This is a genomic window from Vreelandella zhanjiangensis DSM 21076 (assembly GCF_000377665.1).
Lineage (GTDB): Bacteria > Pseudomonadota > Gammaproteobacteria > Pseudomonadales > Halomonadaceae > Vreelandella > Vreelandella zhanjiangensis.
Map to the genome: position 1 here is coordinate 464,929 of NZ_KB898647.1, position 115,343 is coordinate 580,271.

Genomic DNA, 115,343 nt, shown 5'->3' on the forward strand with positions numbered 1-115,343 from the left:
AGAGCTTTACCTACCTTTGTCTCGTCTAGTGATTGCGAAGATGACATGGACTCTTAGTTTCGCTAATGTGGTCTTAATCATAGTGAGTCATTAAATTAGGGCAGGTAGCGACCCAAAGCGGCCCTTCCAGCGAAAAGCGGCATGCTGATTCAGCCATGTTATGCAGCAGGCACGATAATCTATGTTAGCTGTTAAATCATACAGCAGTATATTTCTGCACCTACTAAAAGGTAAAACATGGAAGCTTTTTTATTGCCACCGTATGATAATCATTCACGTAACTTATTGTGGAGTCCGTTTCAAAGCGAAGAACATACAACTAATATAGAGGCATCTCTAGGTAAGATCGTTAAAATGGATTACTGGGCTAGTCCATTTCCTGAGGGTGATGGAGTTACTTTTAAACCTAACAAACAAAAATCAGAAGATGAGATTATTTCAGATTTTAAAGAATGTTTTGATTGGTTGGATGTTATGAAGGCATCTCATAAAGAAGCCATCAACAGATTAGCGTTAATAGATGCTGAAATATTGATTGATTGTATTATTACTGTTCCTTTGCAACAAATTCGAATCGAAACCTCTTGTCAAATTGCAGATAACTATAAGTATCTTGCTAATGAAATGAATGACACCATTACGATCCCACGTATTGCAGACTTTAATTCTGAACAAATTGAATTTGATTTAAAAATTAAATTTGGAGATTTGCTTAAACTAAATGGCAGTAGCTTGGAACATGATGATTATGTAATTAACTTGTGTTTAGACCATGCAGAGAGGGGAATGGATTTAATAAGGTTGAGGTATTCTTCTTTTGACAGGCCTGAATTTACGCCTAATCCAGCAGGTCAATTAACAAGCGGGTTTTATGAAGTTAAAATTACACCAAACACATCAAAAAGGCTTCCAATCAAACCGAAAGTCTATGGCGGGTTATCCAAATCTTTATCAGCTTCAAACAATTGGTTAGGGCCTGAAGTCTCAGATCATTTCAATTTCAATGACTATAAGCTTTCCGAAGTTTTGCTTGGAAATGAAGTTCATGAGCTGGGTGATTTACTGATTGGTTCGCTGAGAAATTGTCGTCAGGCATTTTATACTATTGGAGATGAATCAAAGTTTTTATCTTTAATTTTCTCAATTGACGGTTTAGGAGCCCCTGATCAGGATTGGAATGGGTGGAAGCATAGGACATATATTACGGCTTTAGCCTGTAATGAGAACCCTTCAAAATTCAGAGAAATATTAGAATCTTACGACTATTTGTATACCGATATTCGAAACAAATTAGTTCATAGTGGTAAAAGCTTTTATGAATTAGGTCAAGACAATGGCAATAATTCTTGTGAGAAACTTTGGACTATATATAAAGATATTGTAAACCTAATTTTAAATAAAGACTTTACAACAATTTCCGAGCTTCACCTTTACGCTGAACTCACTCTTAAACAACCATCTTTTATAAATGAAATTAGTACAGTTGTTAATAAAGTGGATAGCACAAGAGTGACTAAATCAGGTCAGCCTAAGAAAATTAAATTACCAAAGTGGTAATTTAAAGCCAGCTAACGCGGCGTTATACCAGAGACGATTAAAAGCCAGCTTCTGGCCGGATGCTGAACTTCCGGCTACGCTGATGGAGTTAGTGCGGCAGCTGACGGCCCATAAAATCCACTCTTGCTGAGCAGCGTTATAAACTACAGAGAGAAATATGCCTGAGCATAGAAAGATAGAAAAAATTCCGCCCACGAAGTGGGATAAGCGCAATTTGGTTAAGCTCTCGGAGCTTATGAAGGAAGGTATGAACCTTCGACATGACCCTGATCGGTTTTCTATTTCCCAAGGAGACGTTTCTTATAACGGGGAGACTTTAAAAGAAATAATTGAAAATAATGATATCGATGAAATTGAGTCAGTGGAGTGTACGATTAGAAGCTGGAACGATCGCGATGAGATTGATAAGGGAATAAGGATGAGTCTGCGGGGTAGGATATCAGATTACCAAATTCATTCTATCGATGGCATTTGGTTTAAAGGAAAATCTACACAGCTAAATGAGTTCTTTAAATGTCGCCAGCCATGGTATTCGAAACTGAGCTCCGGATTTCCGGCAATAGTTGGTTCATTTCAAGGTGTGCTAATATGCTTATTGGCATTAGCTGCTTTTAGACATCAAACTTATCTAGTTTTGATTTGCCTTATTTTTTTAATAATGCTTGGGATCGCTTTTAAAGCTTATCTAAAAGGCAAGTTATTTCCGCACACATCATTTGAGATGAGACCGAAGAAAAAGTTAAACATAGAAGTATTCACATTATTTTTTACTGCAATAGCAGCTTTAGGTACAGTAATAGGAATATGTATAGATTTTCTTGGCGGGCAGTGATTTATAATAAATGGCTACGAAGCGACCGGCTTTCCACTGTTCTACACCTTCAAAACGGCGCGTGATATGGGCATTATATAAGGTTTTTCTCAATGTCCTCTCCTGGCCGACACCAGACAAGTAAAACGTATGTTTATCTGCCTAATTTCTTCGCAAACAACACGTATACTAACGCCCGATATCTGATAGCCGTAAACCAATCACGCCGGGCAATAGCCCGGCGTGATGTTATTGCATCGAATCAGAGATCGCTTAACTTAACTAACCTCCGCCAACGCTTCTTCCTCTCACCTCTTGTGCTTCTGAAACATAAGTACCAAACCAAACCAAACCAAACCAAACCAAACCAAACCAAACCAAACCAGCCCAGCTAAGGCAGTGGTGGTGCCTGCCAGTGCGACGCTGGGTAGCCAGCTCTTGGTGAATAACCACGCCACCTAGCGCGGCGCCGGTGGCATTGCCGAAGTTGAAGGCGGCGATGTTCATGGAAGATACCAGGTTAGGGACATCGCTTGCTTCTGATACCACCAGCGCCTAGCGGTGATACCCCAAAGGAAGATCAGCGGAGGTACGATCAACACATTCTGCATGGTAACGGTAAATAGGGTCAGCAAGAAGGCGGTGCCCAGTAGGAAGACTAACAGCGTGCCGGTCAGATTACGGTAGGAAAAACGGCCCGAGAGCGTGTTGCCTACTGGCGGTTGCGGGTGTTTGTCGATTATCTGGTCGAGAAAATGGCGGAGAGTACCAGTGACGCTGATACTGGATATTCAGTTTTCAGAAAAGCTAAAGAATAGTTTATGTGAAAAATGCTTAGAGCCACCTGGGTGCTATTGTGGCTGGCTTTAAAAGAAGTGATATATTTAATTGTGCCAGCCATCAAAGGCTCTGAAATCAAAAACCTATTTAACTCAAACCTCTCTACGGACGGAGAAATAGTTATGCTGCGATACTTGTTCTCAGTGGCTGCACTTGGGGTAGTTGCCATCTGGAATCCCGCGTTGGTCGTTGCCCCCGTTAAAGCAGATCAGGTGGCGATGACATCCGATGCGAATATCCCGAATGATCTCAATTACCTTCTTTACACACCCGAAGATTACGAAACGTCGGAAGAATCTTATCCCCTTGTTGTCTGGCTTCATGGAGGCGGTCAAAGCGGCGACAATATCGATGACGTTAGATCCAGCGGGCTTCCCAAAATAATTGAGCAAGGGCTTGATGCCCCTTTCCTTGCCGTTTCACCGCAGAACCCTAGCGAACAGCTTCTCTACCCGATTGAAAAAGTGAAGAATGTCGTAGACGAGTTGATGTCGGAATACCGTGTCGATCCTAGCCGTATCTATTTGATGGGGTACAGCCGGGGCGGTTTTGGTGCATGGGCGATGGCTCAGCAGTATCCCGAGACTTTCGCTGCAGTGGTACCTATCGCTGGAGGCGGCGTCCGCCATTATCTCAATCGTACCAACGAGCAAGCCGCCTTCTGGGTCTTTCATGGTTCTGAAGATGATGTCATTCCACTTTCCGATTCGGTCGTACTCTATGAACGCTTGAAAAGTCTCGATCGTGACGCGCGGTTGACCGTACTTGATACAGACCATGAAGAAATCGAAGTCTTGGCTTTGAACAATAAGGAGATGTGGGACTGGTTGTTTCAACAACGGCTAGAGGCGGCTTCCTCTACTTCGGCCGAGTAAGTGATTCATTCTTCATGCTGAGTCCATCGGGCGAGCAAGATGCTTGGCGTCAGAGTCTTCTGAGTGGGGCCAATATGGGGGATGGAGCTGAATTCAATATCCTGACAGGCATTCAAAATGGGCCGTTCAAGGCGGCTCACTTTTAATCCATCATTTCTCCCAAGCTCTCTGGCCCATTCTATATCCGCTTATCAAAGAGCTGTCTAACATGGCAAACAAGGTAGTCATATAAATTTATTCTAGTGGTCGGAAACAGACGTAATTATGTGTTGTGCTCTTCGCTAGCATCTCCATATTTCCCTAACAATTTGGCGTGATCAGTCCATCACTCCTATCTTGTTGTAAACACAAGGGGAATGAACATGCTCAATACGCTTGCGAGAAGGCTTGGCCTTCGAACGGATCCGACCATTTTTTTCACTTCCGCAGGCATCATGGTGCTGTTCCTGGTGGCGCTGTTAATTGCACCGGACGCGATAGGTAATGCCTTTGGTGCGGGGCGGGAGTGGGTGGTTACTAACCTTGGCTGGTTCTTTATTTTAGGGGTGACCAGTTGGGTGGCATTTTTGCTGTGGGTGGCGATCAGCCGTTACGGAGCGATTCGCCTGGGCGGCAATGATGCCAAGCCTGCCTATAGCAATATCTCCTGGTTTACCATGCTGTTTGCAGGCGGTATCGGTACGGTGTTGATGTTCTGGGGGGTTGCTGAGCCTATTTCCCACTTTTCTACACCGCCAAGGCCGGGTGTTGAACCCTTTTCGGTTGAAGCCGCCGACGATGCCATGAGCTTTTCGATCTATCACCTGGGGCTGCATACCTGGGCGATTTTCACCATGCCCGGGCTGGCGTTTGCGTACTTTATCTATCGTTACAACCTGCCGATGCGTTTTAGCTCGGTATTTTATCCGCTGCTGGGCGAGCGCATTCACGGGCCTATCGGTAAAACCCTTGATATTTTTGCCATTCTCGGCACGCTTTTTGGCGTAGCGGTTTCACTTGGTTTGGGCACGCAGCAGATCAATGCGGGGCTAACCGAGCTGTTGGGTGTGCCGGATTCGGTGTTTATCAAAGTGACCATTATCGCTGTACTGACAGCTGTTGCCGTTGGATCGATCGTGGCGGGGCTGGATTCCGGCGTCAAGCTGCTTTCCAATATCAATATCGGCATGGCCGTTGGTCTGCTGATGTTTGTGCTGTTTACCGGCTCGACAGTTTTTCTGCTGCGTGCCGTGGTCGAAACCTTTGGCCTCTACATTACCAACCTGCTGCCGATGGCGTTCTGGAATGACACGCTGGCGCGCTATACCAATACTGATGGCAGCGGTTGGGGATGGCAGGGCAGTTGGACGGTGTTCTATTGGGCTTGGACCGTCACTTGGTCGCCTTTCATCGGAATCTTTGTGGCGCGGATTTCTCGCGGGCGTACCATTCGAGAGTTTGTGCTCGGTGTACTGTTCGCGCCGTCTATCTTTACGCTGGTGTGGTTTGCGATCTTTGGCTGGTCGGCCATGGAGATTGATGGGATTGGGACTGCCGCACGGGAAGCAATGGGGGATCAGGCCGGGGTCTTGTCCACCGCCGTGGCGGAAAGTATTCCGCTGGCCATGTTCGCGTTTTTTGATAACTTCCCGGCGGCTACGTTAATCCAGGGGTTGGCGGTAGTGGTCGTGGCGATCTTCTTTGCCACCTCATCGGATTCTGCGTCGTTGGTGGTCGATATGCTGTGTACCGGCAGCGCAGACCCTGGCCCATGGCAACAGCGCGTCTTCTGGGGTGTCTCGGAAGGCATGCTGGCAGCCATGCTGATTGTGTTGGCGGGTGATGCGGGGCTTACCGCCTTGCAGGAGGTGATCACCGTTGTTGGCCTGCCGATGTTTATTCTGGTGTTTATAATGATGTTCTCACTGTTGCGCGGCCTGTCTCATGAGGATCTCAGCGAAGTGAGAGTAGGTGCCCCACCCAAACCCGAGAAGCTGAACGAATAGCTGGGTAAGCGAAAAGGCCACTAACCAAAAAGCCCGTTGAGAAAAAATCAGCGGGCTTTTTTGGTGGGCGCAGGAATTCGAGTCTTTCCATCCGCCGCGTGTCATTCACCGAGTAAAAGTGGCGGCCATGGCGTACAGCCACTATTCAGGTTGGGACAGGATCGCCTCCAGCAAGCCTGGGAAACGGCTATCCACATCATCTTTACGCAACGAGTTCATATGGGTCGTGCCCACGGTCTGGGTGTTTACCAACCCGACATCGCGCAATATCCGGAAATGATGCGACATGGTGGATTTCGGGCGGCCACCGTCCAGCTCGCCGCAGCTTGCCTCACCTAATGTGGCAAGGCGCCGGACAATCTCCAGACGAACAGGATCGCTCAAAGCGTAAAGCAAACGCTCAAGAACGAACTCGCTAACGGGGGGATGTTTGAAAGGGCGCATGGATAAATCATACACGAATTTGCCCTTTGCCCATAGTTCGAATATTATCGAACTTAAGTAATAACCCCTTTGGAGAAACCTTAATGTCTGCGCTGTTCCAACCCTTCACACTTAAAGACGTCACCCTGCGTAACCGTATCGCGATTCCTCCCATGTGCATGTACTCAGCGGAAGATGGCCTGATTAGCGCTTGGCACCGCGTGCATTATGCTTCCCTGGCACGCGGTGGAGCGGGGCTGGTGGTGGTCGAGGCAACCGCCGTGTCGCCGGAAGGCCGTATCACTCCCGGCTGCGCCGGTATCTGGAATGACGATCTTGCCCAGGCTTTCGTGCCGGTGGTGGAGTCGATCAAAGCGGCCGGTTCCGTGCCGGGTATTCAGATTGCCCACGCCGGGCGCAAAGCCAGTGCGAACCGCCCGTGGGAAGGCGATGATCATATTAGCGAAGATGATCCGCGTAGCTGGCAGACCATCGCCCCGTCAGCGGTTGCCTTTGGCGCCCACCTCGATAAACAGCCGAAGGCCATGACGCTTGAAGACATTGCCCGGGTGCGCGAGGACTTCGTGGCGGCCGCTCGTCGTGCGCGCGATGCCGGCTTCGAGTGGCTGGAGCTGCATTTCGCCCATGGCTATCTGGCCCAGACGTTCTTATCTGATCACTCCAACCAGCGTGATGACGCCTACGGCGGCAGCTTCGACAACCGTAGTCGCTTTTTGCTGGAAACACTGGCGGCGGTTCGCGAAGTATGGCCGGAGCACCTGCCGCTAACCGCGCGTCTGGGGGTTATCGAATACGACGGGCGCGACGAGCAGACCCTGGCCGAGGCTATCGAGCTGACGCGTCGCTTCAAAGATGGTGGGCTGGATCTGCTTAGCGTGAGTATTGGCTTCACCATTCCTGATGCCAACATCCCTTGGGGCGCGGGCTTTATGGGCGATGTTGCCCAGCGGGTAGGGCGCGAGGCGGGAATCCCCGTGGCCTCCGCATGGGGCTTCGGTACGCCGAGTGTTGCTGAAGAAGCCATCAAGAGTGGCCAGTTGGACTTGGCGATGATTGGCCGGTCGCATCTGGTTAATCCTAACTGGCCCTACCTCGCTGCCCAGGAGCTGGGGGTAGAACGTGCTTCCTGGACCTTGCCTGCGCCCTATGCTCATTGGCTAGAACGCTACAAGTGATGCGTTGAGTCGCTGCTTCTTCGGAACCCAGCGATTTAGTACTCATCGAAGCACCGCTTCTACGAAGAAAAGCAAAAAGCCCGCTGATTTTTTTCAGCGGGCTTTTCTTTTATAGGCGGTGGAAGTTGGGGTCTCTCATCCGCCTTATAAACCTGATTGTTGTCGATTGATTAGAACGGCAGGCCGCCGCTGAAACCAATACCCAGTACGGCAATAACGACAACAACAACGACAATAACGGTAGTAGAAGGCATTTTACATTCCTTGTAAGTGGCTTGGATGATCTATCAGCTTAGCGCATTGGCCCCGTTTTAGCACGGTGGCATGGCGTTATCGCTCAGACGTTGCGAAATGCAAGGGAGCAATATCCTAAAAAGAAAGCGCCCGGCAAAGGCTGCCGGGCGCGATAGCTTAACGACTAAATCGCGTTGCGAAGCGCTTACTTACCGCAGCTGCAGTTATGGCCGCAGCCTGTCGAGCCATCCGTATGGCCAATAGCACAAGACTCGGAGCAGAATTTCTGGCCGTTTTTCTCGATAGCCTGACTATCCACCGAGCAATCGCATTTGGGGCATGCACACTGTTGCTGAGACATATTGCACCTCCTATGTTGGTACTCATCAGCATAGACCCGACCCCCAGTGTTATGTAATTGCGTTGTCGGCTTATATATAGCTATAGCTTCAGCTCGGCGTAACGCTCGGCCATGAAGTCCAGCAGTACGCGAACGGAGGGAAGTAGCTCCCGGCGGGCCAGATAAACCGCATGAATCACTTCCTGGCGGAGTTCCCATTCCGGCAATACGAGCACTAGCTGGCCGGATTCAATGGCGCCGGGGAGTACCAGCTTGGGTAGCTGAACAATGCCCACGCCTGCCAGGGTGGCATGGTAAAGGGCGGTCATATCGGTGGTGATTAAACGCGGCGAATGCTCGACCACCTCGATTTGCTTATCGCGCTGCAATCGCCAGGTGTGCTGCTCAATGGGCCTTGCCCGGCTGATGCTCGGGAAGCGGGTAAGATCGCCAGGCATTTGGGGTACGCCGAACTGGCTAAGCAGTTTGGGACTGGCCACCAGGCACTGGCTGCTGTCAGATAATACCTTGTGAAACAGATCGCTATCTTCAAACGGCAGAGGGCGGGCGCGGATGGCAATATCGATCCCGTCCGTCAGCGGGTCTACATGTCGATTGGCCGCTTCCAGATGAATATGTACCTGGGGGTAGAGCACCATGAACTCCGCGAGCATGGCACTGACATGAAAGTGGAGTAGGCCAGTGGGGCAGCTTAGCCGAATAGTGCCGCAGGGGCCTGTCTGGCTCTCTTCAATCACCTGCTGGGCGGCCTCGACCTCTTTCAACATGGCTTTACAGTGCAGGTAATAGCGCTGCCCGATATCGGTCATGCGTAAATGTCGCGTCGAGCGGTGCAGTAATAACACGCCTAGCTGTTTTTCGAGCTCCCCAACGTGCCGGCTAAGGTTTGACTTGGCAATACCCAGGGCGCGACCCGCCGGTGCAAAGCCTTCGTGGTCCACCACTTGTACAAAGTAATAAAGGTCATTGAGATTGGGTATTGTCATTATCGTTCTCAAAATGAAACGGTGTGTCGTGATTTTCCCATCTAATCATCTGGCTGGCGACCGCTTACACTCAGTTTCGTAAGTCGCAAGGCCAACCGGAGCTGCCAATGCTGATGGCTCCATTAACTGAGTATCAGGAGTGGATCATGTCAAAACCTTACGTTCGTCTCGATAAAGATAACGCCGCCGTACTGTTAGTTGATCATCAAGCAGGCCTGCTTTCACTGGTTCGTGATATTGAACCTGACCGCTTTAAAAATAACGTGCTGGCCCTGGCCGATATGGCTAAATACTTCAACCTGCCAACTATCCTCACCACCAGCTTTGAAAATGGCCCTAACGGCCCGTTGATGCCTGAGTTAAAAGAACTCTTCCCAGATGCACCTTATATCGCTCGCCCTGGCCAAATTAACGCCTGGGATAATGAAGATTTCGTTAAAGCCGTAAAAGCGACCGGTAAAAAGCAGCTGATTATTGCCGGTGTCGTGACGGAAGTATGTGTTGCCTTCCCGGCCCTTTCCGCCCTGGAAGAAGAGTTTGACGTGTTTGTGATTACCGATGCATCCGGCACCTTCAATGCCATGACGCGTGATGCCGCCTGGGATCGTATGTCCAACGCCGGTGCGCAAATGATGAACTGGTTTGGCGCTGCATGTGAACTTCACCGCGACTGGCGCAACGATGTTGAAGGCTTGGGTACTTTGTTCGCCCACCATATTCCTGATTACCGCAACCTCATGAATAGCTACAGCACGCTGACGAGCAAGTAATCACGGAGAGCCACTGGCGGCGCGTGTTTCCGGTGGCTTGTTTTCCGTTGGGGCAGCACGGTGCGTTTATCTTCATCGATAACGGGAGCTTCTAATGTCACAAGAGCCTGTTTCAACAACTGTTTCAAGTACGGGTTCAAGTACGGGTTCCAGCCCAGCCCAAGCCACGAACAGCGTTACGCTGAAAATCTGTCATCGCGTCAAGCCCAGTGCGCGAAGCGAATATGAAGCCTGGCTACGTAGAATCATCCAGGCGGCGAGCCAGTACCCGGGCCACCAAGGGGTGCATATTTTAAGGCCGACCGAAGGCCAGCACGATTTCGAGATTGCCTTGCGCTTTGCGTCTTCCGAAGAGGCTGCACGCTGGCTTGAATCGGAAGAGCGTCAGGCATTGGTGCGCGATATCCTGCCGGCGTTTCGTCAGGAAGAGGAAATCGAGATCAGTAGCGGGATCGATTACTGGTTTCATACCGCAGGGGCGGCCCCAAGCAAGCAGCCGGTGCGCTGGAAGCAATGGGTGGTAACGACCGGGGTGATCTGGCCGCTGACCATGTTAGTGCCTTTTTTATGGGCGCCTATCTTTGAAGCGTTTCCACTATTGAGTACGTGGGGAATCCGGCACGGATTTGTGGCCGCCACGATTGTAGGGCTGGTGGTGTATGTCGTCATGCCACGCGTTGTGCGACTGGTAGCGCCGTGGATGTTTCGCTGAGCCTGGCGTAAGAAACAAGTAACAAGCCACTTAAGTAACAAGCAATAACTAAAAAGCCGGGCCGCCTTGCCCACGCTATTATTGAGGAGTGCAGCACATGAGTTGGATGCCGACGATTGAACCCCAATGCCCATCAGCGGGTAGCCTGAAAGATATCGAGACGCTGATTATCCCTCGCGCGCGTGATCTGGGCGGCTTCGAAGTGCGCCGTGCGCTGCCTGCGCCCAAGCGGCAGATGGTAGGGCCGTTTATTTTCTTCGATCAGATGGGCCCAGCTGAGTTCTTAACCGAAGGCGGGATCGATGTTCGCCCTCATCCGCATATCGGACTTGCCACCGTTACGTATCTTTATAAGGGTGAATTTCAGCACCGCGATAGCCTGGGCACCAACCAAATGATCTACCCAGGAGAGGTCAACTGGATGGTGGCTGGCAATGGCGTTACCCATTCAGAGCGCACGAGCCCCGTCACGCGTCAGCAGTCACCGCACTCACTGTTTGGTATTCAAACCTGGGTGGCGCTACCTGAAGAGCATGAAGACAAGCCTGCCACCTTTGAGCATCAAGGCCAGGAAGCCCTGCCGCTATTGCAAGGCGAAGGTAAAGAGGTGCGTTTGATTCTGGGCACGGCCTGGGGCGAAAAAGCCCCCGTACAGACTTTCTCGGAAATGTTTTACGCCGATGCCACCCTGATGCCGGGCGCTAAATTACCGCTTCCTGATGACCATGAAGACCGCGGGATTTACATTACCTCGGGCAGCGTGATCATCGCAGGTGAAGTGTTCGAGGAAGGCCGGATGATGGTGTTCCGCCCAGGCGACCCGATTACCGTCACGGCCGGCGAGCGCGGCGCGCGGTTGGTACTGCTGGGTGGCGAAACGCTCAACGGCCCGCGCTATGTGTCCTGGAACTTTGTCGCCTCTTCCAAAGAGAAGCTTGAAGCTGCCAAGGCAGCCTGGATTGAAGGCGACTTCGAACACGGCCGCTTCCAGCTTCCGCCTGATGACAATGCGGAATTTATTCCTTTTCCAGGCCAGCCGGGCAATTAATCGCCTGATACGTTTACGATAAACCAAGCCCAAAAAAAAGCCCGCTAAATTTCAGCGGGCTTTTGCATGGCACGTTACAAAGCTACTTCGTCAGGCTTTAAAGCGTGATGATGCCGAACAGGTAACCAAACAGCAGCAGCACCAGGCTGAACCCCCACATGATGCCGAAGGAGTAGCGGATGTGTTTACCCATTTCCAGCCCGGCAAGCTGTAGTGCCAACCATACGGCCGGGGCGAGAGGGCTGACAAAGGTGCCGATAATATTACCGATTACCATTGCATACGCGGTTGAAACCGTCGGGACGCCGGCATTGCCGACCACTTCCACCACGATGGGTAAAAAGGCGAAAAAGTAAGCATCAGTGCTGAGGATAAGATCAAACGGAACGCCGAAAATGCCGATCAATATATGCATATAGGGCACTACGGCGGCCGGTAGAATCGCCACGATATCCGCCGACAGCTCGCTCAGCATATTGGAGCCGTTAAGAATGCCCAGGAAGGTACCGGCAGCAATAATAATCGTCGCCATGATCAGGGCATTGGGCGCATGGCGTTTGATGCTCTGCATCTGGCCATCCATATGGGTAATATTTACCGGCAGCGCCAAGGCCACACCGATCATGAATACCAGTGCGGGCGGTAAAACGTCGGTCGTCAGTGCCGCCACAACGGCGATCAATAACAGCGCGTTAAACGTCATCCGCCAGGCAGGCACCTTATTGACGACAGGCTGCGCCTCGGGTGTTTCCTGAATAGCGGCGCCACTGGCTGCCTCACCCTGTGATGCGTGCGAGTTGAGCGGGGGCAGGCGCTTGATGCGCCGATTTTCCCGCATGCCCAATACCACCGCCAGTGACAACAGCAGAATCAGGGCAAATATTTGCAGCGGAATAAGCGGTTGCCATAGCTCACCGGGACTCATGCCGAGTACCGAACCAATCCGGGCGAGTGGGCCAGCCCAGGGAAGCATATTCATGATGCTGGCGCCCAAACCTACCAGTAACAACAGCAGATAAGGGCTCATGCGCAGGCGCTGATAGGTGGGATATAGCGCTGGAATGGTTAACAGAAAGGTAGTCGCGCCGGAGCCATCCAGGTGAGCAATGCATGCTACCAGAGCGGTTGCTACCGTAATGCTGACCACATTGCCTTTGGATACCGAAAGTACTTTAAGGATGATTGGCTCAAAAAGCCCTGCATCTTGAAGAATGCCGAAGAACAGAATGGCAAACACAAACATGACGGCGACAGGAATAACCCGAGCAAACCCTTGCTCATAAAACGTTGCGATGTCTTCAATACCAAAACCGGTGACCAGGGCAGCCACAATAGGAACCAGTACAAATGCCACCAGGGGGGATACACGTCCGCTTAAAAGCATGGCTACGATAGCAGCAATAGCAATTAGGCCCGCTAAGCTTAGCGACATATTCAGCTCCTTGAGCGTGCTTTTCAATCTAGGCTATTTCGTTAGTTCCTAAATTAAACTAATGGATAATAAACTAAAGTCGCGCGGATTATGGTGACTCCATTTGGGAGGCACAACCTAGACTTTATGCTTAGACGTTTTAAAAAAGATTAAATATCAACGCGGAGGAGGCGGTTCAAGGCGGGGTATGATTGGCCCAGAGGGCAGGGCTTTGAAGCATTGCTCTGATGGATACATCTGAGCACTGGAAAATGGCATTTTAGGCATGGGCTGCAGCAGTGCGGCGCCTATAGGGTATGCTTCAAGGCTGCTCCTAGCTGATGGAAGTAGGCGCTAAATGCTGAATTGATTGTCTGGCGAGCGTGTCCCTGTGGATAAAGGCCAAGCTCGGCCTCGGGCGTGGCTTTGGTGCCCTTGACCAGAAAGTGGTTCTTTATTGGTGCATCCTGCACAAAGGCTTCAAACGCCCGGGCGCATAGCTCTTCTGGTTTGCTGTAATACACTTGCCCCAGCTTGCGATCCATGGCAGCCGAGTGTTGGAAAAGCTCGCTGGGCTGTTTGCCGCCGGGCTGCAGCAGAATGGCCGTAAAGCACTCCATCAGGCGTTGGTTAAGCGGGTGGGGGATGGGCGGCGCGTCAGCCAGCCAGGCGGTCGAGGCAAACATACCGCGAGATAGTTCCTTGAAACACTTTTGCGCAATGTAGTGATCAAAGGCGTGGAACCACTCGTGCGCGATGCTCCCTGGGCCTGCATTTTTCGCTAGCGCAAAGCTGCGCTGGCCAGGGTCATAGTGAGCCGCGACCCCTGGCCGACCGCCGCTGCCATATTGCAGCGCGAGCGAGCCGCGTAACGACACCAGCGTCTCAGGCCCTTGCAGAATCAACATCAAATCGCATAGCGCGTCATGAAATAGCGTTGCTGCACGGTCGCGCTCGGTAGGCGTTACCCAGCGGCCAATTTCGATGGAGCGAAAATCAAACTGGCGCCGAATAAGCGCAAAGTTGCTGGGCTCATGCTGACGATGAGACGGCCCGTTACGATAAAACGTTCGTGCATCAATGCTCACGGTACACTCACTTATTTTAACGACGGGTTAAACGCGTCTGTCAGGGCAATCTGTATATCTTGCCAATAAGCTGTCGCCAAGTATCAACATATTGGTGGTACGTTTAGAGCTTGGCCTGGGCTTCCCGCGCTTGAATAAAGTAGTTGCGTAAACGCATCAATGAATCTTCATCCCAACCGGGCGGCTCAGAAAGCGCCGCCCAGGCATCAATATAATGCTCCGCTGCAATCTCATGACCAAAGCCTGGGGGCGCGCTTCCGGTCGCCAGGTCTGCCAGTAACTGCAGCATTGTCACCACTGGGTACCAGCGCAGTTCAGAAGAAACATCGGGTCCACGCGGTTCACGCATCCAGGCCGGTTCACGCCAGAATGCAGCCGGTTCAAAAAACGTGATGGGGTCGCTGGCATATTGTAGATACGCAATACGAAAATCTCCCCATTCCCCCGGTGCTTCCTGAAGCCCTTGTGTCTGGTTCATAAAGCGAACTACTGAACCATTGCGAAACGTGGGCAGCCAAGCTGGTGAGCCGGGATCACGGCCTGCTGTAACGCTCTTCCAGGTGTCGCTTCTAAACGGTGGGCCGATCCATAAGGCGCCGTTGAAAGGGTCATCGATAATATCGTAGAGATCAAACGAAAGATCCGAGTTGAGCGCGCCTAAACTGAGGCCAAACAGGTATAGCCGAGGGCGCTCGCTGCTGGGGAGGCTAGACCAGTAGTTATATACCGCTGTAAATAACGCACGGGCATTTTCGACGCCGTACTCGGCTTCAGCAATAAGCGATAGGTGGCTTGGCAGATAGGAGTATTGAGCCGTAATCGTGGCGATGTCGCCGCGGTGTAGATACTCCACCGTATTCTGGGAGCCTGGATCTATCCAGCCGCGCCCTGTGGGGGTGGCTAGTACTAATACAGAGCGCTCAAAACCGCCTACCCGAATCAATTCTGCCAGAGCTAGTTCTGCTCGCTCGGTGGGTGTTTCAGCAGCGTTAAGGCCCACATAAACGCGGATAGGGTCAACAGCCTCTTCGCCAAGAAAGTCACCGATTTGCGCGCCGTCAGGCCCTTCGGTAACAAAGCGGCGGCCACGGCTACCTAACGCTTCCCAGCTAATTAATGATTCAGCACTGCCGGGTTTCATGGGGTCTTCAGGAGGGGAGAGGTCGCTTTGCATCAGCTCATCTACCTGCTGATAAGAGCGGTCGGCCACCTTTAGCGCATACGAGAAGAGAATGCCTTCGATAACGAGCCAAAACAACGCAATAGCCGCTACCGTGCCCAGCACATAGGCCACTCGTCGGGGCAGGATATAAGCCAGCTTGCGAGAAAGCAGCCGGAAGGTACGCTTAAAAAGCAGCGCCATAAGCATTAAAAACGCAAACACTCCCAGGGTAATTAAAGCGATGGAAAAAGGGTGGGTACCGCTAGCTGGCTCCATCGCCATGAGCTGGCGAATACTGTTTTGCCATTCGGCGGTTCGCCATAAAAAAATGCCAGCGATGCTCAGGGATGCGGCGGCGGCTAACCAATGGAAATACGTTTCCACCCGCGCATTGGGCTCCGGTAAATGCAGATAGCGCCAAAGCCCATGCCCCATTACCCCTAGGGCGTAGCCTGCGGTAAAACTAAGCCCCGACACGATGCCCTGTGCGATGAATGGGCGGGGTACAAGGCTTGGCGTTAGCGAAAACGCAAAGAAAAGCGTGCCTATTACTAAGCCTATGCCTGAAAAACGCGCAAGGTGCGAGATAATCCATTGCCGCTGACTGCTTAGTTCCATTGTTTACCCATTGGCCAATGTCAGGCGTATTAACGATGGTATTCAAACGCCGTGTGCGTCATAGAGTATTAGAATCGGCCGCACAGTAAAACGCTGCATGGCTTTTTGCGGGCCCCACTTCGGGTGAAGAGAACATTCTTATGCTGATACGTGGGCGCCTAGGTAGGAGCATGTCGAATGCCTCTGCCTAGGGCATGCTCGGGCATAAATCCTATGTACAAAAAAAGCGCCCTCAACTGAGGACGCTTTTTTGTTACCTTGCTCTTCCATGATGTTGCGTTGCTCATCCTGAGCCATCATTCCCTTGTGTGCGGTTTCCTTGCCGCGAACAATACAAACAATAGAGAATAGTTAAGCAATGTACAAGTAAAAATTGTAACGTTATTGTACGAAAGCGTTGCGATACTGAGTTAAAGCGATAATGAAGCGTATTTTTGCAGATAAAAGCCCTGATAAATGGGTTTTCTGCTTATTTTTTGTTCAGCTTTAAAGTGTCGCATTATACAAAGGTATAATATTGACGTGCGGCCAAAAGCATTTTTCGCTTGAAAATTTCTGGGATGCTTTTGAGTAAGGGGAGGTGGGTAAACCTGCCAGTGAGAAAAGTATTCACAAAAATTAGCATACCGACACCTAACTATACTATGGGTTCTCATTATAGCTAGCTTTCAAACGGTGGTTTGGAGCTAATTAATTGATTGACCTATTTTTATGATTAAATTCAATACCTATTGACTTCTATCGATTAGTTTTTAATATATAACTATATGGTACGTTTTATATTAGTTTTACCTAGAAAAAAGCATTAATCGGTTATTTTTACGGGCTATAAGGCCAAAAAGATATAAGATGAAGATATCTTTTATTATTTAAATAATTTTTCCAATATTGATTTAGACATTGATTTTAATTAGAAAAATAAACTAGTTAGAATATGAACTATATTTTTGTAAAAAATTATTATTTTTAACTTTTCATAACCTGGGTTAGATCATTCAGACGCTTTAAGGTCCATTGTAACGACATGGCGCAAGGACAGCGCAGGAAGGAAGAGCAAATAAGGATATTTGCGGTATACAAGGAAGCATGAACAGGATGTTCATGAAGCAAGATTAAGGACGAACTAAATCACCCCCGGCCAGTAATGGCCGGGGGTTTTTTTACGTTTAAAATTTACGGAATCTTATATATTTATTTAAGGTGTAGGTAAGAGTAACGGCATAATAAAATAAACAAATAGCGTAATGGCAATCGCGCTTACGATATTCATGGCAAAGCCTGCTTTGGCCATTTGTTTAATAGTAATACGCCCTGTTGAAAAGACGGCCGCGTTGGGTGGCGTCGAAATAGGCAGCATAAATGCACACGTCGTCGCCAGCGCAACTGCCACCATTAAGCCTAATGGGTTGCCGGTAGTGATCGCCGCAGCCATGCCTGCAGTGATAGGTAGCGCCATATTGGCCGTCGCTGTATTCGAGATAATCTCGGTCAAGAACAGCATTAACAGCACCATAATCAACAGTAGCCAGAAGTAGTTCACGCCATCTAGCAGTTGGAGTTGATTGCTGATCCAGCCGGTTAAGTCGCTTGCGACAAATGCCGCGGCCAGCGTCATGCCGCCACCCCAGAGAATGAACAGCCCCCACGGCAAGCTTTTCATATCGTCCCACACCAGCAGGGCCCGTTTCTCGTTGTGAGCGGGAATCACGAACAGCGCAATGGCGGCGGTTACCGCGATCAGCGTATCGTTAATAGGAAGATCGAAAAACGGTGCCAGCCAGCCGCGTAATGCCCAGGCCAGCGCGGTCACCACAAACACACCTAAAACACGCTTTTCTTCCTGGCTCATGGGGCCTAAAGACGCTAGCTCCTGAGCGACAAAATCAATTTCAAGCGGTGTATTGGGTACCTTGGCATAGATTCGGGTGAGGTAAACATACAGTACCGCCAGCAGAATCAGGGTTAACGGCAGCGCAAAAATCATCCACTGCAGGAAGCTGATTTCCACGCCTTCAAAAAACTGGGGAATCATCGCGACTACAATAGCGTTGGGTACCGAGCCGATAATCGTTGCCAACCCGCCTATAGAGGCCGAGTAAGCAACGGTTAGGAGCAAAATACGCGCAAAGCTATCGCGCTGATTGCGATCAAACTGGTCGCGTTCGTCCAGCTCACTGGTAAGCGCGACGGCAATGGGCAACATCATAAGTGCCGTGGCGGCATTTGAGATCCACATGGATAGAAACGCCGAGGCAATCAAAACCCCCAGCACGATGCTGCGCAGGCTATTGCCAATGCGATTAACAATGGCCAGCGCAATACGCCGGTGCAGGTTCCAGCGCTCAATGGCAATCGCCAGAATAAACCCGCCCATGTACATATAGATAACCGGGTTGGCGTAGCCCACCACGGCTTCATCCAGCACCATCACGCCGCTTAAGGGCAGCACTAACATAGGCAGGAAAGACGTAATGGGAATAGGTACGGGCTCGGTTACCCACCAAGTGCCCATCCAAACCGTTAAGGCGAGAACCGTCCGCGGCGCAGGATCAATCAACGTGTCGGGCAGTATTAGCTGGATCAATATAAAAAGGAGTGGCCCTGCTAGTAATGGCACCCAGTGGCGCCAATTCGATAATGACATTCCCATACGCCTCTCCTGACGCTACAGCATGAATTTATTAGCAATCTGCTAACCATAAGGAGAAAGCATGCTACCACTTTCGTTTATACTCCGTTGGTCGAAAGGGATAGACTTTGGTATTAGGGTGGGCGCGTTAACCGCCCTCTGTTTTTAGCAGGCGTGAGAATAATAAAGCGAACTTATCTGGCGCAAATTACAGCGTGTCTGGTGGATTTTTTTTAAATTTATTATCCTGAATTAATGTATCTGACACATTTAAGGTTCAAGGTAGGCAGTACCACAAGGAAGGTGGCCAGGAAGAACAAGCAAGGAGTGCTTGAGTTGCCCAGGGATGCACGAACAGGATGTTTGTGAGGAAATATTACGGAGGACCTGATAAAGCCCCGGCCGATCATTGGCCGGGGCTTTTTTTTATGTCAGGTGTACTGACATCAGAGCATTGTTATTCAACATAAAACGCTTATTTTTTGTCACTGCTTTCAGACGTTACCGTCTCTGACTTTGCGTTCTCAGATTTTATGTTCTCAAGCTCTGCGCTCTCAGGTTTTGCATGACCCTGATGGCTAAGCGGGCTTGCCTGATCCAGGCGCGGGTGATTATCCAAAAATTCACGCTCAAGGTTAGGCAGTTTATCCAGCGCCAGCAGGGTATGGGTAAGCGCATGGATCGCTGCCAGAACATCCTTGGTATTGCCGGTTTCCGAGATGGTGTGCATGTTACGAATCGGGAAGCCGATAGAGGTGGCGGCGCTATCAATAGAGGCCAATACGCCCGCCATACCGTCAGTACCCGTATCCACACCCACCATATCGCGCTGAATGGGAATATCCTGCTCTTTAGCGGCGCTGGCGATGATGCGATTCAACTGCTCGCTGGCAATGGAGCCGACCGACATCGTAAAGCCTTTGCCCATTTCCAGCGGCTGCATACGCTTATCGCCGATACCCGGAGCGGCTACGTAGTCGTGGTTTACGTCTACACCAATCAACGCGTCGGGTTTTAGCTCACCGGCCATGACTCGGCTACCAAAACGGCCAATCTCTTCGTAGCTTGCAATGGCAAACATGACGCGCACGTTATCAGTGCCGCCTGCTTCGGCGATCAACCGCGCGACTTCAGCGGTCACAAAGCAGCCCAAGCCGTTATCCAGGTAGGCGCCGTAGAAGGTATCGGGGCTGAAGCCGGGGCGAATAGGGCGGTCAAAAATAATCGAGTCACCCGGGCGCACGCCTAGATTAAGCACTTGCTGCTTTTTGTTCTCGCCGTGAATCTGCAGGTCCAGATAGATCTGCTCTTTCTTGATGCCCTTGTCGCCAGTGCGCGCCGCTGGGTCGGAAAAGTGAATGGCGCCTAGCGCTTCAACGGTACCACCTTCAATCGAACGGTAGCTGCCGGGTTTTTCAGGGTCTTCACTGAACAGTTTCACTTCATGACCGATCAGTACAGAAGGCAAAAACGAATCGGTGTTGATCCAGATTTTGCCGTCTTCGCCAATTGAGCGTACCTGCATCCGAATCTTGTCCGCATGGCCGATAATCATAACCTTGAACATATCATCGCGGTCAGGGTGGGTATCCAACACCACGCCTGCGTTGCCCTTGAACTGGTGAAGGTGCCAGCTGTCAGGGGCAAACGTTTCGAAGTAAGGCTTTAAGACGCCGTAGGTCATTGCCCCTTCCAGGCCAACCGGGCTAGGGGCGGCCAGAATGTCGCGCATCAGCTTGAACTGTGCTTCCGGCATGGACTGCGTCCAGGGTTTTGCAGTATCACTCATCTAAACTCTCCAAGTGGTCATCTGTGTGTCTAGTCTGCCAGATTAATAAGGTTGTTCCACTATTAGACGGTGTGGACTTGGCTATGTACACGTAATATGCAGGCTAATCATTTAGAAACAACGACCAGCACCGTGATAAACAACACGTAATAAACAACAGTAACAGGAGAGAGCATGGGCACGGCATCGCTACGCGTTCAGCGCTATAAGGTATTGCTGGCGGGCGTTTTCAGTCAGCTTTTGTGCGTAGGGATCGCCCGCTTTGCCTATACGCCGTTACTGCCGGTCATGCAGCAGCACACCTGGATGGGCGATGCCGATGGCGGTTGGTTGGCGGCGCTTAACTATGCGGGCTATATGCTGGGCGCGGTGCTGGCGGCCTCTATCCGCAGTATCTATATCAAAGACACCCTGTATCGTATTGGCCTGGTGCTCGCGGTGCTGACGACCGTGGGCATGGCGCTGACGGATCACTTCTGGCTATGGGCGGGGCTGCGCTTTTTCGCAGGCCTTTCCAGCAGCGCCGCCATGCTTTTGGCGTCTGGGTTAATCCTTCACTGGCTGATGCATCACCAGCAGCGGGGCGAACTGGGCATACATTTTGCCGGGCTAGGGTTAGGCATTGTGCTGGCCGCCGTGGCGGTAGAGCTGATGCTTGCGCTCTCGTTTGACTGGCAGGCCCAGTGGTGGATTTTTGGCTTGTTGGGCGCCGTGCTGCTGATACCCGCCTGGCGCTGGTTGCCACGACCGGTCAAACCGGTTCCCGGCGCTCGCTCTAGTGAGCTGCCAACTGCGATGCCGCCATCGCGCACTTTTATGCGTTTAATGCTGCCTGCCTATTTCTGTGCCGGGTACGGCTATGTGATTAACGCCACGTTTATCGTCACCATTGTTGAGCGCGAACCGCTGCTTTCAGGGGCCGGTAACTGGACCTTTGCGGTGGTCGGCTTGGCGGCCGCGCCCGCCGTGATGCTGTGGGATCTGGTGGCCCGGCGGATTGGTTATTTAGGCGCGCTGATTGTGGCCATGTCGATACAGGCGGTGGGGATCGTATTGCCCGCCATGTCTTCAAGCCTAGCGATTGTGCTGCTTAGCGCAGTGCTTTATGGCGGCACGTTTTTAGGCTGTGTGAGTTTGGTGCTGACCATGGCGGGCAGGCTTTACCCGGCAAGCCCGGCACGCTTGATGGGGCAGATGACGTTGGCGTATGGCGTCGCGCAGATTTTTGCGCCTGCCTTAACCGGCGTACTGGCCGAAGCTTCGGGCCACTATACTGTGGGCCTTTGGCTGGCCGGGGGCTTCGTGGCTTTAGGGGGGCTGCTATTGATATGGCTGCGGCGTGTGGATCAAACCGCGCAGCGCCTGGATGCCGAGGCAAAGGCACTCTCAGTGAGGAGCTAGTGGAGATAGGTAGGGTCGCTGACATGGAGGCTGGGCGAAAGTTTTAAAACTGTTTATAAGAACCGTTTATAAGAACTGTTTATAAAAACTGTTAACAAGAGTTTTGTGCTTTTTAGTCGAAATCCTCTAGGATAAGCGCTTTTTTCATACCAGAAGGATAGTCATGGCGTCTTCCGAGCAACCACGCATCCAGTGGCTAGGCCGTTGGGGATTTATGCTAGCGGCAACGGGTTCCGCCGTTGGGCTAGGCAATATCTGGAAATTTCCGTATATCACCGGCGAGTATGGTGGCGGCGCGTTTGTACTGGTGTATCTGGCGTGCATTTTTGCCGTGGGTGTGCCGGTGATGATGAGTGAGATTGCCTTTGGGCGGCGCGGACGTGGTAGCCCCATTGATGCGATTCGCCGGGTGGTGAATGAGTCCGGGCGTTCATCGGCGTGGTCGTTGCTTGGCTGGATGGCCATGCTGTGCGGCTTTTTGATTCTATCGTTTTACGTAGTGGTAGCGGGCTGGTCGTTTTCCTACCTGTGGAAGATGCTGACCGGCGGCCTGGCGGGTACCAGCGTTGACGATATGGCCGCCGTTTTTGGGGCTAACAACGCCAATCCGCTCAACCTGGGCTTCTGGAGCACTCTGGTAACGTTGATCACCATGGTGATCGTAGGCAAAGGCGTTCAGGAAGGTATCGAAAAAAACGTCGGCTGGATGATGCCGGGCCTGGTCATTATGCTGCTGTTGCTGATTGTGTTTGGCATATTTTCCGGTGGCTTTGGCGATGCCGTCAGCTTTTTGTTCTCCTTTAAAGCGGGCAGCCTTTCAAGCGAGGGCATGTTGGCCGCCCTTGGCCATGCGTTCTTTACCCTTTCGCTTGCCTCTGGCGCTATTCTTACCTACGGAAGCTACCTGCCCAAGAGCGCTTCCATTGGGCGTACCACTATCAGCGTGGCGATTGCAGATACGGCGGTTGCCCTGATGGCCGGGCTTGCAATCTTCCCGGTGATTTTTGCCAACGGTATGGACCCAGGCGAAGGCCCGGGGCTGATCTTTATGAGCCTGCCGCTGGCTTTCCAAGCGATGCCGCTAGGCACGCTGTTTGGGATTTTGTTTTTCGCCATGCTGTCGATGGCGGCGCTGACGTCTTCCATCTCGATGGTCGAAGCAACCGTTTCCTGGCTGTGCGATAACAAAGGGTTCTCACGTCGCAGTGCCGCGTGGAGCACGGGGATTGTGCTGTGGTTGATCAGTACTGCGGCCATGCTGTCATTTAACCTGGGGGCGGACTGGACGCTGGCAGGTAAAACCTTCTTTGATTGGCTGGACTACATCACCTCACGCTGGATGATGCCGCTGGGCGGTTTAGGCACGGTGGTGCTGGCAGGTTTTGTGCTCAAGAATGAAACGTTCCGTGCAGAGCTGGGGCTTTCACCGCTGCCTTATACGCTGTGGCTTGCCATGGTGCGCTACGTAAGCCCGCTGGGCATTTTAGTTATTTTTGCCGATGCATTAGGTCTTTATACCGTTACCTTCTCTGCGCACTGGCCTTGGCTATTACTAATCTTGCTGGCCATGATGGTGCTGGGTGAGCTTTTTAGTCCGCGTTTGAAGCAGGCGTTAACGAAACGCTAACCTCTTCTCCCGACAGCCAGCGCTGCTGCTGAGCGATAACTGATTGTTCATGCAGCGGCGTCTGGCAGCGCGCATACACTTCCTGTAAAAACGCCTTCCGCGCCCCGCGGTAAGGGCCGCTGAGCATTGCGGCCTGGGTCAGGCTTTCAAGTACCACTGAACGCTCGGGTGCGTCCAGCTGCGCATAGTCGCCCAACGCCTGTTGCCAATCGATATCCACACTTTGCGGCTGATCAGGTAGCGACGCTAAAAGCTGCGACAGTAACAGCACCAGATTGGGATGAGGATGGCGGTTACGCATCATCAGCTCGCCAATGCCTTGAACGATCAGCTGGCGCTGAGCATGCGATAAAGTGTTCAACTCATGCATTAGCGCGTCGATACGTGGCGGGCCATAGGCCATCAGATGGGCTTGATGTAATACGCGCCAGGCAATCCAGGCATTCCAGATAGCGTATAGCGGCCCCATCAACATGGGAATAAAACCGCGTAATGCCAGGCGGCCCAAGACACGCCGCATCACCACGCGCAGGATAAAGCTGCTCAGGCTAATTTTTAAGCGGTACAGCAAGGCTTTGATCGTCAGCTTCCAGCCATGCAGGTACGCATGAGGATTAATACCATAAATGGTATTGCCTGAACTGGGGTATTCAAGCGCAGCACGTGCAACACCGTGAACGGTTAGCTGCAGAGAGGGCGTAAACGCATTCTGCTGTGAGTATGCTAAGCCGGCCAGACGGGTAATATGGGTAACGCCGCGCAGTGAATTCCAGTACAAAAAGCCGATCTCAATCGCGGTGATGACACCTACGGCGGCGTAGTAGGCGATCCAATAAGGTATCTGTTCGCCAAGGCTCATCTCGGACCAGCCATCAATAGCGATACGCTTCATCCACCACTCACCGCCCCCAATCAGTGTGCCGGAAATAATCCCGGCAACGGCGGCCCACACTATCGTCCAGCGCTTGATCCGCTTGATAGCATGCGGGTTAGGCGCGGACAGGGGCGCTTTGCGCGTCAGCAGGTAGCTGATATAGCGGTGTGCTAGGCGTTGCGCCAGGTCAGGAGAGGGAGCGTATTCTTGATCGGGCCTTTCCAATGGCATAACAGCAAGATTTCCTTAGTTTAAGTCTCCCTAGGGTAACGGCTACTTGCGTGCAGCGCACTCTTGAATAGCACCGGGGTGGGTGCCAGCCTGCATCAGCTCGTCCCAGCGCGTGGTATAGCGGTTTGAGCGATGCGCGCAGCGCAGCTGCCAGGCGGCCTTTGCATCTGTCATGCCAAAGCTGATTGTGCCTTGTCCCATCCGCTGGTTGATAGTATCCAGCGTGGCCATTAAATACGGATGACGGTTGCGCGGTGGCTGATGCAACAGCGAGAGCTGGTACTGCTCAGCATCGACTAAATCAAGCAGAATCACGCCTGCTTTCATGAACTTGTAGCCTGGCCGGTAAATCTGCTCAAGCCCTTGGTGGACGGCTTCAAGAATAGTGCGCGTGTCGTCGCTAGGTGAGGGCAGCGGCACCATAGCGTGGGGAAAGTACTGCGGCTGGTCGCGGCGATGGCGGTTGGTGTTTAAAAATATCATTACCGCACGGGTCAGACTGCGCTGTTCACGAAGCTTTTCGGCACTGCGCTGGGCATGGCGGCGTAAGGCATTGTGCACTTCGGTTTTGACCCCGCTTGGCTGGCCGAACGAGCGCGAAGTCATGATGCGGTGGCGCGGCTGGTCGAGCGCATTCATGTGTAGGCAGGGCGTGCCGCGTAGCTCAAGCGCTGTGCGGGCGATTACCACGGAGTAGCGTTTACGTAACTGCTGAATATCCATTTCACGCAAATCCCAGGCGGTATGAATATCGTTGATGGCCAGACGCTCGGCAAGCCTGTGGCCGATTCCCCAGACGCTGCCCACCGGTGTTTGTTTAAGCAGCGCCATGGTGGTCGCGCTTTGAGCACTCAGCAGGCAAACGCCTTGATAATGGGGTGACTCTTTGGCCAAGTGGTTTGCCAGCTTGGCCAGCGTGTGAGTCGGCGCAAGCCCGACGCATACCGGTAAGCCTAAATGACGTCGGATACGCCGCCGCAGCCATTCGCCCAATATTTGGCACTGCTTGTCGGTGAACTCCTCCAGATAGATGAACATTTCATCGATGGAGTAGGGCGATACCGCAGGACACGTATCGCGCAGCAGCTGGCATAGCCTTGCCGACATATCACCGTAAAGCTCGTAATTGGATGACTTCAGGTAGATGTCGCCACGCCTGCGCAAGCTTTCAAGCTTGAAAGACGGAATACCCATCGGGATGTCCATGGCTTTCATCTCAGCAGAGCGGGCGATGATACAGCCGTCGTTGTTCGACATGACGCCGACCGCTTTACCTTCCAGCGCCGGGTCAAACACACGCTCACAGCTGACGTAAAAATTGTTGGCATCCACCAGGCCGATCATCGTAGGTACTCATGGATAACCGCGCGCACCACGCCCCATAGCTGACAATTGGTACCTTCCAGGGGAAGCGGCGGGTAGTGGGGGTGTGCAGAGCAGAGATGGGGCGTGCCTAGGTAAAGCGCATAGCGCTTGATCAGCACTTCGTCTTCGAACATGGCCACCAGAATATGCCCCAGGCGGGGCTTGATGCTGCGATCAACGACCAGTAAGTCGCCGTCAAAAATCCCCCAGCCTTCCATGCTGTCGCCGGTCGCCGAAAGGTAAAACGTCTGGGTAGGATTTTTGATCAACCGCGTATTAAGGTCGAGCGTACGTGGTTCGTAATCCTGCGCTGGCGATGGAAAGCCGCTAAAGCCAGCGCGGCCTTGCAGGGAGGAGTAAGGCAGCGGCTGAAAGGTTAACGGCAAGGTTGGCACGACAGGCGATGGCGGAAACGGCATCGTCGGCATCCTCACTGAAATTAATATGTATTTATATACAGTATTTATTCGTGAGGCATAAATTGCAAGCGCTGAGCGTCGATCAGACTAACTTAGCGTGCCAGCCACAGGCCAACGACCACCGCGCTAATCACCGCAATCAGGAAAACAAGGTTGCGGGAACGCGTATCGCGACGAGGTTTCATAGGGTCACCATTAATCGATAGAAGGGTATAAAGCGGCGGAAGAATTGCGCTTGGCATGGTAACGTTTGTCGCTTAGACCGTCATCTATGCATTGCTTGAAAATGCGCGACGCTTCTCCTATATCGAAAAACGGCCAGGCCACGCTTGCTCATCCGCAAGACTGTCGCTTTGCCAGGAAATGACTTATGTCTGAAACAACGTCTGCGTGGACGAATCGCCGTGTTGGGCAAGCGCTAGTGCTTGCCCAAGGCCGCCTAGCGGCGCTGAGCTGGGGCCGCCAGGATGCCCCCGTATGGTTGGCGCTGCACGGCTGGCTGGATAACGCGGCAAGCTTTACCCGCCTGGCACCGCTATTGGCCGAAGTGCTGGACATCCGCATTGTAGCAATCGACTTCCGTGGTCATGGGCATTCAAAACATGCTCCGGCGGGCAGTGACTATGCGCTGTGGGATTACTGCCATGACGTGCTTGATGCGATGGACACGCTGGGTATCGAGCAGGCGTCGCTGTTGGCCCACTCAATGGGAGCGGCCGTCGCTTGCCTGGTGGCGGTCGCCATGCCGGAGCGCGTTGCTCAGTTGACACTGATTGATGGACTGGGGGCGTTGAATACGCCAGCAGAAGAAACCGCCAACCAGCTACGCAAAGGCTTGATTGCCTACCGGCGCCCGCTTTCCCGCCCGCCGCGTTATGCCGATATCGAAAGCGCAGTTGCCGCTCGGGTCGCTGGCGGAGTCACCCCACTGGATAGCGTGACGGCGATGCCTCTGGTTGAACGTAATACTGAAGCTACCGCCGATGGTTATATACAAATGCGCACCGATAGCCGATTGCTGAAACCCTCGCTGGTACGCTTTACACCAGAACAGGTGCTGGCTCAGTTGACCTGTATCCAGGCGCCGATGCTCTTGATCGAAGGCGAACGGGGTATTTTAGGCGAACGCGAGTGGGCTGAGCAGGCGCGCCAGGCGGTTAAGGATCTTACGCGCCACGTGTTACCGGGAGGGCATCACCTGCATCTAGAACCCAAGGTCGTTGCCGCCGTGGCGGAAGTAGTTGCTGCCCATTGGCAAACGGCCACGGCTTAGCGCAAGTCAGGTTATTCAGTGCTAGTTATTCAGTACCAGTTATTCAGTACCAGTTATTCAGTACCAGTTATTCAGTACCAGTTATTGATTACCGGTATTCAGAACACGCATCGATACAGCAAAGCGAGTAGGCATAAGAAATACAAGGACAAGCAATGAACCAACTGACGCGCGCGGGCAATGGCAAAAAGGTCGCCCTGGTATTGGGAAGCGGTGGGGCACGCGGCTACGCACATATTGGTGTGATCGAAGCGCTGGAAGCACGTGGTTTTGAGATTATCTCCATCGCCGGGTGCTCGATGGGTGCACTGATTGGCGGTATCTACGCCTCGGGAAAGCTGCCCGAGTATCGGGAGTGGGTATGCAACCTGGATTATCTCGATGTGCTCAGGCTTGTCGATATGACCTGGAGCCCCATGGGAGCCATGCGCGCCGTTAAGGTCATGCACAAGCTAAAAGAGCTGGTAGGCGATGTGCTGATCGAAGATCTGTCGATTCCTGTGACCACGGTGGCCACCGATCTGGTTCGTCAGCGCGAGGTGTGGTTTCAAAACGGCCCGCTGCTGAGCGCTATCCGGGCATCGATCGCTATTCCCGGCGTGATTACTCCGGTCAGTATGGGCGATCAGATGCTGGTCGATGGCGGGCTGCTCAACCCCTTGCCAATCATGCCGATCGTCTCAGCGCACAGTGCTGACTTAGTGATTGCCGTTAACGTGACGGCTCATAGCCCGCAGCCGGTGTCGTTGGAAGAGCTGCTGCCCAAAGAGCATGAAGAGAATGATAGCCGCACGGCCTCGGAGCGCGAGCGCGACGCCAATATGGGGGGGTGGATAAGCGATGTACGCGAAGCCACCAAGCGCTTATGGGACGGCCTGGGAGGTAACGGGGAGGACGACGATAGTGAAGAGGAGACCCCCGAAGCCCGTGGCAAGCGCGAGTGGAGCCGACTCGGCATGATTCTGGAGTCGTTCGATATCACCCAGGCGGCGTTGGCCAAGTACAAGATTGCCGGCTACCCGCCAGATGTACTGATCGAGATACCCAAAACGGTGTGCAACACGCACGAGTTTCATCGCGCCAAGGAGTTGATTCGTTTGGGACGGCACTTGGCCGACGAAGCGTTAGAGCGGCGCATGCCGAGTATCGCGTCGGATGCTACGGAGTAAGTCGCTTGAGCCTAGGAGCCCCGCTTACGCAGCAATATATAGACCGCTCCGGTGCCGCCATCGATATCAATCGCGGAGCAGAATGCCAGCACCCCCGGCCACTCACGCAGCCAGGTATTGGTATGGCTTTTAAGTACGGGGAAGTCGGAGGTGCTGCCCCACGCCTTGCCGTGAACCACCAGAACACAGCGTAACCCCTGGCTTGCCGCATCGCGCAGAAAGCTTTCAAGCTCCGCTCGGGCTTCTTCCAGGGTGTAGCCGTGCAGATCGAGTCCCGCCTGCCACTCGGTTTGGCCGCGCTTAAGCTGGCTAAAGGTGCGCCAGGGTAAATCGGGCACGCTGAATTCCAGATACTCGGAAGGGCGCACGGCTTCCACCCGGCCATCCGAGGTGCGCCCGCTGGTTTGCAGGGTGTTGCTCTCGACGGCAGCATTGCGCCTTGCCTGGTGGGCGTTATTATCACGCTTGGGCTTACCGGGGTCTGCCTGATTGGTCGCAATACGGCGCACGCCTGCTGCTTGAAGCGCCTGGCGAAAGGCACTGATATCGTCATCATTGGGCAGGTGGCGTCGCGTCATGTCAGGCTCAACGTGTGAAAAGTGGGAATGCTGGTCAGAAACAATAGAAAGAGGCGACAGTATAGCGAGCTGAGCGCCGCTGTGAACCGGGCGGCGTCAAAGGTACAATCTTTAAAGGTACAATCTTTTCTTTATCAACCGAGTGTAGCTTCATAATGGCTGCATGGATGATTTTCGTTTATCAGGAGTCGCTGTGACTACGCCCCTCAAAGCTGAGACCTCTCACTCAACCCTTTCGTTGCCGGATACGGCGTTGATGAGCGATCTTTTTACGCTACGCGACTATCTGCGCTGGGTATCCAGCGAGTTCTATCTGGCCGGCCTGCACTATGGTCACGGCACGGAGTCCGCCTGGGATGAAGCGGTCGCGCTTTGCTTAGGTGCGTTGCATCTACCCTGGAACGTCGACCCCAGCGTTCTGGAAGCACGGCTGCTGCCCGTTGAGCGCCAGCGTATTATTGCCCTGGCCCGGGAGCGGGTAACCAGCCGTCAGCCGTTGCCGTACCTGCTGGGCGAGGCTTTTTTTGCCGGCCACCCCTTTAATGTTGATGAGCGGGTGTTGATTCCACGCTCGCCGATTGCCGAGCTGATCGAAGACGGCTTTAGCGCCTGGTTCCCTGAAGAACCCCCGGCTAGCGTGCTGGATTTATGCACTGGCTCTGGCTGTATCGGGATTGCCACTGGCCTTTATCTGCCTACCTGTGAAGTCACACTTGCCGATATCAGCCAGGATGCGCTGGCCGTCGCCCGGGAAAACATCACGCGTCACGATGTGGGCGACCGGGTACGGGCGGTCGCATCCGATGTATTTGACGGCCTTGAAGGCCAGCGCTTTGATTTGATCGTCTCCAACCCGCCCTATGTGGATGCGCGTGATTTGGCTACCATGCCCGCGGAGTTCCGTCATGAACCCGCGCTGGCGCTGGGTGCTGGCAAAGACGGCCTGGATATCGTGCGGCGTATTCTGCGTGAGGCGCGCAGCCATTTAAGCGACTCCGGCTGGCTGATTGTGGAAGTGGGCAATTCTGACCGTCATGTGGAAGCTGCGTTTCCTGACGTACCTTTCATGTGGCTTGACTTCGAGCGTGGCGGCCAGGGCGTATTTGCCTTGAGCGCTGCTGAACTCGACGCCCATGCGGCGTCTTTTGTGTAAGGAATGAACGCCCATGTCTGGCAATAGTTTTGGCAAACTGTTTACCGTAACCACCTTTGGCGAAAGCCACGGCGTGGCACTTGGTGCCATTGTTGATGGCTGCCCGCCGGGGCTTGCGCTGTGTGAAGAGGATTTGCAGCGCGACCTGGACCGCCGCCGCCCGGGTAGCTCTCGCCATACCACGCAGCGTAAAGAGCCTGATCAGGTGAGGATTTTATCCGGCGTGTTTGAGGGTAAAACCACCGGCACCTCGATTGGCCTGTTGATCGAGAATACTGACCAGCGCTCCAATGATTACTCGAAAATCAAGGACCAGTTCCGCCCGGCGCACGCGGACTACACCTATCACCATAAATATGGCCATCGCGACTATCGCGGTGGTGGCCGTTCAAGCGCTCGCGAAACCGCCATGCGCGTGGCAGCAGGTGCGATCGCCAAGAAGTATTTGGCCGCCCAAGGCGTGCAGATCCGCGGCTACATGAGCCAGCTTGGCCCCATCAAGATCGAGTTCAAAGAGTGGGAAGCCGTCGAGCAGAACGCTTTTTTCTGCCCCGACCCTGCCAAAGTAGCCGAGCTTGAGACCTATATGGATCAGCTGCGGCGTGACCAGGATTCCGTGGGCGCAGAAATTACCGTGGTGGCCGAAGGCGTGCCGGTAGGCTTGGGCGAGCCGGTGTTTGACCGTCTGGATGCTGAGCTGGCGCACGGCTTAATGAGTATTAATGCGGTAAAAGGCATCGAGATTGGTGCAGGGTTTGGTTCGGTTTCCCAGCGGGGCAGCGAACACCGCGATGAGATGACGCCGGAAGGCTTTTTGTCCAACCATGCGGGGGGCGTTTTGGGCGGGATTTCCAGCGGGCAGCCTATCGTGGCAAGGCTTGCCCTCAAGCCAACCTCCAGTATTACTACGCCGGGGCGCTCCATCGATGTCAACGGCCAGCCGGTCGAGGTGATTACCAAAGGTCGCCACGACCCGTGCGTAGGCATTCGTGCAACACCCATTGCCGAAGCCATGATGGCCATTACGCTGCTAGATCATTGGTTACGTCAACGGGGTCAAAACGGCGAGGTAAGCGTTGATACGCCGCGCCTGAAACAGGTCTAGCGCAGATTTAACGTGGAGTTAGCGCAGCGTTAAAGCCATATACGGTTCGTTTAACGCTGCTACACTCAAGGGGAGATGGTTAAGGAGTAACTCCATGAAGATTAACGTTGAGTTTGATCTGACCCCGGATGAGTTCCGCCAGGCGCTTGGGCTGCCTGATATCGAGGCATTTCAGCAAAGCCTGCTGGAAAACATCCAGCGCCAAATGGAGTCAGGTGTTGAAGGCTATGACCCCATGAGCCTGATGCGGCCTTTCTTGCAGCAGCCGATGATGCAGCAAGGGTTATCGCAGGGACTGGCTAATTTTGGGACGTACCAGCAAATGATGCTGGATATGCTGCGCCAGGCGGGTAGTTCCAGCGGTACCGCCAATGATCGTCAGGCAGCGGACGATGACACGTCTGGCAGGGGAAGCGCCAAGGCAAAAGCACCGGCGTCCTCACGCTCGCGTAGTAAAGGAAAAACCGAGTAACGCGGCAAGGTGAGTAGCGGCCAGAAAGATCGCGGTCGTCATCTAAGTGTTATTGCAATGCACCATACTAGCGCTTACTCTTTTTTTGCAGTGCAACAAAAATACAACATACAGTGCAGTACATTACGTTCATAAGGGCCTTTGGGCTCACCTTAGAAACGCAATAGGAGCAGACACCATGCAAGACAAGATGACGGACGCCTTTAACGCCCAAACCCGCCAAATGTTTGAGCCGATGCGCAAGATCAACTCGCTGATGCTCAACAACATGGAAAAAATGACCCAATACCAGCTGGAGGCGATGAAACGCTACAGCCAGATGGGGACAGAGCGCATTCGTAGCGCCACTAACATTCAGGATGCGGAAAGCCTGCGCGATTTCGGTACTCAGCAAGCCGAAATGATGAATGAGATTTCACAGCAGATGCAGGAAGACGCTCGCGCTATGAGCGAAATGAGCCTTCAGTTCAAATCTGAAATGGAAAAGCTGTTTAGCGATGCCGGTCAAAAAATGACCGAGCAGGCAACCTCCGCGGCCCAAGGCGAAAAGCCGGGTACCGCATCCAGCCAGTCTTCACGTAAAAAATAAAACGTTGATTGGCTCGCGGCGCCTGATGGCGCCGTATTTTTATGTCGATGCCGTTAGGCGTGATGGCGCCTGCGAGTAGGGGGAGTCAGTATGCAAAGGTGGACATCAGACAACATGGCGCCACAGGGCATGTCTCAAGAGGAGATTGAGGCATGGCATGCGCAGCTCAAAGAGATGGGCGGGCAGTATCAGGGCCTGATGCAGGATCTGCTCGCGCGGATAGCGCCTAGCGAAGCCGCCGATTCGATACAGGATGATATGCGCAAAAGCTTCGAAGCGGGCGCGCAGTCATTAATGAATAACCCGACCTTGCTCTGGCAAACTCAGACGCGCCTGCTGCAAGATCAGTGGCTGCTCTGGCAACAGAGTATGCGTGCTTTCTCGGGCGAGCAGGTAGCCCCGCTCATCACTCCTTCCAAAAGCGATCGACGCTTTAAAGATGAAGCCTGGACCAATGACCCTCACTACACGGCCATCATGCAGCAGTATCTGCTGTTTTCTCAGATGGTGGAGGAGTTAATTGAGCGCCTTGAAGGCATAGATAGCACACAAAAGCGCAATCTTGAGTTCTATGCCCGCCAGTTAGTCAGCGCCATGTCACCGACCAATTTCGTTTCCACTAACCCGGAAGTGGTGCGGCGAACGCTGGAAACGCGCGGACAAAACCTGGTAGAAGGTCTGGCCCGGCTACGTGAAGACCTGGCCAACTCCGCCGAAGGCATTAACGTGTGCATGACTGAGCGCAACGCGTTTGATATCGGCGAAAATATTGCCGTTACTCCCGGTGCGGTGGTTTATGAAAACGAGCTTATCCAGCTTATTCAGTACACTCCCACTACCGAGAAAACCTTTAAAACGCCCTTGCTTATCGTACCGCCATGGATCAACAAGTATTACATTCTGGACCTGCGCCAAGATAACTCCATGGTCAAATGGATGGTCGATCAAGGCCATACGGTATTTTTGATCTCGTGGCGCAACCCTGATTCTGAGCAGCGTGATATTACCTGGGCCGACTATATGCAGATGGGGCCGATCAGCGCTATCGATGCGATCGAGCAGGCCTGCGGAGAGAAGTCAGTTAACCTGGTAAGTTACTGTGTGGGAGGCACGCTGACCGCCTCGACGGTTGCTTACCTTACGAGTACACGCCAGGGGCGCAAAGTAAAATCGGTAACCTATATGGCCACCCTGCAGGACTTCCGTGACCCTGGCGACATTGGCGTCTTTCTTAACGAAGGCGTTTTAAAGGGGCTGGAGCAGAGCATGAAGCTCAAAGGCTATCTGGATGGCCGCTCCATGGCCTATACCTTTAACCTGCTGCGTGAAAATGATCTTTTCTGGTCGTTTTATATCAATAACTATTTGAAAGGTGAGATGCCCGCCGCCTTTGATCTTCTGCACTGGAATACCGATGGCACCAATCTACCGGCAACGACCCATGCCTGGTATTTACGCCATATGTACCTTGAGAACCGTTTGGTACAGCCGGGTGGCATTGAGTTGGACGGCGTGAAAATCGACCTGCGTAAAGTCTCGATTCCGAGCTATTTTGTCTCCACCAAAGAAGATCATATCGCCAAGTGGAACAGCACGTATTACGGAGCGCTTTTGCCGAAGGGCCCCGTTACCTTTGTACTCGGTGGTTCAGGGCATATCGCGGGGATCGTCAACCCGCCCCAAAAGAACAAGTATGGCTACTGGAGTAACGACGCGTTGCCTGAATCCCACGAGGAGTGGCTGGAGCAAGCCACGTTCAACGAAGGTTCCTGGTGGCCACACTGGCAGGCATGGATGACACAGAATGGCTATGCGGATAGCCACAAAATGGTGCCGGCACGCAAGCCCGGTGATGGCAAACTCAGCGTGATTGAGCCCGCGCCGGGGCGCTATGTAAAGGTCACCATTTCTCAGTTATCCGGTGAGCTTTCCTGATCCTGGATCAGCACCGTTAATGCATCTCTTGAACGTACAAAGCCCTGAGTTGTTGTTCAGGGCTTTGCGGTTTTCAGGTGTTTATAAAAACGTAGTAGGAAAATTGAAGTGGCGGTACCCAAGAGCGGCATGGGGGGTGCCCCCGGCGGTTGACATAATGTCGCAGGTGGTTTGTGGAAACACGTAATAGAGCTATGGTAGGCCGACGATTAATAACGGGTGCGCGCCACGCTACAGGCTGGCTTTACGAGTGAGCTATGCGCGCGCCTGCATCATTACATTCCCCCTAACGAGAGTTGATATGGCGTACCTAATGCACAAAACGATGATCAAGCGAACCTGCCGCCAATTAGCATTCACTACGTGTGCGCTGTTATTAACCGCAGGCGTTGCCCAGGCGCAATCACTAGACGTTACCAACGCGCGGCTGAGTCTGTTACCCGGCAACACCCCGGGGGCTGGGTATTTTGAGTTGCATAATAGTGGCGATGAAAGTGTGACGTTAGTGGGCGCGGAAAGCCCGGCCTTTGAAAGTGTTGAAATGCATATAAGCTCCGAGCATAACGGCATGGCGCATATGCACGCCTTTGAATCACTGGATATCGGCCCTGATGAGCGTATCGAATTCGCGCCCAAGGGGCAGCACTTAATGTTTATGCGCCGCGTAGCGCCTTTAAACGAAGGTGACGAGGTGGAAGTGGTGCTTACGTTTAGCGATGAGCAGCGCTTGCCCGTGACCTTTAATGTTGTCTCCCCGACATCCCTGTAAAAGCAATGATAGGACGATTACGCATGTATAAGGTGTTGCTTGCAACGCTAACTACTCTGCTGCTGGTAGGCTGCAGTGATCAAAGTTGGCGCACCACGGATGTCGCAGATATTATGCCACCGCTGGATTTTGCACTGGTGGATGAAAACGGTGACAGCGTGCAGGCCGAGGAGTATCTGGGTAAACCGACGCTCGTCTATTTCGGCTATACCTACTGCCCCGATGTCTGCCCGATTACCCTTGCAAGGCTGGGCGATGCGATAAGAAAACTTGATGATGAAACGCGCGATGAGATTCAGGTGCTGTTTATTTCGGTAGACCCTGCCCGCGATACACCTGAGGTATTAAAACGTTATACGGATGCTTTTGGACCTGAGTTTGTCGGTTTAAGCGGTGATAAAGCGGCTATCGATGCCGTCACCAACCGCTATCGGGTGGCTTACGAGTATGGCGAAGAGAATGAAAACGGCGATTATCTGGTAACCCACTCCAGTGCCGTTTTTGCCTTTGACCGGGAAGGCCAGGCGCAGTTCTTGGTGCGCGACAGCCATCCAGTAAACGACGTTGAAGCCGATATCAAACGTCTGGTGGCCCAAGGTTAAGGTTATTTAGAGGGCTACTGGCGATCACAAAAGGGGGCGACTGAATATCAGTCGCCCCCTTTTTCATACGAACATCTTTAATGGCTAATAGCAGGCTGAGTAAGCTGGTTTAGCAAACCGATGAAAGGCCACAGCGCGACTTGTACAATCGAGAGTTAATATCTAGCTCAACTTTGTCGCTGTCTTTATCGTAAAAGAAGGAAGCATAGCCGTTTTCGGAGGACGCGGTGCGGTATAAGCCACAGATGCCATAGCCGTACTGCACTTCTTGTAGCTGGGAAAGCTCGATCTCATTGGACGTATCAAGCTCTTTGGCCAGGGCATGTTGAATATCGCTGCCAACGTTGCTGTCAGACATGGCTTGACCACCAAAAATAGCGACCCCTAGAACGACGATCAGCGCCAGCGGAAGCACGACAAGCAGTAAAAAAGGCCGAGATTTAAGCATGGCGTTATCCTCTGTCAGCCCGAATAAATACGTTAAAAGAGCCGTATTGTAGCGCTACTCGATGTCGCCGCCTACTCACTGCGACAACGTGTCAAGCGAAGGCCGGGAAGTAGCATAAGCGCTGCTAACAACCAAGCAGGCCAGCTACCGGTACGGGTGAACGGTGTGAGACCTTCCATCGCATAAAATTCGCCTACCAGCGCCGTCGTTTCAAACTGCGGAACACGTGCCACGATCTCTCCGCGCGCATCAATAATAGCGGTAATGCCGTTGCTGGTTGCGCGTACTACATAACGGCCGTTTTCCAGTGCTCTAAGCCTTGCCATCTGCAAATGCTGATGAGGGCCGATCGAGGCGCCAAACCAGGTGTCATTGGAGACGGTAAGCAGTACATCGCTTTCTTGAGCGCGGCGGGCGACGAGCTGTGGGTAGATGATTTCGTAGCAAATCGCATTGCCAAGGCTTACGCCTGCCGCAAGCATTGGCGTTTGCTCAGAAGCGCCTTTGGTAAAGCTCGACATCGGCAGGTCAAAAAAGTCGATAGCACCGCGCAGCACGCTTTCCAGGGGCAGGTATTCGCCAAAGGGCACCAAGTGCTCTTTTTGATAGCTGCCTTCAACATTGCCGACGCCAATCACTCCATTATAGTAGCGGTTGGCCTCATCCAGCTGAACGATCCCCGTTACCAGCGCAACCCCTGGCGGCAGGTTGGACTGCACGCGCTCCAGAACCGGGCGTGCCTGGGCTTCCATCATGGGCAGCGCCGTTTCCGGCCAGATCACGATATCCACTTCATCGGCCACTTCAGCGGTCAAGCGGCTATACGTATTGGCGGCGGTGCGCTGGCCTTCAGGCGTCCATTTTAAAAGCTGGGGCAGGTTGCCTTGAAGCAGGGCGACACGGGTGGGCGTCTCGGCGGGGGTCGTCCACTGTTGAGGAAGTGCCAGGGGAATAAGCCAGATAGCCGCAAGTGGCGCGAGCGCCCACCATTGGCGGCGTAGTACGGCTTCAGCGGCGAGCGTGCCGCTAAGCATCACCAGCAGCGAGAGCAGGTACACACCACCGATGGGTGCCCAGCTGGCCAGCGGCGAGTCGACATAGCCTGAGCCCAACAGCAGCCAGGGAAAGCCCGTAAACAGATACGTGCGCAGCACTTCGCCCAATACCCAAATGCCTGCAAAGGTAAGCAGCGCCAGTTTGGGTGTAAAAAAGCGTCGATAAAGCCAAAAGATGCCCGCATAAAAAAGCGCTAACACACCCACAAACAGGGCCGTCAGAAAAACCGCCAGCGGTACGCCGGTGTAGCCATAGTCATGGATAGAGACATATACCCAGGACGTGCCGCTTGCGAAAAGCGCCACGCCATACAGCCAGCCTTTAAGCGCTGCCTGGGCGGGCGTTAGGGTATGCAGTCCCATGTAAAGCAATGCGATCGCAATCGGGCCAAGCCACCATAATTCAAACGGTGAGGCCGTGAGCGTGGTAAAACCGCCTGCCACGAGGGCAAGTAGCAGTTGCAGCATAAAAATGGGCGTTGGCCCCATGGTGATGTCCTGTCGGCTAGTCATTTGGCAAGTCTATGGGCGAACAACGTATTAATCACCGTCTCTGTCGTCGGGACTCTCGGTGTTGTCATCGCGGTAGGCTTCCAGCAAACGAATACGTCGGTTATCGGCATTCAGGATAACGAACCGCCAGCCGCCGAAACGGGTATGTTCACCGCGACCGGGTAGGTGACCAAACTGCTGCATGACCAGGCCGCCAACCGTATCGAACTCGTCATCGGAAAATTCGGTGCCGAAGCGATCATTAAAATCTTCGATGGGGGTGAGGGCGCGAATGGCAAAGTGACCGTTTTCAAGCGTGCGGATATCGTCTTCTTCGTCGGTGTCGTGCTCATCTTCAATATCACCCACGATCTGCTCGAGGATATCTTCGATGGTGATAATACCTGCCGTACCGCCGTATTCGTCCACCACAATCGCCATATGGTTATGGGTGTCACGAAACTCTTTCAACAGGCTGTTCAGACGCTTGGACTCGGGGATGAACATGGCCGGTCGGAGGATGTCTTCAAGCTTGAAAGCGTCACGGCTCTCCTGGGTTTGCGAAAGTAGCGGTAGCAGGTCTTTAACCAGCAGAATGCCTTTTATATCGTCCAGATTTTCGCCGATCACAGGGTAACGGGAGTGACCGGTTTCCTGAATAAGCGGCAAATAGCCGTCGCTGGTTTGATCCAGGGTAATGGCAGAGACCTGGGAGCGGGGAATCAGGACCTCGCGGACCTGCTGATCGCTAATCTCAAGCGCACCCTCGATAATCATGATGGCGTCCTGATCTAGCTTCAACTTCCCTGCAGTGTGGCGTAAAAACGTCATCAGCTCATCGCGTGAACTGGGTTCGTCACTATCTCCGGTTAGGGCGCCAAAGAGTTTCTCGAGCCAGGATTTTTGATTAGGGTTGCTCGATCGGTCTTCGCTCATGCGTCAAATCTCTTGTTTATGGGGCAGACAACTGTCTTGGCGTGCATAAAAAGGCCACATCGCAAGCTAACGTTTTATCACTGACTCAGGGCACTATGCCAGCTGCGGTAAGCCAATGTTACGACTCTTGCTCAAACGACGTGATAAGGATCAGGGATTTCCAGCTCGGCAAGCAGTGTACGCTCAAGCTGTTCCATCTCTTCCGCCTCCTGGTCTTCAATATGGTCATAGCCCATTAAATGCAGCGTGCCGTGAACGACCATGTGAGCATAGTGGTGGGCCAACGGCTTTTGCTGTTCATCTGCCTCGCTTAACACCACCGCATGACAGATGATCAAATCGCCCAGCAGCGGTAACGTCATGCCGGGCGGATTTTCAAACGGAAACGATAAAACGTTGGTTGGCTTGTCCTTACCGCGATAGTCACGATTCAGCGCCTGGCTTTCCTGCTCATCGACAAAGCGAATGGTAAGCTCTTTACGTTCATCATCGGGGTGATGCGCAAACACGCAGCCCACCCAGTGGGTGAGCTGTTCAAGAGTAGGCAGTGTCGGCTCATCAATCGCGGCTTGGCGATCAATCACGATAGCATTCAACGTGACGTATCTCCCCAGCGTTCCTGGGCCTGAAGGCGTGCTTCGCGCTCTTGCTGGCGAGCATCGCGACGGGCACGCTCTTCGACTTCCTGCTGCGATTCAAAGTCGTCGTACGCTTCGATAATGCGCTGTACCAAGGGGTGGCGTACCACGTCTTTAGCGGCAAAGTGGGTGACGCCGATTCCCGGGGTGTCTTTTAATACGTCAAGTACTTGGGACAGGCCTGAACGCTGCCCACGGGGTAAGTCGACCTGGGTAATATCCCCGGTGATCACCGCCGTTGAACCAAAGCCGATCCGTGTCAGGAACATTTTCATCTGCTCCGGTGTGGTGTTCTGGCTCTCATCCAAAATGATGTACGAATTGTTAAGCGTGCGGCCGCGCATATAGGCCAGCGGGGCTATTTCAATCACCTGACGCTCAATGAGCTTGGCCACTTGTTCAAAGCCGATCATCTCGTACAGCGCGTCATACAGCGGGCGCAGGTACGGGTCGATCTTTTGTGCCAGGTCGCCTGGCAGGAAACCGAGTTTTTCACCCGCTTCAACCGCTGGACGTACCAGTAGAATACGCCGAACTTCCTGCTGATTAAGGGCTTCTACAGCAGCCGCAACGGCAAGGTAGGTTTTGCCGGTGCCCGCCGGCCCAATACCAAAGTTGATATCGTGCTCGCGGATACTTAACACATAACGCTGCTGGTTCAGGCCGCGCGGTTTGATCATGGTGCGGGGGGTGCGCATGATCACTTCATCGCTGCCGCCTTCACCATCCTCTTCGTCCTCTAGCGCTTCCATGCCAGATTCCTGAAGGAACAGGTGCACGGTATCAGCAGAAAGCTCGTCAGCCGCCGTTTCACGATAAAGATGCTCGAGTACGTTCGCCGCTGCCTTGATGCGATTAGCTGGCCCTGCAAGCTGAAAAACATTGCCCCGGTTGCGTAACGTCACATCCAGTCGGCTTTCAATCAACTTCAAGTGCTCATCCTGCTGGCCGCAAAGGCTTGCAAGACGCTGCGGATCATTGGGTTCAAGGCTTAGGGTAATGATGCGATTGGCCTGAGTTGATGGTTGGCTCAAGAGTAGGAAACCCGTCAGTTGATGTATGTAGGTCTCAGCTTACTGCCCCGACGGGTGTCGGGGCAATTACCTAAGATAAGAGAGCGTTCAGTAGCGTTCTGGGGAAGCAAGCTCGCCGCGCAGCGAATTGGGGAATGCCTCGGTAATTTCGACATCCACAAAGTAGCCAATCAGCTCGGTCGGGTTGGCCGCGCGGAAGTTCACCACGCGGTTATTCTCGGTACGTCCGGAGAGCTGTCCTGGATCTTTCGGCGAGAAACCGGTGACCAGAATACGCTGAGTGGTACCTACCATGCGACGGCTGATCTGGGCCACATTCTGCAGGATGCGCTCTTGCAGAATCGCCAAACGCTGCTTCTTGACGCTTTCCGGCGTTTCATCGGGCAGGCCAGAGGCGGGGGTGCCAGGGCGCGCCGAGTAGACAAAGCTGAACGAGTGATCAAAGCCAATCCGGTGGATCAGGTTCATCGTGGCTTCAAAGTCTTCCTCGGTCTCGCCAGGGAAGCCAATGATGAAGTCAGACGAGAAGCTGATATCCGGACGGTTGGCGCGCACGCGCTCCATCTTCTCAATGTACTCTTCTGCCGTATGGCCACGCTTCATGGCGCTAAGAATACGGTCAGAGCCCGATTGAACCGGCAAATGCAGGTGGCTGACAAGCTCGGGGATATCCGCGAAGGCGTCAACCAGGCTGTCGGTAAACTCAACCGGGTGCGAAGTGGTAAAGCGTATGCGGTCAATGCCATCCACCGCGGCGATACAGGCAATCAGTTCAGCAAGATCAATTTCATCGCCATCGTCGTTATCGCCTCGGTAGGCGTTAACGTTTTGGCCCAGCAGGTTGACTTCGCGCACCCCTTGATCGGCCAGATGGATAACTTCATCCATGACCTTTTCAAACGGACGTGAGACCTCTTCACCGCGGGTATAGGGCACCACGCAGAAGGTGCAGTACTTGGAGCAGCCTTCCATGATCGAGACAAAGGCCGTTGCGCCGTCCGACTTGGGCTGGGGCAGGTGATCGAACTTCTCGATTTCCGGGAACGTTACGTCTACCGCAGCAATTTGGTTGTTGCTGCGCGCATCCAGCATGGAGGGCACGCGGTGCAGCGTTTGCGGGCCGAAAACCATATCCACGAAGGGTGCACGCTTGCGCAGCGCTTCGCCTTCCTGGCTCGCCACGCAGCCGCCTACACCAATCACCAGGTCAGGGTTGGCATCTTTAAGCTTTTTCCAGCGCCCCAACTGATGAAACACCTTCTCCTGCGCCTTCTCACGAATCGAGCAGGTGTTGAGAAGGATAACGTCGGCTTCCTTCTCGTTGTCGGTTAGTTCAAGCTGGTGAGATTCACCGAGCAGATCCGCCATGCGGGAGGAGTCGTACTCGTTCATTTGGCAGCCGTGCGTTTTGATGAAGAGCTTCTTCGCCATCGGTACCTGTCATCTATGAGTCGTCGGGGGACGAGGGATGAATGAAATGTCGTGTCAGTGATTTAGGCCACTGTTGAATAACCCTATTATACGGACACACGAAACCCGGGGCTAGCGTTCAGCTATAATCGATACTTGACCTTCGTGTCTCAATCAGTATACTACGCACCGTGTTTGAGCAGTTCCTCGATAGCTCAGTTGGTAGAGCAAATGACTGTTAATCATTGGGTCACAGGTTCGAGTCCTGTTCGAGGAGCCAACACTTTACAAGTTGGTTCTGCTTGAAATACAATAGCTTAAGATGTTCCTCGATAGCTCAGTTGGTAGAGCAAATGACTGTTAATCATTGGGTCACAGGTTCGAGTCCTGTTCGAGGAGCCAAGCTTTTCTACTTTACTATCTGTTTCGGTCAGCCGATTTAGGTAGCGCGTTATTCCTCGATAGCTCAGTTGGTAGAGCAAATGACTGTTAATCATTGGGTCACAGGTTCGAGTCCTGTTCGAGGAGCCATCTTCTTATCTTTCTAGATGTCTTTTAGTGCACTTCTTCGTGTGCAATTCTAGAGCGATGTGTCTGCCTTGTTTAAATCTCTTTACTACTACTTGAATGCCCAATGCCTAGCGCATTTTGGGTTATTTCGTGTGTCTGGCGGTTGGTAAAATGCTGCGTTATAAAAAAAACGCCGACCTTCAAGGCCGGCGTTGCAGGGCGGAAGCTTGGCGCTTAGCGCGCGGCCATCCGCTGAGATTTTTGCATATGAGCGTAGTCGAGCAGGATTTCTGCCGCTTCTAGCACCGGTGCGCGATCAACCGGCATATCCTCATCTTCGTTCTCGTCCGCCTCAGCGCCTTCCTCGGGCTCGCCGCTGTCCAGGCGTGCGTCCATCCATTCGTCAAGCTCAGGAAGATTCAGTGCCCGGCGACGCTGGTTTTCAAGCGAGAGCTGCTCGGCTTCCTGTGCTTCTAGCTCGCGCTGGCGCTGCTCGCGGTTCAGGCTGACTGTCGTGTGCTGTTCGCGCAGCTGGCGAGCTAGCGCAGACTGGCTTTCAAGATAACGGAAGTTGGGGTTCGTTTTGGCGCGCGCCGTATGTTCAGCCGCCAATGCATCGATAAAGGTTTCCGGCGTACCGTAGCGACGATACTGAACATTCTGAACCGTATCCCAGCCCAGGGCGTTATCCAGGCTGCTTTCACCAATGCGTTCCGGGTCGATCAGGCTTGGGAAGCTGATATCCGGATCAACCCCGCGATTTTGCGTACTCTCGCCGGAAATACGATAAAACTTGGCGCGGGTCAGCTTTATTTGCCCATGGCTTAGGTCGTTCAAGGTTTGAACGGTGCCTTTGCCAAAGGTTGAGGAGCCAACCACTAGGCCGCGACCGTAATCCTGAATGGCTCCTGCGAAAATTTCCGAAGCAGAGGCAGAGAGACGGTTCACCAAAACGGTCAGCGGGCCATCGTAAGTGGTGCCTGCATCCGTGTCGCCGTAAAGCTGAATACGGCCTTGAGCATCACGCACCTGGACGGTGGGGCCGCGGTCAATAAACAGGCCGATAAGCGAGTTGGCTTCCTGTAGAGCGCCGCCGCCGTTATTGCGGAGGTCCAGCACGATACCTTCAACGCCTTCTTCTTTCAGGCGCTCAATTTCACGGGCTACGTCACGCGTGGTGCTGCGGTACTCTTCTTCACCTGCCTGCCAGGCATCAAAATCAACGTAGAAAGTGGGGATATTGATTACCCCGACCGGGTGAGGTTCGCCATCACGCTCAATGTCGATTACTTCGCCATGAGCCGCCTGGTCTTCAAGGCTTACCGTATCGCGGGTAATTTCGACGATATGTGAGCGGGTCATATCAACGGCCTGGGCGGGTACTATGTCTAAGCGTACCACTGAGCCTTTAGGGCCACGTATCAGGTCAACCACGTTATCCAGGCGCATGCCCACTACATTAACCATTTCGCCGTCTTCCTGGCCAACGGCAATAATGCGATCGGCGGGCTCCAGAACGTCAGCGCGATCAGCCGGGCCTCCGGGTACCAGGCTTGCCACTTTGACGTATTCACCGTCAGCCTGTAAAAGCGCGCCGATGCCTTCAAGCGACAGGCTCATCTGAATGTCAAAAGACTCGCTCTGGCGGGGGGAAAGGTAGCCGGTATGCGGGTCAATAGTGCTGGTGACGGCAGCCATTAACAGGCCAAACACATCTTCGGATTCTGTTTGTTTCAGGCGTGACAGCTGGCCTTCATAGCGTTGGCGCAGATTGTCTACTATCTGTTCTTCATCCTGATCGGTGAGCGCCAGCGTTAGCGCGTCGTTTTTCAGACGCTTACGCCAAAGCTCGTCCAGCTCGCTTTCGCGAGTCGCCCAGGCAGCATCTTCACGGTCGATTTCAAGGCGCTCGTCGCTATCGAAATCAAACGACAGTCCAGCATCAAGGCGTGCCAGCAGCCACTCAGTGCGCGCTATATGGCGCTCGCTGAGCTGATTGTAAAGCTCGAAGGCGTCGTCCAGGTCGCCGCTAAACAGCGCCTCGGCCATGGTGTTTTCTAAATGACGGTAGGGTTCAATATCACGGCTTAATAGATAAGCCCGCTGGCCATCAAGAAAGTCCAGGTAGCGTTGAAAAGCTTCCTGTGACCACTGCTCATCAAACGTAATATTCGCGTAGTGGCCGTAGCGGAGCGCGTCCGCAATTTCTTCTGCCGCTTGGCGTTGTTCGTCGGTCGGTGCAATTTGTGCCATTACTGCCGGGCTGGTAACAACCAGCATGACGGCAAGGGCGACCGAGCGCGAAAGCGTTGCAAACAAGCTCATCAGTCAAGCTCTCCCGGATTTGTGTACACTCATTCTTCCCTAGACCCGCAGGTGACCTATGAGTTGCGTAGGCCAGGGGAGCATTGTAGCAGGTCGTCTGCTCTATGAGACTCAATCATTACTGTTATGAGGATTTCCATGTCCGAAGCTTTCAACGCCGATCGTTTAACGCGGTTATGTGATTTTCTGCGCCAGTCGCCCACGCCGTGGCATGCTACGAAGACAATGGCCGAGCGTTTAGAGAAAGCGGGTTTTCAGCGCTTGAAGGAAACGGCTAACTGGCAGCTTACGCCTGGGAAGCGCTACTACGTTACGCGCAATGATTCCTCGATTATAGCCTTTCAATTGCCCAGCGATGCGCTGAAAAGCCTCCGCATGCTGGGCGCGCATACCGATAGCCCGGGGCTGCGCTTAAAGCCTAACGCGACACAGCACTCGGCTGGCTGGTTGCAGCTGGGCGTGCAGGTGTATGGCGGGGTATTGCTGGCACCCTGGTTTGACCGTGATTTAGGCTTGGCTGGGCGAGTGCACGTGCGTCATGCTGACGGCCAACTGGAAAGCCTGCTGCTCAATGTTGATCGCCCGGTCGCCATGGTACCGAGTTTAGCGATCCATATGGACCGTGAGGTGAATACGGGCCGGGCGATTAACCCGCAAACGCAGATGGCGCCGGTGTTGCTACAAAGCGATAGTGCCAAGCTTTCAGATCTACTGGCCGTATGGCTTGAAGAGCAGCACGGTGTGCGTGCGGTCGAAGTGGTGGATTTCGAGCTGGGTTTTTATGACGTGCAGCCACCTTCGCTTGTCGGGGTCAAACAGGAGCTAATTGCCAGCGCACGTCTGGATAATCTGCTTTCGTGCTTTATGGGCCTGGAAGCCCTGCTTGAAAGCGACGGCAGTCAAGGGGCGCTGCTAGTAGCCAATGATCATGAAGAGGTGGGTAGCGCTAGCGCCTGTGGCGCGCAGGGGCCTTTCTTGAGCGATGTGCTCAAGCGTATCAATGGACAGGTAGGTGGCGGGTCCGAGGAGTCGCTGATTCAGCTGATTCAGTCGTCGCTGATGATCTCCTGTGACAACGCTCATGGCCTGCATCCCAACTTTAAGGATAAGCACGACGAGCGCCACGGCCCAGCATTGAATGGCGGCCCGGTTATCAAGGTAAATGCCAGTCAGCGTTATGCGACCAATAGCGTGACCGGTGCGCTATTTCGCGATGTGTGCCGCGAGGCGGATGTGCCGGTTCAGTCGTTTGTAACCCGTGCGGATATGGGCTGTGGCAGCACCATAGGCCCGATTACCGCCACAGAAGTGGGCGTGCCTACGCTGGATATCGGCGTGCCGCAGTGGGCAATGCACTCTATCCGCGAGACGGCTGGGACGCGCGATGTGGAGTATCTTACTCGGGCGCTAACAGTGTTTTTAAATCGGCCAATGCTGAGCTGATGCCTAGCTATTGGGCTTGGCACTGAGCATAAAAAAAGCCCGCTGACGAATCAGCGGGCTTTTAGCTATTGCTAGCTTAAATCGGTGTTGGTGGCTACGCCCTGATTTGAACAGGGGACCCCATCATTATGAGTGATGTGCTCTAACCAGCTGAGCTACGTAGCCTTTCAACGGGGGCGTATGTTACTCAGCGAAGCGCCATCCGTCAAGAACTTATTGCGGAAAGCGCTTACACGTTAAACCGGAAGTGCACCACATCGCCATCTTTGACGATGTACTCTTTGCCTTCCAGGCGCCATTTGCCCGCGTCTTTCGCGCCTTGCTCGCCACCCAGTGAGACAAAGTCGTCATAGGCGATGACTTCTGCACGAATAAAGCCTTTCTGGAAGTCGGTGTGGATAGCGCCAGCGGCTTCGGGTGCTGTTGCGCCTTGCTTGACGGTCCAGGCGCGGACTTCTTTTACACCTGCAGTGAAGTAGGTCTGCAGGCCGAGCAGGGCATAGCCTGCACGAATCACGCGGTCCAGGCCGGGTTCATCCATACCCATTTCACCGAGGAACATGGCGCGTTCTTCGTCTTCAAGCTCAGCGATTTCCGCTTCAAGCTGGTTGCAGACGGGTACCACGACTGCGCCTTCTTCAGCGGCGATTTCTCTGACAATCTCCAGGTAGGGATTGTTTTCGAAACCGTCTTCATTGACGTTGGCGATGTACATGGTGGGTTTTAAGGTCAAAAAGCCAAAGCTTTTCACCTGGCGTTTTTCGTCTTCATCCAGGCCAAAGCTTCTAAGCGGCATGCCTTCGGCCAGGTGTGGCTCGATTTTATCCAGAATGGTTTTGGTGGCGATGGCATCTTTGTCGCCGCCTTTCACTGAGCGTAGCAGGCGCTGGCTGGCTTTCTCAACGGTATCCAGATCGGCAAGTGCCAGCTCAAGATTGATCGTTTCGATATCCGCACGCGGATCAACCTGGTTGGCTACGTGAATAACGTTGTCGTTATCAAAGCAGCGCACCACGTGGGCAATCGCCTGGGTTTCACGGATGTTGGCCAGGAACTTGTTGCCCAGCCCTTCACCTTTGGAAGCACCCGCTACCAAGCCTGCGATATCCACGAATTCCATGGTCGTAGGCAGTATTTTCTGGGGTTTTACAATGGCGGATAGCTTGTCCAGGCGCGGGTCAGGCATGGGGACGATGCCCACGTTGGGCTCGATGGTGCAGAAAGGGAAGTTTTCGGCATCAATACCTGATTTGGTCAGCGCATTGAAAAGCGTGGATTTGCCTACGTTGGGTAGGCCGACGATACCGCAGTTAAAGCCCATAAATTCATTCCTAGCCGCTAAGCAAACGCCGCCTAAATGCCTTATCCAGCGCCTGCCTAAAGTGAAAAAAGATCAGTGTTAACTATTTTACGCTATGCAGGCGGTTCATGGCTTTCGCCCATTCGCCTTCCAGTACAAGAGGGAGCGTGGCCTGGCATTCGTCAAGGGTGCGGTCGATCGCTTCCTGTTCGGCTTTGCCGGGACGGCCAAGTACATAGTTGGTAACCTGGCGCGCCTCACCGGGGTGGCCGATGCCGATACGGATGCGATGAAACTGCTTTTGGTTGCCCAGTGCGCTGATGATATCGCGCAAGCCGTTGTGGCCGCCGTGGCCTCCGCCTGTTTTATAACGTCCTTGCCCCGGAGGGAGGTCGAGCTCATCGTGAGCGACCAGCAGGTTTTCAGGGGCAAGTTTAAAAAACTGGGTAAGCGCTGCTACCGCGGCACCGCTGCGGTTCATAAATGTGGTCGGGTTGAGCAGATGAAGCTCATGGTCGCCAATGCGTGCCTTGGCATAAAGGCCAAGGAATTTCTTTTCCGGGCGTAGTTCGGTGTGGGCGCTGCGCGCGATAGCGTCAATCAGCCAAAAGCCCGCATTATGGCGGGTGGCGTCATACTCGGCGCCGGGATTGCCTAGGCCTATCAGGGCCGTTACCTGGCTCATTTACCTACCTCCAAATTACCTACCTCAAAAAAAGTTTCCGGTAGAAATTTTTGGCGTCGCATCAAAAGCGGCTCGAAGGGCGGTTGCCAGGAAGGCAAGCCGCAAAAAAAATCAAGCGCCGAAGCGCTTGATCTATCATTCTTGGGCCATGCAGGCATGGCCCAAGCAAAGTACGTGTTAGCCGTTATGGCTTTGCGTACTGATATCAGGCTTATTCAGCGCTGGTACCTTCTTCGCCTTCACCTTCGTCTTCTTCTTCACTACGTACTTTTACTTTAGTGATGCTCAGCACGGCGTTGTCGTGATCTTCACCGTGAGACAGGTCAACGGAAGTGACGCCTTTCGGCAGGGTCAGATCGGACAGGTGCAGAGTAGTGCCCAGCTCAACCGCTGAAATATCAACTTCCAGGTAGTCAGGCAGGTCTTTCGGCAAGCAGCTGATGGCAACTTCGTTGGCCAGTACGTGCAGTTCGCCGCCCTGGTCTTTGATGCCCACACATTTTTCTTCGCCAGTCACGTGAAGCGGTACGTTCATGGTGATTTCATGAGTAGCGTCAACACGCAGGAAGTCAGCGTGAGTCAGAAGCGGTTTGTAGGGGTGACGCTGAAGATCACGTACCACTACCTGCTCTTCTTTACCATCGATAACCAGCTTGATTACTGAGGAGAAGAAGGATTCGTCTTCAATTGCTTTGTAGAAAGCTGTTTTTTCTACAGAGATTGATTGCGCGCCTTTTTCACCGCCGTAAATAACGGCCGGTACTTGTTGGTTCGCACGACGCAGGCGGCGGCTCGCACCTTTCCCCAGGTCGTTACGAACGCTGGCTTTCAGGATAAAATCAGACATGTAATTTGCCTCTTGGTTTAAGTAAGGAAACGCCGCCGACCGCGACCAGACGACGACGTTTCCAAGGCCCCAGAAGGGGGCTATATCGTCAGGCGGTTAGTGGAACATCGCGCTGACAGATTCTTCGTTGCTAACCCGGCGGATAGCTTCCGCAATCAGGCCGGCAACGCTCAACTGGCGAATTTTTCCACTGCGACGCGCATGGTCGGCAAGCGGAATAGTGTCGGTCACGACAACTTCATCCAGTACAGAGTTGGTGATGTTGTCAACGGCTGGGCCGGACAAGATCGGATGTGTAGCATAGGCCACAACGCGTGCAGCGCCATGATCTTTAAGTGCTTCACCGGCTTTGCACAGCGTGCCGGCGGTGTCGATCATATCGTCGACAACGACACAGGTGCGGCCTTCGATTTCACCGATAATATGCATTACCTGGGCCTGGTTGGCCTGCGGGCGACGCTTATCGATAATCGCAAGGTCAGCATTAAGCTGTTTGGCGATGGCGCGAGCACGTACTACGCCGCCTACGTCGGGGGATACCACGACCAGGTCTGCATAGTTTTGGCGTTCGATATCATCCAGAAGAATCGGCGAGCCGTAGACGTTGTCTACCGGTACGTCGAAGAAGCCCTGGATTTGATCGGCATGCAGGTCCATGGTCATCACGCGGTCAACGCCGGCTTTTACCATCATATCCGCAACCACTTTAGCGGAAATAGGTACGCGGGCGGAGCGAACGCGACGATCCTGGCGGGCATAGCCGAAGTAAGGCACCACCGCCGTGATGCGAGCCGCCGAGGCACGACGCAGTGCGTCGACCATCAGGATCAGCTCCATCAGGTTGTCATTCGTCGGTGCACAGGTGGACTGGAGGATAAACACGTCCTTACCGCGCACGTTCTCATTGATCTCGACTGCGATTTCGCCGTCGCTAAATTGACCAACCGTGGCATTACCCATGCGGCTGTCTAAGCTCTCGGCAATCTTTTGAGCGAGTTCGGGATTGGCATTCCCGGTGAAAACCATCAATTTTGACACGCGCAGCCACCTTTGCAGTGTTTGGAATCAGGGGAGAAAACGCAGATCATGTCAGGTTGGCTGGGGTACCAGGATTCGAACCTGGGAATGCCGATACCAAAAACCGGTGCCTTACCACTTGGCGATACCCCAGCAATAACCTAATGCGATGACCGGGCGCTTTCAGCAGCCCAGAGCATCTTGTAGGGGAGAGGTGTTAAGTCCGCGTGCGACCCACGTCGGCCAGCGTTGACCTGCCAATTCAGCGATTGTTTGCGCTGCTTCTTCAGACTCAAAAGCGGCGAATAAACAGGCGCCAGTACCGGTCAGCCGACTAGGTGCATACTGTGCGAGCCAGTCAAGCGCTTCCGCGATAGGCGGATAGCGTTTTCGAACAATAGCCTCACAGTCGTTACGCCACTCAGGCACTCCCCCCTGCAGTGCGCGCGCCATAGTAATGGGGCGGCTGTCGCGTGTCAATTCCGGGTCTTGGAAGATCAGGGGCGTTGAGACGCTAACCTGCGGATGGATAATTACAAACCAGGGAGTGTCGATAGTGACCTGCGTGAGTTTCTCCCCAATACCCTCCGCCCAGGCGCTGTGTCCATGAATGAAGACCGGTACATCCGCACCAAGCTGCAGCCCCAGCTTGGCTAATGCCTCCCGCGTTAGCCCCAACTGCCACAGCTTATTCAAGCCAAGCAGGACGGTTGCCGCGTTAGAGCTGCCCCCGCCAAGCCCGCCCCCCATGGGGAGCTGCTTTTCAATCGTCAGGTTTACCCCATGAGGGGTACCGCTTGAGCATTGCAGCAGGCGGGCAGCGCGTACGATTAAATTATCCTCGTGAGCCACGCCACTGACCGGCGTGGTCAGCGAAACCTCGCTATCTTCACGCAGGGTTAGTGTGAGCTGATCGCATACATCGATTATTTGAAACAGTGTTTGAAGCTCGTGATAGCCGTCATCACGACGGCCCACGATATGCAGCATGCGGTTGAGCTTCGCAGGGGCTGGCAGTGTTAAGGAAACAGACATTCAAGCTCGCTCACGGTGACTTGGGCTAATCGCTACTTGGGCTAAATGCGATAAACATAGAAGGCTTAAGAGCGCCACTCGTTAACCACCAGGGTAATGCGCACATCGTCATAGTTCATGACCAGGCGACGCGGTAGCCACATGCCTTCAACTTCGTTCCAGTCGCGGTAGTCGATTTCCCAGCCGTCCTGCTCTAAATGAAGCGGGAAGCCCAGCTCATCGGTTTCCAGCTGAAAGCTTGCGTGATCACCCGGCAGACCGCGCACCCAGTCGGGCATAGCGCTAACCGGCAATGACCAGCCAAGCTGTTCTTCCATCAGCGCTTCGGGCGTTTCTGCTTCAAAGCGGCCTTCACCGGTGGTGAGTGAGAAGCGGCCTTCGCGGCCTTCCAGCACGCTGCGTCCGCCGCCGAAGGGGCCACTAATTAGCATGCGGAAATAGTGCGGGTGCTGGCTCCAGTCCAGATTGGCGCTCTGGCTCTCTTGCGGTGTGCGAAGGCCCGCTTTGCCAATCAGTGTCCAGGTGTCAAAAGCTTCTACATCCGCTTGTTGGCGCTCCCACTGGCCTGCCTGACGGCCACCTTCTTCCATGGGGGCTTGGGCGGCGCAACCAGCGAGCAGCAGCAGGGCCAGGCTTGCAATCCATAGCCGTGAAACGTGCGCGGCAACGGTAAGGCGCTTGAAGGTGGGCATTGTGGTCAACATAACTGGCTCCATGTCAATGTGTTGAGGTGATGCTGAATAAGCGTATTAAAGCAAGAGTTCTTGAAACAGCAGTTCTTGAAACAACAGTTCTTCAAACAATATTTCAAGCAGGATCGTAAAAAGGCGCGCCCGCTTTAGGGCGCGCCTACAGGCGTTAGTTCAGGGTGGCGCTCAAGTAAGTCATCAATCAGCGGGTGCTGAGAGGTTCTTTGCATAATGCGGCTGATTACATCGCGGGCTTCATCGCTGCGCTCTAGGGCGTGTAAGACTTCAGCCAGATGCGCGGCAATTTCCTGGTCGGGCATTTGCTGGTAGGCGCTTTCTAACCAGGCAAGCGCTTCGTCGGGTTTGCCAAGCCGAAAATGCACCCAGCCCATACTGTCGAGTACGGCTGGGTTGTTCGGAGCTACTTCGTAGGCGCGCTCGATCAGCATGCGGGCCTCTTCGAGGCGGCCGGGCAGGTTAAGGTCCGCCAGGGTATAGCCCAGGGCATTTAACGCATTGGCGTTATTGGGATCAATGCGTAACAGCTTACGGAGATCCTGCTCCATGCCCGCAAGATTGCCGGTTTCCCAGGACCGCATCGCCCGCAAATAAAGCAGGTTGATATCGTCCGGTGTGCGGGTTAACTCACGATCAAGCAGTGCCGAGGCTTCTTCCTGCTGATTCATTTCATCAAGCAGTTGAACCTCAAGTGCCACCAGGTCGCCAAAATAATTTTCATAACGCATGCGCTCGATGCGTAAAAAAGCCCGCGCGTCGATCAGCCGGTTATCTTCAATGAGCATTTTAGCGGCGGTAGCCCGGGCGGGTAAGAACTCGCTGCCTTCGCTTACCTGGCGATAGTAAAGTAGGGCGTTATCAATATCGCCTTGCGACTGGGCGATGCCACCCAGCAAGTAATAGGCAAAGTTGGGAACGTTATCCTGACCAATAAGCGGCTGCAGTAGTCGATACGCGGGTTCGCTGTGGCCTTCTTCCAGATAGAGCTGGGCAAGCGCCAGACGTAACTCCTGATTGCCGCCATGGCTTTCAAGCAGCGCATTGGTCTGAACTTCTGCCGCGGCAATATTGTTTAAACGAATTTCAGCCTGGGCCAGCAATAAGATAAAGCGCACTTCGTCAGGAGCAATACTGAGGCCCTTTTGAGCAGCTCGTCTGGCGGTTTGCACATCATCCACTTCAAGTGCCAGGCGCGCCTGGGCAAGCCACAGCGCGGCAGATTCCGGCTCACGTTGGGCAACGTCGTCCAGGTGTGCTTGCGCTTGGCGGGTATTGCCCAATGCTGCCTCAAGCAGGGCAGTGGCCAGTAAAGCATCGCTATGATATTCAAGCTGCTCGGCGCCTGGCTGGGCGAGATGCTCGCGCAATAGCTCCGCCAGCAAGCTCAGCGGAGCAGTATTGCTGTTAGCGCTACTTTCAGTCACGGCCAACTCGGCAAAGGCGGTTAGCTCGCCATTGCCCCCGCCTTGGGTAATCGCCAGGCGCTGCTCCAGGCTATCTAGCCAGTCACCCCGCTGTAGAGAGATCGACGCTAGCAGCCGGTTGGGCGTTTCAGCCTGGGGTGCCAGTTCACGCCAGCGCAGGGCAGACGCCTCCATTAGCGCCACATCCTCGCCAAAACGCGCCGCAAACGCCGCCCGCTCTGCCAATGCCGGCACGCCGTAGCGCTGGGATGCTTGTAAATAGCCTTGGCTGGCGTAGCGGTAATCACCACGCTGGCCCGCAAGCTCCGCAGCGAGCAGGGTGCGTAACCCCTCAGCATCCAGTCCACGCGTAATGGGCGGCGCCGAGCGCATAGGATCGTCTGCAAACAGGCTCGGCGAGCCACCTTGGAAAATGGACGATGACTGGCAGCCGCTCAGAAGTACCACGGTGGCGGCCAGGGGCAGCAGGGGCGAACCCGATATTAGTGAGCGAAGGGGCATGCGTCTCTCATTTAAGTGGCCGAATGCTCAGCATAGCGGCTTGACTGGCTGCGGCAAAGTGGTGTGCGCCAGATGTTAGTGTGCTGTGATAGAATAGTTGGCCTTGAAAGGCAGGCAGGTAAGCGCAATTGAGTATTCAGAGCCGCTGCCAAGACTTACGTTAGCCAGCGTAAGACGTAAAACACCGAAACTTCAAGACCGATAGCGACGTGACGACCGAACCACTAGCGAAGACGCATACCGCATGACGCTTCTTGCCCTGGGAATCAATCATCGTACTGCCAGCGTGGATGTACGCGAGCAGGTAGCCTTTACACCGGCGCAGTTACAAAACGCGCTGGAGCAACTGCGTGGCTTGCCACAAATTAGTGAAGCCGCAGTGCTCTCAACGTGCAACCGCACGGAACTCTATTGTGTAACGGATGCTGCCGGCGAGCGAGCTGTTCTTGAATGGCTGAGCCGCTTTCACAATTTAAGTATTGATGAGCTGACACGCTGTGCATACCACTATCTGGACAATGATGCCGCACGCCACTTGATGCGTGTGGCCGTTGGGCTTGATTCCATGGTGCTAGGCGAGCCGCAAATACTCGGCCAGTTGAAAGACGCTTATCAGCAGGCCCGTCAAATGCAAGGATTGGGCGGCGAGCTTGAGCGACTTTTTCAGCACACGTTTGCTGTTGCCAAACAGGTGCGCACGGAAACCGGGATCGGCAAAAATCCGGTATCTATAGCCTATGCCGCGGTAAGTATGGCCAGCCGGATTTTTGATGACTTCAGCCGTGCCCGGGCGCTATTGATCGGCGCAGGCGAAACTATCGAGCTGGTAGCTCGCCATTTACACGAAGCCGGCGTGCGAGAGCTCACCGTGGCTAACCGGACGCGCGAGCGTGCCGAGCTGGTTTCCGCCAAACTGGGCGGTAAGGCGATTACGCTGCCTGAAATTCCGGCCGCGCTGGAAGAGGCCGACATCGTTATTTCTTCCACCGCATCGCCACTGCCGATTCTGGGCAAGGGGATGGTGGAAAGCGCACTCAAGAAGCGTCGCCACCGCCCTGTTTTTATGGTGGATATCGCCGTACCGCGCGATATCGAGTCCGAAGTGGGCGAGCTTGCTGATGTGTTTCTCTATACGGTCGATGATCTGGAAGAGGTCATCGAAGAGAACATGCGCTATCGCCAGGTCGCTGCTGATCAGGCAGAGTCGCTGATTGAGCACGGCGTCGGTAGCTGGCAGCATGAAAAACGCATTCGCAACGGTGGTGAACTGATTCGTGACTACCGCCAGCACGGCGAAAACCTGCGTGATCAATCGCGTGATCAGGCGCTAGAGCGTCTGGCACGTGGCGAAGACCCGGCTAAAGTGATTGAGCGCCTGGCTCATCAATTGGCCAACCGTTTAATGCACGAGCCTACCCAGGCAATACGCGATGCGGCTTCACAAGAGCACCATGAACTGCTAGACGCCGCGCCACGCCTGCTATTGCCTGTAAAACCTGCCTTTGAAAAAACCGCGCCCAAGGCTAACCGTCAGAAGGATAATACGCCCGCATGAAAGATACCTTGCGCCAACGCCTCGACAGCTTTACTGAACGTTTTGAAGAGCTGGCGATGCTGCTATCTGAACCTGAGGTCATTAATAATCAGCAGCGCTTTCGCGATTATTCACGTGAGTACGCTGAGCTTGAAGAGCTTGTGGCGGCCTGGCAGCGCTATCGCAGTGTAGAAAACGATATTGAGGCGGCGGAGCAGTTAAGTCGGGATGATGATCCTGACATGCGCGAACTGGCTGAAATGGAAATTAGCGAAGGCCGCGAGCAGCTCGAGATGCTGGACGCTGAGCTAAAACGCTTGTTAGTGCCTAAAGACCCTGACGACGGCCGCGGCGTGTTTTTGGAAGTACGCGCAGGCACTGGAGGCGATGAAGCGGCTATTTTTGCCGGTGACTTATTTCGTATGTATTCCCGCTACGCTGAAAAGCGCGGCTGGCGCGTGGAAATCGTCAGCGCTAACCACGGCGAGCATGGCGGCTATAAAGAGGTTATCTCCCGTGTGAAGGGCGATAGCGTTTACGCGCGTCTGAAGTTTGAGTCGGGTGCGCATCGGGTGCAGCGCGTACCGGCGACAGAGTCTCAGGGGCGTATTCATACCTCGGCGTGCACGGTGGCGGTGATGCCTGAAGTCGATGACGTCAGCGATATCGATATCAAATCATCGGAGCTGCGCGTTGATACCTACCGCTCAAGCGGTGCCGGTGGTCAGCACGTTAACACCACCGATTCGGCCATCCGGATTACGCACCTACCCACCGGCGTTGTGGTTGAGTGTCAGGAAGAACGTAGCCAGCATAAAAACCGTGCGAAAGCCATGTCGCTGCTGGCTGCCAAGCTGAAACGCAATGCCGTGGACACCCAGCGCCAGGAGCAGGCTGATGCCCGCCGCTCGCTGGTGGGCTCGGGAGACCGCAGCGAACGTATCCGTACCTATAACTTCCCGCAAGGGCGGATTACCGATCACCGCATCAACCTGACGCTTTATAAGCTCAATGAAGTGGTTAGCGGCGAGCAGTTGGATGACGTCATCGAGCCGTTGATTCATGAATACCAAGCTGAACAGCTTTCGGCGCTTCAGGACGCGTAATGACCTTTGATGCGCTATTGCAGGCAGCGGCCGTACGCTTGAAAGCCGCCGGGTCGACATCCCCTCGTCTGGATGCCGAAGTGCTGCTTGGGCATGTCATCGCGCGTGACCGCACATGGCTTTATACCTGGGGCGACCGTGACTGCCCACTCTGGGAGCATGCGCGCTTTGATGCCTTGGTGGCCGCGCGTGCTCAGGGCCAACCGGTGGCTTACCTAACCGGTGAGCGCGAGTTTTGGGGGCTGCGGTTGGCGACCTCGCCCGATACGCTAATCCCCCGGCCAGATACGGAAACGCTGGTAGAAGCGGCGCTCAACCGCGTCACCTCGAAAACCGGGCGGCTGCTGGACTTAGGCACCGGTACCGGCGCCATTGCGCTTGCCTTTGCGAGTGAACAGCCAGAGTGGCAGGTGGTGGGCGTCGATCTTCGCCCTGAGGCCGTCGCTCTGGCTCAAACGAACGCTGCGCAGTTGAATATCGTCAACGCGCAATTTATTCAGAGCGATTGGTTTAGCGTTTTTGAGCGAATTGGCGAGCCCGCTGAGCGGTTTGACCTGATTGTCAGTAATCCACCTTATATCGCGGCTGATGACCCGCACCTGCGCCTTGGCGATGTGCGCTTTGAGCCGATGAGTGCTTTAGTGGCCGATGCCGATGGCTTGGCGGATCTGGCGCATTTAATAGCCACGGCGCCACAGTATTTGGCTCCCTCGGGCTGGCTATTATTGGAGCATGGCTACCGCCAGGCGGCCGAGGTGCGCATAGCGCTTAGCCGGGCGGGCTATCAAAACGTTGAAAGTGTGCGCGACCTGGGTGGGCACGAACGGATTACGCTGGGAAGGATTTAACTCGGTTATTATTGAATAAAGCCATGTCTGATACGCCTTTACTAATTGCCTGATTCATCAGCAATGGATCCTGCCATGAAACCTAAGAATAGAACGCTGGACCGAATCGATCTTAAAATACTGCGCTGCCTGCAAGAGAATGCGCGGATTTCCTATGTGGATCTGGCATCCGAGGTTGGGTTATCCACAACCCCTTGCCTGGAGCGTGTAAAGCGGCTGGAGCGGGCGGGCGTTATTCGGGGCTACCAGGCGATTCTTGACCCGCAGGCGCTGAAAGCCAATTTACTGGTCTTTGTGGAAATCAGTTTGGAAACCCAATCGCCCGCTGTGTTTGATGAATTTCGGCGTGCCGTGGAAAAACTGCCGCAAATTCAGGAGTGCCATCTGGTCTCCGGTCAGTTTGACTACATTTTGAAATGCCGCATTCCGGAAATGGCCGCTTATCGCCAGCTGTTGGGGGATGTAGTGCTGACTCTCCCCGGCGTTAAAGAATCCAAAAGTTATGTGGTCATGGAAGAGGTTAAAGAAAGCTTTAGCCTGCATGTGCCTGACTTCGATGAATTTGAGGATAAATAATCCGATGATGGACGACCAGGCGCTGCTGCGCTATAGCCGCCAGATTATGCTTCCGGAAGTGGATATTGAAGGGCAGGAGCGCTTGCGTCGCGCCCATGCCTTAATTATTGGAGCAGGTGGGCTAGGCTCCCCTGTAGCGCTTTATTTAGCCGCGGCAGGCGTTGGACGAATTACGATTGCCGATGCCGATACGGTCGAACTATCTAACCTGCAGCGCCAAATTGCCCATCAGCAGTCAAGCATTGGTCATAATAAAGCGGCTTCTGCCAAAGCGAGCATGCAGGCGCTTAACCCTGAATGCCATATTACGGCGATTGAGGAATACGCCGACGGTGAAAAGTTGGCGCAGCTAGTAGCTTCTTCCGATGTGGTCTTGGACTGTACCGACCGCTTTTCCAGTCGCTATGCGATTAATGCCGCCACGCAAAAAGCAGGGGTGCCGTTAGTCTCAGGCGCTGCCATCCGTTTTTCAGGGCAGCTAGCCGTATTCGACCCTCGTGACCCAGACTGCCCCTGCTATGCCTGCCTTTATCCGCCGGACGATATGGGGGACGAGGCGCTTAGCTGTGCTGAAAGCGGGGTAATGGCGCCGCTGGTTGGGTTGATCGGCTGTTTTCAGGCTGTGGAAGCTTTTAAGCTTCTTAGTGGAGCAGGGCAAGTCCACCAAGGGCTTTCTACGTTTGATGGCCTGCGCGGCCAATGGAGGCACTTTAAAGTACCGCGTGACCCTGCTTGTTCTGTTTGTGCGCCGTAAATTTATCACGCAGTTTCTCCGCTAGCCGTTCTATTGCTATCTTTCATGTCTGATACAGTGCTCAACGGAAACGTGGGCGCTTCTTCCTAAATGCTGTTGTAGTATCCTGAGGGCAAACTACGCGCTTTCTTTACGAGAGTGTCCGGCTGCCTTGTGTCTTCGTACCGCCCATAGTGTAAACAAAAAGCAATAGGGAACGTCTGATGGCGAAATCGTCCGGCTCGAAAAGCTTAAATTTGGCCAAACGCGCGCAGCGTAATGCGAAACAGCAGGCGTTAAAGTCTTTAGCACTTAAAACGGCGAAGAGTGGGCTGCTTAGCTCGGCGATTAAGCCTGCGAAAACCATGACGCTAAGTGAAGGCCTAACTTCTGCGCGCCAAGCCTTGATGGATGCGCTCGCTCGCGAGCCATCTGGCCAACTACTGCATGTGTTTATATCACTTACTGATGGATCACAGCGCGCGAAAGTAGTTAAAGCGAGCGGGTATAAGCTGGATGATCTGTGGTTAAACCTAACGGAGCAACTGCAGCATCGCTATGGCAGTACAAAGGCAGTTCGCTGGTTGAGAGTTGACTGGGCTCGTCACATTGAGGCAAGTACCTGGGCAGATTTAGCATTAGAGCTTAAAAAGCATAAACGTAACTATTTCCGTAAAGGTATTGCCTTGGATGCGGAGATGGATGTTGCATTTCTCGAACAAGAGATTAATGCAAATGCCATGCTTTATGCAGGCAATAGCGTGCCTCATGCACAGGTTAATCAAGCTAATTTTGCTCGTTACGCGAAGCAGCGCTACAGCAATAAGCTGGCCGTGAATTTTGAGCCTAGTCAGCCGGTCTATACGTTTACGACACAAGCGATTTTGATCGAAGCAAATAAACCGTTTTTTAAATTATACGATTATGCGCAGAGTTCTGGCGGTCGCCATACCGGACGACGGGTCATCGAAAGGTTAGATGCGCCAGCTGTTGAGACGTTAATTAACGATGCTAGCCAGTTTCTAGCCGCTCAAGTGCAGGAAAATGGCTCGTTTATTTATGGCCTGCACCCGTGTTTTGACCGTGAAATCAATACCTATAATACCCTGCGCCACACCAGCAGTATTTACAGCATGTTGGAAGCCTGGGAGATTACACGCAGTAAAACCCTTAAACGTGCTATTGATAACGCGCTCAAGTATTTGACCACAAAGCTGCTGCGTACCTGGACGCATAAAGAGGAAAGCGTTACCTACCTGGTCGAAATTAATAACGAAATCAAACTGGGCGGCAGTGGGGTCGCGCTGCTGGCGCTAAGCAAATACACCGAGTTAACCGAAGACAAACGCTATTTACCTTTAATGGAACAAATAGCCCTAGGCATTCGCCAACTGCAAGATCCTGCCACCGGCGGTTTTACGCACGTGCTTAACGCAACCGACTTAAGCGTTAAGGATCCCTTCCGGATTATTTATTACGACGGTGAAGCCGCATTTGGTTTAATGCGCTTATACGGTTTAACCCAGGACGACCGCTGGCTTGCGGTGGTTGAAAAAGCCTTTGAATACTTTATCGCTAAGCAGCACTGGAAGGCCCACGACCACTGGCTGAGTTACTGTGTTAATGAACTAACGCTTTACCGGCCTGAAGAGCGTTATTATCGGTTTGGTATTCAAAACGTGGCCGGGTATCTGGCGTTTGTAGAAGAGCGGATTACCACCTTTCCCACTCTGCTTGAGCTCATGATGGCCGCGCATAAGATGATCACCCGCTTGCAGCAGCAGGCGGAGTATCGACATCTGCTTGATCTGATCGATTTAAAACGCTTCTATCACGCATTAGAAACCCGTGCGCACTATCTGCTCAACGGGCATTTTTGGCCTGAATACGCCATGTACTTTCAAAACCCCCAGCGTATCGTAGGCAGCTTTTTTATTCGCCATCACAGTTTCCGTGTACGCATTGATGATGTTGAACACTACTTGTCGGGCTTTGTGGCTTATTTACAGCACTACCTGAATGCCGATAGTGTGCAGGCCCAATTGAAAGGCGCTCCGGTGGGGAAGATACGACCTGAGCCACGTTCTTTGACAACCAACAGTATAGCCGCGCGCTGTTTTGTGAGTGCTGATAACTGGAAGGCAATAGATATACAGCAGGCTACGCCTGGGGAGTGGCTAAAGAGACCGTCATCAGTTAACTGGCGAGCTACCGGTCTGAGCTTTACCCAGCTTACCATGGCGCCTGGGCATATGGCGGTGGTAAGAGCCGAGGAGGGTAAGCTGGGCGTACCTGCATTGCTGCTCGACCGGCTGCCTTACAAGCCCCAGCTTTTGTTGACACAGTCGCCCTCTAATAAAACGCTGTTGGATGCGCACAGTGTGCCCGTTTATCAGGTGGCCGATCTCAATGAAGCCGTACTGGACCTGGGGCGCTACGCGCGCCGCCAGTTAACGGGCAAGGTGATTGGCGTGACCGGCAGCGCGGGTAAAACAAGCAGTATCAGCCTGTTGCAAGCGTTGCTTAACCCATGGGGGCAGGTGGGCGCGACCACACATAGCGCTAATTTGCCTCACGGTATCGCCTGGACCTTGGCCTCTGTACCCTGGCAGGCGTCTTTTCAGATCATCGAGATGGCCATTGGCCGTATGCGCCAGAACGCAGCGCTTACCCGCCCTGACGTCGCGGTCTTTCTAAACGCCGGGCCGAGCCATCTTGAGTATCACAAAACGGTGGAAAACGTGGCGGTTCGCAAGAGCCGCATTTTCGAAGGCATGCAGCCTGGGGCGTACGCCGTTATCAATCGGGATATGGACGCCTGGCCAACGGTTTCCGCCGCGGCGGAAAAATATGGACTCAACATACTTTCTTTTGGGCAGCATCCTGAGGCAGATATTCGCTGGCTGAATCCGGAGCAGAAAACCGTACTTCAGATAGAGCTTGACGGCTCGCTTATCAAGGTTGGCTATAAGGGACAAGGCAGCCACTGGGTCATGAATTTGCTGGCAGCGTTGGGCGTTTTGAATGCCTTGAAACTGCCTGTGCAGGCTTCTTTGCCATTCATTGATCGTGCCGTGATACCCGAAGGGCGCGGGGGAGAGCGCTTGGTGAGCTGGCAAACCGGTGATATTACTGTGCTAAACGACGCTTATAATGCCAATCCGCTCTCCATGAGCGCCATGCTGGCGCGGGTAGCGGGTATTGCATCGCCAGGTCATAAGCATCTGGTGCTTGCCGATATGCGAGAGCTTGGTCCGGACAGTTACCGCTATCATCAGGCGCTGGTTGAGCCCATTGTCGACAGTGGCGCGCAGGCGGTATGGCTATTGGGCGAGCAGATGTATACGGTGGCTGAAGCGCTCAAGCCGCATATCGAACGGGTTGCTCACTTTGCCGATACGCCATCGCTTGAGACAGCGCTAAAGGCTGAGCTGCGAGCCGGTGATTGGGTTGCTTTTAAAGGATCTAACAAATTTGGCTTGAGCCAGCTGGCCAAAACGCTTGCAGAGTAATAGGCGCACAAAAAAGCCCGCTTTGCAGCGGGCGTGACGTCACGGTCTTTTGCGTCAAAAGCACTTACCATCAATAAGAACAGGGGGAGGGTAGTGGTTCTCACTACCCGGTCTTAGTGATTAGTTGCGAATCAGGTAATCAAACGCGCCAAGTGATGCTTTAGCGCCTTCGCCCATGGCGATAATGATCTGCTTGTAAGGCACCGTGGTGACGTCGCCTGCGGCGAACACGCCGGGAACTGATGTCATGCCGTGAGCATCGACAATGATCTCTCCGCGCGGTGTCATTTCGATCGGCGAATCTTTCAGCCACTCGGTATTGGGTACCAAGCCGATCTGGACAAAGATCCCTTCCAACGCGATGTTTTTAGTCTCATCGGTGTTGCGATCTTTATAGGTCAAGCCGTTAACACGGCTGCCATCACCCGTTACCTCGGTGGTTTGAGCATTCAGGATAACATCCACGTTGGGCAGGCTTTTAAGCTTTTTCTGGAGTACCGCATCGGCACGCATTTCACCCATAAATTCGACCAGGGTGACGTGACCTACGATACCGGCCAGGTCAATCGCTGCTTCAACGCCGGAGTTACCGCCGCCGATAACCGCTACGCGCTTGCCTTTGAACAAGGGGCCATCGCAGTGCGGGCAGTAAGCAACGCCTTTGTTACGATACTGTTGTTCACCGGGAACATTCATTTCGCGCCAGCGTGCGCCGGTTGCCAGTACCAGGGTTTTGCTTTTAAGTTTGGCGCCCGACGCAAACGTTACCTCGTGAAGCCCGCCTTCGGTGTCTGCTGCTTTAAAAGCGTTGGCTAGCTGTAGGTTCATCACGTCGACTTCGTACTCTTTGACGTGCTCTTCAAGCGCGCTAACCAGCTTCGGACCTTCGGTATGGGTTACCGAAATAAAGTTTTCGATACCCATGGTGTCGGCTACCTGACCGCCGAAGCGTTCTGCAGCAATGCCCGTGTTGATCCCTTTACGCGCCGAATAAATGGCGGCCGCTGAGCCTGCCGGGCCACCGCCGATCACCAGCGTATCGAAAGCGGCTTTTTCGCTGAGCTTTTTCGCATCGCGCTCGGCAGCGCCGGTATCTACTTTGGCTAGGATTTGCTCAAGGGTCATGCGGCCCTGATCAAACGGTTTGCCGTTTAAGTAAATGCTCGGCACCGACATGATTTCCCGCTCTTCTACTTCATCCTGGAAAAGCGCTCCATCGATTGCCACATGGCGAACGTTGGGGTTAAAGATCGCCATGAGGTTAAGCGCCTGAACCACATCGGGGCAGTTCTGGCAGGAAAGCGAGTAATAGGTCTCGAACAGCATGTCGCCTTCGAGCGCCTTGATTTGATTAAGCACCTCATCAGAGGTTTTCGGCGGATGACCACCGACCTGCAGCAGTGCCAGGACCAGCGAGGTAAACTCGTGTCCCATGGGGATGCCTGCAAACACCACACCGGTCTCTTCGCCGAGCCGGTTAAGCGCAAACGAAGGGGCACGGCTATCCTGACCGTCAGTTTTTAGCGTGATTTTGTCGCTTAGGCCGTTGATATCTTCCAACAGGCCCAGCAGTTCACGTGACTTGGCACCGTCATCGAGGGACGCAACGATCTCGAACGGTTGAGTCACTTTTTCCAAATAAGCTTTCAACTGGTTTTTTAAATTGGCGTCCAACATGACAGTGATTCCTCGTAATCTGTAAAAATTGCTCTCAACCGACAGGCGCACTTAACCTGCGTGTGCAAAGACCACAGCGCCGGAGTATTCCATAGGGAGAGCAGGTAGCGTTTTTTGAACACCCGGGCAAGAACTACCCGGGTGTTGTACCGCCTTTTAACCAGCGCCAATGATTAGCAGCTGTTAAGCGTTAGCGGTAGTGTTCGCCGTTTAGATTTTGCCAACGAGGTCTAAAGACGGTGCGAGTGTTTCTTCACCTTCTTTCCATTTGGCCGGGCAAACTTCATTGGGGTTTTCACGAACGTACTGAGCGGCTTTAACTTTGCGCAGCAGTTCTTCAGCGTTACGGCCGATGTTACCGGCGTTGATTTCAACGATCTGAACTTTGCCGTCCGGGTCTACAACGAAGGTGCCGCGCTCAGCAAGGCCCGCTTCTTCAATCAGCACTTCAAAGTTGCGTGAAATCTGAAGTGTCGGGTCAGCCAGCATCGGGTACTGCAGCTTGCCGATAGTTTCAGAGCTGTCGTGCCATGCTTTGTGCGTGAAGTGGGTATCGGTAGATACGCTGTAAATTTCTACGCCCAATTTTTTGAAAGCGTCATAGTTATCCGCCAGGTCACCCAGCTCTGTGGGGCAAACAAACGTAAAGTCAGCGGGGTAGAAGAAGAAAATGGACCATTTACCTTTCAGATCAGCTTCGGTGACATCAATGAATTCGCCATTAAGATAGGCAGTTGCTTTAAATGGTTTTACTTCGGTGTTGATCAAAGACATTCAGGTTATCTCCGGGTCTGTTGAGTGAGGGTAAAAAGATGTTGCCTATAGTAGGCACTTTCGACTTATAGCTAAAATTGGAAAATGCCATATGTTCGATAGGCTTCGACTATAGTTGCGTTGGTCAGATCAATAGTTACGCAGATCAATCTCGCTCCGCTGAACTTGAAGTGGGGGCAACGCCACTATAATGCAAGAATCTTTCACATTGACTTGCGATAGAGGTCGCTGCGTCGCAAAATTCGCACGTTCAGTAGAAAGGCCTACGCTAATGCGAGTGGCTAATGGCTGGCGTCAATCTAGATGATACTGTTTTTGAATAATGAGGAGCAGGACAATGGGGAACATTCACAAACTTTCTGGGGCCGTTGCGGCCGTTTCTTTTGCCGCAGCGGCGACATTCGCTCACGCCGATGAGGTGCGGGTTTATAACTGGTCAGATTATATTGCCCCTGAAACGCTTGCGAAATTTACTGAGCGCACGGGTATTGATGTTACCTATGATGTTTATGACAGCAACGAAACGCTCGACGCTGCTCTGTTAGCGGGTCGTTCGGGTTATGATGTGGTAGTGCCTTCAACGCACTTTTTTACCCGTCAACGCCAAGCCGGAGTGTACCAGGCGCTGGACAAAGAACAGCTGCCTAATCTGGAAAACCTGAATACCGAGTTAACCGATAATCTTGAAGCTATTGATCCCGATGGCGAATACTCTGTGCCTTATATGTGGGGTACCAACGGGTTTGGATATAACGTTGAGCGTATTCAAGAAATTCTTGGCGATGATGCACCGGTAGATAGCTGGGCAATGCTGTTTGATCCGGAAATCACTTCCGCCTTGAATGAAGCAGGCTGCGGCATTTCGATGCTGGATACCGGCGAAGAAATGATTCCTGCCGCGATGGCTTACCTGGGCCTAGACCCGCTGAGCCAAAAAACCGAAGACCTTGAAGCGGGTGGCGAGGTAATTGCGGCTATTCGCGATAATGTTACCTACTTCCACTCTTCACGTTACGTATCCGACCTTGCCAATGGCAATATTTGTGTCGCGGGCGGCTATTCTGGCGATGTTTTCCAAGCTGCTGAGCGGGCGGAAGAAGCAGGACGGGATTTTGAAATTGCCTACAGCATTCCCAAAGAAGGCGCTGCCTTGTGGTTTGACGTAATGGCGATCCCCGCCGATGCGCCCAACGTTGAAAACGCCCACGCCTTTATCAATTTTATTCTAGATCCTGAAATTGCCGCTGAAATTACGGACTTCGTAAGCTACGCCAATCCTAACGCAGCGGCTGATGCTTACCTGCCAGAAGAAATTCTGAATAACCCGGCGGTTTACCCGGAAACCGAGGTCATGAAGAACCTGTACGTGGCCATTGATATGCCGCAGCCGGTACAGCGCATTCGTACGCGTATCTGGAACCGTGTAAAGTCTGGCCGTTAATCAAACCTCATCCGACAGCGAGTCAGGCCTATGTGTCTGTCTCGCTGTTCATCTTTTAATGCCCGGCTTCCCCGGGCCTTTTGATGGGAGTGGCGAATGGTCACTACGCCCCTATCGAACGAGCCGTTAACGGATTCCTCGGTCGCTTCATCAGTACAGCGCCCTCAGGGGAAAACGCCACGGTTTGCAGAAGACATCGTGCTTGAGGTTAAGGGCTTATGTAAGCGCTTTGACGATGCCTTGGCGGTAGATAACGTAAATTTACAGGTAAAGCGCGGCGAAATTTTTGCGCTTTTAGGCGGGTCTGGATCGGGTAAGTCGACGCTTTTGCGTATGCTGGCTGGGTTTGAAACCCCCACGGAAGGAAGTATTTTGCTCGGCGGTAACGATATTACTGCGGTGCCGCCTTACAAGCGCCCGATTAATATGATGTTTCAGTCCTATGCGTTATTTCCGCATATGACCGTGGCACAAAACATCGCATTCGGGTTAAAGCAGGACAAGCTTGCCAAAGCTGAGGTGGAAGCGCGCGTTGCTCAGATGCTGAAGCTGGTGCATATGGAGCGCTTTGCCAAACGCAAACCGCATCAGCTTTCAGGCGGCCAGCGTCAGCGGGTGGCGCTGGCGCGCTCCCTGGCCAAGCGCCCAAAACTGCTGCTGCTTGATGAGCCCATGGGCGCGTTGGATAAAAAGCTGCGTACCGAAATGCAGCTGGAAGTGGTCGAGATTATTGAGCAGGTAGGCGTGACCTGCATTATGGTGACCCACGATCAGGAAGAGGCCATGACCATGGCCGACCGCGTGGCCATTATGGCTGATGGTTGGATCGAGCAGGTCGGCTCGCCCGTGGATGTTTACGAAAGCCCGGCTAGCCGCATGGTGGCGGAATTCGTAGGGACGGTGAATCTGTTTGAAGGCGAAATTGTGGAAGACGCCGCCGATCATTGCCAGATTGTATCTCCTGATCTTGAACGCCCTATCTATATCGATCACGGGATTACTACCCAGGCAGTTGACCGGCGAGTATGGGCGGCACTGCGTCCTGAAAAAATCTGGCTGACCCGGGAAAAACCCACGGGCGACTATAACTGGGCTGAGGGTAAAGTTGATGATATTGCCTACCTGGGCGGTTTTTCGCTTTACTACGTACGCACGACCAAAGGCCAGTTGATCAAGGTCAGTATGGCGAATACCGAACGGCGGGGTGATCGGCCAACCTGGGAAGACAGCGTGTATGTCTACTGGGAAGATCACAGTGCCATCGTGTTGAACCGCTGATGCTGCCTACTCTGGCTATTAGGAGATTGCTTTAGATGATGCCATCTCAGGTTGTCGCTCTGCTTAAGCGTTGTCAGCTTGGGCGCCGAGCGGTCATTGCCTTTCCGCTTGTATGGCTTTTGCTGTTCTTTTTGCTGCCTTTTGCTCTGGTATTGAAGATCAGCTTGTCCCAGGGAGCTGTGGCGATTCCCCCTTACGGGCCGCTGCTTGAATATGCCGACCAAACGCTGCATGTCTTTTTAAACCTGGGTAACTACCTTTTCCTGCTTTCCGATTCGCTTTATATAGCCGCGTATTGGGGATCAGTGAAAACGGCGTTTATCGCAACCGTTGCCTGTCTGCTGCTGGGCTACCCCATGGCCTATGCCATGGCGCGCGCGCCAGCACGCTGGCAGCTTATTTTGCTGCTTTTGGTGATGCTGCCTTCCTGGACATCTTTCCTGATCCGGGTCTACGCCTGGATGGGTATCTTGAGCAACAGCGGGTTAATCAATAATTTGCTGATAGGGCTTGGCCTGATTGACACGCCGCTACGTATGATGAATACGCAGTTTGCCGTCGTGATTGGCATTGTCTACGCCTATTTACCCTTTATGGTACTGCCTCTTTATGCCCACCTTACCCGGCTGGATAACTCGCTTCTGGAAGCGGCCTCTGACCTTGGGTCACGCAAGATCAACACGTTTATCAAGGTGACACTGCCCCTATCAATGGGCGGCATTATCGCAGGCTCCATGCTGGTGTTTATTCCCGCGGTGGGGGAGTTTGTTATCCCTGAATTGCTGGGTGGACCAGATACGCTGATGATCGGCAAGGTATTGTGGGAAGAGTTTTTCCTTAACCGCGATTGGCCCGTGGCCTCGGCGCTGGCAATGGTCATGTTGCTAATGCTGCTTATACCGATTGTTTGGTTTCATCGTTATCAGTCTCGGGAGCTTGAAGAATGAGTACAGTCCGTCGGCGTCCGCATTTTTCAACGGTAATGCTGATAGTGGGCTTGCTGTTTCTTTACCTCCCAATGGCAGTGTTGGTGGTGTACTCCTTCAACTCCTCACGGCTGGTTACCGTGTGGGCAGGTTTTTCGACACAGTGGTACAGCGCGCTGTTTCAGGATCAACAGATTCTTTCAGCGGTATGGACGAGCCTGAAAATCGCGTTTTTTGCCGCGAGCATGGCGGTGTGCTTAGGCACAGTGGCCGCTTTTGTCATGACCCGGTTTGGCCAATTTCGTGGTAAAACGGCGCTTTCCAGCATGGTGACCGCACCGTTGGTGATGCCTGAAGTGATCACTGGGCTGTCCCTGTTATTGCTGTTTGTCCAGATGGCACAGCTGACAGGCTGGCCCGCCGACCGCGGCGAGGGCACTATCTGGATTGCGCACACCACCTTCTGTAGTGCTTACGTTGCCGTGGTGGTCGCCGCGCGGCTGCGCGAATTGGATAGCTCCATTGAAGAAGCAGCGATGGACTTGGGCTCGCCGCCGTTAAAAACGTTCTTTTTTGTGACGCTGCCCATTATTGCACCTGCACTGGCGGCCGGTTGGCTGCTTGCCTTTACGCTATCTCTGGATGACCTGGTAATTGCAAGCTTTGTCTCTGGACCCGGTGCGAACACGCTGCCCATGGTCGTATTTTCATCGGTGCGCATGGGCGTGTCGCCTAAAATTAACGCCTTGGCAACGCTGATTATCCTGACCGTATCGCTGGCCACGTTTTTAGCCTGGTACATGATGCGGCGTAACGAACGACGCCAAATCACCCAGCGGCAAGAAGACGCCGCATAGCGCTAAAAGGCATTGTTTTTCAAAACAGGGCCATCAAAATCAGTGTCCTTAAAAACAAGGTCATCAAAAAACATCGTCATCACGGCCGGTGAGCACTGCTTCAAGCTCACCAGTCATGGGCGAGATGATGATTTCCAGCTGAATGGGCGCACAGCATTGATGGCAGTCTTCCCAGGTGGCGTGGCTACCTTGGGATGTGTCGATGACAAAGGTCAAAGGGGCATCGCAATAGGGGCAGTGAAAATCGTGGTTCACTAAGGCGTCATCGTGCATAAGAAGCTACCTTTAACAGTTTGAAACTCGACGCCAGTGTAGCAGTCTGGTGCGAAGCCGGGCATCGTGGTGATGAATCAGGTAGGATGTAAACGGTTTTCCACGTACCGTTTTCCACGTGCTATTTTCAAGTACTATTTTTTAAGTGCTATAGAGAGAAACGATGATGTTACGAAACATGGCAGTAGCGGCCGCTCTGGCCTTCCCGATGGTCGCCTTGGCAGAAACACCCAATGTTACGCCAGGCGAGTGGGAGTTCGTCAGCGTAACCAGTATCAGTGGCGATATGGATATTCCGGATCAAACGGAAACCGAACGCCAGTGTATTACTCAGGACGACCTGGATGGCGCTGAGTTCGGTTTTATCGAGGAAGAAGAAGGCTGTGAGCTTCTTAACCAGGATATGAACGCCGATGGCCTTGCTTACAGCATGGTATGCCGTGCCGAAGGTGGTGAAGCCACTATCGACGGCGATATGCGCTTTATGGGTGAGCAGATCAACGGCAGCGTGGATATTCTGACGCAATCGCCTATGGGCGAGTTGACCATGAGCACCACGATTGAAGGCGAGCGAGTAGGCGACTGCGAGTAATCTGTACGTACAAGTATTTTGCCTAACGCATGAAAAGGGCACCTCTTCAAGAGGCGCCCTTTTTTATGCTGCGGTGATAAGGCTCACGAAGTTAGCATGTCACTGCTCCTCCGTTGCGTTGGCAATTTCCTCTTCAAGCCGACGCTTAACGGCACCCGGCGAGCCGGTATGACGGGCCAGTAAATCATAAGCGACGGGAACCACGAACAGCGTAAACAGCGTGGCTGCGCCCACGCCTGCCATAATCACCGTGCCAATCACTAGCCGGGACTCGGAGCCAGGGCCGCTGGAGATGACCAGGGGAATGGCGCCTGCCATGGTGGTAATTGCGGTCATTAAAATAGGCCGAAGACGGGTAACCGATGCCTCAATGAGCGCGATATGAAACGTTTTGCCTTCATCGCGAAGCTGGTTGGCAAACTCCACAATCAAGATACCGTTTTTTGCGGCCAAGCCAATCAGCAGCACCAGACCGACCTGGCTATAGATATTAAGCGACTGCCCGGTTAGCAGTAGCGCCAGTAAGGCACCGCTCATGGCAAGCGGTACCGTCAGCATAATCACAAACGGGTGGATAAGGCTTTCAAACTGCGCCGCCAGAACCAGAAATACCACGACCGCCCCCAGCACCAGCAGGAAGGTGGTTGCCCCACTTGCCTGCTGAAAGTCACGAGAGGGGCCTGCCACGTTGGTTTGTGCTTCCTCGGGTAGCAGAGTGTCGGCGGTCTCCTGTAGGTAAGTCAGCGCTTCACCGAGCGGATAGCCATCGACCAGATTGGCCTCAATGGTAATCGCCCGAACGCGATCAAAACGGTTTAGCGTACTGGCCCCGGCAAAGTCGGAGAGGGTGACCAGGCTTGCCAGCGGGATTAATTCACCAGAGCGTGCCGAGCGCACCTGTATATTGTCCAGGGCGCGGGGGCTATTTTGGCGACCGCGATCACCTTCGACAATCACATCGTACTCTTCGCCGTCATCTACATAGCGAGTCACATTGCGCCCGCCCAGTAGTACCTCTAGCGTGCGGCCTATTTCAGTGACGGTGACGCCTAAGGCGGCGGCACGTTCGTAATTGATCTCGACGCTAAGCTGGGGTTGAGTCTCGTTGTAGTTACTTTCCAGGGCGGTAAGACGTGGATTATCTTCACGCACATAATCCATCATGGTGGTGCGCCAGCGGGCAAGTTCTTCGTAAGTGCCACCGCCAAGAACAAACTGCACGGGCTTTTGGGTGCGCTGCCCAAACCCTTGGCGCATTACCGGGAACGCCTGAACACCGGGTAGCGAACGCAGTAATTCGCGCACGTCATCCATTACCTCCCAAGCGCTACGGCGACTGCCCCAGTCTGTCATGTTAATAATGATGAAACCGCTGTTAAAATTTTCGATATTACCAAAGCCGCGCGGGGCGCGTACCACCACACGCTCAAGCTCACCCGCGTCTATGAAAGGAGTCAGGCGTGTTTCGATTTCATCCATGTAATCCATCATGTAGTCGAAGGTGGCTCCCTCCGGGCCATTCACCAGCACAATGAAGTTGCCGCGATCCTCTTGAGGCGTGTACTCATTGGGCAGCTGGGTGGCAAGCCAGGCGGTGGCAGCCATTAACAAAGCGAAAAGCCCAACCACCAGCCAGCGGTGTGCCAGTAACCACTCAAGTATGTGCTGATAATGTTGCTGAGTGCCGTTAAGTAGCCGCTGTACGCCTCGGCCAATAGCGCTATCGTGCATGCCTGGCTTAAGAATCTTGGATGCCATCATGGGTGTTAGCGTAAGGGCGAGTAGCGTCGAGAAGACAACGGCGGATGCCATGGTAAGTGCAAACTCGGAGAACAGGCGCCCGATATCGCCCTGCAGCATGCTCAATGGCACAAATACTGCGACCAGCACGAGAGTGGTAGCGATAACCGCAAAGGCAATTTGTCGCGTGCCTCTAAAGGCCGCCACCAGCGGCGTTTCGCCGTAATCGTGCATACGGCGATTGATATTTTCCAGTACGACGATGGCGTCATCGACAATCAACCCAATCGCCAGAACCAGAGCGAGCAGGGTAAGCAGGTTGATTGAAAAGTTCATGACGGCAAGCGCGATAAACGCACCGATAACGGCGATTGGCACGGTAACGGCAGGCACTAGCGTGGTGCGTAAATTCCCCAGGAACAGAAAGATAACGATGACCACCAGACCCATGGCGATAAACAGAGTCATCACCACCTGTTCGATCGCACCGGAAACAAACACAGAAGCGTCGTAGTTCAGGGTAAGCGCCATACCCTCAGGTAGCGTATCCTGAAGGCGCTCAAGCTCGCGCTGAACGGCGCTGGAAAGCTCGATGACATTCGCCGTCGACTGCATGATCATACCCAGCCCGACCATCGGGATGCCATTGGCCCGAAATACCGAGCGGTCTTCGACCGAACCGACTTCTACCCGCGCGACGTCCGCCAGACGTACTAAATAGCCGTTATCACTCTGAGTCAGTGCCAGGCTTTTAAAATCATCGGCGGTTGCGAAGCTGCGCGGTAGGCGAACGATGAACTGGCGGTCTTGCGATTCGATCGAGCCTGCCGGAAGCTCCACGTTTTCTGCGCGTAACGCATCCTCAATATCGCCTACGGTCAAGCCCCGGGCAGCAAGCGCGTTACGGTCAAGCCATACACGCATGGCATAGTCTCGGCCACCGCCGACGCGAACACGGGCGACCCCCGGCTGGACAGATAGGCTATCGACCAGAAAACGGTTGGCGTAATCGGTAAGCTCGGTAATCGAATAGTCGGCGCCTGAAAGACTCAGCCATACGACAATTTCCTCGCTGCTGTCCGCCTTGGTGACTTCCGGGGTGTCGGCATCGTCTGGCAGGTTACGCAAGGCGCCTGAGATGCGATCCCGAATATCGTTCGCGGCGGCGTCGATATCCATCTCAATGCCAAATTCGATCTCAACGCGTGATCGGCCGTCCTCGCTTTGCGAGGTAATTAGCTCGATGCCCTCGACGCCCGCAATTCGGTCTTCCAGCACCTGGGTAATCCGCGTTTCGACCACATTGGCGGCGGCTCCGGGGTAGCGAGTATCAATACTGACAATCGGAGGGTCTACAGTAGGGTATTCCTGCAGTGGAAGCCGGTTAAGCGCGAGTAAACCAAAAGCGATAATCAGCGCGGCAATCACCATGGCGAGCACGGGCCGCTGAACGGAAATATCGGATAGGCGCATTAGCGATCAGCCTCCAGCAAGGCGCGAATATCCGTTTCACCATCCATGATGCCTAACAGGCGTACTTCGAGGCCGTCTCTTGCCAGCTGCAGGCCATGTACGACCACTAGATCGCCTGCGTTAATACCTGCGAGAATTTCGACCTGGCCATAGCGCCGCTCGCCAATCACGACCTCGTGTCTTTCAAGGCGTGGGGCATCACCGCTTTGGTCGATCAGCATTACATAGTGCTGGTCACCACTGGGTTCGAGTGCCGCTTCCGGCAATACCACCGCATCTCGTACGCGCTGCTGCACGATTACTTCCATCAGCATTCCCGGGCGCAGGCGCATGCCTGGGTTTTCCAGCAAGGCGCGTACGCTAACGCTTCGCGAGACAGGATCAATGCGCGTCCCGATGCTGGCGATTTCTCCGCTAAATACTTCGTCAGGGTAGGCCGCCGTAGTGGCGCTTAGTGCAAGCCCATTTGAAAGGCGCCCTAGAAAGCTTTCGGGGACGCTAAAGTCGAGCTTCATGACGTCAAGCTTATCGAGCGTTACCAGCTCCATGCCGGGCGTGACCAGCGTGCCCGTGCTGATATTTCGAAAGCCCACTCGGCCGCTGAACGGAGCTTTGATCTGGTAATTGGTAAGGCGGGCATCAAGCGCCTGGATATCAGCCTGTGCTTGGCGAAGCTGCGCTTGAAAGTCCTCTACGTCCGCGCGGGCGGCCAGGTTGCGATCCTGCAGTTGGGTGACGCGACCAAGCGCGTTACGCCGCTCGTCACTGATGGCCTGAGCCGAACGCAGCAGGGCCTGCTCTTCGGCATCTTCAAGGCGCACCAGCAACCGCCCCTTTTCAATCTGTTCGCCATCCTGAAAGTTAATCTCGGCAACAATCTCGGTCACCGTGGCCGATAGCGTAACGCTCTCATCAGCTCGCAGGGTGCCCAATGCTTCTAGCGGGTCAGACCAGGTGGTTACTTCAGCGCGGCTGCCTATGACGGGAGGCGCTGTCTGCCCGGATGTTTGTGCCAGCGTGGACCCAGAAAAAGCCAGAATGAGTGAAAAAAGCAAAAACGGTCGGACATACGCGGACATAAGCTTCTCTGTATTAGGCTCGGAGGCGGTTTATTAACCCAGGAAATGACGATACTTCCTCTCGGGTGTGCGTTTGCTGCCACCCTTTAGGCTCTCCGGTAGCTGTTAAAATACGGTCTTGGTTAGATTTTTTGTATGGTGTAATGAAGCGCGAAGAAAAATTTTCTTACTGGCTTGAGCTGTTAAAATGCGGTTTTTTACACCCTCCCAAGAGCTATTTTCTATGGTTTATGATGTCGTGGTTATCGGCGCCGGTGCGGCTGGCTTAATGTGCGCAGCACAGGCTGGCTATGCAGGCCGACGCGTTCTAGTACTCGACCACGCCAACAAAGCAGGTAAAAAGATACTCATGTCAGGCGGTGGCCGCTGCAACTTTACCAATCTTGGCACAACACCTCAGCACTTTTACTCTGAAAATCCATATTTTTGTATTTCCGCGCTTAAACGCTATCGGCCTGAACACTTTGTAGAGCTGGTTGACCGGCATGGCGTGGAGTACGTTGAGAAAGCACCAGGTCAGCTGTTTTGTGCAACGTCTGCCAAAGAGATCGTGCGTGTCTTATGGACCGAATGTGAGTGGGCTGGCGTTGAAGTAAAGCTTAATACCCAGATCACGAAGGTCGTGAGGCAAGGCGAGGGTATGCGTCTTTCTACCTCAATCGGGGTTATTGATGCCGGGGTAGTGGTAGTGGCAAGCGGTGGTTTATCCATACCGACCATGGGCGCCACCGGTTTCGGCTATGAGCTTGCCCGTCAGTTTGGTCTGGAGGTATTGCCTACTCGGGCAGGGCTGGTGCCATTTACCCTAAGTGATTTCTGGAAGGCGCGTTGTGCCGAGCTTTCTGGGGTTAGTTTACCCGTGGCGGTTAGCTGTGCCGGGCGGCGTTTTGTCGAGCCCATGCTGTTTACTCATCGCGGGCTGTCAGGACCTTCCATGCTGCAAATATCCAGCGTATGGCAGCCAGGTTCGCCCATTGAAATTGATCTGCTGGCAAATGAAAATGCCGCGAATTCACTACGCGATGCACGCCAAATAACCCCAAAACGTCAACTCTCTACCTGGCTGGGCGAGCGTTTTCCCAAACGATTTGCCCAGGCGCTTCTGGAGTGGTACCCCGACTCAAACCAGCTCAAACCATTAGCTCAGTACAGCAATGATGAGTTGGATCAATGGGCCGGTCGGCTTAATCAATGGCAGCTTAAGCCCGCCGGAACAGAAGGGTGGCGTACCGCTGAGGTGACGATGGGAGGGGTTAATACGGATGCAGTATCATCTAAAACGTTTGAGGTGAAAGATTTGCCTCAACTGCGCTTTATAGGTGAAGTACTGGACGTGACGGGGGAGCTTGGCGGGTATAACTTTCAATGGGCATGGGCGAGTGGGGTTGCCTGTGGCCAAGCTTGCTAAGCCGCATGATGCGACCTTGCAAGCTTAGTTAGTGGCAGTTCAGGTAGGAACGGACGAATACCTAGGCAAGCTTAGCTGGCAATTTTGGCCAGCAGTTTCAGCTTGCGAAATAGCATATAGCCCGCCAGCCCTTTTCTGCCAGCCGCCATTATTCCACCGGGACGTCGTACAAACTTATATGCCAGCAGGCCGCCAGCGGCATATAACGGCAGTTTAATACTGCGCCAGCTTTGATCGAGTGGTGATGCCGAGCGCTGCAGATATTCGCTACATACTAAAATATCTACACGCTGCTGCTCTAGCTGGGCAAGCAACGCCGCTTTACGTTCAGCACGACTTATACGCTCAGGGCGGTTAGGCAGCTTAACGCTCTTGTCGATTTGCGTCATCTCCATTCACCTCAAGCAGAGCACGATCGGCCGCTAACTGTTTAAGCGTTTCTTTTAGTAGCGTATGTCGCTTGGCCTGACGAACACCAATGGCTGCCAGCAAAAAGCTAGCCGCTAACAATGCACCTGCGCTTCCGCCAATCGCCAATAGCCTGTAGGAGTCCCAAAAGATCACTACAATAAGGGCTGTTAATGTAGCAACGCCCAACAGCAGTAGTAGTAAGCTGGCACCCAATAAAAGAAACAGCGTAAAAAGGCGGGCGCGTTCTTCTTCAAGCTCTAAAACCGCCAAACGCAGGCGAGTTTCACTATTAGCAACCAGTGATTTCAGCAAGCGTTTGGCGGCGGAGAATACGCGTTGGGTTGGACCCAAAGACATTAGCGGCGACCGAGCAGCATACCTACCAATACACCGACAGCAGTGCCGATGCCGATGCTTGACCACGGGTTTTCGCGCACATAGCGGTCACAGCAATCAACTTGTTGTGAAATCGTTTCGCGGGTTTCGTCATAAATGCGCTCGCCTTGAGCTTCCAGTCGTGCGCGAGCAGTTTTAAGACGGCTTTCAGCACGAGTGCGCAGGTCATGCATCTCACTGCTGGCATCTTTAGATGTGGCTTTAACTAGCTCTTCTACTGTGTCGCTTAAATGACGCAGATCTTCTTTCCATTGATCAGCGCTGTTATCAGTACCAAATTGACGCTTAGCCATTTTGTCTTCCTTTGACGAATGAATTATTTAACCTATATCAGCATAGCAGCCGATACGTGATAGACAAGCTTGTTTTGTTAACGGTTCAATCCAGTAGCACTAAATAGCGGATTTAAGCTAAAACCGATGCTCAAACGGTGAACACGGTTGTCATAGTCGATCATGCTTTCACCGTAGCCATAGTAATACTGCACGTGGGCGCGCAAACTATTGAACGTGGGCCAGCTGTAGTCGATCTGAGTACCATGATGCCCAGCGCTGGGGTTACCGCGCCATTGACCACTGATTTCATGGTTATTGTCGAGCCGCTTGGCAAGCCGAATGTCGCCGTAACCCATATAGCGTTCGATGTCAGGGTTATCGTCGTCATTTTCTGATTCTGGCACGCGCCAATGGGGAGCTAATGTCAAAGCCCAATCGCCGCGCTGAAAAATGCTTTCCAGATACACGCGGTTCCAGCTTCGTGACAGTGGATCTGAGCGACCGTTGGACTGATGATTAAAGGACACTCGGTTGCGCGTATTGACCCACCCTAAAGCACTCCAGGCGTTATCGAAGTCGATAAATATTTCGGGCTCGTAGTTGGTTTCCCTAAACGGTGATGATGCATCGGTGTTATAGGCCTGCCACCAGCTGCGTTGGGTATAGCCGAAGTAGACATCACCAACACTGCCGAAAACATCTTCCGCTAAATTTACCTTAACGCTGAGCTGAAACTTAACTTCGTTGCTATCGGGGCCCGCATCTGTAGTGATATTGCGAAAATTCTCACTGTTTTGCTTGGCATTGTAGCTAACCGGGAATAAGTAGTTAGTACGGTGCGTGGTGATCGAAAATGGATTTCGAGTGGACTCTTGTTCCAGTAGGCGGCGCTCAATAAGATCGTCGCGCGCCTGTTCCACCGGCAGCGTTTCATCCGCCATATCGCTTGATATATCGCCAGATGCGTTAATTTGCTGCAACTGCTGGCTAAGCTGATAGCGCTCATTATCAAGCGCACGGATACGTGCTTCAATTTCTTCTTTCGATTCTGCTAATGCGGAATTACCGAGCATTTCAGCGCTTAGCAATACCGTTAGACCGACCAACATCAGTTTTCGGATGACCATCTAGGTGGCTCGCAAATAGGGGAGAAACAATTATCAAGGTTGTTTCTATACATGCAGAGGGTGTAAGTCAACTTCTCTTCATTGCGCTTATCCTTAGAACGCCTGACAATGGCGAATGTTTCCGTATTGACGGGTTTTGATAATGTCTGTGAGGGCATGATTGACGTGGTGAGATTTGCTGGCAGTCGGCTAGTTAGAAGCTTGTTTTTGCTGTGGGTATTGATGGCTTGCGTTCATGTTCACGCGGCAGATAACTCCCCACTTGATCGGGTGCCCCCTCAAAAAGAGCTGGCTGAAAGGCTCGCCGAATTAGATGCGGCTGAAGGCGAACTTACGCCTCAACAAGGGCGTGATAAAGTTGCACTCACGGCTGCCTTGCAGGCCTATGAGCGATTAAGCGCGGTTGAGGAGCGGTTGTCGGCATTGAGTCAGCGTGTCGAGCAGGCGCCAGAACAGCGGCAGCTCTTGGAGCGCCAACTCAGTGACATTAACGATGATAGTCAGCAATTAACCGTTACCGATCTAACCGACACACCGCTTGATACGCTCGAAGCGCAGCAGACGGATGCCGTCGTAGACCTGCAGCAGCTGCAGAGCCAGCTGGCGGAAGTGAATTCGCAGCTTCTCTCTGCTCAAACCCTACCCGAGCGAGCTCAGCAGTCAATTTCAGAAGCGCTTCAGCGTATTGAAACCTTACGCCGTCAGCACGATGAACGGGAAGCGCTCCTGGCTGACCGGCAGCTCTCTGCCTTGAACGATGCTCAGCTGATCCAGCTCCGCCTGGAGCGCGCCCTGGCGGAGCGCGAGGTAACTTATAATCAGCGCGAACTCAGCGCCAATAGTCGCCTACGTGAGCTGGCGCAGCAGCGGCGTGACCTGCTTTCAATGCAGATCGACCGTCAGGAGCAGCGCTTAAATCTACTACAGGGGGCGATTGATCGGCAGCGCCGCCTGCAGTCGGAACAGGCGATCGCCGATGCCGCCAGGGACGATCCTTTAATTGCCGAAGGGCATCCCGTTGTCTTGCGTGCCCAGCAAATTAACCAAGAGCTTAGCCTGGAGCTGCTGCGTGCGACCGATCGCTCCAACAGCATTGTGCGTGAGAATATCGAGGCGCAGCGTCAGCTGGATCATGTGCGCCAGCTGCAGCGCAGTCTCAACGAGCAAATTGATGCTATTCGAGGCAGTCAGTTACTCTCACGGATTCTGCGTGAGCAGCGCCAATCATTGCCATCGATTGTGCCGCGCCGTGACCTTCAGGACGAAATTGCCGACCTGCGGTTAAAGCAGTTTGACTTGATTCGCCAGCGCGACCAGCTGCGCCAGGGCGAGCGGCTGGCGACCCAGCGCTTGGAAGAGGCTGGCCTTGAGGTTACCCCCGGCTTGGTCAGCTCGCTTTCACGGCTTTACCAGTCGCGCCGTGAGCTGGTTGAGCAGTTGGAGCAGTCCTATGGCAGCCTGCTAAGCGCTGCCATTGAGCTTCAGCTTAATCAGCAGCAGCTATTAGCCACCACGCGAGAACTACGTACGACCATCGATGAGCAGTTATTCTGGGTGGCTAACAGTCGGCCGCTGGATCTCAACTGGGTGCGCCAGTTGCCCAGCAATGCGCGCCTGGAATGGCGGGAAGGCGAGTGGCGAGCCATTTTACCTAGTCACTGGCAGGGCGTTTCCTGGGAGGTACTCAGCGGTGCCCCTCTGATACTGATAAGCCTGCTGTTAGTGGGTTTGCGGCGGCGTATCAAAACAGGGCTTGCCGCCATTCATTCACAGATTGGTCGTTTGAAAAGCGATACCCAGCTGCATACCCCAAAAGCGGTACTCTTAAACGCGCTGCTGGCGATCCCCGGGCCATTAGCACTGGCGGGCGTAGGGATAGGGCTTAGCGCAACGCAAGGCGCATTGTCCCATAGCGTTTCGCCGGCGTTGCTGCAGTTGGCCTTAAGCTGGGCGGTGGTGGCGTGGGGGCGTAGGTTATTAGTGGCTGACGGCGTGGCCGAGCGCCATTTTACCTGGTCGGCCCATTACAATGCTCGGCTTCGCGAGTTGCTCCGTGGGCTAGGCTTGGCGTTAGTGCCGGTGGTGGCCATTGCGGCCATGTCAGAACAGATGGAAACCCCTTTGGCAATGCGGCCTGTCGCCATGGCGCTGATTACGGTAGGGCTGATGGCCATGAGCTGGTGGCTGGCCCAGCTGATTTTGTCGCATATACCATTTTTTGGTGTGCGCCTGTTTCGGTTGATGTTAGGGCTTGCCATGGCCTCCATACCGTTAGTGTTATTGGGGCTGGTGGTGTGGGGATATGAATATACGGCGCTACGCCTGGTGGGCCGCTTTGCCATTACGCTGTATCTGCTGGGGCTATGGATTGTGGTCGAGGCTACGGTGGTGCGCAGCTTGGCCGTTGCCGCCAGGCGGCTTGCCTATCGGCGTGCTCTGGCTCGACGCCGGGCACAGGTGCAGGAGGGGGCTGAAGGCGGGCTTGAAGTAGTAGAGGAGCCGCCGCTGGATATGGAGAAAATCAATAGCCAGTCGCTGCGTCTTTCCAAACTGATTTTATTGATTGGTTTCAGCGCGCTTTTATACCTGGTGTGGGCGGATCTTCTATCCGTGCTGGGTTACCTGGATCACGTCTCGCTATGGGATGCCGAAGAGGGCGACCTGGTAGGCGATACGCTGTCGATTTCTGATGTGTTTACGGCACTCCTGATTGTGGCCATTACTATTATCATGGCGGGCAATCTGCCGGGGCTTTTAGAAGTCATGGTGCTATCTCGGCTGGCCTTAAAGCAGGGTAGCGCCTACGCCATAAGCTCGCTGCTTTCCTATGCGATTGTAGGTACGGGTATTGTGATGGCGCTGGCGACGCTAGGTGTATCGTGGGATAAACTGCAGTGGCTGGTGGCGGCGCTCAGCGTGGGCTTGGGCTTTGGCTTACAGGAAATTTTTGCCAACTTCATTTCAGGTTTGATTATTCTTTTCGAGCGCCCGATTCGAATTGGCGACACGATTACGCTTGGCAACCTACACGGTACCGTAAGCCGTATTCGGATACGCGCCACCACCGTCACGGACTTCGATCGTAAAGAGATCATTATCCCCAATAAAACGTTTGTCACCGATCAGCTTATCAACTGGTCGCTTTCCGATAACATCACTCGGGTGGTGTTGACCTACGGCGTTGCTCACGGCTCTGATTTAGACAAAGTGCATCGACTTTTGCGCCAGGCGGCTGACGAGAACGAGCGGGTGCTGGCTGACCCGGAACCCCAGGTTTTCTGCTTAAGCTATGGCAACCACAGCCTCAATTTTGAGCTGCGTATCTTTGTTAATGACCTGGTGGATCGTTTGTTTGCGGCGGATGAAGTGAACTGCCGGGTGGATCAGCTGTTCCGGGAGGCAGAGGTTCGAGTCGCTTTCGAGCAGATGGATGTCTGGCTGCACCGTGACAAGGGGGAGGCCGCCAAGGTGCAGTCGATAAAGCGGCTGCCGCCCGCCACGCTTAGCTAGCCTTGTTTAATAGCGTGAAGAAGAAATTCCCGATTGCCGTCCCCACCGGTGATTGGGCTTTCCTGCCAATGCTGTACGGCTAATCCGCAGGCGCTGCACGCCGTACGAATTTTCTCCTCAACAACCTTGTAGTCAGCCGCTCGGCGCACCACTCCGCGCTTATCAAGCGCTCCTGGGGTTAATTCAAACTGCGGCTTGACTAGGGAAATAAGCTCACCGTCAGATGGCAGCAGCGCGGCGATTTCAGGTAGGATCAGCGTCTGTGAAATAAACGAAACGTCCATCACCGCGATATCCACCGGGAGTGTCGCGACAGCTTCTTGGAGCGCTGGGGATGTGCTCATATGCCTGGCATTGAGGCCTTCCAAGCACGTCACCCGCGGGTCTGAGCGAAGTGAATCGACAAGCTGCCCGTGGCCCACTTCAACCCCCATCACGTGACGTGCACCATAGTGCAGCGCGCAGTCGGTAAAGCCCCCTGTTGACTGGCCAACGTCCAGCACGACTAGTCCATCAAGGCGTTTATTTAAAACGTCCAGTACGCTTTCAAGTTTTAAACCCGCGCGCGAGGCGTAGCGCTCTTCCGGGTCGTCATCAACCTGTAAACGCGTTTCTACAGGCCATTTTTCTGAAGGTTTGGTCAGCACACGCGGGTGTGCCTCTAGCAGACGAACGCGGCCGTGGCGAATAAGCCGTTGAGCACGGGTGCGCGAACTGGCAAGCCCCTGGCTGACCAGCAGTTGATCAAGTCGTAACATAGAAGACATGGGTTAATTAAGCGCGGTTATGGCTGATTAATTGACGAGTGGGCACCTTCATTGGCCTGTAGCTCGGTGTCTGGCAAACGAGCGCCCCCCCAGCTGCGATATAGATACTGTTTGACGCCTTCAAGCTCTTCATCGGCTACTGTCGCCAGCTCACCGTGCTCCAGTGGATCAAAGTGATAGATATACAGCCGCGACGTAAACTGGTCAAAGGGCAGAGACGCCTCGCCAAAGCGCTCGCCGTTACCGGCAGTACTCACAACGACGCCATCTCCCCAATCCTGACCGCTGTCATTATTGGGGTTATAGAAATACAGGCGCATTATATCCGATGGATCAAGCGATGCGCGCAGTATTGTAATCGCATGCCAGCCAATAAAACGGGCGGCGCTATCGGTAATCGCAATACCCGCTGGCTGAGGATGGATAAGCGGCTGATTACCGTTGTAGAAGGGATGATAGCAGGCATAGAAACGGCGTATGAAAGAATCAACATTCGTCAGTTGCCCTGTGGCAACGTCAACATTGATGCAAAACCCGCGGCCTGACCACCAGCCATGAAACTCAGGGTTCACCCAGCGGTGGGGGTCACCTTCACGGCCAATACAGCGCCTGCCCATTTCCGCATAAATGCGGTCAAGCTGGGGCACCACAATCAGCGAAACGGGATCGAGGTCTATGGGAAGCTCTGTCGCTACCCCCGACTGACTCTCTTTAGAGGAGATCGGCTGCCCTTCAAAATGCACGATGATTTCATCATCGCGTGCCGCCCAGGCGACCATTTGCAGCAAGTAATCCGGGTCGTTATACGCCCACATGGAAAGCGCCCTGGCCGACTGGCAGGTAGGGTTGTTGCCCTGACCCACGCCCAGAGGGAGGCCCAGCATGCATAAAACCCCTTCCAGAAGGCGTGCCCGCGGTGTGGTTAGTTCACCATAGGCGAGCATAAGGCGTGCCTGTGTCCAGTCGGAAAGCGGCAGATTCAACTGGCGCCACATCGCGGGTGCCACCGGTGGCTGGTAAAGAATGCCCCGTTCAAGCAGCAGCGCCAAGCCATATACCGCTTGCGCGGTGGCCGGATAAATGGCGCTGCGGATCAGTGCATGAACCAGTTCGCGATAACACAGCAGGCAGTCGCGCCCGGTCGAGGAGAGGCCCATCGCCTCGGTGAGTAGATAGTCGCTCTCTTCAAGCAGATGGCGCATCAGCACGGCGTGGTAGGGGGAAACCAGCCCGGTATCGTGCATGGCGCGGGCAAACCCCGTGGCTTCAGCCTGTAAAGCCGAGGTGTCCATGCGTTCAAGGCGCTCGCGATAGATGTCCACGCCTGGATCTTCACGGCAGGCCTGGGTAGGGCCGAAGAGTGAGCTCACTAAGCGATCAGCGCCTTGTCCGCTGGCGCCCAGGTCAATATCCGGGTTTGCCTGACACAGCGCAATCTGGGTAATCATCTGCTTGATTGAATCTACCTGAATTGGCCGCTGCTTCAAGATGCGCCAGATTTCATCGATCAACTGGTCAATCACATGCTCATAGCCAATGCGCTCGGCAAGATGGCTAAATAACTGGCGGGTAATCGTCGAGAGCCGCCCCTGGGTTTCCCGCTCGGCTTCACTGGGTGCACCAAACAGCAGCCAGAGGTTGATCGCCATGACCTGTGTCAGATAGTGGCGCGCCTGCTCTTGGGAGAGTAGCGGATGCAGATAGTCGCCTTTGGCCACGGCCAGCAGGCGTAATTCGCTTAACGCCTCAATGACCACCACATTGGCGTCGGCGCTTTTCAGCGAGAACGTCGTGAGCGTAGGCACCAGATATTGAGGCGTTTCCCAGTCTGAGCCCGCAAAAACGCCTGAGGCTTCAATGACTGCCGCACGCGTTTCAAGCGCCGCACAGCCGCCGGGCTGTAATAACACCCGGCGAGCGGTGTCCAGCACGCGAGGAAGTTTCGCGGGCTTGGAAAAAGCGAGCGCATTGGCCAACAGCGCCACAGCGTCGTCCAGTTTTTGCAATAGTTCGTCAAGCTTGTCGGCGTTTGAAAGCGACTCGTTATGAGGCGTCACAATGACTCCTTGTCCCGGTAATAGCTGGGATTATACATAGAAGTCGAGATCTTCCTGACGCTTAAGGAGATCGCGCATGGTATGTGCGTCATCGCCCTTGAAGTAAATCAGCCCCCAGTGGGTACCAAAAGCGGTGCGCTTGGTAACCGTCTCCTCAACTGGCGAGGTCAGCTCATGCGACTCAAAGTAGGCGTGGTCTTCGGTATCTTCAGGAATCTCCAGGCGGCTGACAACGCGACGCCTTGGGTAAACCCCGAAACAGCCGGCAAAGCCGTTGGCATCAACCACTTCCTTGGGAAAGAACGCTGCGATTTCGTCCGGCGTACTTTTTGGGTCAAACACAAGCATCGAGGCTTGGTAGGCGTTAAAGCCGTAAACGCGCTCCAGCAGCTCAAATACTTTAAAGCCAGGCGGGCGGTAGGCGACTTCGCCAAAGTACATTTCGCCGTCGCTTGTAACGAAGTATTCGGGATGAATCAAACCAAATTCAATATCGAATGCCTTGATCAGCTTTTCGATCTGAGTAGTGATTTGGTCACGGTATTTTTCAAGCTCGGGGGAGGCGGGCACAAACACGGAATAGCCTAGCGTTACGTACTCGGAAATATTCAAAAAGGCGATTTTGCCATTATGAATCCACGCCTCAACCGCGAACTCCCATCCATCCAAGTGCGACTCCATCAATACCGGAAACTCCTCTTCAGGAATGGCATCGATCTCATCGGGGGTGCGAATCACTCGGTGTCCCAGGCAACCTGCTTTATCGAACGCTTTAAGGTGGATCGGATCGTTTGGGTCGCCATCAAGCTTGAGCAGCGTCTGGTTGACGCGCTTCAAAAAGCGCACAACATCTTCTTTATCATGCGCCTCTTCAAAAATCCCCACGCGGATGCCACCCAGCTGGGCGCGTCGCTTCATCAGGGCTTTATCACGCAGCAGCAGTGACTGACCATAAAGGCGTGGATTATCAAGAAGAACAGAGTTGATGGCGCCGGCCCATTCAACCGTTTCTTCAAACAGTGGAATGGCAACGTCTACGCCTTTCTCTTTAAGCGTTTCGGCAATCTCTAAGGAACGGTCATTGAGGCGTTCGAAATTCCAGGCCACATGAGGGATTTCATGCTGCTGGCAATACTCCTCAGCCCAATCAGGAGCAACTACGATATAGCGTCGATCAAATTTTTCTGCCGCTTCGATGGCGTTTAGACTCCAGCCAAGCAGCGCGATGTAACCTTTATTTGGATCCTTCTGCATAATCGTTACTCCTGTAAGGGGTATGTCTTTCTGCTTCCTTCTCTTCACCCTACACGATGCTTGCCCTATCGGCTAATTAGTACTTAGTAAAGTGGACGGTTAGCGCTTATTAACGCTTTAAGACACGTCAGCTAAGGCTCTATGGGTTGGGTTATGGTACGCTAGGCCGGAAAATTTTACGTTCAAATGGCAAGAGGGATAGGCCAAGATGGCGGCCAAGCCGATTTATAGGGTGGTGGTTCACCAACAGGGTGAAATTTGGGATTTATACGTTCGGGAGATCTTTCAAAGCGAACTCTGGGGCTTTATTGAAGTCGAGGAGTTTGTCTTTGACGATGCGTCACGGGTAGTCGTTGATCCTGCAACTGAAAAGTTGCAGCGAACCTTCGAGGGCGTCAAGCGTAGTTATCTGCCTCTAAATGCGATTGTGCGCATTGATGAGGTGGAACGCGAAGGGCCTTTGAAGGCAGTAAAAAGCGATGCCCGCGTTGCTGAGTTCCCACGTCCCTTCCCCCTACCGCCGCGTAGCGAAGGGTAAGCGCCCAAGACAAGCGCGACGCTGTTAGCGCTGGTGGCTTCGTCCGCCATGCAGCGTTTTTTTAATCAGGACATGACGTCATGCAAGCAGATAAATTTCGTTTCTCATGTGTTGCAGCCGCTGCCAGCGTGCTGCTAACTGTGGCCAGTACACAGGCGATTGCACAAACCGATAATCAAGCCTGGGTAAGCGATGCGTTAAGCACTTATGTACGCAGCGGCCCCACCGACGGGTATCGTATTATCGGTACGCTCAATGCGGGTGAGCAGGTAGAAGTGCTGGAAGAAAGCGGTAACTACACGCGTGTACGAGGCGGCAGTGGTGATACGGTATGGGTGCTGACCAACGAGTTGCAGGAAACCCCTAGCGCCCGTGAGCAGCTACCGATTCTGCAAGACCGTGTCGATGAACTTACGGCTGAGCTTGCGGGGATCAACGATACCTGGGAGCAGCGTACTTCCTCCATGACCGAAACGCTGGAAATACGAGAACAGCGGATCAGCGATCTTGAAGCGCGCAACAATGAGCTGGATAGCGAAACCGAGCAGTCGCGCCAGCAGGTGCGTGCTTTGCAAGCGCGTCTGGACACTCAGGAAGAAGACCTGCTGATGCGCTACTTCATGTATGGCGGTGGCGTGGCAGGTGCTGGCCTGCTCGTGGGGCTTATCGTGCCGCACTTGCCGCGTCGGCGTAAAAAGCGTGATCGCTGGTTCTAAGCCTGTAGCCGGTTTAAAGCCTGTAAAGACACAAGGTGATCTCAATGAGTACTTCCTGGCGACAGCGTTGGCAAGAAGGCCGAATTGGTTTTCACTTGGATCAGCCGCACCCGGCGCTGGTTCACTACTGGCCCACGCTTGAGGTCGAGTCCGGCACGAAAGTGCTGGTTCCCTTATGCGGCAAAAGCCTGGATATGCGCTGGTTGGCGGAAGCTGGGCACCCCGTATTAGGAATTGAGCTGGCGCCGGAGGCGATTGAGCAGTTTCTGGCCCAGCGCTCGATTGGCGTATCACGCTACGCTCATGCGGGGTTTGAAATCTCGCGCCAGGGGAGTGTGGAGCTTTGGTGCGGAGATTTTTTTCATCTCCACATACAGCAGGCAGCGGAGGTAGGTGCGTTTTATGATCGCGCCTCGCTCATCGCATTGCCGCCGGCAACGCGAGAACGCTATGCGTTTCACCTGGCTCAATTAGTTCCACCTGGTGCCAAAGGCTTGCTGGTCAGCATAACCCATCAGGATGATGAAGCAGGTCCGCCGTATAGCGTGCCCGGCGACGAAATAGCCCAGCTGTTTACGCCGAATTTTCGCGTAACGCTGTTAGAGGAGGGTAGCCCCGATGAGCGGGGCCGTACTGAATCGGTATGGTCGCTTAAGCGGCGCGGGCCACAGCTGTAGTGTGCCCCACGCCCGCGTTAGCGGTCCTAACGGGCCAGCAGGCGGCCAAGTTCGGGGTCGTTGAATGCCCGGTTCAGACCGTCGCTCAAAAGGTCATTGAGCATACGGGTATTGGTATCTTCACCCGGCTTGACTGCATAGCCTTGAGTGCGGCGTGAGGTATAGGTGCCGGTGTACGTCGTGCCTTTATTTTTGGCAATCGCGCGGAAAACACCTTCAAGACGGGCCTCGTCCACTAACGGCTGGCCGCTGTCACCACGTCCGTACTGCAGGCTGGCAAGCTCAAGCGTCAGCGTAGGACGGCCCTGGGCCTGTTCCGTGGTGGGGTTAAAGCCCATTTCGCGAACTGCACGCTCGGCTTCCGCCTGCAGCTGGGGAATCAGCTCGTGGCTATTAACCGTGATTTGCGCAGTTGACATATTGCCACCCGCCCGCGTACCGATCACTTCACTTTCCCGGCCATCGACGGCAACAACCGTTACCTGCTGGCCTGATCCGGTTTGCGGTACGTTGCCACTGCGCTCTGGGCTAAGCTGAAGATATTGAGGGCTTGCACAGCCCGCTAACCAAACGCCTGCCAAAAGCACACCTGAAAGACGTAAAAACTGGCGCCGAAGCATATTTTTCTCCGCTATTACGGTTTGTTTCAAGAAAGTGTCTTTGAGAACGTGTCTTAAAAAAACTGCCTTTGAATTTCTTTATGCAAACTATGCCGTTGTTACGCCTTAAATACCAGCAAGATACCGTCCGCGCTCATGAATTTATGCTAATGCTGGAATGACGTTTTAGGCTACCCGTGTCTGTTCTGCGGCCAGTGCTTCATCCTTAAACCGGTGCCACTGGCGAGGGTAGGCATAGAGATGCTGTCCGCGGCGCATTTCAAGGCGCTCAAAATCAGCATGGCGCACGGTGGCAAGCCAAGGCTTGGCTAACCAGTTGGCCTCCAATTCGACGCGCACTTCTGCACCCACTGGTGAAATGGCGGTGACCACTACCGGTAAATGGCAGGTGTCGCTTGGCTGCTCAGCCAGACGCACTTCATGTGGACGCAGCAGCAGCTCTTCGGCGCCATTCGGCAGGTCAACGTGTAGATAGGCATCGCCACAGGTTAAAACGCCGTTATTAACGTTGCCTTCCAAGTGGTTTACATCGCCTAGAAACTCAAACACAAAGCGGTTTTTGGGCGAATGATAAAGCGTATCCGGGGCGTCAATTTGCTCAATGCGCCCGTTACTCATCACCACGACTCGATCAGAAAGCTCCAAGGCCTCCTCCTGGTCGTGGGTCACAAATACGCTGGTAAAGTTGAGTTCGCTATGCAAGCGGCGAAGCCAGCGGCGTAGGTCCTGGCGGACTTTAGCGTCAAGCGCGCCAAACGGTTCATCAAGCAGCAATACGTCCGGTTTTACCGCTAGCGCACGGGCCAGCGAAACCCGCTGCTGCTGGCCGCCTGAAAGCTGCGCGGGGTAGCGCTTGGCCAAGTGCTCAAGCTGGACCATTTCAAGCAGACGAAAGACGCGAGCGCGAATCTCACCGCTTGAAGGGCGCTCTTTTTTGGGCATCACCGTCAGGCCAAACGCGACGTTGTCATACACGCTCATATGACGGAAAAGTGCGTAGTGCTGAAACACGAAGCCAATTCGCCGGTCACGCACGTGCACGTTGCTGACATCGCGGTCGCCGAACAGGATCTTGCCCGGTTCGGGCGAGCGGTCGGCGTTTTCAAGCCCCGCGATAATGCGTAGCAGGGTGGTTTTGCCTGAGCCTGACGGGCCCAATAAGCCTACCAGTTCGCCTTCATGGATATCCAGATTAACGGGCTCAAGGGCCAGCGTTTTGCCAAAGTGTTTTGCAATATTCTGTAAGCGAATGCTCATAAGAGCGCCTCCCGACGCGATGCGCGCCATTCCAAACTTGCCTTGGCCGCCAGGGTAAGTAGAGCGATCAGGGCCAGCAGCGCGGCACAGGCAAAGGCGCCCACCGCGTTGTAATCCTGGTAAAGCTGTTCAAGGTGAAGGGGTAGCGTATTGGTTTGACCACGGATCGCGCCTGACACCACCGATACTGCGCCAAACTCACCCACCGCCCGGGCGTTGGTTAAAATGATCCCGTAAAGCAGCGCCCAGCGGATGTTGGGTAGCGTGACTCGCCAAAAGGTTATCCAGCCTTTTGCGCCAAGCGTAGCCGCGGCCTCTTCCTCGCGCGAGCCTTGTGCCTGCATCAGGGGAATAAGCTCGCGGGCAACAAACGGGCAGGTCACGAACACGGTGACCATCAAAATACCCGGCCAGGCAAACATCAGCTGAATATCATGACCATCCAGCCAGCTGCCTATCCAGCCATTGCGCCCATAAAGCAGCAGATAAATAAGCCCTGCCACCACCGGTGAAACTGCAAACGGGATATCGATCAGGGTTTGCAGAATACGCCTGCCCGGAAAGCTGAAGCGGGTGACCAGCCACGCCAGGGCAACGCCAAATACCAAACAGATAGGAATGGTAAGCAGGGCAACCCCGAGCGTTAAACCAATCGCATGCAGGGTGAAATAGTTGCTGACGTTAGACCAGAAAACCGCCATGCCCTGTGAAAACGCCTGGGCGAAGATAGCCACCAGTGGCAAAAGCAGAAATAGCGCCGACAGTACTAACGCCGCGCCAATCAGCAGGCGTTTGACGGCCGGTGCATCACCGATTCGACGCATTAGCCTTTACCTCCGTGCAGGCGGCGGACAAAACGACCCTGCCAGACATTAATGGCAAGCAGTAGAGCAAGCGAAACGAACAGCACCACGGAAGCAATGGCAGACGCGCCCGCGTAGTCGTACTCCTGCAGCTTGACGAAAATCATCAAGGCGGTAATTTCAGTTTCGTAGGGCATATTGCCCGCGATAAAAATAATCGCGCCAAACTCGCCAAGCGAGCGCACAAAGGCAAGCCCCGTGCCGGTAACCAGGGCTGGCCACAAATGCGGCATGATGACCCGGCGAAAGGCGACCCCGTCGGTGGCACCTAACGACATGGCAGCTTCATCGACTTCAGCAGGTAAATCCTCTAACACCGGCTGAACGGTGCGCACCACAAACGGAATGCTGGTGAACGCCATGGCAAGCGCGATACCTACCCAGGTGTAGGCGACCTGAAAGCCCAACGGCTCAAGCAGACGTCCCATCCAGCCGCTACCCGCGTACAGAGTGGCGAGCGTAATACCTGCAACCGCCGTGGGTAGGGCAAAGGGCAGGTCCATCAGCGCATCAAGCAGGCGTTTGCCCGGAAACTCATAGCGAACCAGTACCCACGCCAGCAGTAGACCGAATACGGCATTGATCAAGGCGGCGACTGCTGCGGCACCGATGGTGACCGTATAGCTTGCGACAATCCGACCTTCGGTAATGATCGCCCAGTATTGAGCAAGGCTCAGATTGGAGAGTTGGCCAAACAGCCCGGTAATAGGCAATAAAAGTACCAGCGAGATAAATAGCACGCTGATACCCATTGAAAGACCAAAACCCGGCAACACACGAGTGTTGCCGGTTAGACGTAATGCTAGGCTCATAATGTCTTGTTAACGACGCTGCAATTGATCAAGAAGTGCACCACTTTCAAAGTGATTGGTCATCGCTTCATCCCAGCTGCCAAATACGTCTTCAACGTTGAACAGTTCGGTTTCCGGAAACTCGTCAGCAAATTCTTCAACCACGGTTTCATCGTGAACGCGGTAATTGAATCCTGCCAGCAGGCGCTGAGTGTCTTCCTGGTATAAAAACTCAAGGTAGCTCTGCGCAAGGTCGCTGTTGCCATTGCGCTCGGCATTCTCGCCAACCACGGCAACCGGGAATTCGGCAAGAATACTGATGGGCGGTACGATCACTTCGTAATCATCACTACCGTATTCATTACGGATATTGTTAACTTCTGACTCAAAGCTGATCAGAACATCGCCGATACCACGTTCGATAAAGCTCGTGGTAGCGCCGCGGCCGCCCGTATCGAAGACCGAAACATTGGCCAGGAAGGTACGCATGAAGTCCTGAATCTGCTCGTCATCACCATCGAACGCCTGGTCAGCAAACCCCCAGGCAGCAAGATACGTATAGCGACCGTTGCCTGACGTTTTAGGATTCGGGAAAACAATGCTGACGTCTTCCTTGGCCAGATCGTCCCAGCTTTCGATGCCCTTGGGGTTATCTTTGCGTACTAAAAAGGCGGTAGTCGAGTAGTAGGGAGATGCATTATTTTCGAACGCCTGTTGCCAGTCTTCTGCCACCAGGCCCGCGTCCGCCAGCACCTGCACATCGGTTACCTGATTGAACGTGACCACGTCCGCCCGAAGCCCCTGCATGATGGCGCGTGCCTGTGCAGAAGAGCCGCCATGAGACTGGTTAATGCTGATTTCTTCACCGTGTTCTTCCTGCCACCATGCCTGAAACTCAGGGTTGATAGCGCTGAACAGCTCGCGGGCAATATCATAGGAAGAGTTAAGCAGCTCACGTTCTTGCGCCATGGCGGGGCTGGCAATGCTGGCGCCCAATGCAATGGCAAGCAGGCTGCGGCGAAACAGTACAGGTAACGTCATGACAAGCTCCTAAAAGCAATTCAGATAGCAATGGGCATACGATAATCCTGAGGTTATGGAATTACAATAAAGTTTTATATTCTTTTTGGGAATAATGCCACGACTAACTGTCACACAAGATATGTTTCAAATCGCTAGTCTTGGCGATTAACAAATGAGCGCGACAAAACAGCGCCTGTTTTTTTGATCTGCTCTGTTAAAATGCGCGCTTTGCAAAGGGCACCGCCAGGTTTGTTCCTGAACAGACCGGTTACCCTTTTTCAATGGTTAATCAGGAGTGTGCCATGAGCGTTAAGCATGATTATTTAATTGCCCCCTCAATTCTATCGGCCAACTTTGCCCGCCTGGGAGAAGAGGTGGATAACGTGCTGGCTGCCGGGGCTGACGTTGTTCATTTTGACGTTATGGACAACCACTACGTGCCTAACCTGACGATCGGGCCGATGGTATGCAAGGCACTGCGTAACCATGGCGTGACCGCGCCCATTGATGTGCATCTAATGGTCAAGCCGGTGGATCGCATGATCAGTGATTTTATCGAGGCTGGGGCCAGCTACATTACCTTTCACCCTGAGGCTTCTGAGCATATTGACCGCTCGCTTCAGTTGATTCGCGATGGAGGCTGCAAAGCGGGGCTGGTGTTTAACCCGGCGACCTCGCTCTCCTATCTTGATTACGTGATGGATAAGATCGATATCGTGCTGCTCATGAGCGTTAACCCAGGGTTTGGCGGGCAGTCGTTTATTCCCGCCACGCTCGATAAGCTGCGTGAGGCGCGGGCGCGTATTGATGCGTCCGGTAAGGACATTCGCCTGGAAATCGATGGTGGTGTTAAAGCGGACAATATTGCTGAGATCGCTGCGGCAGGGGCGGATATGTTTGTCGCCGGGTCCGCCATTTTTAATGCCCATGAAGCCAGCGACCCGCACGGCTATGATTCGGTGATCAATAAAATGCGTGCCGCGCTGGCCCAGAAATAACGCCTCTTCAGTTCTAAAGTCATTAGTCTTTAGCTAGGGCTTAAAGCCTCAGTGAAGCTTCATGCGTGGCTTGAGATAGCGGTTAAGCTTATCGACTAGCCACGTAAGCCCCGTTTTAGGGATGCCATGAATCGACATCTGATGCATACGGTAAAGCGACGCGTAGCATTGGCGAGCAAGCCAGCCTTCCAGGAACAGCCCGCGTGACGCCGAGCTACGCATCAGATTGCCTACCGCGTCATAGCGTGCAAGCGATACAAGCGAGCCGTGATCACGGTAGTTGAAGTCTTTAAGCGGTTTACCTTCCAGCGCATGCACCAGGTTTTTAGCCAGCAGTTTGGCCTGTTGGTGTGCGGCCTGCGCACGTGGCGGCACGGAGCTGTCTTCGCCCAGCGGGCAGCATGCGCAGTCGCCTAATGCGAAAATATGTGGGTCATCGACGCTTTGCAGTGTTTTAGCGACGTTGATCTGATTTTTCTTATTGGTGGAAAGCCCCAGTTTGGTTAAAAACTCAGGGGCTTTGATGCCCGCGGCCCATACGTTCAGGTCGGTTTCTATGATCTCCCCGTCGTCGGTAACCAACTGATTACTTTTGGCTTCCTTGATCGCGGTGTTGATATGCACCTTGACGCCCAGGCTTTCCAGCTCTTTTTGCACGGTTTGGCTAACCCGCTCAGAAAGCCCTGGCAGCAGCCGGGGAGCGGCTTCAAGAAGGTGGACGCTGATTTGTTGGTGATCAAGTGCCGTTACGCCATAGGTATTTAACAGGCGCGAGGCATCAAAAAGCTCGGCAGACAGCTCAACGCCCGTGGCGCCGCCGCCCACAATGCCAATCGTTAACTCAGTGTGCTGACGCAACGATGGGTCGGTGTAGCGCAAAAAAGTGTTAATCATTTCACGCTGGAATAATTTGGCCTGCTGCGGCGAATCGATAAAGTGACAGTGCTCGGCGACGCCCTCTGTTCCAAAATCGTTGGAAACGCTGCCCAGGGCCAAAACCAGATAGTCATAGTGCAATTCACGCTCGGGAAGCACCTCGTAACCATCTTCATCATAAATAGGCGATAGGTGTAGAACCTTCTGCTCGCGATCAAGCCCATGTAGAGAGCCGCGCTGGTAGCGGTAAAAGTGAGCCGAGGAGTGCCCGCGATAATCCACTTCATCCATGCTGGAGTTAAGAACACCCGTTGCCAGCTCATGAAGTAGCGGTTTCCACACGTGGGTCGCATTGCGGTCTAAGAGGACTATTTCGGCGCGTTTGCGTTTGCCTAAAGTGTGCCCTAAACGAGTGGCAAGCGCTAAACCGCCAGCGCCGCCACCCACAATAACGATTCGAGGTATGGCCATTAATATCTCCTTGGCTAAACGAAGATCCATGGGTGTTTCAATCACGTCGTGCTGAAACACAAAGACTTTGGCCTCAGCATAGAAGCTTCCAGCCCTTATGACTAATGCATTAGCGTTTTTGGAACAGTAAGATACTAGGCAAACACGTCATACGATGACGCTAACAATGTGATCGCCGTTATGGCAAAAACGTTCTTATCAGTCGCGTTCTGGGGAGTAGGGCCGTGCACGCTATATTACATGGGAAACGGTTAGTGGCATTTGATCTGGATGGAACGCTGATCGACTCCGTACCGGATCTTGCGGTCGCGGTGCAACAGGCGCTGGGTAAGCTTAATTTGCCGTTACCAACCGAGGAACGGGTGCGCGATTGGGTCGGCAATGGCGCGCCGGTGCTGGTTGAACGCGCCCTTACCTGGGCTCTGGGGCATCCGCCTGAGGAGGATCTTCAAGCACGCGCTCTTGATGCGTTTATGGAGTATTACGCCGCTGCGCCTAATGCATTAACGACGCTATATCCAGGTGTAAAACAAGCGCTGGAAGCGCTTCATCATGCAGGCTTTACGTTTGCGCTGATTACCAATAAACCTGAGCAGTTCATTAAGCCGATTCTTGAGCACTTTGGTTTGCGCGAATGGTTTTCGCTGTGGGTCGGAGGAGATACGCTGGCCGAGAAAAAGCCTTCACCGTTACCGCTTTTACATATCGCTGACGCGTGTAATGTGGCACCCGGTGAATGCCTAATGGTGGGTGATTCACGCCACGATATCGAAGCGGGCAAGGCCGCAGGTTTTGCAACGCTTGCCTTGCCGTATGGTTATAACCATGGTGACCCGATCGAGCGTAGTCAGCCGGATGTTGTGCTTTCATCGCTACTCGCGCTGTTGGAACCTGAAACTGAGCAGGCCTATGCCCAGTAGCGGTGTGGCTACTCAGGGCGCGCGCCGCCTAGCGCTTCATGGATGAGTTCGGTGTTATGACGCATCATGGCGGGGTAGTTATAGGCCGGTTTGTCCTGGTTGCTTAATGAATCAACGTAGAGCGGGCCTGCCAGCGTAATGCCTGTTTCTCGCGCCAGGGCATCCATATGGATGAAGTCGACGGTGCTCTCGTAAAACAGCGCAGGGGGGCGGGTCGCGTTCAAACGTTCGCTCATTTGAGCCATGGCATCGGCGCTCCCCATGGTTTCGTTATTTATTCCCCAAATAGAGGCGTATTCAAAATCGTAGGCACGCGCAAAGTAGGCCAAGCCTGCCTCGCTAGTAATCAGAGAGCGGTTGGTGTTGGGAACGCCGTCCAAACGTTGCTCGATCATCTGATCAAGCGTTTTCAAAGCGCCATAGGCTTTTTCGGCGCGGGCATAAAACGCGTCGGCTTTAGATGGGTAATGCTCAGCCAGGGTTTCGGCAATTACTTCGACATAGGCGGCAGCGCCTCGCGGGTCCATCCACATATGCGGATCGACCGCCCCTTTATACTGGCCCGTGGTGATGGCAAGCGGAAAGACGTCTGCGTTTTCCGCAACGGCCTTGAGGACAAGCGAGTCATCAGACATGGCCACGACATGGCGTAGCCAGGGCTCTAGCCCATAGCCGTTATAAAACATGATGTCGGCTTTTTCGATGGCCAGAACGTTGGGCGGCGTTAGCTCCCAGTTATGGACATCGGCGCCGGTGGGCACGATGACGCTTACTTGGATATCGTCGCCTGCAATACGCTTGACCAGGTCTTCAAGGACTGGAAAAGAAGCGATGACATTGAGTGTTGAGGCGCTTGCTAGCGGTGATGCGCTCATAAAAATACTTAATACGAGCGTGCGCACCCAGGTCACTCGCTTTTGCATTTTACGCTCCCACTCGATTAAAGGCTCAAGATAATAAAGACTGCCGCGGCCCATTGCTAGTTCCTGAGCGTTTAAAATTGGTTATAAGCTATTGTTATTAATAGTATAAGAGTTGTAGAAGGAGGCGCCTAATTGGTCGATTTGCAACTTATTTATGCTTAGAAAAGATATTGTGATCATGGCACGTGGTGCTCAATTCACAAGCATGCAAACTAAACCATGCTAATTAAACGTCGTGCTAATTAAAAATAGTAACGCTGATCACCTATTTCCACCACAAAGAGCCTATTGCATAACAAAGCGTCTGAGAATATGAGGTTAGGAAAATGTAAGGTTGTAAAAATGTTCTACCCTTGAAGTTGTTTCACCCAAGGAGAAGGACGATGAGCGAATTTTATAAAGTGCGGGAGCGCAACGGTGAATTTCACGTGATTGATACGCGACCCGATGACTCTCAAACCGATGAAACCTCCGTGGTTTCCTATTCCACCCGCCAAGAGGCCGAAGACGAAGCCAGACGCCTTAACGAAAACTCTTTAGGTTAAAGTACTTAGGTTAAAGCGCTTAGGATACAGTACTCGGCGCCGACGCTAGTCGACGTGAAAACAGAAAGCCCGTGGGCTTTCTGTTTTAAAGACTGCTGTTTTAAAGACTACTGTATTAAATAGGACTGCTTGGGAAGAATTACTTTTTCTTTCTCATGAACGGGAAAATTTTTGCCATAGCATTGGCGAGCTGTTGGTCAATGGGGGTGTGATCCAGGCTCACTGCGGCTCTGGCAGCGGTATACGTCCCTTTATACTCTCGGGCGATTTCGCTATCGGGCACGCTGTCAGGTATTTTTTCCTTGTCCCGAATTATATCAATGACGGCCTTATCCATGGCGTTCTCCTGTTAAGCGAGTATCTTCTTCAGCATAGACCAGTACGGCCAAAAATTTGCAACGGCGTATCGGTCATGGCGATTACCTTCATCCAACGATACAATCCCTTGACTAAGCACACCGGCGGGTAGTGGTGTGGCTGTCTAAATGGCTGGGTAATAAAGTGAGTGTCTCGGGTGAATGATAAGGTAATCAGTGGGTTATGATTAAGAAAGTCTTGATGCTCGATAATTATGACAGCTTCACCTTTAACATTGTTCAGTACCTAAGCGAATTGGGCGCTGAGGTGGTAACCCATCGCAACGATGCGATTACCATCGAGCAAATTGAAGCGCTTTCGCCCACGCACTTGGTTATATCTCCCGGCCCCTGCACGCCAAACGAGGCCGGTATTTCAATGGCGGCTATTGGCTATTTCGCCGGTAAGCTACCTATCCTGGGTGTCTGCTTGGGGCATCAGGCCATCGGTCAGGTGTATGGTGGCCAGGTGATTCGCGCTCCCAAGGTGATGCATGGTAAAACGTCTGCTGTTTTACATTTGAACCAAGGCGTATTTGAAGGTCTGGATAACCCGGTCGAAGTGACCCGCTATCACTCATTAGTGGTTGAAAAAGAAACGCTTCCCAGTTGTCTTGAAGTGACCGCCTGGACAGCAGACGATGATGTAACGCCAGGTTTGATCATGGGGCTGCGCCATCGCACACTGGATGTAGAAGGGGTGCAGTTTCACCCTGAATCAATACTCACTCGCCAAGGCCATGAGCTGTTGGCTAATTTTTTAAAACGTGGCTGATTGCCTGTTTCACACGCTTTAGAGGCTGCTCTGCTCATGCAAATGCGAGATGCAATTAATGCGGTGATACACCGCGAGAACCTCCCTTTTGATGTAATGCATGCTTTGATGCGGCAAATAATGACGGGCGTTGCCACTGACGCTCAGGTAGGCGGTTTGCTGGTCGGGCTTGCCATGAAGGGAGAAAGCGCTGAGGAGATTAGCGCGGCCGCCCAGGTAATGCGCGATTTGATGCGGCGCGTTCAGCTTAATGCTGAAAACGTGGTGGATATCGTCGGTACCGGTGGTGACGGCGCTAATTTGTTTAATGTATCCACCGCTTCAAGCTTTGTAGCCGCGGCCGCAGGCGCCCACGTCGCGAAGCACGGAAATCGCAGCGTTTCCTCATCATCAGGCAGTGCGGATCTTTTCGATATCGCAGGCATTTACCTGGATCTTAAGCCCGAGCAGGTGGCCCGCTGTATCGAGCAGGTGGGGGTCGGCTTCATGTTTGCGCCTAACCATCACCCAGCAATGCGTTATGCCATCGGCCCGCGCCGTGAAATGGGGGTACGCACGCTATTTAATATTCTGGGGCCGTTGACCAATCCGGCGGGTGCGCCTAATCAGGTCGTGGGTGTGTACTCCCCTGAGCTGGTACCGCTGATGGCCGAAGTGCTTAAAAAGCTAGGCAGCCGCCATGTCATGGTCGTTCACTCTGATGATGGATTGGATGAAATCTCCCTGGCCGCACCTACCCAAGTCGCTGAGCTTAAAGACGGTGAGATTACCCAGTACACGGTCACCCCAGAAACATTAGGCATTGAACGCCAAAGCCTGGCAACGCTAAAGGCGGCCAATGCAGAAGACAGTCTGCGATTGGTGAAGGCAGCCTTGAGTGGTGAGGGGGCAGCTGCCGACATGGTATCGCTCAATGCTGGCGCCGCGCTTTACTGCGCCGGCGTAGCCGATAACTTGAAAGAGGGCGTAATGATCGCCCAGGATGCGCAGGCGTCTAAATTGCCGCTCGAGAAACTCAGAGAGCTTTCTCACTTCACCAGCGTTTTTAAAGGGTAATTGATCGCCATGAACCAACAGACAACGCCGACTATTTTAACGCGTATCCTGGCGCGTAAAGATCAGGAAGTCGCGGAGCGTCAGCAGGCGGTTTCTGAAGCTGACTTGCTGGCCTTGGCCGAGAAGCAAAGCGCCCCGCGCGGCTTTATCAACGCACTTAATCAGCGTATTGCAGCGGGCGACCCGGCGATTATCGCGGAAGTGAAAAAAGCCTCACCCTCCAAAGGGGTTATCCGTGAAGAGTTTCATCCTGCGGATATTGCCAAAAGCTATGCCCAGGGCGGTGCGGCTTGCTTGTCGGTGCTGACCGATGCTGACTTTTTCCAAGGCCACGAAGACTATTTGATCGCTGCGCGGGATGTATGCGAGCTGCCGGTGATACGTAAAGATTTTATTACCCACGGCTATCAGGTTAGCGAGGCTAGAGCGATTGGCGCCGACTGTATTTTGCTGATTGTGGCGGCTCTTGATGATACCCAGCTGCGTGACCTGCATCAACAGGCCAACCAGCTGGGTATGGATGTACTCGTAGAAGTACATGATGCCGAGGAGCTTAACCGGGCACTCAAGCTCGATTTAGCGCTGGTGGGGATTAACAATCGCAATCTACATACCTTCGATACCAGCCTGAATACCACGCTGGATTTACTGGCGCAGATCCCTAAGAACGTCACCGTGATCACCGAATCGGGTATCCATACCCGAGACGATGTTCAACTGATGCGCGACCATCGCGTTAATGGCTTTTTGGTAGGTGAGGCCTTTATGCGCCAGCCCGACCCAGGCCAGGCGCTTAAAAACCTGTTTTTCTAACCCGCCGTTAGCTCCTCTTACTGACTGTTGGCACTGCGTAGCACGTTCAGCAGGGCCTGCAGCGGGTGGGGGAGCACTTGATGGGAAAAGCGCTTAACCTGACTACGGCACGAATAGCCCGTTGCCAGCAGTCTGCCCGCGTTCCCGGGGGCTTCCACCTGCGGCTGCCAGGATTGGGCGTAAATCGTTTTGGACGTTTCTGCGTTACGGGTTTCATGGCCATAGGTGCCCGACATCCCGCAGCAGCCCGTCGCCGCTAGCTCAAGCGTGAGCCCAAACGTGGCAAACACCTGTTGCCATGCTTTCGGGCTGCCCGGCGCATTGGTCTTCTCTGTGCAGTGAGACAGCAGCGTAAAGCCGGGGTCGCTCAGGGCAAGATGATTGGGTGCCAAGGTATTTACCCTTGTGGCCAGCCACTCCTGCAGCATTAAGACGTCAGGCACGGCGTCGGGGCCCAGCGCTTTCACGTACTCCTGGCGGTAGGTCAGCGTCATCGCCGGGTCAATGCCCACCATCGGCACCTCAAACTCGCTTAATGCGCGTAGGCGCTTGGCCTGCTTTTCTGCGGTACGCTCAAACGCGCCCAGAAAGCCTTGCACATGCAGTGGCTTGCCGTTGGCACTATACGGCATCACGAACACGCGCAGGTTCAGGCGTGAGAGGAGCTCAACCACGTCCATGACCAGTTTGGCTTCAAAGTGCGTGGTGAAGGCATCCTGGACTAAAATCACGCTCTGGGCGCGCTGCTGCTCGGTGAGCAAGGCCAGTGACGTCGGCGTGGCTTCCGCCACGCCCCAGGCCCGTAACTGCTTTTTCACACTGGCGCGGGAGAGCAGTGGGGAATCGCTCATGCCCACGCTGCGGCGCATCAGTGTTTCCATCCAGCGCTGGCCCATTAACGCGTTATACAGCGGCGCCGCCTTGGCAAGCGTGGGCAGCATGAACTCCGTGCCGCCGATCACGTAATCACGCAGCGGACGTAAATAGCGCCCGTGGTAGACCTCCAGAAACTGCGAACGAAACTGCGGTACATTGACCTTGATGGGGCACTGGCCCGCGCAGGATTTGCACGCCAGGCACCCGGCCATGGCGTCATAAACCTGGTGGGAGTAGTCGTGATGCTGCTGGCGGCTGAGCGTATTGGCCATGCGTTTCGGGAAGTGCTTGATAACCCCCCAGGTGCGCTCGGCTTTCTTCTTCCGTGACTCTTCCACCACGTCAATGCCCGCCTGGGACTGCAGGCGCAGCCATTCACGGATCAGGCTGGCACGCCCCTTGGGGGAATGGCGGCGATCACGGGTAGCCTTCCACGAGGGACACATGGGGTCGTCAACATTGTAGTTGTAGCAGGCGCCGTTGCCGTTGCAGTACACCGCCGCGTCGTAGGCCTGCCAGGCGCGCTCGTCGATCGTGCGGTCCAGCTGGCCGCGCATCGGCACGCCGTCGATGCTTAGCAGGTTCGGGTCGCTGTCTTTCGCGATCAGCGCGCTGTCCTCTGCCGGTGAAGCGATCTTGCCGGGGTTGAGCTGGTTATGCGGGTCAAACGCCGCTTTGACCCGCTGTAAGCTGGGGTAGAGTGCGCCAAAAAATTTAGGCGCGTACTCAGAGCGCACGCCTTTACCGTGCTCGCCCCATAAAAGGCCACCGTACTTCTGGGTCAGGGCGGCCACCTCATCGGAAATTTCCCGAATCAGCGCTTCCTGGGCCGGGTCTTTCATATCCAACGCGGGGCGTACATGCAGCACCCCGGCATCGACGTGGCCGAACATTCCGTAAGAAAGCCCACGGGCGTCCAGCGCAGCGCGGAACTCACCGATAAACTCGGCCAGATGCTCCGGCGGTACGGCGGTATCTTCGACAAACGGCAGCGGACGTTTTTCACCCTGGACATTGCCTAACAGGCCTACCGAGCGCTTGCGCATCCCGTACACGGCGCCGATCTGCGCGCGGCCTTCGGCCAAGGTGTACCCCAGCCGGGTGACCGTTGTGTCCTGGGCCAGATGCTGGGTAAAGGCCTTCACCTGCTCGGCCACGTTCTCGGGTTCGTCACCGCTGAACTCGATCAGGTTGATACCCCGAATCGGTGCCTCTGGCGTGGCGGGGAAGAACTCAGCCACGCTTTCCCACACAAAGTCCTCCATGGCCAGCGTCAGCACCGTATCGTCGATGGTCTCGATCGAGATGGGTTGGAGCGCCTGCGGCTGGGTATCTGAAGAGCCTGCCATCAGCGCCTTGGCGTCGCGCAGGGCCTCCATAAAGCTTGGATAGCGCACGTTGACCAGCGTGGCGTACTTGGGGATGGGCAGCACGTTGAGAACGGCTTCATTCAGAAACCCCAGCGAGCCTTCCGAGCCGCACAGCAGGCTATTGAGGTTAAGCTGGCCGGCGTCGTCGCGCAGGTGGGCCAGGTCGTAGCCGGTCAGGCAGCGGTTAAGCGGCGGAAAGGTCGCCTCAATCAGCGCGCGTTGCTGGTCGATAATCGCTGCGGCCGTCTGGTGAACGCGGCCGACAATGCCCGCCTGCTGGCAGGCGTGCTGCTCATCCTCGGCGCTCAGCGCGCGGCTATGCAGATGCTGGCCACCGAGCAGCACCGTGTCGAGTTCCAGCACGTGATCGCGAGTTTTACCGTAGGCGCAGCTGCCCTGGCCGCTGGCGTCGGTTGAGATCATGCCGCCGAGGGTGGCGCGGTTGGAGGTGGAGAGCTCCGGGGCAAAGAACAGGCCATGGGGTTTTAGCGCGGCGTTCAGCTGGTCTTTCACGACCCCGGCCTGTACCCGCACTCGGCGGGCCGCCACATCAATTTCCAGCACCTGATTCATATGCCGAGACACATCCACCACGATACCGTCGGTCAGCGATTGGCCGTTGGTACCGGTGCCGCCGCCACGTGGGGTGAGTACGACTTCACGGTAAGGCATCTCGGCCGCCAGCTTGGCGAGACGCTCCAGGTCTTCAGCATGACGGGGAAAGACCACCGCCTGGGGCAAGCGCTGGTAAATCGAGTTATCCGTTGCCAGTACCGTGCGCTGGGCGTAATCAGGGGCAATCTCGCCGTCGAACCCGCGGGTCTTCAGGGCTTCCAGAAAGCGCAGGTAATGGGTGCCTAAGCGTTTAAACGGGGCGGTACGAGAGTCCAGGGATGCAATCATAATCGTTCAAGCCGTCAGTGCCAGGGCATAAAAAGAAAGAGCGCTACTTTACCGCAGCGCTTGTTTAGCTGCACCCTCGAGAGAGATGCTTAGCTTAAGGCCTCTTTGACTAGCGCGGCAGAGCTGGCCGACATGGGCAGGCCAAGCGCTAGTTCATGTGCTTGCGGAGACATTTTGCGCCAGGTTTTTTGAATAATCCGCAGCATGTGATCGTGCTCGACCTTGCGTGAAAAGTCGGCAAAGTAGTTCTCTAAAAATACCAGGCAGGCACAGTCTTCAAGGGCCTGGACATCCGAATCACGGCCTAACCCTTTCTTGTTGATAATAGTGGCAACCCGCGCGGCATCTTCGGCAGAGTAGCCTGCTTCACTCATCAGCAGTGCGGTAGTCTCGCCAGCACGTATACCCTGGTCACGTCGCCAGGTTAAATACCCCACGCGGCCTTCAGGATACTCTTCGCGCGTTACTTGCCAGCGTTGCAAGTGCTGGGCTCGCACAGAGATTTGCAGGCATTCTCCAGGAGATTGGGTAAGCGTTGTAAGCCATGTGCTCATGCGCTGTGCATAAAGCAGCTCGGCTGCCACCGGCTCGCCATCAACGTTAACCGCTTGCGGGTCTTCGCTGTGGAGTTGATCCAACGCGTTTATTACCTGTTCAAGGCGATTATTCATTGTGCGTTCCTTGGGCTAGTGAGCTTCTGCCGCCTGGGCAGGTTGCAAAAGCTCTTGGCTTGCTTTGTCTTGGCCTTGGCCGTGGTCTAGGTCTTGACTTCGCCGTTTACGCTTTATTATCGGCGTTATAGATATCAAGGTTCAATTCACCCTCGCTTTTGCCTACCAGGGTCGTGACCATGATGTCGCCCGCCACGTTCACACTGGTGCGCGCCATATCAAGGATCCGATCGATACCCGCTACTACGGCAATCGCTTCAAGCGGCAGGCCGATTTGCGCCATTACAATCGATAGCATAATCAGGCCCGCGCCGGGTACGCCGGCCGTGCCGATAGAGGCGAGGGTGCCGGTTGCCACAATCATGCCGTAGTCGACCAGGCTTAGCTCAATACCTAACATTTGGGCAATAAACAGGACGACGACGCCCTGATAAAGCGCCGTGCCGTCCATATTGATAGTGGCACCGACGGGAAGCACGAAGCCGGAGACACCTTCGGAAACGCCCAGGTTCTGTTGTGCACAGCGAATCGATACGGGCAGCGAGCCTGCTGATGAGGCTGAGGAGAATGCCACCATCATGGCATCCAGGCTACCTTGAAGATAGCGGGCCGGGTTAAGCCGTCCCAACAGGCTGATAAAGCCTGAATAAACCACCAGAACATGCAGCGCACAGGCGAGGTACACCACGCCAATCAGCTTGGCGAGGGGCAGAAGGATTTCTAATCCGTACTGGCCGGACACATGGGCGATAAGGCCAAAGACGCCAAAAGGCGCAAACGCCATGACAATACCGGTGAGTTTGTACATCGCTTCGGCAAAACTGTCGAATACAACGACCAGCGGCTCACCTTTCTCACCAATCAGGGTGAGCGAAATACCCAGGCCGATGGCAAACACGATAATCTGCAGAATATTGCCATTGGCCAGTGCATCGATAGGATTGCGAGGAACCAGATCAATCAAAATAGAGGCGAGTGTAGGCGCCTCGCTTGCATCGACACTGCCGTCAAAACTTATATTAACGCCCGCGCCGGGCTGAAGCAGAGTAGAGAGTAACAAGCCAATGCTGATCGCAAATGCCGTAGTGAGCAGATAAAGCCCAATAGTCCGCGCACCGATGCGGCCCATTTTCTGCGGATCGCGCATTGAGGTAATGCCCACGATCAGTGTGGAAAACACCAGAGGCACGATCAACATCATTATCGCATTGATGAAAATATCGCCCAGCGGCTTGAATACACTGGCACTTTCACCCAGTAACGCGCCAGCCAATATGCCTAGTGCTAGACCTGCGAGAATTTTTTTCCATAGGGCAATGCCTCGCCACCATCCGAATGCGCCTTGTGATGTGCTCACGGGCATATCCTCCATGTTGTGCTTTAAAGTTGATCGAAAAAGAAACGCTGGATTACGATTCGGCGCGCACTTTATCACTTTTCGAGCGAGGGGCGGGGATGTCGTAACCAAGGATGCTCACTGGTAATTGATATTGGATTTCTCCTTCATGCACGTTCGTTGCGCAATTTGGATTGTGGGAGCTGGCTTTAGCCTGCGAATGGTTTTTCCTACCCGCACGCCCCATGGGGGCGTGACGTTTCAACCCCATCCACCATGAGCGCCATGGTTTGGTTTCTATCCACACACCCTGGCGGGGCGCGACAGACCATCGGCATCGCGGATCAGTTCGCGATACTGTTTCTATCCGCACGCCCCGAGCGGGGCGCGACGTCGGCCAGCACACGGTCTTTACGCTCGTCCGCTTTGTTTCTATCCGCACGCCCCAAGCGGGGCGCGACCTGGGCGCGCATGCTGAGCGATCTGGGCACTGTTGAGTTTCTATCCGCACGCCCCGAGCGGGGCGCGACACGTACAACATCAGAGCATATGTACTCGCCGCAGTTTCTATCCGCACGCCCCTAGCGGGGCGCGACCTGAGTTTCGTGGTGTGGCTGGCTATTACATGAATGTTTCTATCCGCACGCCCCGAGCGGGGCGCGACCTAGCCGAAATGGCTCAGGCCAGCAACTAATCAAGGTTTCTATCCGCACGCCCCGAGCGGGGCGCGACTTTTCACTGCATTGGCTCTTCAACTCGTTATAGGTTTCTATCCGCACGCCCCGAGCGGGGCGCGACAAGCGCACGGTATAAGCGCCGGGCACGTCGTAGGGTTTCTATCCGCACGCCCCGAGCGGGGCGCGACCAGGGCGTCTTGCTGCTCGCCTAGTTTGTAGTCAGTTTCTATCCGCACGCCCCGAGCGGGGCGCGACGTTCGCTAGCCAATCTTGCTGAGTGGTGGCGCTTTGTTTCTATCCGCACGCCCCGAGCGGGGCGCGACGAGCCTGGGTGCTTGTGTCCTCAAGATTCAGACGACGTTTCTATCCGCACGCCCCGAGCGGGGCGCGACTTACTCGAGCAGCCGCAGCATTAGCCGATGAGGAGTTTCTATCCGCACGCCCCGAGCGGGGCGCGACGCAGGACGTCTTGCCGCTGTTGACCATCATGCACAGTTTCTATCCGCACGCCCCGAGCGGGGCGCGACTACCCGCTATAACGTCGGTGGTGAGGATCTTTATGTTTCTATCCGCACGCCCCGAGCGGGGCGCGACTGATCCGTTGGGTTTGACGTTGCTATCATCTCCTGTTTCTATCCGCACGCCCCGAGCGGGGCGCGACGTTCGTGGCGGGTGCTGCCGAGTGGGGTATTGATGTTTCTATCCGCACGCCCCGAGCGGGGCGCGACTCTTGCATCGGGCCATGACATACGCATGATTGGTGTTTCTATCCGCACGCCCCGAGCGGGGCGCGACATATGAACCAGCTTATTGGCGAGCGCATCACCGAGGTTTCTATCCGCACGCCCCGAGCGGGGCGCGACATGTCAGCAGCCATTTGTATTTTGGACTTCAAATGTTTCTATCCGCACGCCCCGAGCGGGGCGCGACTACGTTTGGCGTGTCCGTAGAATCGCCACCGAAACTGTTTCTATCCGCACGCCCCGAGCGGGGCGCGACCTGCTCGACATTCTGGCCGGGCTTGTTGTGATTGTTTCTATCCGCACGCCCCGAGCGGGGCGCGACAAAGCGTGCCGTCAGTGGTTTCAGCCGATCCAGGAGTTTCTATCCGCACGCCCCGAGCGGGGCGCGACGCCGCGGCTTCGCTGGTTTTGCCTAGTGCCAGCTGTTTCTATCCGCACGCCCCGAGCGGGGCGCGACGATCCACACCAATATAACGCTGCACTTTGATCTTTGTTTCTATCCGCACGCCCCGAGCGGGGCGCGACATCATCGGCGCGCCGGGTTACTCGCATGCCAAAGTTTCTATCCGCACGCCCCGAGCGGGGCGCGACCTATGGGGAGGGGGAGGGGGGCGTTAAAATGTTGGTTTCTATCCGCACGCCCCGAGCGGGGCGCGACGAAGAAAGTAATGCCGAAGGTGTTTTGGCGGTAGAGTTTCTATCCGCACGCCCCGAGCGGGGCGCGACTTGTGTGGATGGATGATCGGGTCAATAACCGCAGTTTCTATCCGCACGCCCCGAGCGGGGCGCGACCTTGATAGCTGGTGTACGGCTGCTCTTGCAACGTGTTTCTATCCGCACGCCCCGAGCGGGGCGCGACTTAACAATCTGCTCCCATCAAACGCTCCAACGGGTAGTTTCTATCCGCACGCCCCGAGCGGGGCGCGACGCCATCGACTATGTAGCCTAGCCCATTAGGAAAGTTTCTATCCGCACGCCCCGAGCGGGGCGCGACACGTCGACAAGATTGGCTCGCCCAAGTCGCTTTTTGTTTCTATCCGCACGCCCCGAGCGGGGCGCGACTGGGCCAGTCTGCAATCTGGGCCACGGCGTAAAAGTTTCTATCCGCACGCCCCGAGCGGGGCGCGACCTCGCCCACAGGTTCCCATTTGTTCTTGAAGCCTTTGTTTCTATCCGCACGCCCCGAGCGGGGCGCGACCGGCTTGTTTGGTCAACCATGTCGGCACGAGTGATAGTTTCTATCCGCACGCCCCGAGCGGGGCGCGACGCTAAGGACGTGGGCGCTATCGGTATCGAGGTGGTTTCTATCCGCACGCCCCGAGCGGGGCGCGACACCAACCTCAGTAGATGGTCAAAACGCTTGGGAGGGTTTCTATCCGCACGCCCCGAGCGGGGCGCGACCGGTTGGTATGCCGCAGCTGGCTACGTGATGGTGTTTCTATCCGCACGCCCCGAGCGGGGCGCGACACGCTTCATCTTTGCGCGGATCGTCGCGCCAGTGTTTCTATCCGCACGCCCCGAGCGGGGCGCGACGTCCGTCTGTATGGCTTGCTGCAAGCATTATCAGCAAGGTTTCTATCCGCACGCCCCGAGCGGGGCGCGACATGAGCCTAAAGGTGACGGCGCAGGTAATGCGCGAGTTTCTATCCGCACGCCCCGAGCGGGGCGCGACCCGTTGTTGTCAGTCTGCGTCGCACCCATGTTCTTGTTTCTATCCGCACGCCCCGAGCGGGGCGCGACCGACATGTACCGCCCTCATTCGCGACTGTACATACAGTTTCTATCCGCACGCCCCGAGCGGGGCGCGACGCCGTAGATCGAGTCGTCTTCCGCGCCTTCGGCAAGTTTCTATCCGCACGCCCCGAGCGGGGCGCGACGGCATTGCCCGGGCTGGCGTCATGCGCCACGTTGAGTTTCTATCCGCACGCCCCGAGCGGGGCGCGACCATATCGTGACGCGGGTGAATGCGTCGCAGATCAAGTTTCTATCCGCACGCCCCGAGCGGGGCGCGACCCTAGTGTTCGCGATTAATATCGATGGCTCATCACTGTTTCTATCCGCACGCCCCGAGCGGGGCGCGACGTACTGGCGTCAGCTACGGCGTGGTTGAGCGCATCGTTTCTATCCGCACGCCCCGAGCGGGGCGCGACGCCACCCGGCAACGCTCAACTGGTACAACGCACCGTTTCTATCCGCACGCCCCGAGCGGGGCGCGACGCAGCTCGTAGACGATCCGCTCCATGACGACACTGTTTCTATCCGCACGCCCCGAGCGGGGCGCGACCTTACATCACCCGGCGAGGTGGTATCGATAAACAGGTTTCTATCCGCACGCCCCGAGCGGGGCGCGACCGCGCAGGCCTATCGGGGTACGGAGCTTGGTATTGTTTCTATCCGCACGCCCCGAGCGGGGCGCGACGCCCTTCGATAGCTGGCCCATTACCAGGACGGCAGCGTTTCTATCCGCACGCCCCGAGCGGGGCGCGACCGGGTTCGCTCTGTTACCTCGGGCGGCATGCTGCTTGTTTCTATCCGCACGCCCCGAGCGGGGCGCGACGATAGCGTCATCTGTGAAGCTGATCGTAGGATTCAGTTTCTATCCGCACGCCCCGAGCGGGGCGCGACGGCGAAATGTGCGGGAGACTTTCTGTAGCCTACGTTTCTATCCGCACGCCCCGAGCGGGGCGCGACGTGAGTTTCTCGATGAAACCTACCGGGACACCGGTTGTTTCTATCCGCACGCCCCGAGCGGGGCGCGACGCAACGAGGCCAGGGGTTCCAGCGAGGCATTCATGTTTCTATCCGCACGCCCCGAGCGGGGCGCGACGCGGGCATATTCCAGCCGCCCGGGCCGGTAATGGTTTCTATCCGCACGCCCCGAGCGGGGCGCGACGAATTTTCCAGGGGGAGGTTGTTGTTTTGTCTAAGTTTCTATCCGCACGCCCCGAGCGGGGCGCGACCAGGGTGATTTGATCGTCACGCCAACGCGGACATGGTTTCTATCCGCACGCCCCGAGCGGGGCGCGACACGTGAGTCGTTTGTAGGTCACACCGGCGGCGTGTGGTTTCTATCCGCACGCCCCGAGCGGGGCGCGACGCGCTTGAGCAGATTAATCAGCGCTATCGTGCCGGTGTTTCTATCCGCACGCCCCGAGCGGGGCGCGACTGGTAGTAACGTTGCCAATGCCTGCTGGTACTAAAGTTTCTATCCGCACGCCCCGAGCGGGGCGCGACTGTAGTGTTTATAACATCATGAAAAATAAAAGCAAAAAAGTGAGTTGCTGCGAAACACCGTGTACCAGCCGCTTTTTCTTGGTACGAAGAAGTAAGCAAAAGAATTTGCTAGTAAAAACAATTTATTAAAGAGCTGCGAACTTGGCGGGGTTTTACAAGACACTTGCGGTTCGCAAGTGAGAGAAATATCAAAAAACTAAAGGACCATTCATATCCAAGGCGGGCTTGGCGCCTATATGTTCGATACGGTTTTTCCAGTTTCGGCCCAGGAAGTAAAAACGTAAGCTATCTACGTCGTCATCAATCAAGTCGATTAGACGTTGACGAAAGCGTACCCATTGATCGGGATCAACTTCGATTTCAAATACGGAAAATTGTACTCGCTGCCCTACATCACGACACGCTTTTGCCACTCGCCTCAATCTACCGTTACCGCCTTCTGAAGAGGTGCTGACATCGTAACTGACCAGTACCATCATGACATTGTCCTCAGCGTGCTATTTCCAAAGAAAAGGTGGGTAAGCATCCAAATCACCACGAAGGTGGCGTGCCATTAATTGCGCTTGCAGTATGGGCAGCATGCCGATAGGGACTTTTTCATCAACAAACGTATGCAAAAGCTCTTCACGCTTTCGCTCTTGGTAAGCCGTCAGTACTAGCTTTCGGGCATCGTCTGTCATGACGACACCATTACTTTCAGTGATGTTAAAGTCCTTTTCGCGTAACTGGCGGCGGTTTATGAGCGACAGGGCTAGTCGATCACCCAGCAAAGGGCGAAACTCTTCAGCAAGGTCGAGCGCAAGACTTGGGCGCCCCGGGCGGTCCCGGTGTAGAAAGCCTACGGCGGGGTCTAACCCTACGCTTTCTAGTGCTGAACGGCAGTCGTGGGTAAGCAGGGTATACAAAAACGACAGTAACGCATTAATGCGGTCTCTCGGCGGGCGGCGATTGCGGCCTTTAAACTCAAACGCACCACCTTCTTGGCGTACGAGTAAATTGAATATACTGAAATAGACGTGGGCGGCTTCGCCTTCCAGTCCTCGCAGCTCATTGGTGGTTGCAGGTTGTAATAAATTTCGAGCAATGCGGCTTAGTCGGTCACGGGCCACTTCAAGGCGTTGGCGCTCTTGAGGAGGCATCTTGCTGCCATAATCGCGAATGCCCCGGGCGAGAACAGCGCGCTGGTTATGGACTTTACCAATCAAAAGGCTGCTGACCAGACTTGAGCAGGACGTTTCGTTATCACTGACGCGATATTGAGTGCGTCTGAGTAATACATTGCCAGAGACGGGGCCTTCAATACGCGCCAGAAATTTTCCGTTGGGCGATAGGTGTGTGATTGTCACGCCTTGTTCGGCGCAGAAGCCCATTAATGGTGGGGATACGAGCACACGCCCAAAACATACGAGAGATTCCAGCATATGAATGGGAAGCCTGGCGCGCTCTTTACCTTCTACCTGCATTACAATATTGGCGCCTTCTTTCTTAAGCCAAGCACCTTCGGTAGTGATGTACAGAGAGTTTAACTGTCGTCGCATGGGCGTTACTCGTCCAGGGCATCAAGTTGCCGGGTAAGCCATCGGCTTGCGGAGCGCTGCTTGCTAAACACTTGGGGTTGGCAAATATCGATAAGGGAACAGTGATCACACTTTTTCGCATCATAAATAGCCGATGGTGTCTGTTGTTCATCAAAAATAGCGCGGGTTTGTTCAATGATACGATGAGTTAACGCACGTAGAGTGTCATCAAATACTACCTCTTTGCGCCGTCGTGTTTTGCCATAAAAGAGGGCGCCCGCATCGATATGAAGGTCCAGCATCTCTTCCAGGCAAAGCGCTTGAGCGCATAGTTGAACTTCATCCGCTCGATGCGCTTTAGGTCGCCCGCGTTTGTACTCGATAGGTCGTACGATTAAAGGCGATTGACGTTCGTCAAACTCTACAACATCGGCAATACCGCTTAAGCCCAGCTGCTCACTTGCCAGAGGCAATGCCATGGAAGTATGCACACCGCGCCTGCGCTGATGCCCCAGCTGGTCCGCTCGTTCATGTAGCAATCGGCCTTCTGCCGTATAGCGGTTTTCTGCCCATTGCTGCTCTACATGAATCAGCGCGCATTGGCGCGGGCAGAACAGCGTATGTTGCAGGGCAGAAAGCGGTATAGGACGCGCGTCCTCTTCCATGGCGATTCACCTATAGGTGTTCTTCTAGCGTAACACCCGAGGGTAGTGATTCGCGGGCGATATTGACCTGGTAGTCGCTGTAGTGGCGTGCGGGTGTCTCTTCAGTTCCTTCAATGCGCTTCACTTGAACGCTATCGAAGAGTACATGAGCGGGCGCGTTACCCATGGGGTGATCATGCTTGAAAACAATGAGTTTACGGGTAGACATCTCACCCCGCGCGGCAGAACGGTCATGTTCAAACATGTTAATCAGAGAGCGCCATAGAAGAGCTAAGTCGTCATCTGAAAAGCCGGTACGTTCAGCTAATTTCGCTGAGACATAGCCGTGTGCGCGGTATAGGCCATAAGGAATTATATGTTTGCGCCCCATGGTACGCTCTTTTTCAAGATCCTTTTCATTGGTAACCGCCATACGAGTAATGGAGACTTCCATGGGGATGACAGGATCAATGGAGCTTGCAAAGGCCACTTGGACAGGGCCGCGTACTTGGCCGGAATTGACTTCGGTCGTCATGACCGCGCCGAAAGCGCGTACATCGAAGAAATTGTTGCACATCCATTCGGTGACCTGGCGCGCTTTTTCCGCTTCCTTGGGTAATTTTTTAGACTCAGGCTTTATATCTAGCGCTTCATAGGCTTTTTTATGTTGGTTATTAAGTACCGACTTTTCTTGCATATAAATGGCATAGCCAGCGTCTTGTTCTTTTTCGAGTGCAACATAGTTGCGAATCTTTCGTTTTAGACAAACATCCGTGACAAGCCCCTGGTTGGTCTCTGGGTCTAACCGTGGCAGGTTGCCTGCATCCGGGTCGCCGTTGGGATTACCGTTGGTGACATCAAATAAAAGGACAAATTCGTAACGGTTAGTAATAGCGTTCATTCTGAGTCTCCCTGTTCAGATTGGTCATCGATATTTGCGTTATCTTTTTTAGTGAATCGCCGTTGTGATTGATGATAATAACCAATGGCAAATCGGCCTTGTTCTTCGATACCCAGGCTACGCGGGAAGGTGTCGCCTAGCCCGCCAATAATTTCGCTGATTTCCTTTTCAATGGTGTATGCAATGGCGCCTTTGTCTTTTTTACGCATTGAGGAAAGGTGGTTCTGCACATTGCGCAGCAGCATAGGAAACACACTGGCGGGCGTGGCAGATGCGGCGCCGTAGTAGCGATCCTTGATGGTGGCATTTAACTCTTTACCCAGTGCGCCGCGTTGAGCGCTTTCTAGTTCGGCAAATAAACGGCCCATTAAATAACCTGTATGGGTGGAGCTTTTATCAAGGCTCACGGAAACCTCCTGTTTGTGCGAGTTTGAGTGCGTAGCTAGACGGGCCTCACGGGCTAACACTGCTTTGCAAAGGGCGACGCGCAAGCCGTTGATATTGCCATCACTGCGAAAACGCATAACAACACTGGTCAGTAGCGGCCGGGGGTAGCGCTGCCCGGTGATAATGGCCCGCATCATTTCGCCCGCAAGCTGGGGTAGAACATCTTCTGATTTCGGGCGTGCGCCATGAATCGGCGCTGTTTGCAGGGTTAACCACCAAACGCTGGGGGCAATTCCTTTCCATGGCGCAGGCTGAATGTCTAGATCCTGATAGTGCTGGGCGTAATACTTGGTTAAGTGTTCCAGACTATCTACCATCCAAAAGCGGACGGATAGACGAGCGGCATTGGGAGCAAGCCCCAGTACGTAAAATTGCGTTTCGGGTTCTAGTTCTGGAGCGACATCCTTTAGCGGTCGGCCATCAGCTACCTGGGCAAGTAGGGAGCCGAGTTTGCTGGCTTCTTGTTCATCATTCGGTGGTTGGTTAAGTACCGCGAAAAAGCTTTCTGCCGCTTGCGCTGCCTGTGATGTTTGCGCAGCTGCCCAGAAAACCAGCGTGGTATCGCCTATTTGCAGGCGTTGCTGATTATCTATATCGCCACGCAGTAGGTAGTTAAGCGCCGTTGTATAGCCAAAAATTGCTGATGTGGAGATAGCCGCGTTCTGGTTCTTACGAAAGCCGTAAGACTCATATGCCTCGCTATTAAAAGAGACTAGCGAGGCGCCTGATGATTGTGCGTCTCTAACACCTTTAATTGCAGGGTGGTCAGTTCCTAATATGGCGTTTTCACCGGTGATTAAGCATTGCCCATAAATACCGGTATTTTCTTCGAGTGCAGCATTCCAGATTTTGCGAGCGCCATCTTTTTCATGTAGGTATTGTTGTTGTCCATCTAGCCGAAAAATAATATTGCTATCTAACACCTCCTCGCTATAACCGGGTAACGAGGCTAGCTTTTCAGGATGCCATTGATTCAAGAACTTCAAAAAGGCCAGGAGTGATTTATCATCACTGTTACGGAAAAGATCAAATTGGCGGGCTTTGAAGGCTGCATGTTCATCGCTTAAGCGTTTGCCTTCTCCGGCTGTTACGCCTAATGAGTAAGCGGTTTTATCCCAAAGTGGGTAAGCGTGAATGCCTGATGTGCGCCGCTTATCAACGGCCACTTGATAAGGTCGGGCGCGGGGCTTTTTACCGGAGGTGTCACGTAAATCATCGATTTGACGCGGCACGCCATTTTCATCAAATACCAGAGCGAAACTAATTTTTTCTGTACTAAAGCCGGACTGAGGTACCTTATCTTCTTTGACCAGTTGGTGATAATAGTCATTGAGGGCGGTCAGTATCATGCGAGGGTCTCCTGGAAGGGAGGAACTTCAATCACGCTATCTTGCATCTTGGCGCGAAAAAATCGCGATGTCTTTCCGTTTACAAAGTCAATGTCGTGCAGCATATAGCCAAGGTCTTTCTCACCATTGAGTGCGGCATCAAAGGGTGGGAGGGACTGTTCGGGTTCAATGAGCGCAAAATTCGCCGGGAATTCACGGGTGCCCATGCAGGGAGTGTGGAAGCATTGGCCTTGCCGTGCGCGGCGATTGAAAATGTCTAGGTGTTTGCCAGGTGTGTCGCTATCATCTGCACGCGGTGTGAATTCAAAGTGCGCCTCAATAACGTAAGCGACATTGCGTAAAATGGTGGCCGCACGTTGTTGGCGGTTTTGATCAACAAAATACGCTACTTCATCGACGCGCCCCGCTTTCATGGCCTTGGTTACGGAGGTGGCTGAGAGCTTACCGCCGACCTCATTGCGCCGCAATGACTCAAATTGGATCGGCTTAAGCACATGAATACGGTCTACGCACCAGCGAATAGCGGGTTTCCAGTGGATGGCTTCCAGAATGCCGCGTGCTGCCGAAGGTGTTATCACATCATAGGATACACGCTCCACTTTCATCTCTGGCCGCGTAAAGCAGGCCCTGTCACCCCATATATGCAGTCGAACCCCGTATGACATAACGGCTCCCTATAAATGTTGTATGTTTACCACTGTAAGCTTTCGGCTCGCATAAAGGTTGGGTCGCTCCAGTTCAACCCTAGCGCATTGTCGTAGAGGTCTTCATTGACCAATAGCATGAATTGGTCATTAAATTTATCCCGTTCGATGGGCGCAATGGCACCGACCTTCTCAAGGGCTCTGAAGCCGTTATAGGGCACTTGTACTGTATAGAGCTGTAGTTTTCGGGCGATACCGCCTGCGCCTGTGGCAAAGGCAAGCTCTTTAATCGCTTTGCTTGCATCAGTATCAAAAGGAATAATGA

The 115,343-nt window shown here is 54.0% G+C and carries 99 protein-coding genes, 5 tRNA genes and 1 CRISPR repeat array (1 of these 105 running past the window's edge); of the genes, 45 read left to right on the top strand and 59 right to left on the bottom strand.

The window, feature by feature from the left end; all coding sequences use genetic code 11:
• Window positions 1-237: 237 nt before the first annotated feature.
• Together D467_RS19085 and D467_RS0106365 are read left to right on the top strand one after the other, a co-directional pair.
• Entirely contained in the window at window positions 238-1,557 is a 1,320-nt protein-coding gene (locus D467_RS19085) for a hypothetical protein (RefSeq protein WP_155826443.1), read from the top strand.
• A 157-nt stretch (window positions 1,558-1,714) separates the two neighbouring features.
• Window positions 1,715-2,389, top strand: a complete 675-nt coding sequence (locus tag D467_RS0106365) for a hypothetical protein (protein WP_018916674.1) — start codon at window positions 1,715-1,717, stop codon at window positions 2,387-2,389.
• Between the two features lie 261 nt (window positions 2,390-2,650).
• Here D467_RS0106365 and D467_RS19990 read toward each other — a convergent pair whose 3' ends face one another.
• On the bottom strand, window positions 2,651-2,875 hold the full coding sequence (locus D467_RS19990; protein ID WP_018916675.1) for a hypothetical protein: 225 nt from the start codon (window positions 2,873-2,875) through the stop codon (window positions 2,651-2,653).
• 323 nt (window positions 2,876-3,198) lie between these two features.
• Here D467_RS19990 and D467_RS0106375 point away from each other — a divergent pair, with 323 nt between their 5' ends.
• Window positions 3,199-4,083 carry a carboxylesterase family protein gene (locus tag D467_RS0106375; protein ID WP_018916676.1) on the top strand — a complete coding sequence of 295 codons (885 nt, stop codon included), beginning with the start codon at window positions 3,199-3,201 and terminating at the stop codon, window positions 4,081-4,083.
• A gap of 362 nt (window positions 4,084-4,445) precedes the next feature.
• Complete coding sequence (locus tag D467_RS0106380) at window positions 4,446-6,068, top strand: BCCT family transporter (protein WP_018916677.1); 1,623 nt, start codon at window positions 4,446-4,448, stop codon at window positions 6,066-6,068.
• Between the two features lie 141 nt (window positions 6,069-6,209).
• Here the strand turns inward: D467_RS0106380 and D467_RS0106385 are convergent, their stop codons facing one another.
• On the bottom strand, window positions 6,210-6,512 hold the full coding sequence (locus D467_RS0106385) for an ArsR/SmtB family transcription factor (protein ID WP_018916678.1): 303 nt from the start codon (window positions 6,510-6,512) through the stop codon (window positions 6,210-6,212).
• Window positions 6,513-6,595: 83 nt separating this feature from the next.
• Between D467_RS0106385 and D467_RS0106390 the strand changes: the two genes are divergently transcribed.
• A complete protein-coding gene (locus D467_RS0106390; RefSeq protein WP_018916679.1) occupies window positions 6,596-7,687 on the top strand; it encodes an NADH:flavin oxidoreductase/NADH oxidase in 1,092 nt (363 codons plus the stop codon).
• A 439-nt stretch (window positions 7,688-8,126) separates the two neighbouring features.
• On the opposite strand, the gene D467_RS19675 is transcribed toward D467_RS0106390, so the two are convergent.
• Window positions 8,127-8,282, bottom strand: a complete 156-nt coding sequence (locus D467_RS19675) for a metallothionein (RefSeq protein ID WP_081621230.1) — start codon at window positions 8,280-8,282, stop codon at window positions 8,127-8,129.
• 80 nt (window positions 8,283-8,362) lie between these two features.
• Window positions 8,363-9,268: a LysR substrate-binding domain-containing protein gene (locus D467_RS0106400; protein ID WP_018916680.1), complete on the bottom strand. Its 906-nt coding sequence runs from the start codon at window positions 9,266-9,268 to the stop codon at window positions 8,363-8,365.
• Between the two features lie 146 nt (window positions 9,269-9,414).
• Here D467_RS0106400 and ycaC point away from each other — a divergent pair, with 146 nt between their 5' ends.
• From ycaC to D467_RS0106415, 3 genes are all read left to right on the top strand, one after another.
• Window positions 9,415-10,038, top strand: a complete 624-nt coding sequence (gene ycaC, locus D467_RS0106405) for an isochorismate family cysteine hydrolase YcaC (RefSeq protein ID WP_018916681.1) — start codon at window positions 9,415-9,417, stop codon at window positions 10,036-10,038.
• 94 nt (window positions 10,039-10,132) lie between these two features.
• A complete protein-coding gene (locus D467_RS0106410) occupies window positions 10,133-10,750 on the top strand; it encodes an antibiotic biosynthesis monooxygenase (RefSeq protein WP_018916682.1) in 618 nt (205 codons plus the stop codon).
• Window positions 10,751-10,847: 97 nt separating this feature from the next.
• A complete protein-coding gene (locus D467_RS0106415) occupies window positions 10,848-11,798 on the top strand; it encodes a pirin family protein (RefSeq protein WP_018916683.1) in 951 nt (316 codons plus the stop codon).
• A gap of 97 nt (window positions 11,799-11,895) precedes the next feature.
• On the opposite strand, the gene D467_RS0106420 is transcribed toward D467_RS0106415, so the two are convergent.
• From D467_RS0106420 to D467_RS0106440, 5 genes are all read right to left on the bottom strand, one after another.
• Window positions 11,896-13,230: a CitMHS family transporter gene (locus tag D467_RS0106420; protein WP_018916684.1), complete on the bottom strand. Its 1,335-nt coding sequence runs from the start codon at window positions 13,228-13,230 to the stop codon at window positions 11,896-11,898.
• 287 nt (window positions 13,231-13,517) lie between these two features.
• Window positions 13,518-14,297, bottom strand: coding sequence for a CLCA_X family protein (locus D467_RS0106425; RefSeq protein WP_018916685.1), 780 nt, complete (start codon window positions 14,295-14,297; stop codon window positions 13,518-13,520).
• Window positions 14,298-14,400: 103 nt separating this feature from the next.
• On the bottom strand, window positions 14,401-16,077 hold the full coding sequence (locus D467_RS0106430) for an alpha/beta hydrolase (RefSeq protein ID WP_018916686.1): 1,677 nt from the start codon (window positions 16,075-16,077) through the stop codon (window positions 14,401-14,403).
• A gap of 1,195 nt (window positions 16,078-17,272) precedes the next feature.
• A complete protein-coding gene (locus D467_RS0106435) occupies window positions 17,273-18,721 on the bottom strand; it encodes an SLC13 family permease (RefSeq protein WP_026285639.1) in 1,449 nt (482 codons plus the stop codon).
• Between the two features lie 460 nt (window positions 18,722-19,181).
• Window positions 19,182-20,495 (bottom strand): M20/M25/M40 family metallo-hydrolase, encoded by a 1,314-nt coding sequence (locus D467_RS0106440; protein ID WP_018916688.1) that lies wholly within the window; start codon window positions 20,493-20,495, stop codon window positions 19,182-19,184.
• 174 nt (window positions 20,496-20,669) lie between these two features.
• On the opposite strand from D467_RS0106440, the gene D467_RS0106445 reads away from it, so the two are divergent.
• Together D467_RS0106445 and D467_RS0106450 are read left to right on the top strand one after the other, a co-directional pair.
• On the top strand, window positions 20,670-21,896 hold the full coding sequence (locus tag D467_RS0106445; protein ID WP_018916689.1) for a YbfB/YjiJ family MFS transporter: 1,227 nt from the start codon (window positions 20,670-20,672) through the stop codon (window positions 21,894-21,896).
• A gap of 163 nt (window positions 21,897-22,059) precedes the next feature.
• On the top strand, window positions 22,060-23,523 hold the full coding sequence (locus D467_RS0106450; protein ID WP_018916690.1) for a sodium-dependent transporter: 1,464 nt from the start codon (window positions 22,060-22,062) through the stop codon (window positions 23,521-23,523).
• On the opposite strand, the gene D467_RS0106455 is transcribed toward D467_RS0106450, so the two are convergent.
• From D467_RS0106455 to D467_RS0106465, 3 genes are read right to left on the bottom strand one after another with little or no spacing between them, the layout of a single operon-like run.
• Window positions 23,486-24,628 (bottom strand): LBF_2804 family protein, encoded by a 1,143-nt coding sequence (locus D467_RS0106455; protein ID WP_018916691.1) that lies wholly within the window; start codon window positions 24,626-24,628, stop codon window positions 23,486-23,488. The two genes, D467_RS0106450 and D467_RS0106455, sit on opposite strands and share 38 nt — an antisense overlap.
• 42 nt (window positions 24,629-24,670) lie before the next feature.
• Window positions 24,671-25,972 (bottom strand): Y-family DNA polymerase, encoded by a 1,302-nt coding sequence (locus D467_RS0106460; RefSeq protein ID WP_018916692.1) that lies wholly within the window; start codon window positions 25,970-25,972, stop codon window positions 24,671-24,673.
• Entirely contained in the window at window positions 25,969-26,412 is a 444-nt protein-coding gene (locus tag D467_RS0106465) for a LexA family protein (RefSeq protein ID WP_018916693.1), read from the bottom strand. The genes D467_RS0106460 and D467_RS0106465 overlap by 4 nt, the downstream gene beginning before the upstream one ends.
• 370 nt (window positions 26,413-26,782) lie before the next feature.
• Here D467_RS0106465 and D467_RS0106475 point away from each other — a divergent pair, with 370 nt between their 5' ends.
• Both D467_RS0106475 and D467_RS0106480 read left to right on the top strand, forming a co-directional pair.
• Window positions 26,783-27,685 (top strand): alpha/beta fold hydrolase, encoded by a 903-nt coding sequence (locus tag D467_RS0106475; protein ID WP_018916695.1) that lies wholly within the window; start codon window positions 26,783-26,785, stop codon window positions 27,683-27,685.
• Window positions 27,686-27,840: 155 nt separating this feature from the next.
• Window positions 27,841-28,854, top strand: coding sequence for a patatin-like phospholipase family protein (locus tag D467_RS0106480; protein ID WP_018916696.1), 1,014 nt, complete (start codon window positions 27,841-27,843; stop codon window positions 28,852-28,854).
• An 11-nt stretch (window positions 28,855-28,865) separates the two neighbouring features.
• On the opposite strand, the gene D467_RS0106485 is transcribed toward D467_RS0106480, so the two are convergent.
• Window positions 28,866-29,432, bottom strand: coding sequence for a Smr/MutS family protein (locus tag D467_RS0106485; RefSeq protein ID WP_018916697.1), 567 nt, complete (start codon window positions 29,430-29,432; stop codon window positions 28,866-28,868).
• Between the two features lie 193 nt (window positions 29,433-29,625).
• Here D467_RS0106485 and prmB point away from each other — a divergent pair, with 193 nt between their 5' ends.
• The 7 genes from prmB (at window position 29,626) to D467_RS0106520 (ending at window position 36,057) form a co-directional block, all read left to right on the top strand.
• Window positions 29,626-30,585 (top strand): 50S ribosomal protein L3 N(5)-glutamine methyltransferase, encoded by a 960-nt coding sequence (gene prmB / locus D467_RS0106490; protein ID WP_018916698.1) that lies wholly within the window; start codon window positions 29,626-29,628, stop codon window positions 30,583-30,585.
• Window positions 30,586-30,598: 13 nt separating this feature from the next.
• On the top strand, window positions 30,599-31,690 hold the full coding sequence (gene aroC, locus D467_RS0106495) for a chorismate synthase (protein ID WP_018916699.1): 1,092 nt from the start codon (window positions 30,599-30,601) through the stop codon (window positions 31,688-31,690).
• A gap of 94 nt (window positions 31,691-31,784) precedes the next feature.
• Entirely contained in the window at window positions 31,785-32,162 is a 378-nt protein-coding gene (locus D467_RS0106500; RefSeq protein ID WP_018916700.1) for a hypothetical protein, read from the top strand.
• Window positions 32,163-32,340: 178 nt separating this feature from the next.
• Window positions 32,341-32,751: a phasin family protein gene (locus D467_RS0106505; protein ID WP_018916701.1), complete on the top strand. Its 411-nt coding sequence runs from the start codon at window positions 32,341-32,343 to the stop codon at window positions 32,749-32,751.
• Window positions 32,752-32,841: 90 nt separating this feature from the next.
• Window positions 32,842-34,686 carry a class I poly(R)-hydroxyalkanoic acid synthase gene (gene phaC / locus D467_RS0106510; RefSeq protein WP_244147807.1) on the top strand — a complete coding sequence of 615 codons (1,845 nt, stop codon included), beginning with the start codon at window positions 32,842-32,844 and terminating at the stop codon, window positions 34,684-34,686.
• 301 nt (window positions 34,687-34,987) lie between these two features.
• A complete protein-coding gene (locus D467_RS0106515; RefSeq protein ID WP_018916703.1) occupies window positions 34,988-35,455 on the top strand; it encodes a copper chaperone PCu(A)C in 468 nt (155 codons plus the stop codon).
• Between the two features lie 23 nt (window positions 35,456-35,478).
• The gene (locus D467_RS0106520) at window positions 35,479-36,057 is read left to right on the top strand and encodes an SCO family protein (RefSeq protein ID WP_018916704.1); all 579 of its coding nucleotides are present in this window, start codon (window positions 35,479-35,481) and stop codon (window positions 36,055-36,057) included.
• Between the two features lie 109 nt (window positions 36,058-36,166).
• Here the strand turns inward: D467_RS0106520 and D467_RS0106525 are convergent, their stop codons facing one another.
• The 6 genes from D467_RS0106525 to miaB form a co-directional block, all read right to left on the bottom strand.
• Complete coding sequence (locus D467_RS0106525; protein WP_018916705.1) at window positions 36,167-36,505, bottom strand: hypothetical protein; 339 nt, start codon at window positions 36,503-36,505, stop codon at window positions 36,167-36,169.
• Window positions 36,506-36,576: 71 nt separating this feature from the next.
• Complete coding sequence (lnt, locus tag D467_RS0106530; protein WP_018916706.1) at window positions 36,577-38,049, bottom strand: apolipoprotein N-acyltransferase; 1,473 nt, start codon at window positions 38,047-38,049, stop codon at window positions 36,577-36,579.
• A 51-nt stretch (window positions 38,050-38,100) separates the two neighbouring features.
• Complete coding sequence (locus D467_RS0106535; RefSeq protein ID WP_018916707.1) at window positions 38,101-38,988, bottom strand: CorC family transporter; 888 nt, start codon at window positions 38,986-38,988, stop codon at window positions 38,101-38,103.
• Window positions 38,989-39,119: 131 nt separating this feature from the next.
• The gene (gene ybeY / locus D467_RS0106540) at window positions 39,120-39,584 is read right to left on the bottom strand and encodes an rRNA maturation RNase YbeY (RefSeq protein WP_018916708.1); all 465 of its coding nucleotides are present in this window, start codon (window positions 39,582-39,584) and stop codon (window positions 39,120-39,122) included.
• Window positions 39,581-40,660 carry a PhoH family protein gene (locus tag D467_RS0106545; protein WP_018916709.1) on the bottom strand — a complete coding sequence of 360 codons (1,080 nt, stop codon included), beginning with the start codon at window positions 40,658-40,660 and terminating at the stop codon, window positions 39,581-39,583. The genes ybeY and D467_RS0106545 overlap by 4 nt, the downstream gene beginning before the upstream one ends.
• Window positions 40,661-40,747: 87 nt before the next feature.
• On the bottom strand, window positions 40,748-42,091 hold the full coding sequence (miaB, locus tag D467_RS0106550; RefSeq protein WP_018916710.1) for a tRNA (N6-isopentenyl adenosine(37)-C2)-methylthiotransferase MiaB: 1,344 nt from the start codon (window positions 42,089-42,091) through the stop codon (window positions 40,748-40,750).
• 183 nt (window positions 42,092-42,274) lie between these two features.
• On the opposite strand from miaB, the gene D467_RS0106555 reads away from it, so the two are divergent.
• The 3 genes from D467_RS0106555 (at window position 42,275) to D467_RS0106565 (ending at window position 42,601) form a co-directional block, all read left to right on the top strand.
• Window positions 42,275-42,350 (top strand) — tRNA-Asn (locus D467_RS0106555).
• Window positions 42,351-42,396: 46 nt separating this feature from the next.
• Window positions 42,397-42,472: transfer RNA gene (locus tag D467_RS0106560), tRNA-Asn, on the top strand.
• A 53-nt stretch (window positions 42,473-42,525) separates the two neighbouring features.
• Window positions 42,526-42,601: transfer RNA gene (locus D467_RS0106565), tRNA-Asn, on the top strand.
• Between the two features lie 213 nt (window positions 42,602-42,814).
• Here D467_RS0106565 and D467_RS0106570 read toward each other — a convergent pair.
• Window positions 42,815-44,905: a carboxy terminal-processing peptidase gene (locus tag D467_RS0106570; RefSeq protein WP_018916711.1), complete on the bottom strand. Its 2,091-nt coding sequence runs from the start codon at window positions 44,903-44,905 to the stop codon at window positions 42,815-42,817.
• Between the two features lie 138 nt (window positions 44,906-45,043).
• On the opposite strand from D467_RS0106570, the gene D467_RS0106575 reads away from it, so the two are divergent.
• Window positions 45,044-46,348 carry a M18 family aminopeptidase gene (locus tag D467_RS0106575; protein WP_018916712.1) on the top strand — a complete coding sequence of 435 codons (1,305 nt, stop codon included), beginning with the start codon at window positions 45,044-45,046 and terminating at the stop codon, window positions 46,346-46,348.
• Window positions 46,349-46,436: 88 nt separating this feature from the next.
• Here the strand turns inward: D467_RS0106575 and D467_RS0106580 are convergent.
• The 9 genes from D467_RS0106580 to D467_RS0106620 all read right to left on the bottom strand — a co-directional run bounded on the left by D467_RS0106580 (window position 46,437) and on the right by D467_RS0106620 (window position 53,864).
• Window positions 46,437-46,513, bottom strand: a tRNA-Met gene (locus tag D467_RS0106580).
• Between the two features lie 64 nt (window positions 46,514-46,577).
• On the bottom strand, window positions 46,578-47,669 hold the full coding sequence (ychF, locus tag D467_RS0106585; protein WP_018916713.1) for a redox-regulated ATPase YchF: 1,092 nt from the start codon (window positions 47,667-47,669) through the stop codon (window positions 46,578-46,580).
• A gap of 82 nt (window positions 47,670-47,751) precedes the next feature.
• Window positions 47,752-48,333 carry an aminoacyl-tRNA hydrolase gene (gene pth / locus D467_RS0106590; RefSeq protein ID WP_018916714.1) on the bottom strand — a complete coding sequence of 194 codons (582 nt, stop codon included), beginning with the start codon at window positions 48,331-48,333 and terminating at the stop codon, window positions 47,752-47,754.
• A 211-nt stretch (window positions 48,334-48,544) separates the two neighbouring features.
• Window positions 48,545-49,180, bottom strand: a complete 636-nt coding sequence (locus D467_RS0106595) for a 50S ribosomal protein L25/general stress protein Ctc (RefSeq protein WP_018916715.1) — start codon at window positions 49,178-49,180, stop codon at window positions 48,545-48,547.
• 96 nt (window positions 49,181-49,276) lie between these two features.
• Window positions 49,277-50,218: a ribose-phosphate pyrophosphokinase gene (locus D467_RS0106600; protein ID WP_018916716.1), complete on the bottom strand. Its 942-nt coding sequence runs from the start codon at window positions 50,216-50,218 to the stop codon at window positions 49,277-49,279.
• A 57-nt stretch (window positions 50,219-50,275) separates the two neighbouring features.
• A tRNA-Gln gene (locus D467_RS0106605) sits at window positions 50,276-50,350 on the bottom strand.
• A 30-nt stretch (window positions 50,351-50,380) separates the two neighbouring features.
• Complete coding sequence (gene ispE / locus D467_RS0106610) at window positions 50,381-51,232, bottom strand: 4-(cytidine 5'-diphospho)-2-C-methyl-D-erythritol kinase (protein ID WP_018916717.1); 852 nt, start codon at window positions 51,230-51,232, stop codon at window positions 50,381-50,383.
• A 65-nt stretch (window positions 51,233-51,297) separates the two neighbouring features.
• Window positions 51,298-51,936, bottom strand: coding sequence for a lipoprotein insertase outer membrane protein LolB (lolB, locus tag D467_RS0106615; protein WP_018916718.1), 639 nt, complete (start codon window positions 51,934-51,936; stop codon window positions 51,298-51,300).
• Between the two features lie 134 nt (window positions 51,937-52,070).
• Window positions 52,071-53,864 (bottom strand): tetratricopeptide repeat protein, encoded by a 1,794-nt coding sequence (locus D467_RS0106620; RefSeq protein ID WP_018916719.1) that lies wholly within the window; start codon window positions 53,862-53,864, stop codon window positions 52,071-52,073.
• Window positions 53,865-54,108: 244 nt separating this feature from the next.
• On the opposite strand from D467_RS0106620, the gene hemA reads away from it, so the two are divergent.
• The 6 genes from hemA to D467_RS0106650 all read left to right on the top strand — a co-directional run bounded on the left by hemA (window position 54,109) and on the right by D467_RS0106650 (window position 62,173).
• Entirely contained in the window at window positions 54,109-55,419 is a 1,311-nt protein-coding gene (gene hemA, locus D467_RS0106625; RefSeq protein WP_018916720.1) for a glutamyl-tRNA reductase, read from the top strand.
• Window positions 55,416-56,504: a peptide chain release factor 1 gene (prfA, locus tag D467_RS0106630; protein ID WP_018916721.1), complete on the top strand. Its 1,089-nt coding sequence runs from the start codon at window positions 55,416-55,418 to the stop codon at window positions 56,502-56,504. Before hemA ends, prfA begins: the two co-directional genes overlap by 4 nt.
• Window positions 56,504-57,352, top strand: coding sequence for a peptide chain release factor N(5)-glutamine methyltransferase (gene prmC, locus D467_RS0106635; RefSeq protein WP_018916722.1), 849 nt, complete (start codon window positions 56,504-56,506; stop codon window positions 57,350-57,352). Before prfA ends, prmC begins: the two co-directional genes overlap by 1 nt.
• A gap of 75 nt (window positions 57,353-57,427) precedes the next feature.
• Window positions 57,428-57,928: an Lrp/AsnC ligand binding domain-containing protein gene (locus D467_RS0106640; RefSeq protein WP_018916723.1), complete on the top strand. Its 501-nt coding sequence runs from the start codon at window positions 57,428-57,430 to the stop codon at window positions 57,926-57,928.
• Between the two features lie 4 nt (window positions 57,929-57,932).
• Complete coding sequence (locus tag D467_RS0106645; protein ID WP_018916724.1) at window positions 57,933-58,682, top strand: HesA/MoeB/ThiF family protein; 750 nt, start codon at window positions 57,933-57,935, stop codon at window positions 58,680-58,682.
• A 203-nt stretch (window positions 58,683-58,885) separates the two neighbouring features.
• On the top strand, window positions 58,886-62,173 hold the full coding sequence (locus tag D467_RS0106650) for a UDP-N-acetylmuramoyl-tripeptide--D-alanyl-D-alanine ligase (protein ID WP_018916725.1): 3,288 nt from the start codon (window positions 58,886-58,888) through the stop codon (window positions 62,171-62,173).
• Between the two features lie 120 nt (window positions 62,174-62,293).
• Here the strand turns inward: D467_RS0106650 and ahpF are convergent, their stop codons facing one another.
• Together ahpF and ahpC are read right to left on the bottom strand one after the other, a co-directional pair.
• Window positions 62,294-63,850, bottom strand: a complete 1,557-nt coding sequence (ahpF, locus tag D467_RS0106655; RefSeq protein ID WP_018916726.1) for an alkyl hydroperoxide reductase subunit F — start codon at window positions 63,848-63,850, stop codon at window positions 62,294-62,296.
• Between the two features lie 210 nt (window positions 63,851-64,060).
• Window positions 64,061-64,624 (bottom strand): alkyl hydroperoxide reductase subunit C, encoded by a 564-nt coding sequence (gene ahpC / locus D467_RS0106660; protein WP_018916727.1) that lies wholly within the window; start codon window positions 64,622-64,624, stop codon window positions 64,061-64,063.
• Window positions 64,625-64,961: 337 nt separating this feature from the next.
• On the opposite strand from ahpC, the gene D467_RS0106665 reads away from it, so the two are divergent.
• The 4 genes from D467_RS0106665 to D467_RS0106680 all read left to right on the top strand — a co-directional run bounded on the left by D467_RS0106665 (window position 64,962) and on the right by D467_RS0106680 (window position 69,126).
• Entirely contained in the window at window positions 64,962-66,065 is a 1,104-nt protein-coding gene (locus D467_RS0106665) for a polyamine ABC transporter substrate-binding protein (protein ID WP_018916728.1), read from the top strand.
• A gap of 96 nt (window positions 66,066-66,161) precedes the next feature.
• On the top strand, window positions 66,162-67,343 hold the full coding sequence (locus tag D467_RS0106670; RefSeq protein ID WP_018916729.1) for an ABC transporter ATP-binding protein: 1,182 nt from the start codon (window positions 66,162-66,164) through the stop codon (window positions 67,341-67,343).
• Between the two features lie 35 nt (window positions 67,344-67,378).
• Window positions 67,379-68,290: an ABC transporter permease subunit gene (locus tag D467_RS0106675; protein ID WP_018916730.1), complete on the top strand. Its 912-nt coding sequence runs from the start codon at window positions 67,379-67,381 to the stop codon at window positions 68,288-68,290.
• Complete coding sequence (locus tag D467_RS0106680) at window positions 68,287-69,126, top strand: ABC transporter permease subunit (protein ID WP_026285641.1); 840 nt, start codon at window positions 68,287-68,289, stop codon at window positions 69,124-69,126. The genes D467_RS0106675 and D467_RS0106680 overlap by 4 nt, the downstream gene beginning before the upstream one ends.
• A 63-nt stretch (window positions 69,127-69,189) precedes the next feature.
• On the opposite strand, the gene D467_RS0106685 is transcribed toward D467_RS0106680, so the two are convergent.
• Window positions 69,190-69,399: a zinc ribbon domain-containing protein gene (locus tag D467_RS0106685; RefSeq protein ID WP_018916732.1), complete on the bottom strand. Its 210-nt coding sequence runs from the start codon at window positions 69,397-69,399 to the stop codon at window positions 69,190-69,192.
• Window positions 69,400-69,562: 163 nt separating this feature from the next.
• On the opposite strand from D467_RS0106685, the gene D467_RS0106690 reads away from it, so the two are divergent.
• On the top strand, window positions 69,563-69,991 hold the full coding sequence (locus tag D467_RS0106690; protein WP_018916733.1) for a DUF3617 domain-containing protein: 429 nt from the start codon (window positions 69,563-69,565) through the stop codon (window positions 69,989-69,991).
• Between the two features lie 99 nt (window positions 69,992-70,090).
• Here the strand turns inward: D467_RS0106690 and D467_RS0106695 are convergent, their stop codons facing one another.
• Both D467_RS0106695 and D467_RS0106700 read right to left on the bottom strand, forming a co-directional pair.
• Complete coding sequence (locus D467_RS0106695; RefSeq protein WP_018916734.1) at window positions 70,091-73,204, bottom strand: efflux RND transporter permease subunit; 3,114 nt, start codon at window positions 73,202-73,204, stop codon at window positions 70,091-70,093.
• Window positions 73,204-74,283: an efflux RND transporter periplasmic adaptor subunit gene (locus D467_RS0106700; protein ID WP_018916735.1), complete on the bottom strand. Its 1,080-nt coding sequence runs from the start codon at window positions 74,281-74,283 to the stop codon at window positions 73,204-73,206. The genes D467_RS0106695 and D467_RS0106700 overlap by 1 nt, the downstream gene beginning before the upstream one ends.
• Before the next feature lie 223 nt (window positions 74,284-74,506).
• Here D467_RS0106700 and D467_RS0106705 point away from each other — a divergent pair, with 223 nt between their 5' ends.
• Window positions 74,507-75,691 (top strand): BaiN/RdsA family NAD(P)/FAD-dependent oxidoreductase, encoded by a 1,185-nt coding sequence (locus D467_RS0106705; protein WP_018916736.1) that lies wholly within the window; start codon window positions 74,507-74,509, stop codon window positions 75,689-75,691.
• 71 nt (window positions 75,692-75,762) lie between these two features.
• Here the strand turns inward: D467_RS0106705 and D467_RS0106710 are convergent, their stop codons facing one another.
• The 4 genes from D467_RS0106710 to D467_RS0106725 form a co-directional block, all read right to left on the bottom strand.
• A complete protein-coding gene (locus D467_RS0106710) occupies window positions 75,763-76,080 on the bottom strand; it encodes a YqjK family protein (protein ID WP_018916737.1) in 318 nt (105 codons plus the stop codon).
• The gene (locus D467_RS0106715) at window positions 76,055-76,459 is read right to left on the bottom strand and encodes a phage holin family protein (RefSeq protein ID WP_018916738.1); all 405 of its coding nucleotides are present in this window, start codon (window positions 76,457-76,459) and stop codon (window positions 76,055-76,057) included. The genes D467_RS0106710 and D467_RS0106715 overlap by 26 nt, the downstream gene beginning before the upstream one ends.
• A complete protein-coding gene (locus tag D467_RS0106720) occupies window positions 76,459-76,791 on the bottom strand; it encodes an ElaB/YgaM/YqjD family protein (protein WP_018916739.1) in 333 nt (110 codons plus the stop codon). The genes D467_RS0106715 and D467_RS0106720 overlap by 1 nt, the downstream gene beginning before the upstream one ends.
• 77 nt (window positions 76,792-76,868) lie before the next feature.
• Window positions 76,869-77,900 (bottom strand): phospholipase A, encoded by a 1,032-nt coding sequence (locus tag D467_RS0106725; protein WP_018916740.1) that lies wholly within the window; start codon window positions 77,898-77,900, stop codon window positions 76,869-76,871.
• Between the two features lie 108 nt (window positions 77,901-78,008).
• Here D467_RS0106725 and mscK point away from each other — a divergent pair, with 108 nt between their 5' ends.
• Window positions 78,009-81,410, top strand: coding sequence for a mechanosensitive channel MscK (mscK, locus tag D467_RS0106730; RefSeq protein WP_018916741.1), 3,402 nt, complete (start codon window positions 78,009-78,011; stop codon window positions 81,408-81,410).
• Here mscK and D467_RS0106735 read toward each other — a convergent pair.
• Genes D467_RS0106735 through D467_RS0106745 form a run of 3 tightly spaced genes read right to left on the bottom strand, consistent with a single transcriptional unit; the run spans window position 81,407 to window position 85,488 of the window.
• Window positions 81,407-82,168: a TlyA family RNA methyltransferase gene (locus D467_RS0106735; RefSeq protein ID WP_018916742.1), complete on the bottom strand. Its 762-nt coding sequence runs from the start codon at window positions 82,166-82,168 to the stop codon at window positions 81,407-81,409. The two genes, mscK and D467_RS0106735, sit on opposite strands and share 4 nt — an antisense overlap.
• A 26-nt stretch (window positions 82,169-82,194) precedes the next feature.
• Window positions 82,195-84,234 carry a hypothetical protein gene (locus tag D467_RS0106740; RefSeq protein WP_018916743.1) on the bottom strand — a complete coding sequence of 680 codons (2,040 nt, stop codon included), beginning with the start codon at window positions 84,232-84,234 and terminating at the stop codon, window positions 82,195-82,197.
• A 30-nt stretch (window positions 84,235-84,264) separates the two neighbouring features.
• Window positions 84,265-85,488 (bottom strand): ATP-grasp domain-containing protein, encoded by a 1,224-nt coding sequence (locus D467_RS0106745; RefSeq protein ID WP_018916744.1) that lies wholly within the window; start codon window positions 85,486-85,488, stop codon window positions 84,265-84,267.
• A gap of 208 nt (window positions 85,489-85,696) precedes the next feature.
• Here D467_RS0106745 and D467_RS0106750 point away from each other — a divergent pair, with 208 nt between their 5' ends.
• The 3 genes from D467_RS0106750 (at window position 85,697) to D467_RS0106760 (ending at window position 87,419) form a co-directional block, all read left to right on the top strand.
• Entirely contained in the window at window positions 85,697-86,026 is a 330-nt protein-coding gene (locus tag D467_RS0106750; RefSeq protein ID WP_018916745.1) for a DUF1820 family protein, read from the top strand.
• An 80-nt stretch (window positions 86,027-86,106) separates the two neighbouring features.
• Window positions 86,107-86,742 carry a TIGR04211 family SH3 domain-containing protein gene (locus tag D467_RS0106755; RefSeq protein ID WP_018916746.1) on the top strand — a complete coding sequence of 212 codons (636 nt, stop codon included), beginning with the start codon at window positions 86,107-86,109 and terminating at the stop codon, window positions 86,740-86,742.
• Window positions 86,743-86,786: 44 nt separating this feature from the next.
• Window positions 86,787-87,419 carry a thiopurine S-methyltransferase gene (locus tag D467_RS0106760; RefSeq protein ID WP_018916747.1) on the top strand — a complete coding sequence of 211 codons (633 nt, stop codon included), beginning with the start codon at window positions 86,787-86,789 and terminating at the stop codon, window positions 87,417-87,419.
• A 26-nt stretch (window positions 87,420-87,445) separates the two neighbouring features.
• Here D467_RS0106760 and D467_RS0106765 read toward each other — a convergent pair whose 3' ends face one another.
• The 5 genes from D467_RS0106765 to cysP form a co-directional block, all read right to left on the bottom strand.
• On the bottom strand, window positions 87,446-88,039 hold the full coding sequence (locus tag D467_RS0106765) for a YajG family lipoprotein (protein ID WP_018916748.1): 594 nt from the start codon (window positions 88,037-88,039) through the stop codon (window positions 87,446-87,448).
• Window positions 88,040-88,204: 165 nt separating this feature from the next.
• Window positions 88,205-89,296: a sulfate/molybdate ABC transporter ATP-binding protein gene (locus D467_RS0106770; RefSeq protein ID WP_018916749.1), complete on the bottom strand. Its 1,092-nt coding sequence runs from the start codon at window positions 89,294-89,296 to the stop codon at window positions 88,205-88,207.
• Entirely contained in the window at window positions 89,293-90,120 is an 828-nt protein-coding gene (gene cysW / locus D467_RS0106775; protein WP_018916750.1) for a sulfate ABC transporter permease subunit CysW, read from the bottom strand. The genes D467_RS0106770 and cysW overlap by 4 nt, the downstream gene beginning before the upstream one ends.
• The gene (gene cysT / locus D467_RS0106780) at window positions 90,120-90,971 is read right to left on the bottom strand and encodes a sulfate ABC transporter permease subunit CysT (protein WP_018916751.1); all 852 of its coding nucleotides are present in this window, start codon (window positions 90,969-90,971) and stop codon (window positions 90,120-90,122) included. Before cysT ends, cysW begins: the two co-directional genes overlap by 1 nt.
• A 9-nt stretch (window positions 90,972-90,980) precedes the next feature.
• Complete coding sequence (gene cysP, locus D467_RS0106785) at window positions 90,981-91,991, bottom strand: thiosulfate ABC transporter substrate-binding protein CysP (RefSeq protein ID WP_018916752.1); 1,011 nt, start codon at window positions 91,989-91,991, stop codon at window positions 90,981-90,983.
• A 284-nt stretch (window positions 91,992-92,275) separates the two neighbouring features.
• Here cysP and rpe point away from each other — a divergent pair, with 284 nt between their 5' ends.
• A complete protein-coding gene (gene rpe, locus D467_RS0106790; RefSeq protein ID WP_018916753.1) occupies window positions 92,276-92,971 on the top strand; it encodes a ribulose-phosphate 3-epimerase in 696 nt (231 codons plus the stop codon).
• Window positions 92,972-93,019: 48 nt separating this feature from the next.
• On the opposite strand, the gene D467_RS0106795 is transcribed toward rpe, so the two are convergent.
• Window positions 93,020-94,318 (bottom strand): NAD(P)/FAD-dependent oxidoreductase, encoded by a 1,299-nt coding sequence (locus D467_RS0106795; protein WP_018916754.1) that lies wholly within the window; start codon window positions 94,316-94,318, stop codon window positions 93,020-93,022.
• Between the two features lie 224 nt (window positions 94,319-94,542).
• Between D467_RS0106795 and D467_RS0106800 the strand changes: the two genes are divergently transcribed.
• The gene (locus D467_RS0106800) at window positions 94,543-95,238 is read left to right on the top strand and encodes a phosphoglycolate phosphatase (RefSeq protein WP_026285643.1); all 696 of its coding nucleotides are present in this window, start codon (window positions 94,543-94,545) and stop codon (window positions 95,236-95,238) included.
• Window positions 95,239-95,246: 8 nt separating this feature from the next.
• Here D467_RS0106800 and D467_RS0106805 read toward each other — a convergent pair whose 3' ends face one another.
• Window positions 95,247-96,215, bottom strand: coding sequence for a metal ABC transporter solute-binding protein, Zn/Mn family (locus D467_RS0106805; protein ID WP_018916756.1), 969 nt, complete (start codon window positions 96,213-96,215; stop codon window positions 95,247-95,249).
• Between the two features lie 329 nt (window positions 96,216-96,544).
• On the opposite strand from D467_RS0106805, the gene D467_RS19835 reads away from it, so the two are divergent.
• A complete protein-coding gene (locus tag D467_RS19835) occupies window positions 96,545-96,706 on the top strand; it encodes a hypothetical protein (RefSeq protein WP_018916757.1) in 162 nt (53 codons plus the stop codon).
• Between the two features lie 139 nt (window positions 96,707-96,845).
• Here D467_RS19835 and D467_RS0106815 read toward each other — a convergent pair whose 3' ends face one another.
• Window positions 96,846-97,043, bottom strand: coding sequence for a hypothetical protein (locus tag D467_RS0106815; protein WP_018916758.1), 198 nt, complete (start codon window positions 97,041-97,043; stop codon window positions 96,846-96,848).
• Between the two features lie 203 nt (window positions 97,044-97,246).
• Here D467_RS0106815 and D467_RS0106820 point away from each other — a divergent pair, with 203 nt between their 5' ends.
• From D467_RS0106820 to trpC, 3 genes are read left to right on the top strand one after another with little or no spacing between them, the layout of a single operon-like run.
• Window positions 97,247-97,837 (top strand): anthranilate synthase component II, encoded by a 591-nt coding sequence (locus D467_RS0106820; RefSeq protein WP_018916759.1) that lies wholly within the window; start codon window positions 97,247-97,249, stop codon window positions 97,835-97,837.
• A 36-nt stretch (window positions 97,838-97,873) separates the two neighbouring features.
• On the top strand, window positions 97,874-98,893 hold the full coding sequence (gene trpD, locus D467_RS0106825; protein ID WP_018916760.1) for an anthranilate phosphoribosyltransferase: 1,020 nt from the start codon (window positions 97,874-97,876) through the stop codon (window positions 98,891-98,893).
• A 9-nt stretch (window positions 98,894-98,902) separates the two neighbouring features.
• The gene (gene trpC / locus D467_RS0106830) at window positions 98,903-99,706 is read left to right on the top strand and encodes an indole-3-glycerol phosphate synthase TrpC (RefSeq protein WP_018916761.1); all 804 of its coding nucleotides are present in this window, start codon (window positions 98,903-98,905) and stop codon (window positions 99,704-99,706) included.
• A gap of 17 nt (window positions 99,707-99,723) precedes the next feature.
• Here trpC and ydiJ read toward each other — a convergent pair whose 3' ends face one another.
• From ydiJ to D467_RS0106880, 10 genes are all read right to left on the bottom strand, one after another.
• On the bottom strand, window positions 99,724-102,855 hold the full coding sequence (gene ydiJ, locus D467_RS0106835; RefSeq protein WP_018916762.1) for a D-2-hydroxyglutarate dehydrogenase YdiJ: 3,132 nt from the start codon (window positions 102,853-102,855) through the stop codon (window positions 99,724-99,726).
• A gap of 89 nt (window positions 102,856-102,944) precedes the next feature.
• Window positions 102,945-103,526: a DUF4202 domain-containing protein gene (locus D467_RS0106840; protein ID WP_018916763.1), complete on the bottom strand. Its 582-nt coding sequence runs from the start codon at window positions 103,524-103,526 to the stop codon at window positions 102,945-102,947.
• 106 nt (window positions 103,527-103,632) lie between these two features.
• Window positions 103,633-104,889 carry a dicarboxylate/amino acid:cation symporter gene (locus D467_RS0106845; protein ID WP_018916764.1) on the bottom strand — a complete coding sequence of 419 codons (1,257 nt, stop codon included), beginning with the start codon at window positions 104,887-104,889 and terminating at the stop codon, window positions 103,633-103,635.
• 332 nt (window positions 104,890-105,221) lie between these two features.
• Window positions 105,222-109,516: a CRISPR direct-repeat array (repeat unit 33 nt; unit sequence GTTTCTATCCGCACGCCCCGAGCGGGGCGCGAC).
• A gap of 188 nt (window positions 109,517-109,704) precedes the next feature.
• Window positions 109,705-109,995, bottom strand: a complete 291-nt coding sequence (cas2, locus tag D467_RS0106850) for a CRISPR-associated endonuclease Cas2 (RefSeq protein ID WP_018916765.1) — start codon at window positions 109,993-109,995, stop codon at window positions 109,705-109,707.
• 18 nt (window positions 109,996-110,013) lie between these two features.
• Window positions 110,014-111,054 (bottom strand): type I-C CRISPR-associated endonuclease Cas1c, encoded by a 1,041-nt coding sequence (gene cas1c / locus D467_RS0106855; RefSeq protein WP_018916766.1) that lies wholly within the window; start codon window positions 111,052-111,054, stop codon window positions 110,014-110,016.
• A gap of 5 nt (window positions 111,055-111,059) precedes the next feature.
• Window positions 111,060-111,698, bottom strand: a complete 639-nt coding sequence (gene cas4, locus D467_RS0106860) for a CRISPR-associated protein Cas4 (RefSeq protein ID WP_018916767.1) — start codon at window positions 111,696-111,698, stop codon at window positions 111,060-111,062.
• 10 nt (window positions 111,699-111,708) lie between these two features.
• Window positions 111,709-112,578: a type I-C CRISPR-associated protein Cas7/Csd2 gene (cas7c, locus tag D467_RS0106865; RefSeq protein WP_018916768.1), complete on the bottom strand. Its 870-nt coding sequence runs from the start codon at window positions 112,576-112,578 to the stop codon at window positions 111,709-111,711.
• A complete protein-coding gene (gene cas8c / locus D467_RS0106870; protein ID WP_018916769.1) occupies window positions 112,575-114,374 on the bottom strand; it encodes a type I-C CRISPR-associated protein Cas8c/Csd1 in 1,800 nt (599 codons plus the stop codon). The genes cas7c and cas8c overlap by 4 nt, the downstream gene beginning before the upstream one ends.
• Window positions 114,371-115,039, bottom strand: coding sequence for a type I-C CRISPR-associated protein Cas5c (gene cas5c, locus D467_RS0106875; RefSeq protein ID WP_026285645.1), 669 nt, complete (start codon window positions 115,037-115,039; stop codon window positions 114,371-114,373). The genes cas8c and cas5c overlap by 4 nt, the downstream gene beginning before the upstream one ends.
• Window positions 115,040-115,065: 26 nt before the next feature.
• Window positions 115,066-115,343 carry the final stretch of a CRISPR-associated helicase/endonuclease Cas3 gene (locus D467_RS0106880; protein WP_018916771.1) on the bottom strand. Its footprint extends 1,975 nt past the window's final position, so the window shows 278 of its 2,253 coding nt (coding positions 1,976-2,253); its start codon lies off the right edge, out of view; it ends in the stop codon at window positions 115,066-115,068.

Coding starts and splice junctions, on each gene's coding strand:
- D467_RS0106715 (WP_018916738.1), bottom strand. CDS start 76,459: ATGTCTTTGGGTCCAACCCAACGCGTATTCTCCGCCGCCAAACGCTTG.
- D467_RS0106710 (WP_018916737.1), bottom strand. CDS start 76,080: ATGACGCAAATCGACAAGAGCGTTAAGCTGCCTAACCGCCCTGAGCGT.
- D467_RS0106665 (WP_018916728.1), top strand. CDS start 64,962: ATGGGGAACATTCACAAACTTTCTGGGGCCGTTGCGGCCGTTTCTTTT.
- rpe (WP_018916753.1), top strand. CDS start 92,276: ATGAGCGTTAAGCATGATTATTTAATTGCCCCCTCAATTCTATCGGCC.
- D467_RS0106420 (WP_018916684.1), bottom strand. CDS start 13,230: ATGTCGCTAAGCTTAGCGGGCCTAATTGCTATTGCTGCTATCGTAGCC.
- D467_RS0106380 (WP_018916677.1), top strand. CDS start 4,446: ATGCTCAATACGCTTGCGAGAAGGCTTGGCCTTCGAACGGATCCGACC.
- D467_RS0106440 (WP_018916688.1), bottom strand. CDS start 20,495: ATGAGTGATACTGCAAAACCCTGGACGCAGTCCATGCCGGAAGCACAG.
- D467_RS0106365 (WP_018916674.1), top strand. CDS start 1,715: ATGCCTGAGCATAGAAAGATAGAAAAAATTCCGCCCACGAAGTGGGAT.
- cas4 (WP_018916767.1), bottom strand. CDS start 111,698: ATGGAAGAGGACGCGCGTCCTATACCGCTTTCTGCCCTGCAACATACG.
- D467_RS19990 (WP_018916675.1), bottom strand. CDS start 2,875: ATGAACATCGCCGCCTTCAACTTCGGCAATGCCACCGGCGCCGCGCTA.
- D467_RS0106515 (WP_018916703.1), top strand. CDS start 34,988: ATGGCGTACCTAATGCACAAAACGATGATCAAGCGAACCTGCCGCCAA.
- D467_RS0106650 (WP_018916725.1), top strand. CDS start 58,886: ATGGCGAAATCGTCCGGCTCGAAAAGCTTAAATTTGGCCAAACGCGCG.
- D467_RS0106410 (WP_018916682.1), top strand. CDS start 10,133: ATGTCACAAGAGCCTGTTTCAACAACTGTTTCAAGTACGGGTTCAAGT.
- D467_RS0106795 (WP_018916754.1), bottom strand. CDS start 94,318: ATGGCCATACCTCGAATCGTTATTGTGGGTGGCGGCGCTGGCGGTTTA.
- ychF (WP_018916713.1), bottom strand. CDS start 47,669: ATGGGCTTTAACTGCGGTATCGTCGGCCTACCCAACGTAGGCAAATCC.
- D467_RS0106685 (WP_018916732.1), bottom strand. CDS start 69,399: ATGCACGATGACGCCTTAGTGAACCACGATTTTCACTGCCCCTATTGC.
- D467_RS0106640 (WP_018916723.1), top strand. CDS start 57,428: ATGAAACCTAAGAATAGAACGCTGGACCGAATCGATCTTAAAATACTG.
- D467_RS0106400 (WP_018916680.1), bottom strand. CDS start 9,268: ATGACAATACCCAATCTCAATGACCTTTATTACTTTGTACAAGTGGTG.
- D467_RS0106475 (WP_018916695.1), top strand. CDS start 26,783: ATGTCTGAAACAACGTCTGCGTGGACGAATCGCCGTGTTGGGCAAGCG.
- ispE (WP_018916717.1), bottom strand. CDS start 51,232: ATGTCTGTTTCCTTAACACTGCCAGCCCCTGCGAAGCTCAACCGCATG.
- D467_RS0106840 (WP_018916763.1), bottom strand. CDS start 103,526: ATGAATAATCGCCTTGAACAGGTAATAAACGCGTTGGATCAACTCCAC.
- D467_RS0106645 (WP_018916724.1), top strand. CDS start 57,933: ATGATGGACGACCAGGCGCTGCTGCGCTATAGCCGCCAGATTATGCTT.
- D467_RS0106725 (WP_018916740.1), bottom strand. CDS start 77,900: ATGGTCATCCGAAAACTGATGTTGGTCGGTCTAACGGTATTGCTAAGC.
- cas5c (WP_026285645.1), bottom strand. CDS start 115,039: ATGTCATACGGGGTTCGACTGCATATATGGGGTGACAGGGCCTGCTTT.
- D467_RS0106385 (WP_018916678.1), bottom strand. CDS start 6,512: ATGCGCCCTTTCAAACATCCCCCCGTTAGCGAGTTCGTTCTTGAGCGT.
- D467_RS0106675 (WP_018916730.1), top strand. CDS start 67,379: ATGATGCCATCTCAGGTTGTCGCTCTGCTTAAGCGTTGTCAGCTTGGG.
- D467_RS0106815 (WP_018916758.1), bottom strand. CDS start 97,043: ATGGATAAGGCCGTCATTGATATAATTCGGGACAAGGAAAAAATACCT.
- cas2 (WP_018916765.1), bottom strand. CDS start 109,995: ATGATGGTACTGGTCAGTTACGATGTCAGCACCTCTTCAGAAGGCGGT.
- prmC (WP_018916722.1), top strand. CDS start 56,504: ATGACCTTTGATGCGCTATTGCAGGCAGCGGCCGTACGCTTGAAAGCC.
- ahpF (WP_018916726.1), bottom strand. CDS start 63,850: ATGTTGGACGCCAATTTAAAAAACCAGTTGAAAGCTTATTTGGAAAAA.
- prfA (WP_018916721.1), top strand. CDS start 55,416: ATGAAAGATACCTTGCGCCAACGCCTCGACAGCTTTACTGAACGTTTT.
- D467_RS0106700 (WP_018916735.1), bottom strand. CDS start 74,283: ATGTCCGCGTATGTCCGACCGTTTTTGCTTTTTTCACTCATTCTGGCT.
- D467_RS0106705 (WP_018916736.1), top strand. CDS start 74,507: ATGGTTTATGATGTCGTGGTTATCGGCGCCGGTGCGGCTGGCTTAATG.
- hemA (WP_018916720.1), top strand. CDS start 54,109: ATGACGCTTCTTGCCCTGGGAATCAATCATCGTACTGCCAGCGTGGAT.
- D467_RS0106390 (WP_018916679.1), top strand. CDS start 6,596: ATGTCTGCGCTGTTCCAACCCTTCACACTTAAAGACGTCACCCTGCGT.
- D467_RS0106575 (WP_018916712.1), top strand. CDS start 45,044: ATGTCCGAAGCTTTCAACGCCGATCGTTTAACGCGGTTATGTGATTTT.
- D467_RS0106690 (WP_018916733.1), top strand. CDS start 69,563: ATGATGTTACGAAACATGGCAGTAGCGGCCGCTCTGGCCTTCCCGATG.
- D467_RS0106460 (WP_018916692.1), bottom strand. CDS start 25,972: ATGATCGGCCTGGTGGATGCCAACAATTTTTACGTCAGCTGTGAGCGT.
- D467_RS0106450 (WP_018916690.1), top strand. CDS start 22,060: ATGGCGTCTTCCGAGCAACCACGCATCCAGTGGCTAGGCCGTTGGGGA.
- miaB (WP_018916710.1), bottom strand. CDS start 42,091: ATGGCGAAGAAGCTCTTCATCAAAACGCACGGCTGCCAAATGAACGAG.
- D467_RS0106750 (WP_018916745.1), top strand. CDS start 85,697: ATGGCGGCCAAGCCGATTTATAGGGTGGTGGTTCACCAACAGGGTGAA.
- D467_RS0106765 (WP_018916748.1), bottom strand. CDS start 88,039: ATGCTTCGGCGCCAGTTTTTACGTCTTTCAGGTGTGCTTTTGGCAGGC.
- mscK (WP_018916741.1), top strand. CDS start 78,009: ATGGCGAATGTTTCCGTATTGACGGGTTTTGATAATGTCTGTGAGGGC.
- lolB (WP_018916718.1), bottom strand. CDS start 51,936: ATGTTGACCACAATGCCCACCTTCAAGCGCCTTACCGTTGCCGCGCAC.
- D467_RS0106430 (WP_018916686.1), bottom strand. CDS start 16,077: ATGGAACTAAGCAGTCAGCGGCAATGGATTATCTCGCACCTTGCGCGT.
- D467_RS0106620 (WP_018916719.1), bottom strand. CDS start 53,864: ATGCCCCTTCGCTCACTAATATCGGGTTCGCCCCTGCTGCCCCTGGCC.
- D467_RS0106595 (WP_018916715.1), bottom strand. CDS start 49,180: ATGTCTGATTTTATCCTGAAAGCCAGCGTTCGTAACGACCTGGGGAAA.
- trpD (WP_018916760.1), top strand. CDS start 97,874: ATGCAAATGCGAGATGCAATTAATGCGGTGATACACCGCGAGAACCTC.
- D467_RS0106415 (WP_018916683.1), top strand. CDS start 10,848: ATGAGTTGGATGCCGACGATTGAACCCCAATGCCCATCAGCGGGTAGC.
- D467_RS0106670 (WP_018916729.1), top strand. CDS start 66,162: ATGGTCACTACGCCCCTATCGAACGAGCCGTTAACGGATTCCTCGGTC.
- cysT (WP_018916751.1), bottom strand. CDS start 90,971: ATGAGCCTAGCATTACGTCTAACCGGCAACACTCGTGTGTTGCCGGGT.
- ycaC (WP_018916681.1), top strand. CDS start 9,415: ATGTCAAAACCTTACGTTCGTCTCGATAAAGATAACGCCGCCGTACTG.
- D467_RS0106570 (WP_018916711.1), bottom strand. CDS start 44,905: ATGAGCTTGTTTGCAACGCTTTCGCGCTCGGTCGCCCTTGCCGTCATG.
- D467_RS0106480 (WP_018916696.1), top strand. CDS start 27,841: ATGAACCAACTGACGCGCGCGGGCAATGGCAAAAAGGTCGCCCTGGTA.
- cysP (WP_018916752.1), bottom strand. CDS start 91,991: ATGACGTTACCTGTACTGTTTCGCCGCAGCCTGCTTGCCATTGCATTG.
- lnt (WP_018916706.1), bottom strand. CDS start 38,049: ATGGGGCCAACGCCCATTTTTATGCTGCAACTGCTACTTGCCCTCGTG.
- cas1c (WP_018916766.1), bottom strand. CDS start 111,054: ATGCGACGACAGTTAAACTCTCTGTACATCACTACCGAAGGTGCTTGG.
- D467_RS0106745 (WP_018916744.1), bottom strand. CDS start 85,488: ATGCAGAAGGATCCAAATAAAGGTTACATCGCGCTGCTTGGCTGGAGT.
- cas7c (WP_018916768.1), bottom strand. CDS start 112,578: ATGAACGCTATTACTAACCGTTACGAATTTGTCCTTTTATTTGATGTC.
- D467_RS0106525 (WP_018916705.1), bottom strand. CDS start 36,505: ATGCTTAAATCTCGGCCTTTTTTACTGCTTGTCGTGCTTCCGCTGGCG.
- D467_RS0106805 (WP_018916756.1), bottom strand. CDS start 96,215: ATGGGCCGCGGCAGTCTTTATTATCTTGAGCCTTTAATCGAGTGGGAG.
- D467_RS0106770 (WP_018916749.1), bottom strand. CDS start 89,296: ATGAGCATTCGCTTACAGAATATTGCAAAACACTTTGGCAAAACGCTG.
- D467_RS0106695 (WP_018916734.1), bottom strand. CDS start 73,204: ATGCGCCTATCCGATATTTCCGTTCAGCGGCCCGTGCTCGCCATGGTG.
- D467_RS0106520 (WP_018916704.1), top strand. CDS start 35,479: ATGTATAAGGTGTTGCTTGCAACGCTAACTACTCTGCTGCTGGTAGGC.
- aroC (WP_018916699.1), top strand. CDS start 30,599: ATGTCTGGCAATAGTTTTGGCAAACTGTTTACCGTAACCACCTTTGGC.
- D467_RS0106375 (WP_018916676.1), top strand. CDS start 3,199: ATGCTTAGAGCCACCTGGGTGCTATTGTGGCTGGCTTTAAAAGAAGTG.
- D467_RS19835 (WP_018916757.1), top strand. CDS start 96,545: ATGAGCGAATTTTATAAAGTGCGGGAGCGCAACGGTGAATTTCACGTG.
- D467_RS0106505 (WP_018916701.1), top strand. CDS start 32,341: ATGCAAGACAAGATGACGGACGCCTTTAACGCCCAAACCCGCCAAATG.
- D467_RS0106445 (WP_018916689.1), top strand. CDS start 20,670: ATGGGCACGGCATCGCTACGCGTTCAGCGCTATAAGGTATTGCTGGCG.
- D467_RS0106820 (WP_018916759.1), top strand. CDS start 97,247: ATGATTAAGAAAGTCTTGATGCTCGATAATTATGACAGCTTCACCTTT.
- D467_RS0106720 (WP_018916739.1), bottom strand. CDS start 76,791: ATGGCTAAGCGTCAATTTGGTACTGATAACAGCGCTGATCAATGGAAA.
- phaC (WP_244147807.1), top strand. CDS start 32,842: ATGCAAAGGTGGACATCAGACAACATGGCGCCACAGGGCATGTCTCAA.
- D467_RS19085 (WP_155826443.1), top strand. CDS start 238: ATGGAAGCTTTTTTATTGCCACCGTATGATAATCATTCACGTAACTTA.
- D467_RS0106455 (WP_018916691.1), bottom strand. CDS start 24,628: ATGCCATTGGAAAGGCCCGATCAAGAATACGCTCCCTCTCCTGACCTG.
- D467_RS0106465 (WP_018916693.1), bottom strand. CDS start 26,412: ATGCCGTTTCCGCCATCGCCTGTCGTGCCAACCTTGCCGTTAACCTTT.
- trpC (WP_018916761.1), top strand. CDS start 98,903: ATGAACCAACAGACAACGCCGACTATTTTAACGCGTATCCTGGCGCGT.
- D467_RS0106500 (WP_018916700.1), top strand. CDS start 31,785: ATGAAGATTAACGTTGAGTTTGATCTGACCCCGGATGAGTTCCGCCAG.
- ahpC (WP_018916727.1), bottom strand. CDS start 64,624: ATGTCTTTGATCAACACCGAAGTAAAACCATTTAAAGCAACTGCCTAT.
- D467_RS0106755 (WP_018916746.1), top strand. CDS start 86,107: ATGCAAGCAGATAAATTTCGTTTCTCATGTGTTGCAGCCGCTGCCAGC.
- pth (WP_018916714.1), bottom strand. CDS start 48,333: ATGAGCCAGGTAACGGCCCTGATAGGCCTAGGCAATCCCGGCGCCGAG.
- D467_RS0106485 (WP_018916697.1), bottom strand. CDS start 29,432: ATGACGCGACGCCACCTGCCCAATGATGACGATATCAGTGCCTTTCGC.
- D467_RS0106535 (WP_018916707.1), bottom strand. CDS start 38,988: ATGAGCGAAGACCGATCGAGCAACCCTAATCAAAAATCCTGGCTCGAG.
- cas8c (WP_018916769.1), bottom strand. CDS start 114,374: ATGATACTGACCGCCCTCAATGACTATTATCACCAACTGGTCAAAGAA.
- D467_RS0106760 (WP_018916747.1), top strand. CDS start 86,787: ATGAGTACTTCCTGGCGACAGCGTTGGCAAGAAGGCCGAATTGGTTTT.
- D467_RS0106845 (WP_018916764.1), bottom strand. CDS start 104,889: ATGCCCGTGAGCACATCACAAGGCGCATTCGGATGGTGGCGAGGCATT.
- cysW (WP_018916750.1), bottom strand. CDS start 90,120: ATGCGTCGAATCGGTGATGCACCGGCCGTCAAACGCCTGCTGATTGGC.
- ydiJ (WP_018916762.1), bottom strand. CDS start 102,855: ATGATTGCATCCCTGGACTCTCGTACCGCCCCGTTTAAACGCTTAGGC.
- D467_RS0106435 (WP_026285639.1), bottom strand. CDS start 18,721: ATGTCATTATCGAATTGGCGCCACTGGGTGCCATTACTAGCAGGGCCA.
- D467_RS0106680 (WP_026285641.1), top strand. CDS start 68,287: ATGAGTACAGTCCGTCGGCGTCCGCATTTTTCAACGGTAATGCTGATA.
- D467_RS19675 (WP_081621230.1), bottom strand. CDS start 8,282: ATGTCTCAGCAACAGTGTGCATGCCCCAAATGCGATTGCTCGGTGGAT.
- D467_RS0106735 (WP_018916742.1), bottom strand. CDS start 82,168: ATGTTACGACTTGATCAACTGCTGGTCAGCCAGGGGCTTGCCAGTTCG.